The sequence below is a fragment of the Micromonospora sp. NPDC049047 genome (assembly GCF_040649135.1).
Taxonomy (GTDB): Bacteria; Actinomycetota; Actinomycetes; order Mycobacteriales; family Micromonosporaceae; genus Micromonospora.
This window is the reverse complement of sequence record NZ_JBEZEY010000014.1, coordinates 57,266-161,993: the sequence shown is the minus strand read 5'-3', so window position 1 is coordinate 161,993 and position 104,728 is coordinate 57,266. Positions and strand designations below refer to the sequence as shown.

At 70.7% G+C, this 104,728-nt stretch carries 106 protein-coding genes and 1 riboswitch; of the genes, 81 read left to right on the top strand and 25 right to left on the bottom strand.

Going from position 1 to position 104,728, the window contains the following annotated elements; translation table 11 throughout:
- Positions 1–149 precede the first annotated feature (149 nt).
- The 45 genes from AB0B86_RS22260 to truA all read left to right on the top strand — a co-directional run bounded on the left by AB0B86_RS22260 (position 150) and on the right by truA (position 36,210).
- Entirely contained in the window at positions 150–1,013 is an 864-nt protein-coding gene (locus AB0B86_RS22260; RefSeq protein WP_357419729.1) for an ABC transporter ATP-binding protein, read from the top strand.
- Positions 1,010–1,699, top strand: coding sequence for a hypothetical protein (locus AB0B86_RS22255; RefSeq protein WP_357412679.1), 690 nt, complete (start codon positions 1,010–1,012; stop codon positions 1,697–1,699). The genes AB0B86_RS22260 and AB0B86_RS22255 overlap by 4 nt, the downstream gene beginning before the upstream one ends.
- A gap of 341 nt (positions 1,700–2,040) precedes the next feature.
- Positions 2,041–2,586 (top strand): 50S ribosomal protein L10, encoded by a 546-nt coding sequence (gene rplJ / locus AB0B86_RS22250; protein ID WP_282264458.1) that lies wholly within the window; start codon positions 2,041–2,043, stop codon positions 2,584–2,586.
- 54 nt (positions 2,587–2,640) lie between these two features.
- Entirely contained in the window at positions 2,641–3,030 is a 390-nt protein-coding gene (rplL, locus tag AB0B86_RS22245) for a 50S ribosomal protein L7/L12 (RefSeq protein ID WP_357412681.1), read from the top strand.
- A gap of 569 nt (positions 3,031–3,599) precedes the next feature.
- The gene (locus AB0B86_RS22240) at positions 3,600–7,031 is read left to right on the top strand and encodes a DNA-directed RNA polymerase subunit beta (protein WP_357412683.1); all 3,432 of its coding nucleotides are present in this window, start codon (positions 3,600–3,602) and stop codon (positions 7,029–7,031) included.
- An 80-nt stretch (positions 7,032–7,111) separates the two neighbouring features.
- Positions 7,112–10,999 (top strand): DNA-directed RNA polymerase subunit beta', encoded by a 3,888-nt coding sequence (locus AB0B86_RS22235; RefSeq protein ID WP_357412685.1) that lies wholly within the window; start codon positions 7,112–7,114, stop codon positions 10,997–10,999.
- Between the two features lie 92 nt (positions 11,000–11,091).
- The gene (locus tag AB0B86_RS22230) at positions 11,092–11,460 is read left to right on the top strand and encodes a hypothetical protein (protein WP_357412687.1); all 369 of its coding nucleotides are present in this window, start codon (positions 11,092–11,094) and stop codon (positions 11,458–11,460) included.
- Positions 11,461–12,012: 552 nt separating this feature from the next.
- On the top strand, positions 12,013–12,384 hold the full coding sequence (locus AB0B86_RS22225) for a hypothetical protein (RefSeq protein ID WP_357419731.1): 372 nt from the start codon (positions 12,013–12,015) through the stop codon (positions 12,382–12,384).
- Between the two features lie 508 nt (positions 12,385–12,892).
- Complete coding sequence (gene rpsL, locus AB0B86_RS22220) at positions 12,893–13,267, top strand: 30S ribosomal protein S12 (protein ID WP_007465318.1); 375 nt, start codon at positions 12,893–12,895, stop codon at positions 13,265–13,267.
- 1 nt (position 13,268) lies between these two features.
- A complete protein-coding gene (gene rpsG / locus AB0B86_RS22215; RefSeq protein ID WP_007465317.1) occupies positions 13,269–13,739 on the top strand; it encodes a 30S ribosomal protein S7 in 471 nt (156 codons plus the stop codon).
- A 74-nt stretch (positions 13,740–13,813) separates the two neighbouring features.
- Entirely contained in the window at positions 13,814–15,910 is a 2,097-nt protein-coding gene (gene fusA / locus AB0B86_RS22210) for an elongation factor G (RefSeq protein WP_357412689.1), read from the top strand.
- A gap of 212 nt (positions 15,911–16,122) precedes the next feature.
- On the top strand, positions 16,123–17,316 hold the full coding sequence (gene tuf, locus AB0B86_RS22205) for an elongation factor Tu (RefSeq protein ID WP_357412691.1): 1,194 nt from the start codon (positions 16,123–16,125) through the stop codon (positions 17,314–17,316).
- Between the two features lie 350 nt (positions 17,317–17,666).
- On the top strand, positions 17,667–17,975 hold the full coding sequence (rpsJ, locus tag AB0B86_RS22200; protein ID WP_007073037.1) for a 30S ribosomal protein S10: 309 nt from the start codon (positions 17,667–17,669) through the stop codon (positions 17,973–17,975).
- A gap of 11 nt (positions 17,976–17,986) precedes the next feature.
- Entirely contained in the window at positions 17,987–18,652 is a 666-nt protein-coding gene (rplC, locus tag AB0B86_RS22195) for a 50S ribosomal protein L3 (protein ID WP_357419728.1), read from the top strand.
- On the top strand, positions 18,649–19,299 hold the full coding sequence (gene rplD / locus AB0B86_RS22190) for a 50S ribosomal protein L4 (protein WP_088987575.1): 651 nt from the start codon (positions 18,649–18,651) through the stop codon (positions 19,297–19,299). The genes rplC and rplD overlap by 4 nt, the downstream gene beginning before the upstream one ends.
- Positions 19,296–19,598, top strand: coding sequence for a 50S ribosomal protein L23 (gene rplW / locus AB0B86_RS22185; RefSeq protein WP_007465304.1), 303 nt, complete (start codon positions 19,296–19,298; stop codon positions 19,596–19,598). The genes rplD and rplW overlap by 4 nt, the downstream gene beginning before the upstream one ends.
- A 12-nt stretch (positions 19,599–19,610) precedes the next feature.
- Positions 19,611–20,450 (top strand): 50S ribosomal protein L2, encoded by an 840-nt coding sequence (rplB, locus tag AB0B86_RS22180; protein ID WP_110563095.1) that lies wholly within the window; start codon positions 19,611–19,613, stop codon positions 20,448–20,450.
- 12 nt (positions 20,451–20,462) lie between these two features.
- Positions 20,463–20,744 carry a 30S ribosomal protein S19 gene (gene rpsS, locus AB0B86_RS22175; protein ID WP_007465299.1) on the top strand — a complete coding sequence of 94 codons (282 nt, stop codon included), beginning with the start codon at positions 20,463–20,465 and terminating at the stop codon, positions 20,742–20,744.
- Between the two features lie 42 nt (positions 20,745–20,786).
- Complete coding sequence (gene rplV / locus AB0B86_RS22170; RefSeq protein WP_007465297.1) at positions 20,787–21,245, top strand: 50S ribosomal protein L22; 459 nt, start codon at positions 20,787–20,789, stop codon at positions 21,243–21,245.
- On the top strand, positions 21,245–22,114 hold the full coding sequence (rpsC, locus tag AB0B86_RS22165) for a 30S ribosomal protein S3 (RefSeq protein ID WP_007465294.1): 870 nt from the start codon (positions 21,245–21,247) through the stop codon (positions 22,112–22,114). The genes rplV and rpsC overlap by 1 nt, the downstream gene beginning before the upstream one ends.
- Positions 22,115–22,117: 3 nt before the next feature.
- The gene (rplP, locus tag AB0B86_RS22160; protein WP_053653940.1) at positions 22,118–22,543 is read left to right on the top strand and encodes a 50S ribosomal protein L16; all 426 of its coding nucleotides are present in this window, start codon (positions 22,118–22,120) and stop codon (positions 22,541–22,543) included.
- On the top strand, positions 22,543–22,779 hold the full coding sequence (gene rpmC, locus AB0B86_RS22155; protein WP_007465283.1) for a 50S ribosomal protein L29: 237 nt from the start codon (positions 22,543–22,545) through the stop codon (positions 22,777–22,779). The genes rplP and rpmC overlap by 1 nt, the downstream gene beginning before the upstream one ends.
- Positions 22,776–23,054, top strand: coding sequence for a 30S ribosomal protein S17 (gene rpsQ, locus AB0B86_RS22150; RefSeq protein WP_030489590.1), 279 nt, complete (start codon positions 22,776–22,778; stop codon positions 23,052–23,054). The genes rpmC and rpsQ overlap by 4 nt, the downstream gene beginning before the upstream one ends.
- Before the next feature lie 97 nt (positions 23,055–23,151).
- A complete protein-coding gene (gene rplN, locus AB0B86_RS22145; RefSeq protein ID WP_007073026.1) occupies positions 23,152–23,520 on the top strand; it encodes a 50S ribosomal protein L14 in 369 nt (122 codons plus the stop codon).
- Positions 23,517–23,837, top strand: coding sequence for a 50S ribosomal protein L24 (gene rplX / locus AB0B86_RS22140; RefSeq protein ID WP_172899047.1), 321 nt, complete (start codon positions 23,517–23,519; stop codon positions 23,835–23,837). Before rplN ends, rplX begins: the two co-directional genes overlap by 4 nt.
- Positions 23,837–24,403, top strand: a complete 567-nt coding sequence (gene rplE / locus AB0B86_RS22135) for a 50S ribosomal protein L5 (protein ID WP_110563094.1) — start codon at positions 23,837–23,839, stop codon at positions 24,401–24,403. The genes rplX and rplE overlap by 1 nt, the downstream gene beginning before the upstream one ends.
- A 1-nt stretch (position 24,404) precedes the next feature.
- Positions 24,405–24,590: a type Z 30S ribosomal protein S14 gene (locus AB0B86_RS22130; RefSeq protein ID WP_007465272.1), complete on the top strand. Its 186-nt coding sequence runs from the start codon at positions 24,405–24,407 to the stop codon at positions 24,588–24,590.
- Between the two features lie 116 nt (positions 24,591–24,706).
- Positions 24,707–25,114, top strand: coding sequence for a 30S ribosomal protein S8 (rpsH, locus tag AB0B86_RS22125; RefSeq protein WP_007465270.1), 408 nt, complete (start codon positions 24,707–24,709; stop codon positions 25,112–25,114).
- Between the two features lie 16 nt (positions 25,115–25,130).
- On the top strand, positions 25,131–25,673 hold the full coding sequence (gene rplF / locus AB0B86_RS22120) for a 50S ribosomal protein L6 (protein ID WP_088950233.1): 543 nt from the start codon (positions 25,131–25,133) through the stop codon (positions 25,671–25,673).
- An 8-nt stretch (positions 25,674–25,681) separates the two neighbouring features.
- Positions 25,682–26,059 carry a 50S ribosomal protein L18 gene (gene rplR, locus AB0B86_RS22115; protein WP_357412720.1) on the top strand — a complete coding sequence of 126 codons (378 nt, stop codon included), beginning with the start codon at positions 25,682–25,684 and terminating at the stop codon, positions 26,057–26,059.
- A gap of 33 nt (positions 26,060–26,092) precedes the next feature.
- Complete coding sequence (gene rpsE / locus AB0B86_RS22110; protein WP_007465263.1) at positions 26,093–26,707, top strand: 30S ribosomal protein S5; 615 nt, start codon at positions 26,093–26,095, stop codon at positions 26,705–26,707.
- Positions 26,707–26,889 carry a 50S ribosomal protein L30 gene (gene rpmD / locus AB0B86_RS22105; protein ID WP_007465262.1) on the top strand — a complete coding sequence of 61 codons (183 nt, stop codon included), beginning with the start codon at positions 26,707–26,709 and terminating at the stop codon, positions 26,887–26,889. Before rpsE ends, rpmD begins: the two co-directional genes overlap by 1 nt.
- Positions 26,889–27,332: a 50S ribosomal protein L15 gene (rplO, locus tag AB0B86_RS22100; protein ID WP_355032746.1), complete on the top strand. Its 444-nt coding sequence runs from the start codon at positions 26,889–26,891 to the stop codon at positions 27,330–27,332. The genes rpmD and rplO overlap by 1 nt, the downstream gene beginning before the upstream one ends.
- Before the next feature lie 234 nt (positions 27,333–27,566).
- Positions 27,567–28,895: a preprotein translocase subunit SecY gene (gene secY / locus AB0B86_RS22095; protein ID WP_357253566.1), complete on the top strand. Its 1,329-nt coding sequence runs from the start codon at positions 27,567–27,569 to the stop codon at positions 28,893–28,895.
- A complete protein-coding gene (locus tag AB0B86_RS22090; protein WP_357412696.1) occupies positions 28,896–29,549 on the top strand; it encodes an adenylate kinase in 654 nt (217 codons plus the stop codon).
- 87 nt (positions 29,550–29,636) lie between these two features.
- The gene (map, locus tag AB0B86_RS22085) at positions 29,637–30,488 is read left to right on the top strand and encodes a type I methionyl aminopeptidase (protein WP_357419727.1); all 852 of its coding nucleotides are present in this window, start codon (positions 29,637–29,639) and stop codon (positions 30,486–30,488) included.
- Positions 30,489–30,593: 105 nt separating this feature from the next.
- The gene (locus tag AB0B86_RS22080; protein WP_357419730.1) at positions 30,594–31,130 is read left to right on the top strand and encodes a DUF1707 domain-containing protein; all 537 of its coding nucleotides are present in this window, start codon (positions 30,594–30,596) and stop codon (positions 31,128–31,130) included.
- A 314-nt stretch (positions 31,131–31,444) separates the two neighbouring features.
- The gene (gene infA / locus AB0B86_RS22075; protein ID WP_007073013.1) at positions 31,445–31,666 is read left to right on the top strand and encodes a translation initiation factor IF-1; all 222 of its coding nucleotides are present in this window, start codon (positions 31,445–31,447) and stop codon (positions 31,664–31,666) included.
- A 91-nt stretch (positions 31,667–31,757) separates the two neighbouring features.
- Positions 31,758–31,871 carry a 50S ribosomal protein L36 gene (rpmJ, locus tag AB0B86_RS22070; protein WP_043965539.1) on the top strand — a complete coding sequence of 38 codons (114 nt, stop codon included), beginning with the start codon at positions 31,758–31,760 and terminating at the stop codon, positions 31,869–31,871.
- 210 nt (positions 31,872–32,081) lie between these two features.
- Positions 32,082–32,462: a 30S ribosomal protein S13 gene (rpsM, locus tag AB0B86_RS22065; protein WP_030329917.1), complete on the top strand. Its 381-nt coding sequence runs from the start codon at positions 32,082–32,084 to the stop codon at positions 32,460–32,462.
- An 89-nt stretch (positions 32,463–32,551) separates the two neighbouring features.
- A complete protein-coding gene (rpsK, locus tag AB0B86_RS22060; protein WP_030329919.1) occupies positions 32,552–32,959 on the top strand; it encodes a 30S ribosomal protein S11 in 408 nt (135 codons plus the stop codon).
- Between the two features lie 13 nt (positions 32,960–32,972).
- Positions 32,973–33,599 carry a 30S ribosomal protein S4 gene (gene rpsD, locus AB0B86_RS22055; protein ID WP_030489600.1) on the top strand — a complete coding sequence of 209 codons (627 nt, stop codon included), beginning with the start codon at positions 32,973–32,975 and terminating at the stop codon, positions 33,597–33,599.
- Positions 33,600–33,697: 98 nt separating this feature from the next.
- Entirely contained in the window at positions 33,698–34,720 is a 1,023-nt protein-coding gene (locus AB0B86_RS22050) for a DNA-directed RNA polymerase subunit alpha (RefSeq protein WP_007465227.1), read from the top strand.
- A 34-nt stretch (positions 34,721–34,754) separates the two neighbouring features.
- Complete coding sequence (gene rplQ, locus AB0B86_RS22045; protein WP_357412702.1) at positions 34,755–35,312, top strand: 50S ribosomal protein L17; 558 nt, start codon at positions 34,755–34,757, stop codon at positions 35,310–35,312.
- A gap of 67 nt (positions 35,313–35,379) precedes the next feature.
- Positions 35,380–36,210: a tRNA pseudouridine(38-40) synthase TruA gene (gene truA / locus AB0B86_RS22040; protein ID WP_357419726.1), complete on the top strand. Its 831-nt coding sequence runs from the start codon at positions 35,380–35,382 to the stop codon at positions 36,208–36,210.
- A 22-nt stretch (positions 36,211–36,232) separates the two neighbouring features.
- On the opposite strand, the gene AB0B86_RS22035 is transcribed toward truA, so the two are convergent.
- A complete protein-coding gene (locus AB0B86_RS22035; protein ID WP_357419725.1) occupies positions 36,233–37,303 on the bottom strand; it encodes a hypothetical protein in 1,071 nt (356 codons plus the stop codon).
- A 103-nt stretch (positions 37,304–37,406) separates the two neighbouring features.
- Between AB0B86_RS22035 and AB0B86_RS22030 the strand changes: the two genes are divergently transcribed.
- The 5 genes from AB0B86_RS22030 to AB0B86_RS22010 all read left to right on the top strand — a co-directional run bounded on the left by AB0B86_RS22030 (position 37,407) and on the right by AB0B86_RS22010 (position 43,014).
- Entirely contained in the window at positions 37,407–38,012 is a 606-nt protein-coding gene (locus AB0B86_RS22030) for a methyltransferase (RefSeq protein ID WP_357412724.1), read from the top strand.
- A 40-nt stretch (positions 38,013–38,052) separates the two neighbouring features.
- The gene (locus AB0B86_RS22025) at positions 38,053–39,732 is read left to right on the top strand and encodes an ATP-binding cassette domain-containing protein (RefSeq protein ID WP_357412707.1); all 1,680 of its coding nucleotides are present in this window, start codon (positions 38,053–38,055) and stop codon (positions 39,730–39,732) included.
- Positions 39,729–40,529: a nucleotidyltransferase domain-containing protein gene (locus tag AB0B86_RS22020; protein ID WP_357419724.1), complete on the top strand. Its 801-nt coding sequence runs from the start codon at positions 39,729–39,731 to the stop codon at positions 40,527–40,529. The genes AB0B86_RS22025 and AB0B86_RS22020 overlap by 4 nt, the downstream gene beginning before the upstream one ends.
- Before the next feature lie 37 nt (positions 40,530–40,566).
- Complete coding sequence (locus AB0B86_RS22015) at positions 40,567–41,529, top strand: aldo/keto reductase (protein WP_357419723.1); 963 nt, start codon at positions 40,567–40,569, stop codon at positions 41,527–41,529.
- A gap of 279 nt (positions 41,530–41,808) precedes the next feature.
- Positions 41,809–43,014, top strand: a complete 1,206-nt coding sequence (locus tag AB0B86_RS22010; RefSeq protein WP_357419722.1) for an MFS transporter — start codon at positions 41,809–41,811, stop codon at positions 43,012–43,014.
- A 68-nt stretch (positions 43,015–43,082) separates the two neighbouring features.
- Here the strand turns inward: AB0B86_RS22010 and AB0B86_RS22005 are convergent, their stop codons facing one another.
- Complete coding sequence (locus AB0B86_RS22005; RefSeq protein ID WP_357419721.1) at positions 43,083–43,619, bottom strand: hypothetical protein; 537 nt, start codon at positions 43,617–43,619, stop codon at positions 43,083–43,085.
- 72 nt (positions 43,620–43,691) lie between these two features.
- Positions 43,692–49,526 carry a ThuA domain-containing protein gene (locus AB0B86_RS22000; protein ID WP_357419720.1) on the bottom strand — a complete coding sequence of 1,945 codons (5,835 nt, stop codon included), beginning with the start codon at positions 49,524–49,526 and terminating at the stop codon, positions 43,692–43,694.
- A gap of 310 nt (positions 49,527–49,836) precedes the next feature.
- Positions 49,837–49,946: riboswitch (TPP riboswitch) on the top strand.
- On the opposite strand from AB0B86_RS22000, the gene thiE reads away from it, so the two are divergent.
- From thiE to thiC, 7 genes are all read left to right on the top strand, one after another.
- Positions 49,941–50,567: a thiamine phosphate synthase gene (gene thiE / locus AB0B86_RS21995; protein ID WP_357413458.1), complete on the top strand. Its 627-nt coding sequence runs from the start codon at positions 49,941–49,943 to the stop codon at positions 50,565–50,567. It overlaps the preceding riboswitch by 6 nt.
- On the top strand, positions 50,564–51,721 hold the full coding sequence (gene thiO, locus AB0B86_RS21990; RefSeq protein WP_357413482.1) for a glycine oxidase ThiO: 1,158 nt from the start codon (positions 50,564–50,566) through the stop codon (positions 51,719–51,721). Before thiE ends, thiO begins: the two co-directional genes overlap by 4 nt.
- Positions 51,712–51,912, top strand: coding sequence for a sulfur carrier protein ThiS (gene thiS / locus AB0B86_RS21985; protein WP_357413460.1), 201 nt, complete (start codon positions 51,712–51,714; stop codon positions 51,910–51,912). Before thiO ends, thiS begins: the two co-directional genes overlap by 10 nt.
- Positions 51,909–52,688: a thiazole synthase gene (locus AB0B86_RS21980; RefSeq protein WP_357413462.1), complete on the top strand. Its 780-nt coding sequence runs from the start codon at positions 51,909–51,911 to the stop codon at positions 52,686–52,688. Before thiS ends, AB0B86_RS21980 begins: the two co-directional genes overlap by 4 nt.
- Entirely contained in the window at positions 52,685–53,365 is a 681-nt protein-coding gene (locus AB0B86_RS21975; protein ID WP_357413464.1) for a thiamine phosphate synthase, read from the top strand. Before AB0B86_RS21980 ends, AB0B86_RS21975 begins: the two co-directional genes overlap by 4 nt.
- A complete protein-coding gene (thiD, locus tag AB0B86_RS21970) occupies positions 53,362–54,147 on the top strand; it encodes a bifunctional hydroxymethylpyrimidine kinase/phosphomethylpyrimidine kinase (protein ID WP_357413466.1) in 786 nt (261 codons plus the stop codon). The genes AB0B86_RS21975 and thiD overlap by 4 nt, the downstream gene beginning before the upstream one ends.
- Positions 54,148–54,164: 17 nt before the next feature.
- Positions 54,165–55,757, top strand: coding sequence for a phosphomethylpyrimidine synthase ThiC (gene thiC, locus AB0B86_RS21965; RefSeq protein WP_357413468.1), 1,593 nt, complete (start codon positions 54,165–54,167; stop codon positions 55,755–55,757).
- A 152-nt stretch (positions 55,758–55,909) separates the two neighbouring features.
- On the opposite strand, the gene AB0B86_RS21960 is transcribed toward thiC, so the two are convergent.
- The 3 genes from AB0B86_RS21960 to AB0B86_RS21950 form a co-directional block, all read right to left on the bottom strand.
- Positions 55,910–58,747, bottom strand: a complete 2,838-nt coding sequence (locus AB0B86_RS21960) for a hypothetical protein (protein ID WP_357419719.1) — start codon at positions 58,745–58,747, stop codon at positions 55,910–55,912.
- A 77-nt stretch (positions 58,748–58,824) separates the two neighbouring features.
- Entirely contained in the window at positions 58,825–59,133 is a 309-nt protein-coding gene (locus tag AB0B86_RS21955; protein ID WP_357413472.1) for a cupin, read from the bottom strand.
- Positions 59,130–60,080 (bottom strand): LLM class F420-dependent oxidoreductase, encoded by a 951-nt coding sequence (locus tag AB0B86_RS21950; protein WP_357413484.1) that lies wholly within the window; start codon positions 60,078–60,080, stop codon positions 59,130–59,132. Before AB0B86_RS21950 ends, AB0B86_RS21955 begins: the two co-directional genes overlap by 4 nt.
- A 325-nt stretch (positions 60,081–60,405) precedes the next feature.
- Between AB0B86_RS21950 and AB0B86_RS21945 the strand changes: the two genes are divergently transcribed.
- On the top strand, positions 60,406–61,437 hold the full coding sequence (locus AB0B86_RS21945; protein WP_357419718.1) for an ABC transporter substrate-binding protein: 1,032 nt from the start codon (positions 60,406–60,408) through the stop codon (positions 61,435–61,437).
- 101 nt (positions 61,438–61,538) lie between these two features.
- Positions 61,539–62,393: an ABC transporter permease gene (locus AB0B86_RS21940; protein ID WP_357413476.1), complete on the top strand. Its 855-nt coding sequence runs from the start codon at positions 61,539–61,541 to the stop codon at positions 62,391–62,393.
- Positions 62,394–62,486: 93 nt separating this feature from the next.
- Here AB0B86_RS21940 and AB0B86_RS21935 read toward each other — a convergent pair whose 3' ends face one another.
- Positions 62,487–63,665, bottom strand: coding sequence for an ABC transporter substrate-binding protein (locus tag AB0B86_RS21935; RefSeq protein ID WP_357413478.1), 1,179 nt, complete (start codon positions 63,663–63,665; stop codon positions 62,487–62,489).
- A 443-nt stretch (positions 63,666–64,108) separates the two neighbouring features.
- Here AB0B86_RS21935 and AB0B86_RS21930 point away from each other — a divergent pair, with 443 nt between their 5' ends.
- From AB0B86_RS21930 to AB0B86_RS21915, 4 genes are all read left to right on the top strand, one after another.
- Positions 64,109–67,231, top strand: a complete 3,123-nt coding sequence (locus AB0B86_RS21930; RefSeq protein ID WP_357413480.1) for a sensor histidine kinase — start codon at positions 64,109–64,111, stop codon at positions 67,229–67,231.
- A complete protein-coding gene (locus tag AB0B86_RS21925) occupies positions 67,228–67,635 on the top strand; it encodes a roadblock/LC7 domain-containing protein (protein ID WP_007465177.1) in 408 nt (135 codons plus the stop codon). Before AB0B86_RS21930 ends, AB0B86_RS21925 begins: the two co-directional genes overlap by 4 nt.
- Before the next feature lie 89 nt (positions 67,636–67,724).
- The gene (locus tag AB0B86_RS21920) at positions 67,725–68,090 is read left to right on the top strand and encodes a DUF742 domain-containing protein (protein WP_151488101.1); all 366 of its coding nucleotides are present in this window, start codon (positions 67,725–67,727) and stop codon (positions 68,088–68,090) included.
- Positions 68,071–68,694, top strand: a complete 624-nt coding sequence (locus tag AB0B86_RS21915; protein WP_357402868.1) for an ATP/GTP-binding protein — start codon at positions 68,071–68,073, stop codon at positions 68,692–68,694. Before AB0B86_RS21920 ends, AB0B86_RS21915 begins: the two co-directional genes overlap by 20 nt.
- Before the next feature lie 43 nt (positions 68,695–68,737).
- Here AB0B86_RS21915 and AB0B86_RS21910 read toward each other — a convergent pair whose 3' ends face one another.
- Genes AB0B86_RS21910 through AB0B86_RS21890 form a run of 5 tightly spaced genes read right to left on the bottom strand, consistent with a single transcriptional unit; the run spans position 68,738 to position 76,260 of the window.
- Positions 68,738–69,826, bottom strand: a complete 1,089-nt coding sequence (locus AB0B86_RS21910) for a uroporphyrinogen-III synthase (RefSeq protein WP_357419717.1) — start codon at positions 69,824–69,826, stop codon at positions 68,738–68,740.
- Positions 69,826–70,173: a nitrite reductase small subunit NirD gene (nirD, locus tag AB0B86_RS21905; protein WP_357419716.1), complete on the bottom strand. Its 348-nt coding sequence runs from the start codon at positions 70,171–70,173 to the stop codon at positions 69,826–69,828. The genes AB0B86_RS21910 and nirD overlap by 1 nt, the downstream gene beginning before the upstream one ends.
- On the bottom strand, positions 70,170–72,707 hold the full coding sequence (gene nirB, locus AB0B86_RS21900) for a nitrite reductase large subunit NirB (RefSeq protein ID WP_357402874.1): 2,538 nt from the start codon (positions 72,705–72,707) through the stop codon (positions 70,170–70,172). The genes nirD and nirB overlap by 4 nt, the downstream gene beginning before the upstream one ends.
- A complete protein-coding gene (locus AB0B86_RS21895; protein WP_357402876.1) occupies positions 72,704–74,140 on the bottom strand; it encodes an FAD-dependent oxidoreductase in 1,437 nt (478 codons plus the stop codon). Before AB0B86_RS21895 ends, nirB begins: the two co-directional genes overlap by 4 nt.
- Positions 74,137–76,260, bottom strand: coding sequence for a molybdopterin oxidoreductase family protein (locus AB0B86_RS21890; protein WP_357402878.1), 2,124 nt, complete (start codon positions 76,258–76,260; stop codon positions 74,137–74,139). The genes AB0B86_RS21895 and AB0B86_RS21890 overlap by 4 nt, the downstream gene beginning before the upstream one ends.
- 224 nt (positions 76,261–76,484) lie before the next feature.
- On the opposite strand from AB0B86_RS21890, the gene AB0B86_RS21885 reads away from it, so the two are divergent.
- From AB0B86_RS21885 to glmM, 7 genes are all read left to right on the top strand, one after another.
- On the top strand, positions 76,485–77,180 hold the full coding sequence (locus tag AB0B86_RS21885; RefSeq protein WP_357402880.1) for a methyltransferase domain-containing protein: 696 nt from the start codon (positions 76,485–76,487) through the stop codon (positions 77,178–77,180).
- Positions 77,181–77,268: 88 nt separating this feature from the next.
- A complete protein-coding gene (locus AB0B86_RS21880; protein ID WP_088950199.1) occupies positions 77,269–77,526 on the top strand; it encodes a DUF6364 family protein in 258 nt (85 codons plus the stop codon).
- Positions 77,516–77,809 carry a type II toxin-antitoxin system PemK/MazF family toxin gene (locus AB0B86_RS21875; protein WP_357402882.1) on the top strand — a complete coding sequence of 98 codons (294 nt, stop codon included), beginning with the start codon at positions 77,516–77,518 and terminating at the stop codon, positions 77,807–77,809. The genes AB0B86_RS21880 and AB0B86_RS21875 overlap by 11 nt, the downstream gene beginning before the upstream one ends.
- A gap of 124 nt (positions 77,810–77,933) precedes the next feature.
- A complete protein-coding gene (locus AB0B86_RS21870) occupies positions 77,934–79,316 on the top strand; it encodes a nitrate/nitrite transporter (RefSeq protein WP_357419715.1) in 1,383 nt (460 codons plus the stop codon).
- A 209-nt stretch (positions 79,317–79,525) separates the two neighbouring features.
- Positions 79,526–79,969 carry a 50S ribosomal protein L13 gene (rplM, locus tag AB0B86_RS21865; protein ID WP_053653864.1) on the top strand — a complete coding sequence of 148 codons (444 nt, stop codon included), beginning with the start codon at positions 79,526–79,528 and terminating at the stop codon, positions 79,967–79,969.
- 20 nt (positions 79,970–79,989) lie between these two features.
- Positions 79,990–80,463: a 30S ribosomal protein S9 gene (gene rpsI, locus AB0B86_RS21860; RefSeq protein ID WP_357402886.1), complete on the top strand. Its 474-nt coding sequence runs from the start codon at positions 79,990–79,992 to the stop codon at positions 80,461–80,463.
- Between the two features lie 117 nt (positions 80,464–80,580).
- Positions 80,581–81,939, top strand: coding sequence for a phosphoglucosamine mutase (glmM, locus tag AB0B86_RS21855; RefSeq protein ID WP_357402888.1), 1,359 nt, complete (start codon positions 80,581–80,583; stop codon positions 81,937–81,939).
- Positions 81,940–82,001: 62 nt separating this feature from the next.
- Here the strand turns inward: glmM and AB0B86_RS21850 are convergent, their stop codons facing one another.
- Together AB0B86_RS21850 and AB0B86_RS21845 are read right to left on the bottom strand one after the other, a co-directional pair.
- Positions 82,002–83,189: a pyridoxal phosphate-dependent aminotransferase gene (locus AB0B86_RS21850; RefSeq protein WP_357419709.1), complete on the bottom strand. Its 1,188-nt coding sequence runs from the start codon at positions 83,187–83,189 to the stop codon at positions 82,002–82,004.
- A gap of 10 nt (positions 83,190–83,199) precedes the next feature.
- A complete protein-coding gene (locus AB0B86_RS21845) occupies positions 83,200–83,886 on the bottom strand; it encodes a hypothetical protein (RefSeq protein ID WP_357419707.1) in 687 nt (228 codons plus the stop codon).
- A 237-nt stretch (positions 83,887–84,123) separates the two neighbouring features.
- Here AB0B86_RS21845 and glmS point away from each other — a divergent pair, with 237 nt between their 5' ends.
- Complete coding sequence (glmS, locus tag AB0B86_RS21840; RefSeq protein WP_357402895.1) at positions 84,124–86,037, top strand: glutamine--fructose-6-phosphate transaminase (isomerizing); 1,914 nt, start codon at positions 84,124–84,126, stop codon at positions 86,035–86,037.
- 5 nt (positions 86,038–86,042) lie between these two features.
- Here the strand turns inward: glmS and AB0B86_RS21835 are convergent, their stop codons facing one another.
- Together AB0B86_RS21835 and AB0B86_RS21830 are read right to left on the bottom strand one after the other, a co-directional pair.
- On the bottom strand, positions 86,043–87,635 hold the full coding sequence (locus AB0B86_RS21835; RefSeq protein WP_357402897.1) for an alpha/beta hydrolase: 1,593 nt from the start codon (positions 87,633–87,635) through the stop codon (positions 86,043–86,045).
- Positions 87,632–87,928 (bottom strand): type VII secretion target, encoded by a 297-nt coding sequence (locus AB0B86_RS21830; protein ID WP_357402899.1) that lies wholly within the window; start codon positions 87,926–87,928, stop codon positions 87,632–87,634. The genes AB0B86_RS21835 and AB0B86_RS21830 overlap by 4 nt, the downstream gene beginning before the upstream one ends.
- A gap of 174 nt (positions 87,929–88,102) precedes the next feature.
- Here AB0B86_RS21830 and AB0B86_RS21825 point away from each other — a divergent pair, with 174 nt between their 5' ends.
- From AB0B86_RS21825 to AB0B86_RS21800, 6 genes are all read left to right on the top strand, one after another.
- Positions 88,103–88,471: a holo-ACP synthase gene (locus AB0B86_RS21825; RefSeq protein ID WP_357402901.1), complete on the top strand. Its 369-nt coding sequence runs from the start codon at positions 88,103–88,105 to the stop codon at positions 88,469–88,471.
- Between the two features lie 55 nt (positions 88,472–88,526).
- Positions 88,527–89,996: an NAD(P)H-hydrate dehydratase gene (locus tag AB0B86_RS21820; protein WP_357419701.1), complete on the top strand. Its 1,470-nt coding sequence runs from the start codon at positions 88,527–88,529 to the stop codon at positions 89,994–89,996.
- 90 nt (positions 89,997–90,086) lie between these two features.
- Positions 90,087–91,205 (top strand): alanine racemase, encoded by a 1,119-nt coding sequence (alr, locus tag AB0B86_RS21815; RefSeq protein WP_357402905.1) that lies wholly within the window; start codon positions 90,087–90,089, stop codon positions 91,203–91,205.
- Positions 91,202–92,305 carry an alpha/beta hydrolase gene (locus tag AB0B86_RS21810; RefSeq protein ID WP_357402907.1) on the top strand — a complete coding sequence of 368 codons (1,104 nt, stop codon included), beginning with the start codon at positions 91,202–91,204 and terminating at the stop codon, positions 92,303–92,305. The genes alr and AB0B86_RS21810 overlap by 4 nt, the downstream gene beginning before the upstream one ends.
- Positions 92,302–92,784 carry a tRNA (adenosine(37)-N6)-threonylcarbamoyltransferase complex ATPase subunit type 1 TsaE gene (gene tsaE / locus AB0B86_RS21805; protein ID WP_357402910.1) on the top strand — a complete coding sequence of 161 codons (483 nt, stop codon included), beginning with the start codon at positions 92,302–92,304 and terminating at the stop codon, positions 92,782–92,784. The genes AB0B86_RS21810 and tsaE overlap by 4 nt, the downstream gene beginning before the upstream one ends.
- 69 nt (positions 92,785–92,853) lie before the next feature.
- Positions 92,854–93,555, top strand: coding sequence for a uracil-DNA glycosylase (locus tag AB0B86_RS21800; protein WP_357402912.1), 702 nt, complete (start codon positions 92,854–92,856; stop codon positions 93,553–93,555).
- A 2-nt stretch (positions 93,556–93,557) separates the two neighbouring features.
- On the opposite strand, the gene AB0B86_RS21795 is transcribed toward AB0B86_RS21800, so the two are convergent.
- Positions 93,558–94,262: a helix-turn-helix transcriptional regulator gene (locus tag AB0B86_RS21795; protein ID WP_357402914.1), complete on the bottom strand. Its 705-nt coding sequence runs from the start codon at positions 94,260–94,262 to the stop codon at positions 93,558–93,560.
- Positions 94,263–94,531: 269 nt separating this feature from the next.
- On the opposite strand from AB0B86_RS21795, the gene tsaB reads away from it, so the two are divergent.
- Genes tsaB through AB0B86_RS21775 form a run of 4 tightly spaced genes read left to right on the top strand, consistent with a single transcriptional unit; the run spans position 94,532 to position 96,996 of the window.
- Positions 94,532–95,209, top strand: a complete 678-nt coding sequence (gene tsaB, locus AB0B86_RS21790; protein ID WP_357402916.1) for a tRNA (adenosine(37)-N6)-threonylcarbamoyltransferase complex dimerization subunit type 1 TsaB — start codon at positions 94,532–94,534, stop codon at positions 95,207–95,209.
- Positions 95,206–95,688 carry a ribosomal protein S18-alanine N-acetyltransferase gene (gene rimI / locus AB0B86_RS21785; RefSeq protein WP_357419694.1) on the top strand — a complete coding sequence of 161 codons (483 nt, stop codon included), beginning with the start codon at positions 95,206–95,208 and terminating at the stop codon, positions 95,686–95,688. Before tsaB ends, rimI begins: the two co-directional genes overlap by 4 nt.
- A complete protein-coding gene (gene tsaD / locus AB0B86_RS21780; RefSeq protein ID WP_357419691.1) occupies positions 95,681–96,727 on the top strand; it encodes a tRNA (adenosine(37)-N6)-threonylcarbamoyltransferase complex transferase subunit TsaD in 1,047 nt (348 codons plus the stop codon). The genes rimI and tsaD overlap by 8 nt, the downstream gene beginning before the upstream one ends.
- Positions 96,728–96,741: 14 nt before the next feature.
- A complete protein-coding gene (locus AB0B86_RS21775; RefSeq protein ID WP_039906914.1) occupies positions 96,742–96,996 on the top strand; it encodes a hypothetical protein in 255 nt (84 codons plus the stop codon).
- Positions 96,997–97,018: 22 nt separating this feature from the next.
- Here the strand turns inward: AB0B86_RS21775 and AB0B86_RS21770 are convergent, their stop codons facing one another.
- From AB0B86_RS21770 to AB0B86_RS21735, 8 genes are all read right to left on the bottom strand, one after another.
- Positions 97,019–97,759: a DUF4142 domain-containing protein gene (locus AB0B86_RS21770; protein WP_357402922.1), complete on the bottom strand. Its 741-nt coding sequence runs from the start codon at positions 97,757–97,759 to the stop codon at positions 97,019–97,021.
- Positions 97,760–97,884: 125 nt separating this feature from the next.
- A complete protein-coding gene (locus AB0B86_RS21765; protein ID WP_357402924.1) occupies positions 97,885–98,184 on the bottom strand; it encodes a DUF1707 domain-containing protein in 300 nt (99 codons plus the stop codon).
- A gap of 20 nt (positions 98,185–98,204) precedes the next feature.
- The gene (locus AB0B86_RS21760) at positions 98,205–99,386 is read right to left on the bottom strand and encodes an ROK family protein (RefSeq protein ID WP_357402926.1); all 1,182 of its coding nucleotides are present in this window, start codon (positions 99,384–99,386) and stop codon (positions 98,205–98,207) included.
- 22 nt (positions 99,387–99,408) lie between these two features.
- Positions 99,409–100,671: an ABC transporter permease gene (locus AB0B86_RS21755; RefSeq protein WP_357402928.1), complete on the bottom strand. Its 1,263-nt coding sequence runs from the start codon at positions 100,669–100,671 to the stop codon at positions 99,409–99,411.
- Positions 100,668–101,486, bottom strand: a complete 819-nt coding sequence (locus AB0B86_RS21750; RefSeq protein WP_357402930.1) for an ATP-binding cassette domain-containing protein — start codon at positions 101,484–101,486, stop codon at positions 100,668–100,670. The genes AB0B86_RS21755 and AB0B86_RS21750 overlap by 4 nt, the downstream gene beginning before the upstream one ends.
- A gap of 115 nt (positions 101,487–101,601) precedes the next feature.
- A complete protein-coding gene (locus AB0B86_RS21745) occupies positions 101,602–102,687 on the bottom strand; it encodes a substrate-binding domain-containing protein (RefSeq protein WP_357402932.1) in 1,086 nt (361 codons plus the stop codon).
- Between the two features lie 180 nt (positions 102,688–102,867).
- Positions 102,868–103,347 carry a Cys-tRNA(Pro) deacylase gene (gene ybaK, locus AB0B86_RS21740; protein ID WP_357402934.1) on the bottom strand — a complete coding sequence of 160 codons (480 nt, stop codon included), beginning with the start codon at positions 103,345–103,347 and terminating at the stop codon, positions 102,868–102,870.
- Between the two features lie 10 nt (positions 103,348–103,357).
- Entirely contained in the window at positions 103,358–104,554 is a 1,197-nt protein-coding gene (locus AB0B86_RS21735) for a methyltransferase domain-containing protein (RefSeq protein WP_357419686.1), read from the bottom strand.
- Between the last annotated feature and the right edge of the window lie 174 nt (positions 104,555–104,728).

Genomic DNA, 104,728 nt, shown 5'->3' with positions numbered 1-104,728 from the left:
GGGCGGTTGTCACGGCCGCGGAGACCGGAGAACCTGACCGCGTCCGCCCGGACAGCTGAACGAGGGCATCGTCGCGGCTGTCGAAGATCGGGAGCCGCCACGATCGTGGCGGCGCCCCGGCGCGTCTGCGCTGTGGCATCCTCTCTCCCATGCGGCTGGAGAACGTCTGGTTGCGGTACCACCGGCGCGGGCCATGGGTGCTGCGGGGCGTGGACGTGCGGATCGGTCCGGGCGAGGTGGCTGTCGTGCTGGGCCGCAACGGGGTCGGCAAGTCGACGCTGCTCCAGGTGGCCGCCGGGGTGCTGCGGCCCGACCGGGGCCGGGTCACCGACCGGCCGGCACGGGTGGGCTGGGTGCCGGAGCGGTTCCCCGCCGACCAGCCGTTCACCGTGGCCCACTACCTGACCGGGATGGCCCGGGTGGCGGGGTTGAGGGCGACGGCGGCCGACGACGCGGTCGCCTCCTGGATCGACCGGCTCGGGTTGTCCGCCTTCCACTCCGTGCGGCTGCCGGAGCTGTCCAAGGGCACCGCCCAGAAGGTGGGCCTCGCCCAGGCGATGCTGCGGACACCGGGCCTGCTGGTGCTCGACGAGCCGTGGGAGGGACTGGACGCCGCCACCCGCGAGCTGGTTCCCGAGCTGATCGCCGAGGTGCTCGCCGCCGACGGTGCCGTGCTGGTCAGTGACCACCGCGGGGAGACGGTCCGGCTGCCGACCGCCCGCCGCTGGTCGGTGGCCGACGGCGCGCTGACCGAGGAGGCGCCGTCGGCCGAGGAGGCGTTCGCGGTGGTCGAGGTCGCGGTCCCGACCGCGCGGGTCGCCGACACCGTGGCCCGGTTGCGCGCCGAGGGCCACCACATTCTTCGGGTACGCGCCGACGCCCGCCCCACCGCACCGCCGGCCCACCCCGCATCGACCTCCCCGGCCCGGCCGGACGGTGAGCGGGCACCCGGACAGCCCGAGGCCGCCGAGGACGTGCACACCGTCGGCCAGGCAGCGGAGGAGGCCCGGTGAGCGCCCTGGTCCGGATGCGGCTGGCCGGTCTCCTGCGGACCGGCCGGGCACTGGCACCGCTGCTCGCCGGCCTCGTCGTGCTCGGCACGCTCTACGGCGGCGGACGGTCCCAACCGGCCGAGGCGTACGGCGTCTCGGCAGTGGTGCTCTTCCCGGTGCTCGCCTGGCAGACGAAGATCCTGCTCGACGTCGAGCCGGACGTGCAGCGTCGACTGGCCCAGGTGACCGTCGGGGCGGCCCGCGAGCGGCTCGCCGGGCTCCTCGCCGCGATAGTGGCGGCGTTGGCGACGGTGGCCGTCGCGCTGCTCTTTCCGTGGCTGGTCGGCGGGGTCACCGGCCCGGTGGAGCCGGGGGACCGGTCCATCCCGGTCGGGCTCGCACTGGGGTTGTGGGCGCACCTGCTCGCCGTACCCGCCGCGGTTGCCCTCGGCGCGCTGGCCAGCCGGGCGTCGGTGGGCGGTGCCGCGTACGGCGTCGCGGTGCTGGCCCTCGGCGGGGTCGGCGCGGTGGTGCTCGGCCTGAGCGGTTCGGTGGCGCCCTGGCTGGCACCGCCGATCATGGCCGCCGCCCGCACCGTCGGCGGTGACGCGGCGGCGCTCACCCTGCTGGGGCTGTCCGGGTGGGCGCTGGCCTGGAGCGCCGCGGTCGTCGGTGGCTACCTGTGGCGGCGGCGGGCCAACGCCTGAGCGACACCGGCGACTGTGGGGCGGCTCACCGGGGGCGATTTGGCGCTGGTGACGGGGGCGCGTAGTCTTCACACAGTCATCCGTGTTTCCATGGATGAGGAACCACCCAGAGACCGCTGGTCACCGTGCTTCGGCACGGTCGAAGGTCCCGCGACAACGGGCGACCCGCGTAGGGCGGCAAGCGTAACTCGGCAGTGAACATGGTCCGCCGACTGTGTTGATCTGCCGGCCCTCGCCCCGTGCGCCCTGCGCCGGGGCTTTTTCGTTGTCGTGCTGCCTCCGCCCCCGTTCCGGCTTCGGCTGTGACGGGGACCAGCCTCGAGTAACGAGAGAGGAGGGACATGGCGGACAAGCCGATCCGGGCCGACAAGGCCACGGCCGTCGCTGAGCTGACCGAGAGCTTCCGCAGCTCGGGCGCCACCGTGCTGACCGAGTACCGCGGTCTGACGGTTTCCCAGCTCACCCAGCTTCGGCGCTCGCTCGGCGCCGACACCAGCTACATGGTCGCGAAGAACACGCTCGCGAAGCGTGCTGCGACGGACGCGGGCATCACCGGCCTCGACGAGCTGTTCACCGGTCCTACCGCGCTGACTTTCGTTTCGGGCGACGTCGTCGAGGCGGCGAAGGGTCTTCGCGACTTCGCGAAGGCCAACCCGAAGCTCGTCATCAAGGGCGGTGTCTTCGAGGGCAAGGCCATTTCCGCGGCCGAGGTCACGAAGCTCGCCGACCTGGAGTCCCGCGAGGTGCTGCTGGCCAAGCTGGCCGGCGCGATGAAGGGCAACCTGAGCAAGGCCGCGGCCCTGTTCCAGGCCCCGCTGTCGAAGACCGCCCGTCTGGCGGCTGCACTGCAGGACAAGCGCGAGAAGGAGGGCGCCGAGGCGGCCTGAGGCCCCCACGGCGCACCAGTTCTTACTTATCAGCATTAGGAAAGGACGCCAGACATGGCGAAGCTCAGCACCGACGAGCTGCTCGACGCGTTCAAGGAGATGACGCTGATCGAGCTCTCCGAGTTCGTGAAGCAGTTCGAGACGACCTTCGAGGTCACCGCCGCGGCTCCGGTCGCGATCGCCCAGGGTGGCGGCGGCGGCGGCGCCGCTGCGGCCCCGGCCGAGGAGGAGAAGGACGAGTTCGACGTCATCCTCGAGGCTGACGGCGGCAAGAAGATCCAGGTCATCAAGGTCGTGCGTGAGCTGACCGGCCTGGGCCTCAAGGAGGCCAAGGACGCGGTCGAGTCCGCGCCGAAGGCCATCCTGGAGAAGGTCAACAAGGAGACCGCCGAGAAGGCGAAGGCCAAGCTCGAGGGTGAGGGCGCCAAGGTCACCCTCAAGTGACCTGAGCTCCACCAGCGCGTACCCGGCTCGTGAGTCGGGACACGATCGCGTCGCGGCGGGCGGTGATCCGACACGGATCACCGCCCGCCGTGTTCGTGGTTCCGGCGCCGATCTGCCCCTGAGCTGGGCGGGGAAGGTCGCGTCGGCCGATCCGAACGTGTTCGGCGGGTCGCCCTGCGGTGGGAAAGAAGGGCCGACCCGGATACCGGCCCTTGACGCGGCCCCGGACTGCCAGGCACGCTGGCACCAGCAAGACACCGCGCTTGCGACGGCCACGACGTGGGTATGACAGCGGCAGCACCATCAGCCGTGTCGACCTGAGCGGCCCAGTGGGGACGTTGCGTTCTGAGCGGCCCGGCAGCCCCGGTTCACGGGGGCCGAGGCGCGTTCCGCAAACGACCTGCGGGGTGGGCTGGACAGCGGTTAGCCTCTCGGCTACACTGCTAGTTTGCGCTGCCTTCCGACTTGACCCCTGCTTGGAAATGTCCGTTTACGGATAGTTCTGGTGGGGTCATTGGAGTGCACGCGTACCAGCCGTTCTGCAGCACCGGTCCTCGGAAGGACGCATCTTGGCAGCTTCCCGCCCTGCGAAGACCAGTCGTACGTCGAGCGCATTCGCTCCCCGCCGAGTTTCATTCGGCAGGATCACCGAACACCTCGAGGTCCCCAACCTCCTTGCCATCCAGAACGAGTCCTTCGACTGGCTCGTGGGCAACGAGGCTTGGCAGGGCCGGTCGGCGGACGACCCGCACGCACGCTCGGGTCTCGCGGAGATCCTTGAAGAGATCAGTCCCATTGAGGACTTCTCCGGCACCATGTCGCTCTCCTTCTCGGCGCCGCGCTTCGACGAGGTCAAGGCCTCGATCGAGGAGTGCAAGGAGAAGGACCTGACCTACTGCGCTCCGCTCTTCGTGACCGCGGAGTTCACCAACAACACCACTGGCGAGATCAAGAGCCAGACGGTGTTCATGGGTGACTTCCCGATGATGACGCCCAAGGGCACCTTCGTCATCAACGGCACCGAGCGCGTCGTGGTCAGCCAGCTCGTCCGGTCCCCGGGCGTGTACTTCGACAAGCAGCCGGACAAGACCTCCGACCGCGACCTCTCCAGCGTCAAGGTCATCCCGAGTCGGGGTGCCTGGCTGGAGTTTGACATCGACAAGCGCGACACGGTCGGCGTACGCATCGACCGCAAGCGTCGGCAGGCCGTCACCGTCCTGCTCAAGGCCATCGGTTGGTCGGCCGAGCGGATCCGTGAGCGGTTCGGCTGGTCCGAGCTGCTGATGACCACGCTCGAGAAGGACCACATCGCCGGCCAGGACGAGGCCCTGCTAGACATCTACCGCAAGCTGCGCCCTGGCGAGCCGCCGACGCGCGAGAACGCCCAGACCCTGCTCGACAACCTCTTCTTCAACCCGAAGAGGTACGACGTCGCCAAGGTCGGGCGCTACAAGTTCAACAAGAAGCTCGAAGTCGACGTGCCGATCACCACCGGCACGCTGACCGAGGACGACATCGTCGCCACCGTGGAATACCTCTGCCGGCTGCACGCCGGTGAGGAGGGCTACGAGGCCGACGACATCGACCACTTCGGCAACCGGCGCCTGCGCACCGTGGGTGAGCTGATCCAGAACCAGGTTCGGGTCGGCCTCTCCCGCATGGAGCGGGTGGTCCGTGAGCGGATGACCACGCAGGACGTCGAGGCGATCACCCCGCAGACCCTGATCAACATCCGCCCGGTGGTGGCGGCGATCAAGGAGTTCTTCGGGACGTCGCAGCTGTCCCAGTTCATGGACCAGACCAACCCGCTGGCGGGCCTGACCCACCGGCGCCGGCTGAGCGCGCTCGGCCCGGGTGGTCTGTCCCGGGAGCGGGCCGGCTTCGAGGTCCGCGACGTGCACCCGTCCCACTACGGCCGGATGTGCCCGATCGAGACGCCGGAAGGCCCGAACATCGGCCTGATCGGCGCGCTGTCCACCTTCGCCCGGGTCAACCCGTTCGGCTTCATCGAGACGCCGTACCGGAAGGTCGTCGAGGGTCGGGTCACCGACCAGATCGACTACCTGACCGCGGACGAGGAGGACCGGTTCGTCAAGGCCCAGGCCAACGCGCGCCTGAAGGCTGACGGCACGTTCGCCGAGGACCGGGTGCTCTGCCGTCGTAAGGGTGGCGAGACCGAGGACGTCGTCCCCGGTGCCGTCGACTACATGGACGTCTCGCCCCGGCAGATGACCTCGGTCGCGACCGCCATGATCCCGTTCCTCGAGCACGACGACGCCAACCGGGCACTGATGGGCGCGAACATGCAGCGCCAGGCGGTGCCGCTGGTCAAGGCCGAGGCGCCGCTCGTGGGCACGGGCATGGAATACCGTGCCGCGGTCGACGCTGGCGACGTGGTGGTCGCCGAGGTCGGCGGTGTGATCGAGGATCTCTGCGCCGACTACGTGACCATCCACCAGGATGACGGCCACCGCCGGACGTACCTGCTGCACAAGTTCCGCCGCTCCAACGCTGGCTCCTGCGTCAACCAGAAGCCGGTGGTCTTCGAGGGCGACCGCGTCGAGGCCGGTCAGGTCATCGCCGACGGGCCGTGCACCGACGAGGGCGAGATGGCACTCGGGCGCAACCTGCTGGTGGCGTTCATGTGCTGGGAGGGCCACAACTACGAGGACGCGATCATCCTGTCGCAGCGCCTCGTGCAGCAGGACGTGCTCACCTCGATCCACATCGAGGAGCACGAGGTCGACGCCCGGGACACCAAGCTCGGTCCGGAGGAGATCACCCGCGACATCCCGAACGTCAGCGAGGAAATGCTCGCCGACCTCGACGAGCGCGGCATCATCCGGATCGGTGCCGAGGTCGTTCCCGGCGACATCCTGGTCGGCAAGGTCACGCCCAAGGGTGAGACCGAGCTGACCCCGGAGGAGCGCCTGCTCCGCGCGATCTTCGGTGAGAAGGCGCGTGAGGTTCGGGACACCTCGCTGAAGGTGCCGCACGGCGAGACCGGCACGGTCATCGGTGTGCGCACGTTCTCCCGCGAGGACGGCGACGAGCTGCCGCCGGGCGTCAACGAGCTGGTTCGGGTCTACGTCGCCCAGAAGCGCAAGATCCAGGACGGCGACAAGCTCGCCGGCCGGCACGGCAACAAGGGCGTCATCTCGAAGATCCTGCCGGTCGAGGACATGCCGTTCCTCGAGGACGGCACCCCGGTCGACATCGTGCTCAACCCGCTCGGCGTGCCGAGCCGGATGAACATCGGCCAGGTGCTGGAGACCCACCTCGGTTGGGTCGCCAAGACCGGTTGGAAGGTCGAGGGCGACGACGCCGAGTGGAAGCGCCAGCTCCGCTCGATCGACGCGCACGAGTCCGAGGGTGACACGAACGTGGCCACCCCGGTCTTCGACGGTGCCCGCGAAGAGGAGATCTCCGGTCTGCTCGAGTCGACCCTGCCCAACCGGGACGGCAAGCAGCTGATCGGGCGTACCGGCAAGGCGCAGCTGTTCGACGGTCGTTCCGGCGAGCCGCTGCCCGACCCGATCGCTGTCGGTTACGTCTACATCCTGAAGCTCAACCACCTGGTCGACGACAAGATCCACGCTCGTTCGACCGGCCCGTACTCGATGATCACGCAGCAGCCGCTTGGTGGTAAGGCGCAGTTCGGTGGTCAGCGTTTCGGTGAGATGGAGTGCTGGGCGATGCAGGCGTACGGCGCCGCGTACGCCCTGCAGGAGCTGCTCACGATCAAGTCCGACGACGTGCTCGGCCGGGTGAAGGTCTACGAGGCCATCGTCAAGGGCGAGAACATCCCGGAGCCGGGCATCCCGGAGTCGTTCAAGGTGCTGCTCAAGGAGCTGCAGTCGCTGTGCCTCAACGTTGAGGTGTTGTCCAGCGACGGTGTGGCCCTGGAAATGCGCGAGACCGACGACGAGGTGTTCCGGGCCGCTGAGGAGCTGGGCATCGACCTGTCCCGGCGCGAGCCGAGCTCGGTCGAAGAGGTCTGAGGTGAGCGGTCGGGGGCCGGTTCGCCGGCCCCCGACCCCGCCCGAGAATTAGCAGTACAGACGACGACATAGGGGACATAGTGCTCGACGTCAACTTCTTCGACGAGCTGCGCATTGGTCTCGCCACCGCCGACGACATCCGTCAGTGGTCGCACGGCGAGGTCAAGAAGCCTGAGACGATCAACTACCGCACCCTGAAGCCGGAAAAGGACGGGCTCTTCTGCGAGAAGATCTTCGGTCCGCAGCGGGACTGGGAGTGCTACTGCGGTAAGTACAAGCGCGTCCGGTTCAAGGGCATCATCTGTGAGCGCTGCGGCGTCGAGGTGACTCGCTCCAAGGTCCGTCGTGAGCGGATGGGGCACATCGAGCTCGCTGCTCCGGTGACCCACATCTGGTACTTCAAGGGCGTGCCGAGCCGGCTGGGCTACCTGCTGGACCTCGCCCCCAAGGACCTCGAGAAGATCATCTACTTCGCCTCGTACGTCGTGACGAGCGTGGACGCGGAGTCGCGTCACCGCGACCTCTCGACGATCGAGAACGAGATCCTGGCCGAGAAGCGGCAGTCCGAGAACAGCCGCGACTCGGAGATCGAGAAGCGGGCCGCCAAGCTCGAGGCCGACCTGGCCGAGCTGGAGGCCGAGGGTGCCAAGGCGGACGTCCGGCGCAAGGTCAAGGAGGGCGGAGAGCGCGAGATGCGCCAGATCCGCGACCGGGCCCAGCGCGAGATCGACCGCCTGGACGAGGTGCTTGACACCTTCCGCAAGCTGGAGCCGAAGCAGCTGGTCACCGACGAGCTGCTCTACCGCGAGCTGCGCGACCGGTTCGGTGAGTACTTCACCGGTTCCATGGGCGCGGAGGCGATCAAGGCGCTGGTCCAGAACATGGACCTCGACGCCGAGGCCGAGAGCCTGCGGGAGACCATCCGGTCCGGCAAGGGCCAGCGGAAGATCCGGGCGCTCAAGCGACTCAAGGTCGTCGCGGCGTTCCTGAACACCCGCAACTCGCCGCTCGGCATGGTGCTGGACTGCGTCCCGGTCATCCCGCCGGACCTGCGCCCGATGGTGCAGCTCGACGGTGGCCGCTTCGCGACCTCGGACCTGAACGACCTGTACCGCCGCGTGATCAACCGGAACAACCGCCTCAAGCGACTGATCGACCTCGGCGCACCCGAGATCATCGTCAACAACGAGAAGCGGATGCTCCAGGAGGCCGTCGACGCGCTGTTCGACAACGGCCGTCGTGGTCGGCCGGTCACCGGCCCGGGTAACCGCCCGCTCAAGTCGCTGTCCGACATGCTCAAGGGCAAGCAGGGCCGGTTCCGGCAGAACCTGCTCGGCAAGCGCGTCGACTACTCCGGCCGTTCGGTCATCGTGGTCGGCCCGAAGCTCAAGCTGCACCAGTGTGGCCTGCCCAAGCAGATGGCGCTGGAGCTGTTCAAGCCGTTCGTGATGAAGCGGCTCGTCGACCTCAACCACGCCCAGAACATCAAGTCCGCCAAGCGGATGGTCGAGCGTCAGCGCCCGGTCGTGTGGGACGTGCTGGAAGAGGTCATCGGCGAGCACCCGGTGCTGCTGAACCGCGCGCCGACCCTGCACCGTCTGGGCATCCAGGCCTTCGAGCCCCAGCTGGTCGAGGGCAAGGCGATCCAGATCCACCCGCTGGTCTGCACCGCGTTCAACGCCGACTTCGACGGTGACCAGATGGCGGTGCACGTGCCGCTGTCCGCCGAGGCGCAGGCCGAGGCGCGGATCCTGATGCTGTCGTCGAACAACATCCTCAAGCCGGCCGACGGTAAGCCGGTCACCATGCCCACCCAGGACATGGTCATCGGTCTGTACCACCTCACCCACCTCACCGCCGGTGAGAAGGGCGAGGGCCGGGCGTTCAGCTCGGACGCCGAGGCGCGGATGGCCTTCGACAACGGCGAGCTGCACCTGCAGGCCCCGGTGAAGATCCGCCTGCGGTCCGTGGTCGGTGTGGACAACGGTGCCGGCGCCGAGCCGTGGACCGCCCCGGAGGGCTGGGTCGAGGGTGACCCGCTGACCGTGGAGACCACCCTGGGTCGGGTGCTGTTCAACGAGACGCTGCCGCAGGGCTACCGCTTCGTGAACTACGAGATCCGCAAGGGTCAGCTCTCCGCGATCGTCAACGACCTCGCCGAGCGCTTCCCCAAGGTGGCCCTCGCGGCCACCCTGGACGGGCTCAAGGAGGCCGGTTTCCACTGGGCCACCTGGTCCGGCGTGACGATCGGCATGGAGGACGTCATCGCTCCGCCGCGCAAGGCGGAGATCCTGGCGAAGTACGAGAAGGAAGCCGACCAGATCGACAAGCAGTACCAGCGTGGTCTGATGACCGCCGAGGAGCGTCGCGGCGAGCTCATCACGATCTGGACCAAGGCGACCAACGAGGTCGCCAAGGAGATGGACACCGCTCTGCCGCAGGAGAACCCACTGTGGAAGATGATCAACTCGGGTGCCCGCGGTAACCTGCTCCAGCTCCGGCAGATCGCCGCGATCCGTGGTCTGGTGGCCAACCCGAAGGGCGAGATCATCCCGCGGCCGATCAAGGCCAGCTACCGGGAGGGTCTGTCCGTGCTGGAGTACTTCATCTCCACGCACGGTGCCCGTAAGGGTCTCGCCGACACCGCGCTGCGGACCGCCGACTCGGGTTACCTGACCCGTCGTCTGGTGGACGTCTCGCAGGACGTCATCATCCGTGAAGAGGACTGCGGCACCGACCGGGCGATCCCGATGCAGATCGGCGAGAAGCTCGACGGCAAGCTCGTCGTCCACACCCACGCCGAGACCAGCGTGCACGCCCGGACCCTGGCCGACGACATCAAGGGGCCGGACGGCACCGTGGTCGCCGAGCGCGGCCAGGACATCAACTCCATCGGGGTCGACAAGATCGTCGCCGCCGGCGTGGAGACGGTCCGGGTGCGCAGCGTGCTCACCTGCGAGTCGAAGCTGGGCGTCTGCGCGGCCTGCTACGGCCGGTCGCTGCCGACCGGCAAGTCTGTCGACATCGGCGAGGCGGTCGGCATCATCGCCGCCCAGTCCATCGGTGAGCCCGGTACGCAGCTGACGATGCGTACCTTCCACACCGGTGGTGTCGCGGGTGAGGACATCACCCAGGGTCTGCCGCGTGTGCAGGAGATCTTCGAGGCCCGGGTCCCGAAGGGTAAGGCGCCCATCGCCGACACCCCGGGTCGGATCCGGATCGAGGACGGCGAGCGCTCGCGGAAGATCATCGTGGTGCCGGACGACGGCAGCGAGGAGATCGTCTACGACAAGATCTCCAAGCGGGTCAAGCTCCGGACCCACGACGGCGGTCACGTCGCGGTCGGCGAGAAGCTGACCGAGGGCACCATCGACCCGCACGAGCTGCTGCGGATCATGGGTCCGCGGGCGGTCCAGGTCCACCTGACCAGTGAGGTCCAGGAGGTCTACCGCTCGCAGGGTGTGCTCATCCACGACAAGCACATCGAGATCATCATTCGCCAGATGCTCAAGCGGGTGACGGTCATCGACTCCGGCTCGACCGAGTTCCTGCCGGGTGTGCTTGTCGACCGGGCGCTGTTCGAGTCGGAGAACCGCCGGCTCGTCTCGGAAGGCGGCGAGCCCGCCGCCGGCCGTCCGGTGCTGATGGGTATCACCAAGGCCTCGCTGGCCACCGACTCCTGGCTCTCGGCGGCCTCCTTCCAGGAGACCACCCGGGTGCTGACCGACGCTGCGATCAACTCGCGCAGCGACTCGCTGGTCGGCCTCAAGGAGAACGTGATCATCGGAAAGCTCATCCCGGCCGGTACGGGCATCAGCAAGTACCGCAACGTCCGGGTCGAGCCGACCGAGGAGGCCAAGGCCAAGGTCTACTCGATGACCGGGTACCCGGAGACCGACTACGGCTTCGGACCGGCCAGCGGGCAGGCTGTGCCGCTTGACGACTTCGACTTCGGGTCGTACCGCTAACACCAGGCACACGACGAGGCCCCCGGTACCCACCGGGGGCCTCGTCGTATCCGGACCCACCCACCCCGGTCCGAGTTCGGCATGATGGGGGGATGACGACCGCACCCGGGCAGGCGTCCGTCGCGCAGCAGGGGCTGCGCCACCCGTTGGACCCGGATCCGGCCCGAGCCACCAAGGCCCGGGCGGTTTTCGCGCTCGGACTGCTCGGCCTGCTGACCGGGTTGTTCATCGGCGGGGTGGTGCCGGCGACGGTGGCACTGCAACTGGCCCGGCAGGCTCGCCGGGAGGCGTACTCCTCGGGGGGTTTCCTGACCGGCGGCAGGTGGCTGCGGCGCGGAGAGCGGATGGCCTGGGCCGGCCTGGTGCTGGTTGCGGTCAGCGTGGTGACGGCGGTGGTGATCGGCGTGGTGCGGTTGGCCGGTACGCCGTTGGGCCACGACTATCCGGCGAACATGGACTGAGCCGCCGCGCCCGCCGACGGTGCCGGCACCCCCGGCGGTAGCCTGGCCGGTGTCCGCCGTGCGGCGATGGCGGCCTTTCGACAGGAGGACCACGTGACGGATCCGGCGCGGCCCCCTGCGGACGAGCCGGCCGGCCAGCCGGCTCCGTCCGAGCCGACTCCGTCCGAGCACACCGACTGGGCCCGACCGGGCCCGAGCAACGAGGCGCACCCACCCGCGTCCACGCCGAGTTGGGGCGCGCCGCACCCCGGCTGGGGTACGACGAGTCTCCCCGGCTCCGGCCAGGCGGACCCGGGCCCCGGAGTGCCGCCCCCGACACCGCCGAGCTGGGGTCCGCCGCAGTCCGGGCCGGCGGCTCCGCCCGGTTGGGGTCCGCCGGAGTCTGGGGCGGGTGTGCCGCCGGGTTGGGGTCCGCCGCAGTCTGGGGCGGGTGTGCCGCCCGGGTGGGGTCCGCCGGGGTCCGGTTCGGCACCCGGTTGGGCGGGCATGCCGGGCCATCCGGTTCCGCCACCCAGCGACGCCCAGCATCGGCCGCCGAAGCGGGTGGAGACGGTGCCGGGCACCCCGTTCGGGGTCGTGCACCTCGATGTGGCCCCGGTCACGTCGGGGTTGGCCATCGGGTCCCTGGTGGCCGGGATCGCGTCGGTCCTGGTGTCCTTGCTGGTGATCTGCTTCGGCGTGGCCTTCGTGGACGAGGGTGGGGCCTGGGCTTCCGGAGCGTTCGCCGCGCTCGGTTTGCTGGCCGGCGCCGGGGCGGTGGTCACCGGTCTGCTCGGCCGGCGGCAGATCCGTCGGCCGGCCGCGCCCCCTGCGGTCCGGTTCACCGGCCGAGGGCTCGCGGTGGCCGGCATCAGCTGCGGTGCGGCGGGGGCCCTGCTCAGCCTCCTCGGGCTCGGCGTCGCGCTGCTGCTCGCGCTGACCTGAGGCTGGTCACCGCCCGCTGCGGCACCCGACCCCGTTCGGGCCCGTCTGCCACCGTCCGGCCCGGGGCCGACGGGTGGTCCTGCGGGGAAGCCGGTACACTTGTCTCCGTAGGTGCCCATCGCGGGCGACGGGGCAGGACGAGATTCGGCCGGCGGGCGTAGGACAGTCGCCGGGCCCTTCCGTTTTGACCTGGGCGGTTGTGGTAGGTACTCTTTCCCCTTGTGCCCGGGCATGCCCGGGCAACTCGTGCGTGCGCTGTTTCCGGATCCCGGGCGGCGGCACGACAAGCCAAGGATCCGGGGCGGGGCGACCCGCGCGCCGGTGACACAAACCCGATCGCACGCGTGAGCGTCCGCAACGGGACCGCGGAAAGGCGACACGCCCGACCGCGGGTGCCGGGGTCTCCGTGAGGTGGCCCCGGGTCGGAATGTAGGAGAGCCGGTCAGCAGGCCGGCTAACGAGCAGACGGCGCGGCCGCGGATGCGGCCGAAGGGAGCGGAGAAACCCGGTGCCCACGATCCAGCAGCTGGTCCGAAAGGGCCGCCAGGCGAAGACGACCAAGACCAAGACCCCGGCGCTGAAGGGTTCCCCTCAGCGGCGCGGCGTGTGCACCCGCGTGTACACCACCACCCCGAAGAAGCCGAACTCGGCGCTGCGCAAGGTCGCTCGCGTGAAGCTCAGCAGCCAGATCGAGGTGACCGCCTACATCCCGGGCGTCGGTCACAACCTCCAGGAGCACTCGATCGTGCTCGTGCGCGGTGGCCGGGTGAAGGACCTCCCCGGCGTGCGTTACAAGATCGTCCGCGGTTCGCTTGACACCCAGGGTGTCCGCAACCGCAAGCAGGCGCGCAGCCGTTACGGCGCGAAGAAGGAGAAGAGCTGACATGCCGCGTAAGGGACCCGCTCCGCGGCGGCCACTGGTCGCTGACCCGGTGTACAACTCGCCGCTGGTCACCCAGCTGGTGAACAAGATCCTGCTCCGCGGCAAGCGTCAGCTCGCCGAGTCGATCGTGTACGCGGCCCTCGAGGGCTGCCGCGAGAAGTCCGGCACCGACCCGGTCGTCACCCTCAAGCGGGCGATGGACAACGTCAAGCCGACCCTCGAGGTACGCAGCCGTCGGGTCGGTGGCGCCACCTACCAGGTGCCGGTGGAGGTCCGCCCGACCCGGGCGACCACCCTGGGCCTGCGCTGGCTGGTCACCTACTCCCGCGCCCGTCGCGAGAAGACCATGGTCGAGCGGCTGATGAACGAGCTGCTGGACGCGAGCAACGGCCTCGGTGCCGCCGTCAAGCGGCGCGAGGACACGCACAAGATGGCCGAGTCGAACAAGGCCTTCGCGCACTACCGCTGGTAACACCCTGGTTCCGGCGCCTCTGGGCGCCGGAACCGCCACCAGTTGTGTCGAGACGACGATAAGTAGGGATTGAAGTGGCCGCCGCAGACGCGCTCGCCAACGTACGCAACATCGGCATCATGGCGCACATCGATGCTGGTAAGACCACGACCACCGAGCGGATCCTGTTCTACACCGGCATCACGTACAAGATCGGTGAGGTCCACGAGGGCGCTGCCGTCATGGACTGGATGGAGCAGGAGCAGGAGCGTGGTATCACCATCACCTCCGCTGCTACCAAGTGTGAGTGGAAGGGCCACACGATCCAGATCATCGACACGCCTGGCCACGTCGACTTCACGGTCGAGGTCGAGCGGTCGCTGCGGGTCCTGGATGGTGCGGTAGCGGTCTACGACGGTGTCGCCGGCGTGGAGCCGCAGACGGAGAACGTCTGGCGGCAGGCCGACAAGTACAACGTCCCGCGGATGTGCTTCGTCAACAAGCTCGACCGGACCGGCGCCGACTTCTTCCGCTGCGTGCAGATGATGATCGACCGGCTCAACGCCACCCCGCTGGTGCTCCAGATCCCGATCGGGCTCGAGGGCGACCACATCGGTGTCGTCGACCTGATCGGCATGCGCGCTCTCACCTGGCGTGGGGAGACCCAGAAGGGTGAGGACTACGCGGTTGAGGAGATCCCGGCCGACCTGGCCGACTCCGCTGCCGAGTGGCGCGAGAAGCTGATGGAGACCCTCGCCGACGTCGACGACTCGGTGATGGAGAAGTACCTGGAAGGCGAAGAGGTCTCCGTCGAGGAGATCAAGGCCGCCATCCGGCGTGCCACCATCGCCGGCAAGGCCAACCCGGTGCTGTGCGGCTCGGCGTTCAAGAACAAGGGCGTCCAGCCCATGCTCGACGCCGTTGTCGACTTCCTGCCGTCGCCGCTCGACGTTCCGGCGATCGAGGGTACGGCCCCCGACGGCGAGACCCCGCTGCTGCGCAAGCCGTCCAACTCGGAGCCCTTCTCCGGTCTGGCCTTCAAGATTCAGACGGACAAGCACCTGGGCAAGCTCACCTACGTGCGGGTCTACTCCGGCACGCTCGATTCCGGTTCCCAGGTGGTCAACTCCACCAAGGACCGCAAGGAGCGGATCGGCAAGATCTACCAGATGCACGCCAACAAGCGCGAAGAGCGTCCGTCGGCGCAGGCCGGCGACATCATCGCCGTGCAGGGTCTCAAGCAGACCACCACCGGCGACACGCTCTCCGACCCGGCGAACCCGGTGATCCTGGAGTCGATGACCTTCCCGGAGCCGGTCATCTCGGTGGCGATCGAGCCGAAGACCAAGTCCGACCAGGAGAAGCTCGGCACCGCCATCCAGCGGCTGGCCGAGGAGGACCCGACCTTCCGCGTCCAGCTCGACGAGGAGACCGGTCAGACGGTCATCTCCGGCATGGGCGAGCTGCACCTGGACATCCTGGTCGACCGGATGCGCCGCGAGTTCAACGTCGAGGCGAACGTCGGCAAGCCGCAGGTGGCGTACCGCGAGACCATCCGCCGCAAGGTGGAGAAGGTCGAGTACACCCACAAGAAGCAGACCGGTGGTTCCGGCCAGTACGCCCGCGTGATCGTGAGCGTCGAGCCGCTGCCGCTGGACAACGACTCGCCGACCTACGAGTTCGCGAACGCCGTCAGCGGCGGCCGGATCCCCCGGGAGTTCATCCCCTCGGTGGACGCCGGTGCGCAGGACGCGCTGCAGTACGGCATCCTGGCGGGCTTCCCGCTGGTCGGTGTCAAGCTGACGCTGCTCGACGGCCAGTACCACGAGGTCGACTCGTCGGAAATGGCATTCAAGATCGCCGGCTCGATGGTGATGAAGGACGCGGCCCGCAAGGCCGATCCCGCGTTGCTCGAGCCGATGATGGCCGTTGAAGTCACCACTCCTGAGGAGAACATGGGTGACGTCATCGGTGACCTCAACTCCCGCCGCGGCATCATCCAGGCGATGGAGGAGCGCAGTGGCGCCCGCATCGTCAGGGCTCTGGTGCCGTTGTCGGAGATGTTCGGCTACGTCGGCGACCTGCGGTCGAAGACCCAGGGCCGGGCTAGCTACAGCATGCAGTTCGACTCCTACGCCGAGGTTCCGCAGAGCGTCGCGAAGGAGATCATCGCCAAGGCAACGGGCGAGTAACGCCCTGAGCAGGTGATTCGTGGTTGGTCGCGGGAGGGTTCACCCGCCCGCGGCCACCACGATCGGATCGCGTGAGACCGGGCCTGTAGGCTTCATCGCCGCAGAACCCACAAAGGCTCTCCGACCGTCAGGTCGGAAAGGCTGTCGACAGAGTCCTAAGCGCCGACCGGCGCGCCGGGCGTACGAACCAAGAAGTCCACAGGAGGACACCAGTGGCGAAGGCTAAGTTCGAGCGGACTAAGCCGCACGTCAACATCGGCACCATTGGTCACATCGACCACGGTAAGACGACGCTGACGGCGGCCATCACCAAGGTCCTGCACGACCAGTACCCGGACCTGAACCCCTACACGCCGTTCGACGAGATCGACAAGGCGCCGGAGGAGAAGGCCCGCGGCATCACGATCTCGATCGCGCACGTCGAGTACCAGACCGAGGCGCGGCACTACGCGCACGTCGACTGCCCCGGCCACGCGGACTACATCAAGAACATGATCACCGGTGCCGCGCAGATGGACGGCGCGATCCTGGTGGTCGCGGCGACCGACGGCCCGATGCCGCAGACCCGCGAGCACGTGCTGCTGGCCCGTCAGGTTGGCGTGCCGTACATCGTCGTGGCGCTCAACAAGAGCGACATGGTCGATGACGAGGAGCTCCTGGAGCTCGTCGAGCTCGAGGTTCGTGAGCTGCTCTCCTCGCAGGAGTACCCGGGTGACGACCTGCCGGTCGTCCGGGTTTCGGCGCTGAAGGCCCTCGAGGGTGACCCCGAGTGGACCGGCAAGCTGCTGGACCTGATGTCCGCGGTCGACACCTCGATCCCGCAGCCGGAGCGCGAGGTCGACATGCCGTTCCTGATGCCGGTTGAGGACGTCTTCACGATCACCGGTCGTGGCACCGTCGTCACCGGTCGCGTGGAGCGCGGCGTTCTCCTGCCGAACGAGGATGTTGAGCTCGTCGGTATCAAGGAGAAGAGCTTCAAGACCAAGGTCACCGCGATCGAGATGTTCCGGAAGACCCTGGACGACGCCCGCGCAGGCGAGAACGTCGGCCTGCTGCTGCGTGGCACCAAGCGCGACGAGGTCGAGCGCGGCATGGTCGTCGTGAAGCCGGGCTCGAACACCCCGCACACGGAGTTCGAGGCGACGGTCTACATCCTCTCCAAGGAGGAGGGCGGCCGGCACACCCCGTTCTTCCAGAACTACCGTCCGCAGTTCTACTTCCGGACCACGGACGTCACCGGTGTCGTCACCCTCCCCGAGGGCACCGAGATGGTCATGCCGGGCGACAACACCTCCATGTCGGTGAAGCTGATCCAGCCCATCGCCATGGAGGAGAACCTCAAGTTCGCGATCCGCGAGGGTGGCCGCACCGTCGGCGCCGGGTTCGTCACCAAGATCATCAAGTGAACTAGGTAACCCCGATTAGACCCGCCGCCGGTCGTGCGGCATACTAGTCAGGTTGCGTAACGACAGTTCGTCGCCTGTGTTCGGCTTTCGCTGAACCTCCGGGTGGCGAGACAGTCGAGCGTGGGGTGGTTGGCGGCCCAGTCGCCAACCACCCTCGCACGGCGTTCAGGTCGCGGTAATGCGATCGGCGCCTTGACCCACCGCGCGGTCAGCACCACTCCGGAAACACGGGGCGGAGCCTGGCCCGAGGGCGCGACACGCCCGACCGCGGGGGTCGGCGAAGTGGGCCTGTGCCAGCCGGCACAGGCGCCCGCAACACAGCGGCATCGAGAGAAGGAACAGAAGCCACCATGGCGGGACAGAAGATCCGCATCCGGCTCAAGGCCTATGACCACGAGGTCGTCGACTCCTCGGCTCGGAAGATCGTCGAGACGGTGACGCGCACCGGGGCGCAGGTCGCGGGCCCGGTGCCGCTGCCCACGGAGATCAACCGTTTCTGCGTTATCCGCTCGCCGCACAAGTACAAGGACTCGCGCGAGCACTTCGAGATGCGCACGCACAAGCGGCTGATCGACATCATCGACCCGACCCCGAAGACGGTCGACTCGCTCATGCGCCTCGACCTGCCGGCTGGCGTCGACATCGAGATCAAGCTGTAGGGACCGGACAAATGGACAGGCAAGTCAAGGGGATCCTGGGCGCCAAGCTCGGCATGACCCAGGTCTGGGACAACAACAAGGTTGTTCCCGTGACCGTGGTCGAGGCCGGCCCGTGCGTCATCAGCCAGGTTCGTAGCGCCGAGAAGGACGGTTACTCCGCGGTCCAGCTGGCCTACGGCACCATCGACCCGCGCAAGGTCAAGAAGCCGGTCAGCGGGCACTACGCCAAGGCGGACGTGGCGCCGCGCCGGCACATCGTCGAGCTGCGCACCACTGACGCGGGGGAATACTCGCTCGGCCAGGAAGTGACCGTCGAGGAGTTCCCGGCCGGCGTCACCATCGACGTCACCGGCAAGACCAAGGGCAAGGGTTACGCCGGCCCGATGAAGCGGCACGGCTTCCACGGTCTGGGTGCCGGTCACGGTGTCGAGCGCAAGCACCGTTCGCCCGGTTCCATCGGCGCCTGCGCGACCCCCGGTCGCGTCTTCAAGGGCACTCGGATGGCCGGTCGGATGGGTGGCGTGCGGTACACCGTGCAGAACCTCACCGTCCAGGCGGTCGACACCGAGAACAACCTGCTGCTCGTCCGGGGTGCCATCCCCGGTCCGAAGGGCGCGCTGGTTCTGGTCCGTACCGCGGCCAAGATCAAGGTCAAGAAGGGCGGTGCGGCCAAGTGACCACCGTTGACGTGCGCACCGTCGAAGGCACCACCAGCAGCTCGGTCGAGCTGCCGGCGGACATCTTCGACGTGCAGGCCAACGTCGCGCTGATGCACCAGGTCGTGGTGGCCCAGCTCGCGGCGGCCCGACAGGGCACGCACAAGGCCAAGACCCGCGGCGAGGTCGCCGGTGGCGGCAAGAAGCCGTACAAGCAGAAGGGCACCGGTCGCGCCCGGCAGGGCTCGATCCGCGCGCCGCAGTTCGCTGGCGGTGGCGTCGTGCACGGTCCCGTGCCGCGCGACTACAGCCAGCGGACCCCGAAGAAGATGAAGGCCGCCGCGCTGCGGGGTGCCCTCTCCGACCGGGCCCGCGCCGGGCAGGTGCACGTCGTCGAGGCGTTCGTCTCGGGCGAGAAGCCGTCGACCAAGGCGGCCCTGGCCACGCTGGCCAAGCTCACCGAGGCCCGTCGGGTCCTGGTCGTGCTGAGCAGCACCGACGAGCTGAACTGGGTGTCGCTGCGCAACGAGCCGCGCGTGCACCTGATCGAGTCCGGCCAGCTGAACACGTACGACGTGCTGGTGGCCGACGACGTGGTCTTCACCAAGGACGCCCTGGACGAGTTCCTGGGCGTGCCCGCCGAGACCACCGAGGAGGGTGGCAAGTGAGCACGATCGCCGACCCGCGCGACATCATCGTGGCGCCGGTCGTCTCGGAGAAGAGCTACAGCGAGCTGAACCGGAACTGGTACACCTTCCTGGTGCACCCGGACGCGAACAAGACCGAGATCAAGATCGCTATCCAGCAGATCTTCAACGTCCGCGTCCTGACGGTCAACACGCTCAACCGCCAGGGTAAGCGCAAGCGCACCAAGACCGGCTTCGGTCAGCGCAAGGCGACCAAGCGGGCGATCGTGAAGCTGGCTGACGGTGACCGCATCGAGGCCTTCGGCGGCCCGGTCAGCTGAGGGGTGTAGACAATGGCTATCCGTAAGTACAAGCCGACGACGCCGGGCCGACGTGGCTCGAGTGTCGCTGACTTCGCCGAGATCACCCGGTCCACGCCGGAGAAGTCGCTGCTGGTTCCGCTGCCGAAGAAGGGCGGGCGTAACGCCCACGGCCGGATCACCACGCGGCACCACGGCGGCGGTCACAAGCGCCAGTACCGTCTGATCGACTTCAAGCGGGTCGACAAGGACGGCGTGCCGGCGAAGGTCGCTCACATCGAGTACGACCCGAACCGCACGGCGCGCATCGCGCTGCTGCACTACGCCGACGGCGAGAAGCGGTACATCATCGCGCCGAAGGACCTGAAGCAGGGCGACCGCGTCGAGTCCGGGCCGGGCGCCGACATCAAGCCGGGTAACAACCTGCCGCTGCGCAACATCCCGGTCGGTACCACCATCCACAACGTGGAGCTGCGTCCGGGTGGCGGGGCCAAGCTGGCCCGGTCCGCCGGTGTCGGTATCCAGCTGCTCGGCCGCGAGGGCGCGTACGCGACCCTGCGTATGCCGTCCGGCGAGATCCGGCGGGTGGACGTCCGCTGCCGCGCCAGCGTCGGCGAGATCGGTAACGCCGACCAGTCGAACATCAACTGGGGCAAGGCCGGCCGGATGCGGTGGAAGGGCAAGCGCCCGACCGTCCGTGGTGTCGCCATGAACCCGGTCGACCACCCGCACGGTGGTGGTGAGGGTAAGACCTCCGGTGGTCGCCACCCGGTCAACCCGCAGGGTAAGCCCGAGGGCCGCACCCGCCGTAAGGGCCAGCCGAGTGACCGGCTGATCGTCCGCCGCCGCTACGCCACGCGTAAGCGCGGCTGAGGGAGATAAGACATGCCTCGCAGCCTGAAGAAGGGCCCGTTCGTCGACGACCACCTGCTCAAGAAGGTGGAAGTACAGAACGACAAGGGCTCCAAGAACGTGATCAAGACCTGGTCGCGGCGTTCGACGATCATCCCCGAGATGCTGGGGCACACGATCGCCGTTCACGACGGACGCAAGCACGTCCCGGTGTTCGTGACCGAGGCGATGGTCGGGCACAAGCTCGGCGAGTTCGCGCTGACCCGCACGTTCAAGGGTCACGAGAAGGACGACCGGAAGAGCCGTCGGCGCTGACGCCGCCAGGCATACGGATAGAGGGAACAAGGGGTTACAGCGATGCCAGGAAAGGGCGACGCTCCGGTGCTTCCGGGCGCGCGGGCGGTTGCGCGGCACGTGCGCATCTCGCCGATGAAGGCGCGCCGGGTGGTCAACCTCGTCCGCGGCCTGCCCGCGAAGGAGGCGCTCACGGTGCTGCAGTTCGCGCCGCAGGCTGCGAGCGAGCAGGTGTACAAGGTGCTCGCTAGCGCGATCGCCAACGCGGAGAACAACGAGCGGCTGGACCCCGACGCGCTGCTCGTCAGCGAGGCCTTCGTGGACGAGGGCCCGACGATGAAGCGGTTCCAGCCGCGGGCGCAGGGTCGGGCGTACCGAATCCGCAAGCGCACCTGCCACATCACCGTGGCGGTCGAAGCGGTCGCGCCGGCAGCGCCGAGGAAGGCCGCGGCGAAGAAGGCCGCCCCGGCCACGGAGGCCGCACCGGCCGAAGCGCAGAGCAAGACGGAGGACGCCGAGTAATGGGTCAGAAGGTTCACCCCACTGGGTTCCGGCTCGGCATCTCGACCGACTGGAAGTCCCGCTGGTTCGCAGACAAGCTCTACAAGGACTACATCGGCGAGGATGTCAAGATCCGCCGGATGATGTCCAAGGGCCTCGAGCGTGCCGGGATTTCCAAGGTCGACATCGAGCGCACCCGCGACCGGGTCCGGGTCGACATCCACACCGCCCGGCCGGGCATCGTCATCGGCCGTAAGGGTGCGGAGGCCGACCGGATCCGCGGCGAGCTGGAGAAGCTCACCGGCAAGCAGGTTCAGCTGAACATCATCGAGGTGAAGAACCCCGAGTCGGACGCTCAGCTGGTCGCGCAGGGCGTGGCCGAGCAGCTGTCCAGCCGGGTCAGCTTCCGTCGGGCGATGCGCAAGGCCATGCAGTCGGCGATGAAGAACCCGGTCTGCAAGGGCATCCGGGTTCAGGTCTCGGGCCGCCTCGGCGGCGCCGAGATGAGCCGGACCGAGTTCTACCGTGAGGGCCGGGTTCCGCTGCACACGCTGCGGGCCAACATCGAGTACGGCTTCTTCGAGGCCCGTACCACGTTCGGTCGGATCGGTGTGAAGGTCTGGATCTACAAGGGCGACGCCGTCCCGGGCCGGGAGGCTCCGGCCGAGGCCGGTCCGTCCCGCCCGCGTCGTGGTGAGCGTGGCGACCGTCCCGAGCGTCCGCGTCGTGGCCGGTCGGGTTCGTCCGGCACCACGGCCGGTGGCACCGAGGCCGGGCGGGCTGCTGCGACCACCATCGCGCAGCAGGCCGAGACGCCGAGCGGCGAGCCGGTGGACAGCGCAGCTGTCGCCGCCGCGGCTGCTCCGGCAGAAACGCAGCAGGAGGGCTGACAGATGCTGATGCCGCGCAAGCCCCCGAAGGGCTTCCGCAAGCCGCACCACCCGGACCGCAGTGGCGCGTCCAAGGGTGGCAACCGGGTGGTGTTCGGCGAGTTCGGGATCCAGGCTCTCGAGCCGGCGTACGTGACGAACCGGCAGATCGAGTCGGCACGTATCGCGATGACTCGCCACATCAAGCGTGGTGGCAAGGTCTGGATCACGATCTTCCCGGACCAGGCCCTCACCAAGAAGCCTGCCGAGACCCGGATGGGTTCCGGTAAGGGTTCGCCCGAGTGGTGGGTCGCCAACGTCAAGCCGGGGCGGGTTCTCTTCGAGATGTCCTTCCCCAACGAGCAGACCGCGCGAGAGGCCATGCGTCGCGCGATCCACAAGCTCCCGATGAAGTGCCGCATTGTTACGCGCGAAGTGGGTGAATCCTGATGGCAGCGGGCGTTAAGGCGACCGAGCTGCGTGAGCTCTCCGAAGAGGAGCTGGTCACGAAGCTGCGGGAGGCCAAGGCGGAGCTGTTCAACCTCCGCGTGCAGGCCGCAACCGGGCAGCTCGACAACAACCGGCGGTTGCAGGTCATCCGTCGGGAGATCGCCCGGATCTACACGATCATGCGTGAGCGCGAGCTGGGGCTCTCGGCCGCGCCGACTGAGGTGACTGCATCATGACCGAAGAGACCGCCACCGCCGCCGCACGGTCGCGCCGCAAGGTCCGCGAGGGCCTGGTGATCAGCGACAAGATGGACAAGACCGTCGTGGTCGAGGTCGAGGACCGGGTTCGGCACGCGCTGTACGGCAAGATCATGCGCCGTACGGCAAAGCTGAAGGTGCACGACGAGCAGAACGCCGCTGGCACCGGTGACCGGGTTCTCATCATGGAGACCCGGCCGCTGAGCGCCACCAAGCGTTGGCGGATCGTGGAGATCCTGGAAAAGGCCAAGTAGCGAAGGCTCGAGCTCGCCCGGCGTTGCGTCGGGCGTAGGTTCCGCCAGGCTCCGGCCGCTACGGCGGCCGGAGAACCGGCAGACATAGGAGATAGACGTGATTCAGCAGGAGTCGCGACTGCGCGTCGCCGACAACACGGGTGCTCGGGAGATCCTGTGCATCCGGGTTCTCGGTGGCTCGGGTCGGCGCTACGCGAGCATCGGCGACGTCATCGTGGCCACGGTCAAGGACGCCATCCCGGGTGCCGGTGTGAAGAAGGGCGACGTCGTCAAGGCGGTCGTCGTTCGCACGGCCAAGGAGAAGCGTCGGCCGGATGGCTCGTACATCCGCTTCGACGAGAACGCCGCCGTCATCATCAAGGACGGCGGGGACCCGCGTGGTACCCGCATCTTCGGCCCGGTGGGCCGGGAGCTGCGGGACAAGCGGTTCATGAAGATTATTTCCCTCGCGCCGGAGGTGTTGTGACCGTGAAGGTCAAGAAGGGCGACACGGTCGTCGTCATCGCCGGCAAGGACAAGGGTGCCAAGGGCAAGGTCATTCAGGCCTACCCGCGGCAGGACAAGGTCCTGGTCGAGGGCGTGAACCGGGTCAAGAAGCACACCCGCATCAGCACCACCCAGCGTGGCGCCAAGACCGGCGGCATCGTCACTCAGGAGGCCCCGATCCACGTCTCGAACGTGCAGGTCCTGGACTCCGACGGCAAGCCGACCCGCGTCGGTTACCGGATCGACGACAACGGCCAGAAGGTCCGCATCGCGCGTAGCACCGGTAAGGACCTGTGATGACCACGGCTACCGAAAAGACCCTGCCGCGCCTCAAGGAGCGGTACCGCAACGAGATCGTGGCCCAGCTGCGTGAGCAGCGCAGCTACGGCAACCCCATGCAGGTGCCGCGGCTGGTCAAGATCGTCGTCAACATGGGTGTCGGCGAGGCTGCTCGCGACGCCAAGCTGATCGACGGCGCGGTCCGCGACCTCGCCACGATCACCGGCCAGAAGCCGCAGGTGCGGCGGGCGACCAAGTCCATCGCGCAGTTCAAGCTGCGCGAGGGCATGCCGATCGGTGCGAAGGTGACCCTTCGCGGCGACCGGATGTGGGAGTTCCTGGACCGGCTGCTGTCCATCTCGCTGCCGCGTATCCGCGACTTCCGCGGTCTGGACGGGCGCAAGCTGGACGGGCACGGCAACTACACGTTCGGTCTGACCGAGCAGTCGGTGTTCCACGAGATCGACCAGGACCGGATCGATCGCCAGCGGGGCATGGACATCACGGTGGTCACGACCGCCACGACCGACGACGAGGGCCGGGCGCTGCTCAAGCTCCTGGGCTTCCCGTTCAAGGAGAACTGAGATGGCCAAGAAGGCGCTGATCATCAAGGCGGCCGCGAAGCCGAAGTTCTCGGTTCGCGCGTACACCCGCTGCCAGCGGTGCGGGCGTCCGAAGGCGGTCTACCGCAAGTTCGGGCTCTGCCGGGTCTGCATCCGGGAGATGGCTCACCGCGGTGAGCTGCCGGGCGTGTCCAAGGCTTCCTGGTAAGGGCGACCGCGTCCCGGCCGTCGGCCGGGAACTCCTGCACCGATTAGGTATTGCTCTTCGCCGTAGGCCCGGGGCTGATGCCCCGGGAACCCCGGCGAGAAAGGCTGACGAAATCCATGACGATGACCGACCCGATCGCAGACATGCTCACGCGTCTGCGTAACGCCAACCAGGCGTACCACGACCAGGTGAAGATGCCCTACTCCAAGATCAAGGCGAACATCGCCGAGGTCCTGAAGGCCGAGGGATACATCGCCACCTGGTCGGTCGAGGAGCCCGAGGAGGGTGCCGTCGGCAAGCGACTGGTCGTCGAGCTGAAGTACGGCCAGAACCGCGAGCGGAGCCTGGCCGGCATCAAGCGCGTGTCCAAGCCCGGTCTCCGGGTGTACGCCAAGTCGGACGGGCTCCCGCGGGTGCTCGGTGGGCTGGGCGTGGCGATCATTTCGACGTCCCAGGGGCTGCTGACCGACCGGCAGGCCCGCAAGCGGAGTGTTGGCGGGGAAGTCCTCGCCTTCGTCTGGTAACGGGAGACTGGTAGAAATGTCGCGAATTGGACGTAAGTCGATCCCGGTACCAGCCGGCGTCGACATCACGATCGACGGGCAGACCGTCAAGGTCAAGGGCCCCAAGGGCCAGCTTGAGCACACCCTCGCCGAGCCGATCACGGTCGAGCGGGCCGAGGATGGGCAGCTGAGCGTCAACCGGCCCAACGACGAGCGCAAGGCCAAGGAGCTCCACGGCCTGAGCCGTACGCTGGTTGCCAACATGATCGTCGGGGTCACCGAGGGCTACCGCAAGAGCCTGGAGATCGCCGGCACCGGTTACCGGGTCACCGCCAAGGGTTCGGACCTCGAGTTCGCGCTCGGGTTCTCGCACCCGGTGGTCGTCCCCGCCCCGGCGGGCATCACCTTCACGGTGGAGCGGCCGACCCTGTTCCACGTTGCTGGCATCGACAAGCAGCAGGTCGGTGAGGTCGCCGCCAACATCCGGAAGATCCGCCCGCCGGAGCCCTACAAGGGCAAGGGCGTGAAGTACCAGGGCGAGGTCATCCGCCGCAAGGCCGGAAAGGCAGGTAAGAAGTGAGCGCCACGCTGCTCAAGCGCCGCCGCGGTGTCGCCGCCAAGCGCGCCGTCGGGCGTGCGCGTCGACACTTCCGCGTCCGCAAGAACGTCACAGGTACGGCCGAGCGTCCGCGCCTGGTCGTCACCCGTTCGCTGCGGCACATGGTCGCCCAGATCGTCGACGACACCAAGGGTCACACCCTGGCGTCGGCGTCGACCCTGGACACCTCGCTGCGCGGCACGGAGGGCGACAAGAGCGCCCTCGCCGGCAAGGTGGGCGCGCTGCTCGCCGAGCGGGCCAAGGCCGCCGGCGTCTCCAAGGTCGTCTTCGACCGCGGCGGCAACCGGTACGCGGGGCGAGTCGCCGCGCTTGCCGACGCCGCCCGCGAAGCCGGGCTCGAGTTCTAACAACCCCGTCACGAGAGATAAGGAAGGCTGCTGATGCCAGGTCAACAGCGCCGTGGCGGCGGGTCCGGTGGCAACGAGGGTGGTCGCCGCGACAACCGCCGTGAGGGCGGCCGCGGAAACGCGCCCGTCGAGAAGACCCCGCACCTTGAGCGGGTCGTCGCGATCAACCGCGTCGCCAAGGTCGTGAAGGGTGGTCGTCGCTTCAGCTTCACCGCCCTGGTGATCGTGGGCGACGGCGACGGCACGGTCGGCGTGGGCTACGGAAAGGCCAAGGAGGTGCCCGCGGCGATCGCCAAGGGTGTCGAGGAGGCCAAGAAGCACTTCTTCAAGGTGCCGCGGATCGGTCAGTCGATCCCGCACCCGGTGACGGGTGAGGACGCCGCTGGCGTCGTGCTGCTCAAGCCGGCCTCGGCCGGTACGGGTGTCATCGCCGGTGGTCCGGTGCGCGCCGTGCTGGAGTGCGCCGGGATCCACGACGTGCTCTCCAAGAGCCTCGGCTCGTCGAACCCGATCAACATCGTGCACGCCACCGTGGCGGCCCTGAAGGGGCTTGAGTCCCCCGAGCAGGTCGCGGCGCGTCGTGGTCTGCCGGTGGAGGACGTCGCGCCGGCCGCCATGCTGGCGTCGCGTGCGGGGGTGGCGCGCTGATGGCACGTCTGAAGGTCACCCAGCTCCGGTCCGGTATCGGGACCAAGCACAACCAGCGTGAGTCGCTGCGTTCGCTCGGTCTCAAGCGGATCAACGACGTGGTGGTCAAGGAGGACCGGCCCGAGATCCGCGGCATGATCTTCACTGTGAGCCACCTCGTGAAGGTCGAGGAGGTCGAGTAATGACGATCAAGGTGCATCACCTGCGCCCGGCGCCCGGTTCCAAGACCGCGAAGACCCGCGTGGGTCGCGGTGAGGGTTCCAAGGGCAAGACCGCTGGTCGCGGTACCAAGGGTTCCAAGGCCCGCAAGAACATCTCGGCGGCGTTCGAGGGTGGGCAGATGCCCATCCACATGCGCCTGCCGAAGATGAAGGGCTTCAAGAACAGGTTCAAGGTCGTCTTCCAGGTGGTCAACCTGGACCGGCTTGCTGAGCTGTTCCCGAATGGTGGTCAGGTCGGCCCGCTGGAGCTCGTCGAGTCCGGCGCGGTTCGCAAGGGTCACCCGGTCAAGGTCCTCGGCACCGGGGACCTCGGCGGTGTGGCGCTCCAGGTCTCCGCGCACGCGTTCAGTGCGTCGGCCAAGGAGAAGATCGCTGCCGCCGGTGGCTCCGCCACCGAGCTGTAAGGCGTACCACCCATGGCGCCCGTCCAGTTGTGAGCAACTGGCGGGCGCCATGGTCTGCCTGGGCCTTCGACGGCCCGGTAATATCGGAATCGATTTATGTAGTCGGGCGCATCTGCCCGGACCGGGGTCGGACTGTTAGAGTCCCATCCCAGCCATGGATTGCGGGCACTCGCCCGTGATCCACCCCCACCCGCCAGGGATCACCGGCGGCCCGCCTCGCGCAGGAGGAAGAAGTTGCTGTCCGCCTTTCTCAGTGCGTTCCGTACGCCTGACCTGCGCAAGAAGCTGCTGTTCACAGTAGGCATCATCGCGGTCTACCGGCTGGGTGCGACGCTCCCCAGCCCGGGCGTCTCGTACGGCAACGTGCAGAAGTGCCTCGACTCCATCTCGGGTGACACGACGGGCCCGCTGAATCTGCTCAACCTCTTCTCCGGCGGAGCGCTGCTACAGCTCTCGGTCTTCGCGCTGGGCATCATGCCCTACATCACCGCGTCGATCATCCTGCAGCTGCTGACCGTCGTGATCCCGCGGCTGGAGCAGCTCCGCAAGGAAGGCCAGGCCGGCCAGGCGAAGATCACGCAGTACACCCGCTACCTGACCCTCGGTCTCGGTGTGCTGCAGGCTTCGGCGTTCGTGGCGCTGGCCCGCTCCGGCCAGCTGTTCCAGAACCGCTGCGACCAGTTCCCGATCATCCCGACCGGCACCGGCATCCCGGACTGGCTGACCCTGACCATCCTGGTGATCACCATGACCGCCGGCACCGGCATGGTCATGTGGCTCGGTGAGCTGATCACCGACCGCGGCGTCGGCAACGGCATGTCCGTTCTGATCTTCACCTCGATCGCGGCCCGGTTGCCCGGCGAGGGTTGGCAGATCAAGACCAGCCAGGGTTGGGGCAAGTTCGCCCTGGTCATCGCGCTGGTTCTGGTGGTCATCACAGCTGTCACCTTCATCGAGCAGGCGCAGCGCCGGATCCCGGTGCAGTACGCCAAGCGGATGATCGGCCGGCGGATGTACGGCGGCACCTCGACCTACATCCCGCTGAAGGTCAACCAGGCCGGTGTGATCCCGGTCATCTTCGGCTCGTCGCTGCTCTACCTGCCACAGTTGGCCCTGCAGTTCTTCGACCAGAACGATCCGGGCAAGGTCCAGGCGTGGATCCAGAACAACCTGGTCGCGCCGAACAGCCCGATCTACATCTCGGTCTACTTCCTGCTGATCATCTTCTTCACGTACTTCTACGTCTCGATCACGTTCAATCCGACCGAGGTCGCGGACAACATGAAGAAGTACGGCGGGTTCGTGCCGGGTATCCGGCCGGGCAAGCCGACTGCCGACTACCTCGACTTCATCCTCAGCCGGATCACCCTGCCGGGTGCGCTCTACCTCGGCATCATCTCGATCCTGCCGAACTTCTTCTTCATCTGGCTGGACAGTCAGCAGTACCAGAACTTCCCGTTCGGTGGCACCGCTGTGCTCATCATGGTCGGCGTCGGTCTGGAGACCGTGAAGCAGATCGAGAGCCAACTCATGCAGCGGAACTACGAAGGGTTCCTGCGGTAGATGAGACTCGTTCTGGTTGGCCCGCCGGGTGCGGGTAAGGGCACGCAGGCGGAGTTCGTCGCCGCGCACCTGTCGGTACCCAAGATCTCGACCGGAGACATCTTCCGCTCGAACGTCACCCAGGGCACGCCGCTCGGCGTCGAGGCCAAGCGATACATGGACGCAGGCGAGCTGGTTCCGGACGAGGTCACCATCAACATGGTCCGGGACCGGCTGGCCGAGCCCGATGCCAGCGAGGGCTTCCTGCTCGACGGCTTCCCGCGGACCACTCCGCAGGCGGCCGCCCTGGACAAGCTCCTCGCCGACCTGGGCACCGCGCTGGATCTGGTCCTGGAGCTGGTGGTCGACGACGACGAGGTGATCAGGCGGCTCTCCGGTAGGCGTACCTGCCGGGGCTGCGGCAAGATCTGGCACGTCGAGTTCGACGCCACCTCCCGGCCGGGCATCTGCGACAGGTGCGGCGCCGAGTTGTTCCAGCGCGATGACGACAAGCCGGAGACGATCGCCACCCGCCTGCGGGAGTACAGCGAGAAGACCGCGCCCCTTGTCGACTACTACGGCGCTCAGGGCAAGCTGGTAGGGATCGACGCCACCGGCCCGGTGGAGGACGTCACCACCCGGGCCATCGACGCACTGCGGTCGTACGGCGGCTGAGATCTCGCCGGACCACGGCGGATAGAGTGCGAACAGCGGGGTACGCGTGACGTGCCCCGCTGAACGGCCACGAAAGGTAATCGCTCCATGCGTCGTCCCCAGCTGGACATCCAGCTGAAGACCCCTGACCAGATCGAGAAGATGCGGGCCGCCGGTCTGGTGGTCGCCGAGGCGCTTCGCCGGATGCGCGAGGCTGTCGCCCCCGGTGTGAGCACCGCCGATCTGGACGCCATCGCCGAGTCGACCATCCGCGAGGCGGGTGGCGTGCCGTCGTTCAAGGGCTACCACGGTTTCCCGGCGTCGATCTGCTCGTCGGTCAACGAGCAGATCGTGCACGCGATCCCGTCGCCGGAGCAGGTGCTTCAGGCCGGTGATCTGATCTCGATCGACTGCGGTGCGGTGCTTGACGGATGGCACGGCGACTCCGCCATCACCGTCGGGGTCGGCGATGTCGACCCGGCACTGCTGAAGATGGCAGAGGTCGCCGAGGACGCCATGTGGGCCGGCATCGCCGCCGCCGCCCGCGGCGCGGCGAGCGGTAAGGGCCGGCTCACCGACATCTCGCACGCGGTGGAGAGCGCGGTCCGTAAGGGCGGCCGGTACGGCATCGTGGACGGCTACGGTGGGCACGGCATCGGCACCGAGATGCACCAGGACCCGCACGTGCTCAACCTGGGCCGGCCGGGCAAGGGCCCGCGTCTGGTGCCCGGCATGGCGTTGGCCATCGAGCCGATGATCACGATGGCGTCCCCGCGTACCGTCGAATTGGCCGACGGCTGGACGGTGGTCACCCGGGACGGCTCCATCGCGGCGCACGTCGAGCACTCGATGGCGCTGTTGCCCGACGGCGTCTGGGTGCTCACGGCCTTCGACGGGGGTCGCGCCCGCCTGGGCGACCTGGTGACCGCCCGCCAACCCGCGGCCTCGATAACCCCCTAGCACCCCGGCCGGTGCCGTGGCCGGCTTCATGATCGACCGAGCCCTGGGGTACGGCGTGGCTGGCGTGCCGGTGGCATGCTTGCCGGCATGGACGGGCGCGACAGGATGCGAGCGGCGGACGCGGACCGCGAGGCGGTGGCCGAACGGCTGCGGGCCGCCCTCAACGAGGGTCGTCTGGACCTGCACGAGTACGACGAGCGGTTGCAACGGGCCTACGCCGCGCGCACGTACGCCGAGCTGGACACGCTGCTGGTCGACCTGCCACCGGTGCCGCCCCCGTCGCAGCCGGCGCTGCGGTCGGCCAGCCCGACGGCCCAGCCGTCCACCGGTCGGCTCGCCTCGTTCGCGCTCGGCGACACAAGTCGTTGGCTGGGCGAGGTGTGGTGGCCGTACCTGAGGGTGCTCGCCATAGTGGGGACCGTCTGGGGCGTGACCTCGCTGCTGAGTTGGGAACTGCTCTACTTCTGGCCGATCTGGGTGGCCGGGCCGTGGGGGGCGGTACTGCTGCTCCGGACCGTCGGCGGGCTGGCCGGGGGAGAGCCCAGGCGCCAGGCGATCGAGCGGGAGCGCAAGCGGGTGAAGCGGGAGCGCAAACGCGAACTCCGCGCCAACGAACCAGACAACCCACCCCCCGCCACCTGATCCACCCACCCACCCACGCGCGTCCCGCCGCACCGCGCGTTGATCATGGAGTTAGCGTCACCTCGGGCGGCGTGTCGTGACAATAACTTCATGATCAACGGGAGGGTGCGGGTTGGGGTGGGTGGCCGGTTTGGCGTGCGCGTGCAGGCCGGCGTACACTTTCAGATCGGCGCACAGCGTCCACTCCGGCATGCCCACCCTGCGCTTCGGTGGGACCTGGAGCCGCGGCTGGCGCGGTCTTCTGATTCTGGTCAGATTTCCGTGTAAGACGTTGTGGGCCGCCCGGAGTAATCGACGTCAGGACAGCGGAGGACATGCCGAAAAAAGACGGAGCCATTGAGATCGAGGGTCGGGTCATCGAGCCCCTGCCGAACGCCATGTTCCGGGTAGAGCTCGCGAACGGCCACAAGGTGTTGGCTCACATCAGCGGCAAGATGCGGCAGCACTACATCCGCATTCTTCCGGAGGACCGGGTCGTCGTCGAACTTTCGCCGTACGACCTGACCCGCGGGCGCATCGTCTACCGCTACAAGTAGTCCTGACGACGGCCGGGAAGTCCCGTGTCCGTCTTCGACGTCCGGCATCGCGCATCGCGCGTCCCCGGGCCAGATGGGAAGTAAGGCAACCGTGAAGGTCAAGCCGAGCGTCAAGAGGATCTGCAACAAGTGCCGGGTAATCCGCCGGCACGGCCGGGTCATGGTCATCTGCAGCGACCCGCGCCACAAGCAGCGCCAGGGCTGACTCAGCCCACATCACACATGCTCGTCCCAGCCGCGAGCGGTACGCGAGTCGTACTCCTTCGTGGCTGACCCCCGGTCGGAGGCCGGGGCCCGCTCGGGCAGCGACCGATCCCGGTCGCCGGCGCTCACCGCGTCGGAAAGACGGGACGGCCGGTAGCGGGATGGGACGGGTCCACACCTCCGCCACACATCACGAGGAGTACGCCCGCACATGGCACGTCTAGTCGGCGTGGATCTCCCCCGCGAAAAGCGGTTGGAGATCGCGCTCACCTACATCTTCGGGGTCGGTCGCACCCGCGCCCTGGAGACACTCGCCGCTACCGGCATCTCGCCGGACAAGCGCGCTCGGGACCTCACGGACGAGGAGCTCGTGCAGCTCCGCGACCACATCGAGGGCAACTACAAGGTTGAAGGCGACCTGCGCCGCGAGGTCGCCGCTGACATCCGCCGCAAGGTTGAGATCGGCTGCTACGCCGGCATCCGGCACCGCCGGGGCCTGCCCGTGCGTGGCCAGCGGACCAAGACCAATGCCCGGACCCGCAAGGGCCCGAAGCGGACCGTCGCCGGCAAGAAGAAGCCCGGCAAGAAGTAGTTCTTGACCGGAATTCGGGTCGATGTCGGGTCTAGGAAGACCGGACCGTCCGGCCCGATCCGGAAAGTCAACTAGGAGCGCACAGACTTATGCCACCGAAGGCTCGTGCCGGAGCCGCTGTAAAGAAGGTCCGGCGCAAGGAACGCAAGAACGTCGCCCACGGGCAGGCGCACATCAAGAGCACGTTCAACAACACCATCGTGTCCATCACGGACCCGACCGGTGCGGTCATCTCCTGGGCCTCCGCTGGCCAGGTGGGCTTCAAGGGCTCCCGCAAGTCGACTCCGTTCGCCGCGCAGCTGGCCGCCGAGGCTGCCGCGCGTCGCGCCATGGAGCACGGCATGCGCAAGGTCGACGTGTTCGTCAAGGGCCCCGGCTCCGGCCGGGAGACCGCCATCCGTTCGCTGCAGGCCGTGGGCCTCGAGGTCGGGCAGATCGCCGACGTCACCCCGCAGCCGCACAACGGATGCCGTCCGCCGAAGCGTCGCCGGGTCTGAGAGGTAGAGAGAGATGGCTCGTTACACCGGTGCAGACTGCCGCCGTTGCCGGCGGGAGAAGATGAAGCTGTTCCTCAAGGGCAGCAAGTGCGATGGTCCGAAGTGCCCGTTCGAGTCCCGGCCGTTCCCGCCCGGGCAGCACGGCCGCGGCCGCACCAAGGAGACGGAGTACCTGCTCCAGCTCCGCGAGAAGCAGAAGGCCCGCCGGGTTTACGGCGTGCTGGAGAAGCAGTTCCGCGGTTACTACGAGGAAGCCGTTGGCAAGCAGGCCAAGACCGGTGAGGTCCTCCTGCAGATCCTCGAGTCGCGGCTGGACAACGTCGTTTACCGGGCCGGCTACGCCCACTCGCGGGACATGGCCCGCCAGCTGGTCAAGCACGGTCACTTCACGGTGAACGGCAAGAAGGTCGACATCCCGTCGTACCGCGTCAAGGAGCACGACATCATCGAGGTTCGGGGCAAGAGCAAGGAGCTCACCCCGTTCATCGTCGCGCAGGCCCAGGCCGGCTCGAAGACGGTTCCGGCGTGGCTTGAGGCCATCCCGAGCCAGATGAAGGTGCTCGTGCACTCCCTCCCGGCCCGGCAGGTCATCGACACGCAGGTCCAGGAGCAGTTGATCGTCGAGCTCTACTCCAAGTAGTCCGAGCTCGTTCGGTGGCCCGCCCTTCGGGGCGGGCCACCGGAACAGTTTGTGTCGTGGGCGTCAAATAGCGGGCGCCCCGGAAGAGAAGAGAAAAGATGCTCATCAGCCAGCGACCCTCCCTCTCCGAGGAGTCGATCAACGAGACCCGGTCGCGGTTCGCCATCGAGCCGCTCGAGCCGGGCTTCGGCTACACCCTGGGTAACTCGCTGCGGCGTACGCTGCTGTCGTCGATCCCGGGCGCGGCCGTCACCTCGATCAAGATCGACGGTGTGCTGCACGAGTTCACCACGATCCCCGGTGTCAAGGAGGACGTGGTCGAGCTCGTCATGAACATCAAGGAGCTGTGCGTCAGCTCCGAGCACGACGAGCCGGTCAGCATGTACCTGCGCAAGCAGGGCCCGGGCGACGTGACCGCGGGCGACATCCAGCCGCCGGCCGGCGTCTCGGTGCACAACCCGGATCTCAAGCTCGCCACCCTGAACGGCAAGGGCCGGCTCGACATGGAGCTGACCGTCGAGCGGGGCCGGGGCTACGTGACGGCTGCACAGAACAAGCAGTCCGGCGCGGAGATCGGCCGGATCCCGGTCGACTCGATCTACTCGCCGGTGCTGAAGGTGACCTACCGCGTCGAGGCGACCCGTGTCGAGCAGCGCACCGACTTCGACCGGCTGATCATCGACGTCGAGACCAAGCCGTCGATGGGTCCGCGTACCGCGCTGGCCTCCGCCGGTTCGACGCTCGTGGAGCTGTTCGGGCTGGCCCGGGAGCTGGACGAGACCGCCGAGGGCATCGACATCGGGCCGTCCCCGCAGGACGCCCAGCTGGCGGCGGACCTCGCTCTGCCGATCGAGGAGCTGGACCTCACCGTCCGCTCCTACAACTGCCTCAAGCGCGAGGGCATCAACTCCGTTGGTGAGCTCATCGGGCGTACCGAGGCCGACCTCCTCGACATCCGCAACTTCGGGCAGAAGTCGATCGACGAGGTCAAGATGAAGCTCGCCGGGATGGGTCTCGGGCTGAAGGACTCGGCTCCGAACTTCGACCCGGCGCACGTCGTGGACACCTTCGGCGAGGCCGACTACGACACCGACGACTACCGCGAGACCGAGCAGCTCTAGTCCGCGCTGCCGCCACAACTGAGGAGCACCAACAATGCCCACGCCCACCAAGGGCCCCCGCCTCGGCGGCAGCCCCTCGCACGAGCGGCTGATGCTCGCCAACCTGGCGACCGCGCTGTTCCAGCACGGCAAGATCCAGACCACCGAGACGAAGGCCCGCCGGTTGCGTCCGCTGGCCGAGCAGCTCATCACCAAGGCCAAGCGCGGTGACCTCGCCTCGCGGCGGCGGGTGCTGGGTGTCGTCAAGGACAAGGACGTGGTCTACGCCCTGTTCGACCAGATCGCGCCCCGGTACTCCAACCGCCCCGGCGGTTACACCCGGATCGTGAAGACCGGTCCGCGCAAGGGTGACAACGCGCCGATGGCGATCATCGAGCTGGTGGAAGAGCTTCAGGTCGCCGAGCCCAAGGTGAACAAGAAGACCGCCGCCCGCAAGGCCGCGCAGCAGGACAAGGTCGAGGCGCTCGCCCCGGCCGACGAGACCCCGCAGTCGGCCTCGGCCGACCAGGACTCCGAGGCGCCGGTGTCGGCGTCCGGTGACACCGCCGCCGCCCGCGAGGACAGCGACGAGGCCACCGAGAACAAGGCCTGATCCAGGGCATTGTCGGGCCCGGCACCCCATCGGGGTGCCGGGCCCGATCCGTAACAGGAGGTACGAGGTGGACGAGCGGATCCGGCTGCGGCTGGACGTCTCGTACGACGGCACTGACTTCTCCGGCTGGGCCGCGCAGCCGACCCGCCGCACCGTCGCCGGGGTGCTCGTCGAGACCCTGGACCTGGTCCTCGGCGCCGGCACGGTCACCGGGCTGACGGTGGCCGGCCGCACCGACGCGGGCGTGCATGCCACCGGGCAGGTGTGCCACCTGGACCTGCCTGCCGACGTGTGGCGGGAGCACGAGGGGCGGCTGCTCCGGCGCCTGGCCCGGCTGCTCCCCACCGACGTGCGGGTACGCGCGATGACCGAGGTGCCGGCCGACTTCGACGCCCGGTTCTCGGCCACCTTCCGGCGCTACGAGTACCGGGTCACCGATGCGCCCTTCGGCGCGGAGCCGCTGCGCCGGCACGAGGTGCTGGCCTGGCCGAAGCCGCTGGACCTGGCCGCGTTGAATGCCGCCGCGGCCGGGCTGGTCGGTGAGCACGACTTTGCCGCGTACTGCCGGCGCAAGGAGAACGCGACAACGTGGCGCGAGGTGACCCGGCTGGACTGGCGTCGCGACCCGGACGGGATCCTGGTCGCCACGGTGCAGGCCGACGCGTTCTGCCAGGCGATGGTGCGCAGCCTGGTGGGGGCGATGCTGGTGGCCGGGGACGGCCGCCGCCCGGTCGAGTGGCCGGGCAGCCTACTGGCCCGACAGGAGCGCTCAAGCGAGGTGACTGTGGCGCCCGCGCACGGGCTGACCCTGGTCGCGGTCGGCTACCCCGACGACCCGTCCGAGTACGCCCGCCGGGCCGACCTCACCCGTCGACTCCGGGTCCCGGTCGAGGGCTGAACGCCGACGATGTGGCGAGTGCTCACTCGCCGGGCAGATCCTCGTCGGCGCTGCTGGCGGAGGACTCCGGCGTCGGCTGGGCGGCAGTGCCACCGTCGGCCCGCTGTTGCAGGACGCCCCGGCTGAGGTGCAGCTCGATCATGTCGAACAGGATCTCGCGGACCGTGGTGTCACCCGCCTTGATCGCCGCCCCGTCCCCGCGGACCACCAGGGCGTACGCCAGGTAGTGACCGCGTACCTGCCAGCCGACCCGGGCGGGCGCGCTGGCCAGTACGTCGGTGCCGTCACCGTCCTCGGCGGTGAGGCCACGGAAGCGGCCCTGCCGCTCGTCCAGCAGGGGGCGGATCCGGTCCCGGGCCCGTTCCGCGCTTACCTTGTCGGTGAGGTTGAACAACCCGGCGGTGACCAGGTGGGCGCCGTCGGGCGTCCGCAGGGTGGCCCGGACGACCTGGTTGCAGCCGAGGAGGGTCAGCAGGTCGGCGACCTCGCCGGTGGTGGCGACTGCGCAGCTGCCGCTGGACTGGGTCTTGAGTACCTGGTAGCTCGGTTGGCCGGCGGTGACGTTCAGTTCCTTGCCGGGAAAGAGTTCCTTGGCGGTGAGCGGGGCCTGGTCGGATTCTCGGGAGTCGAGGGCCAGCCGTTCCGCTGCGGCGGACGTCGGCGCGGCGTTCGGCTGGTACGTCGGGTCGGCCGTCGGTTGCCCGTTGCGCTCGTCGAGCAGCGCGGCGGCACCGAGGCCGCAGAGCGCGAGCAGCACCAGGACTGCCGCGCCGCCGATCAGCACCTGCCACAGCCGGCCACCAGCGCGCCGGTCTCTGGGGTGCGCCGCGACGGCGGAGGTGTAGACCTGGCTGCGGGGCGGGGCGGGCGGGATCTCGGTACGAGTCGGCGCGGGCGAAACCTGGGCGCGGGCCGGCGCGGGCTGCGTCGACGGCAGCGCGAGCTGGTTCGGCCGGGGCAGCGACGGCGTGGGGAAGCGGGACGGAGACGGTCCCGCCGGTGGGGGCGGACCGGCGCCGAACACCGACAGGTCGGACCCGGGCTCCGGGTACTCCGCGAAAGCGTCCTCATCGGACTCGTACCGATACACCATGACGCCCAGAGTAAGAGTGATTGTCCCTTTAGGGGGTAATATTAGGGAAATGTGCGCGTGGGTCGCGTCCTGGTCGGCCCGGGCCGGTGCGAGAATTGCCGGCGTGACCGGCGACCACTACTTCACCGCTCAGCCCGCAAGCGACGCTCCGTCGCGGGAGGTCGAGTTCTCCGTCGCCGACCGCGACTACCGACTCGTCTCGGCCGGCGGCGTCTTTTCCGCCAGCCGCCTCGACCCCGGCACGGCCGTACTCCTGCGAAAGGCCGAGCTGCCCGCCACCGACACCGCCGGTGACCTGCTCGACCTCGGCTGCGGGTTCGGCCCGATCGCCTGCGTACTTGCCGACCTGGCACCGGCGAGCACGGTCTGGGCGGTCGACGTCAACGCCCGCGCCCGCGAACTGACCGCCGCCAACGCGGCAAGGGTCGACGCCGCCGACCGCGTCCGGGTGCGCGCCCCGGACGACGTGCCGGCGGATATCCGGTTCGCCCAGATCTGGTCCAACCCACCCATCCGGATCGGCAAGGACGAGCTGCACGAGCTGCTGCTGCGCTGGCTGCCCCGACTCGCCCCGGACGGCGTCGGCTGGCTGGTCGTCGCCCGGCACCTCGGTGGCGACTCACTGCAACGCTGGCTCACCGAGCAGAGCCTGCAGGTCGAGCGGTACGCCAGCCAGAAGGGCTTCCGGGTGCTGCGGGTCACCCGGTAATTGGATGTCCCTGCCGCCCGCGCTGGGGCAGGATCCCGGCGTGGGATACGTGGATGTGGCAGCGGTCGGGCACGTCCTGCCCGACGGCCGGGAACTCTTCGCCGACGTGTCGTTCCGGGTGGGTGAGGGCAGCAAGGTCGCCCTGGTCGGGCCGAACGGCGCCGGAAAGACGACACTGCTGCGGATGGTCGCCGGTGACCTCCCGGTGGCGACCGGGGCCGTCGCCCGGTCCGGCGGTCTCGGCGTGATGCGGCAGTTCATCGGCATGATCGGTGACGAGTCGACGCTCGCCGACCTGGCATTGTCACTGGCCCCGCCGGCACTGCGCGCCGCCGGTCGCCGGCTCGCCGAGACCGAGGCGGCCATGCGGGCGGCCGAGGCCCGCGGCAAGTTCAGCAACGCCGCGGGCAAGGCCCAGCTGGCGTACGCCGATGCGCTCGGCGCCTGGGGAGAGGCCGGCGGGTACGACGCCGAGGTGCTCTTCGACACCGTCGCGACGATAGTGCTCGGCCAGCCCTGGGACGCCGTCCGGGACCGGCCGGTGCGCACCCTCTCCGGGGGGCAGCAGAAGCGCTTCGCGTTGGAGTTGCTGCTGCGCGGCCCGGACGAGGTGCTGCTGCTCGACGAACCTGACAACTTCCTCGACGTGCCCGGCAAACGCTGGCTGGAAGCGCGACTGCGCGAGTCGACGAAGTCGGTGCTGTACGTCTCGCACGACCGGGAGTTGCTGGCCCAGAGCGCCGACCGGGTGGTGGCCGTCGAGGGTGGCAGCGCCTGGGTGCACCCGGGCGGCTTCGCCAGCTGGTACGACGCCCGCGTAGCCCGGCACGCCCGCCTCGACGAGCTGCGTCGACGCTGGGACGAGGAGCACCAGAAGCTGCGCGAGCTGATGCTGATGTACAAGCAGAAAGCCGCGTACAACGACGGGTTGGCCTCGCGCTACCAGGCCGCGCAGACCCGGTTGCGCAAGTTCGAGGAGGCCGGGCCGCCGCCCGTACCCCCGAAGGACCAGGACATCCGGATGCGGCTGAGCGGCGGGCGGACCGGCAAGCGCGCGGTCGTCTGCGAGCAGCTTGAGCTCGACGGCCTGACCTACCCCTTCGACCTGGAGATCTGGTACGGCGACCGGGTGGCTGTGCTCGGTGCCAACGGCACCGGCAAGTCGCACTTCCTGCGGCTGCTGGCCCGCGGTGGCACCGACCCCGACCCGGCCAACGGGCCGGTCGACGGGGCGGGCGCGCTCGCACCGGTGGCGCACGACGGTACGGCCCGCCTCGGCGCGCGGGTCCGCCCGGGGCACTTCTCCCAGACCCACGACCGGCCGGAGCTGATGTCGAAGACGCTCGTCGAGATCCTCTGGCGCGGCGACGAGCACCGCACCGGGATGGACCGCCACGCGGCGATGGGGGTGCTCAGCCGCTACGAGTTGGCCGCCCAGGGCGACCAGCGGTTCGGCACGCTCTCCGGCGGTCAGCAGGCCCGTTTCCTGGTGCTGCTGCTGGAGTTGTCTGGGGCGACGCTGCTGCTGCTCGACGAGCCCACCGACAACCTCGACCTGGCCAGCGCGGAGGCCCTGGAGGCGGGCCTGAACGCCTTCGAGGGGACGGTGATCGCGGTCACCCACGACCGCTGGTTCACCCGATCCTTCGACAGGTTCGTGCTGTTCCGGGGCGACAGCGAGGTGGTGGAGACCCCGGAACCGGTCTGGGACGTCAAGTGATCCCGGCCGACCTGCCCGACCGGCTGTGCGCCGTCGCGGGGGTGGTCGCCGTGGCGCTCGGTGGTAGCCGGGCGCGCGGCGAGCACCGGCCCGACTCCGACTGGGACCTGGGCCTGTACTACCGGGGCGAGCTGGACGTCCCGGCGCTGCGTGCGGTCGCCGCGACGGTCGCCGACGACACAGCAAGCACGCTCACCGCCCCGGGTGGTTGGGGTCCCTGGGTCGACGGCGGCGGTTGGCTGCGGATCGGCGGGGCCGCAGTGGACTGGATCTACCGGGACCTCGACCGGGTGCACCGCGTCTGGGCGGACTGCCAGGCCGGCCGGTACGAGGTCGGTGTGCAGGCCGGGCACCCACTCGGGTTCTACTCGTCGGCCTACGTCGGCGAGGTGGCGCTGTGCCAGGTGCTGGCGGACCCGACCGGACAGCTGACCCGGCTGCAGGGGCAGGCCCGGGACTATCCGCCCGCGCTGGCCGACGCGCTGGTGGCCGGCGGCTGGGAAGCCGGGTTCCTGCTGGACGGGGCGGCCAAGGCCGCCGTCGGCGGGGACAGCGCGTACGTCGCCGGCTGCCTGTTCCGGGTGGTCGGGGTGCTCGCTCAGGTGCTGCACGCGAGAGAACGCCGGTGGCTGGTCAACGAGAAGGGAATGATCGCCTCAGCAGGGCTGCTGTCGGGGGCACCTCCGCAGTTCGCGCGGCGGGCGCAGGCGTTGCTCGGTGGCGTCGGCAGCAGTCCGACCGAGCTGGCCGCGACCATCGACGCCGCCCGTGAGCTGGTCACCGAGGTGGTCGGCTGAGCCGCAGCCGAGGTGGCCCGCACCGGGTCGGCATAGGGTGGATCTCGTGACTGAGATGACCTATCGCCGGTTGGGCGACTCCGGGCTCGTGGTTTCCGTGGTCGGCATCGGCTGCAACAACTTCGGCCGCAAGCTCGACCTCGACGGCACCCGCGCGGTGGTGGACGCCGCTCTGGACGCTGGGATCAACCTGTTCGACACCGCCGACATCTACGGCGAACCGCAGGGTGGCTCGGAGGAACTGCTCGGGCAGGCCCTCAAGGGCCGCCGGGACGACGTGGTGGTGGCCACCAAGTTCGGCATGGACATGAACGGCCTCAACGGCCCGGACTTCGGCGCCCGGGGCGCGCGGCGCTACATCGCCCGCGCCGTCGAGGCGTCGCTGCGCCGGCTCGGCACCGACCACATCGACCTGTACCAGATGCACGAGCCCGACCCGGGCACCCCGATCGACGAGACCCTTGCCGCCCTGGACGACCTGGTCCGCGACGGCAAGGTGCGCTACCTGGGCAACTCCAACTTCGCCGGCTGGCAGATCGCCGACGCGGACTGGGTCGCCTCGTCGAACGGGCGGGCCCGCTTCATCAGCGCGCAGAACCACTACAGCCTGCTGGAGCGGTCGGTGGAGACCGAGATCATCCCGGCCTGTGAGCGGTTCGGCCTCGGCATGCTGCCGTTCTTCCCGCTCGCCAACGGGCTGCTCACCGGCAAGTACAAGCGCGAGGCTCAGCCGCCGGCCGGCAGTCGGCTCTCCGGCGGTGGCCGGTACGCGGAGCGGCTCGCCGCCGCCGACTGGGACACCATCGAGGCGATCGAGGCGTACGCGAACGAGCGGGGTGTGACCATGCTCCAGGTGGCGATCGGTGGGCTGGCCGCCCAGCCGGCGGTGACCTCGGTGATCGCCGGTGCCACCACCCCGGAGCAGGTGCGCGCCAACGCCGCCGCCGGCACCTGGGAGCCCAGCGACGAGGACCTGGCCGCGCTGCGCGCCATTCTCTGAGCAGCCCCTGAAGGTCGAGGCGCAGATCGCGGCCGAGCGTAGGCGCAAATTGTGGCGCAGATCACACGTAGCCGACTGAAGTCGAGCCTGACTGATCGCCCTTCTGTCGTCGACAGTCCTCCCGGAGGATCCTGACGCGGCTCTGGAGGGCGGTGGGGGGGTCGCCCTCTACGTCGCCCAGGGGCGGTGATTCTCTCGGCGGGATCGGCCTCTGAGCACTGTTGATGGTGCGACTGGACCGCTCGCCTGTCCGCCGGGACCGGTAATACGGTCGGCCGCATGGTGGATCTGAAGCCTTACCGGGACGCGCTCGCGCTGCCAGGGTTGCGACCACTCCTGCTGGTCGCGATCCTGGCCCGGGTGCCGGTGGCGGCCACAGCCGTGGCGATCACGTTGCACGTACTCGACCTTGGCCTTGGCTACTTCGCCGCGGGACTCGTCGGGGCTGCGCTGACTGTCGGCTCGGCACTCGGTGCCCCGCTGCTCGGCCGACTGGTCGACCGGCGTGGCCTGCGGCGGATGCTGCTGCTGACCACGGCGGTCGAGGCGCTGTTCTGGGGTACGGCGCCGGCCTTGCCGTACCTGGCTCTGCTCTGTGCCGCGTTCGTCGGCGGCGTGCTCACCATCCCGGTCTTCTCCGTGGTCCGGCAGTCGATCGCCGCGCTGGTCCCGCCGACCCGACGCCGTCAGGCGTACGCGCTGGACTCGATGTCGGTGGAGCTCAGCTTCATGATCGGACCGGCGGCGGCGGTGGCCCTGGCCACCATGGTCTCGCCCACCATTGCCATGTATGCGGTCGGCGGCGGCATCGTGCTGACCGGACTCACTCTGCTGGTGCTCAACCCGCCGGCCCGGGCCCGGGACGAGGAGACGACGGAGCAGCCGGAGCCCCGTCGGCGGTGGCTGACCCCACGGCTGATCGGGCTGCTCGCCGGTGGCGCGGCCGGCACACTGGTGATCGCCGGCACCGATGTGACAGTCGTAGCGGTGCTTCGTGACGCCGGTCAGGTCGACTGGAGCGGCGTGGTCTTGGCGCTCTGGGCCTCGTACTCGTTGCTCGGCGGCTTCACGTACGGTGCGCTGTCCCGCCCGGTGTCGTCGGTGGGCCTTGCTCTGGTGCTTGGCCTGGTCACCATTCCGGCCGGTCTGGGCAGCGGTGAATGGTGGCTGTTGGCGCTGGTGCTGCTGCCGTCCGGGGCGCTCACGGCGCCGACCGTGGCCGCCACCGCCGACGCGGTGAGCCGCCTGGTGCCGGCCACCGTACGCGGTGAGGCGATGGGCCTACACGGCTCGGCGATGACGGTGGGGGTGGCGCTCGGCGCCCCGCTGGCCGGAGCGGTAATCGACGCCTCCGCACCGGCCTGGGGCTTCGCCGCGACGGGCCTGTTCGGCGCGCTCATCGCGTTGGCGGTGCTGCCGACCGAGTTGCGTCACCGGCGCTCCGACGCCACCATCACCCCCACCGCCGCTTCCACTCCCGTCTGACGGTCAATCTGAAGAAATATCAGGCATACCGCGTACGTGTTTCGCCTGTTTCTCGGACAGCGGGTCGGTCAGTCGGCCGACGTCCCGCGGCGGCGGCCGAACAGCATGGCCACCCCCATCGCCGCGGCGACGAGGACCAGGCCGGCCGCCGCGAACGGCCACCAGCCAGCACCTGCCCCGCTGCCGCCGTCCGCCGGCTCGTTCACCGCTACCGGCTTGGGTGCCGGCGGCGACTGTGCGGCCCGGGCCTGCACCGTTGCGCTGGCCTTGGCCGTCAGGGGAGCAGGGGAGTTCACAGTCACCTTCCACGTGCCGGTGGTGAGCACCGGCCCGCTGCTGTAGAAGCCCTGCCCCTCCGGCTGCGGCTCCAGCTGCACCGGCCCGACCTTCTGCCCGTCCGGCCCGGTGGCGGTGAGCACCAGTCGTACCACCCGGTCCAGCCGTCGGCCATCGGTGTAGCTGGCCTGGATGGTGACCCCCTGAGCCCCGTCGCCGGCCACCGTCAGCTTGAGTTTGTCGGCCCGCGCCGCCGCCGGGGCAGCGGAGAGCAGGGTCAGGGCCAGTCCGGCGAACACGGCGGCCAACACCTTGCGGATAACCGTCACGGACATCTCCTCGCCTACGAAAGGGGGAGGCCCCTCCCCGACGCCGTGGCGTCGGGGAGGGGCCTCGTCGGATCAGAGCTGGCGACCGGGTGCCAGCCGGGTGGCATCGCCACCGAGCCGCCCGGTGCCCTTGACCGGTTCGCCGTCGTTCGCCTTGACGCCGGCCTTGCTGGCCGTGCCGCCGAGCCGAACGATCATCGCGTCAGCGTCCCGGGTGAGGGTGTCCCGGATCTCGGCCTCGGCCACCAGGGTGGCGTCGGTGGCGAGATCCCGGAACTGGGTCAGCTGCTTGATCGCCTTGTTGTCGTTGCCCGCCGCCTCGGCCTGCCGGGCCGCGTCGAGCTTGGCCGTCAGCTGCTTGTGCGCCTTGGCCGAGAGCCGACCCGTCGCCTTGAACCGGTCCAGCAGGTTCTGCATGTCTCGGAACGAGGTGGTGACGAAGAACCGGACCGCAGAGGTGGTCGCGTTGCCCGCCTTGTCGGTCGCGGTCACTGTCAACTCGTGCAGGCCGAGCGGCAGCTCATACATGGCCTGCAGGGTGCCGCTGGTGTACGCCTGGCCGTCCAACGTGCCGACCACAGTGGCGATGCCCGAGGTCGGGTCGACGGCCTGCCAGGACACCCGAACGTCCTGGCTGTCCCCGTAGAGCTGGCCGTCGGCGATGCCGGACACGAGCAGCGTCGGCTTGGTGCCGTCGATCTTCAGGATCGCCGACTTCAGCGTCTCGACGTTGCCGGCCTTGTCGGTGGCGCGGTACAGCAGCTCGTGCTGCCCGTCACCGGTCACCGCGACCGGCTCCGTGTACGGCGTCCACGCGCCACCGTCGAGCGACCACTCCACCGTCTTGACGCCGGACCCGGCGTCGGTCGAGGTCAGCACTACCGGGATCGTCCCGTTGTGCCAGCCGGCGTCGTTCGCCGGAGCGAACGTCGCAGTGGTCACCGGCGCGGTGGCGTCGATCTTGGCGGAGACGGTCTTCGTCTCCTCCACGTTGCCGGCCTTGTCGGTCGAGCGGAACCGCAGCTCGTGCTCGCCGTCGCCGGTGATGGCCACCGGTGCGGTGTACGCCGTCCAGGTGGTGGCCCCGTCCAGCTGGTACTCCGTACCGGCCAGTCCGCTGCCGCCGGCCTCGTCGGCGGCGGTGAGCGTGACGGTCACCGGCCCGGTGAACCACCCGTCGGTCGGGGTGCCGGAAACCGCGGCCGTGGTGACCGGCGCGGTCTCGTCCGCCACCTCCGTGCTGAGCCGGAAGTAGTCGAACGAGGCGGTCTTCGACGCCGTCTGGTTGGCGCCGAGGGTGAACAGACCGACCTTCGGGGTGGCCCCCACCGCGCTGTTGGTAAGCGTCTCGAACGCGGTCCAGGTCGTGCCGTCGGCCGAGTACGACGCGGTGAACGTGTCGCCGGTGCGGGCCAGTCGCAGGTGCCACACCGCCGAGGTGAGGCTTGTCGCCTCCGGCTGCGGGTTCTGCACCGCCCCGGCGATCTCGCTGCGGAACTCGATCCGCCGCGTCACCGCCTGGCCGGCCTGGTTGTCCGCGATGAAGTCCAACTTGAGGTAGTTGTCGTCATCCGCCTGCACGAGCAGACCGGCCTGCTGGTACTGCTCGTTCAGCAGGCTGCCGTCGACCTTCGTCTCCAGGGTCCAGTCGCCGGACGGCGCGGTCTGGAGGATGAAGTTCTTCGGCCCGGTGTTGTCGGTGCCGTAGATGTCACCGTTGGGCACGTCGATCCGCAGCGCGCCATCGGTGACCCGGTAACCGTTCGGGTCTTCCCGGGTGATGGCGTCCCACCGGCACTTGTCCAGCGAGGTGCCGGTGAACTCGTCCGACGGGTCGACCGGGCCGGCCGGGGCGTCCGGCGTGACCACGAACGAGTCGAACGCGGCGTCCACAACCGGCGCCTCGGTGCCGCCGTTGAGGGCGAAGACCCCGATCCGCGGGTTGGTGATGCCGGCCAGCGCGGCCGAACGGCCGACCGGGGTGAACGTCTGCCCGTCGCCGGAGAACGCGGCGGTCAGGTTCGTCCCGTCGCTGGTGATCCGCAGGTACACGGTGTCACCCGCCGGTGCGTCGGCGGCGTCCGCAGCCTCGTTGCGCGGCGTGGCGGCCGTCTCGGAGATGAACTCCACCCGGCGGCTGCCGTTGTAGAGCAGGTCGACCTTGGCGTAGTTGTCGTCGTCGCCGTACACCAGCAGGCCGGCCTGCTGGTAGTTGGCAGTCACCGGAAGCGTGACCTTGGTGGTCATCTCCCAGGCACCGGTCGGCGCCGCCTGGAGCACCAGGTTGGTGGCGTCGTTGCGGGCACCGTAGAGGTCACCCACCGAGGTGGGCAGCTTCAGCGCACCGCCGCTGAGCGAGTAGAGCTGGTTCTCCCGGACCACAGTGGTCCACCGGCTCTTGTCCAGCGTGTTGCCGTTGAAGTCGTCCGAACGCGCCCCGAGGCAGGACGTGTCCGGCGCGTTCACCCGCACCGGCACCGCGGCGTACGCCTTGGCACCCTTGCTGTCGGTCACCGTGAGGGTGGCCGTGAAGGCTCCCACGCTGGTGTACGTGTGGCTGGCGTCCACTGTGGTCGCCGTGCCGCCGTCACCGAAGTCCCAGGCGTACGTCAGTGGGGTGTCGCCCTCGGCGTCGGTGGCAGTGCCGTCGAACGCGACGGTGACCGGTGCGGTGCCGGTGGCCGGGGTGGCCGTGGCACTGACCACCGGCGGCGCGTTCTCGGTGACACCGCGGCCGACGAAGTCCATCCAGTTGACGTTGAACAGCGAACCCGCTCCGCCGTTCGGGTCGCGGGCCACGAAGAACAGCGAACCGCTCGCGGCACCGGTGACCGGCGCGCTCACGTCCGTGTACGTCTGCCACGCCCCGGTCGACGGCACGACTGCCGTGGCGACCACCGGTCCGTCGACAGCACCGGCGTGGACCTCGATCCGACCGCCAGCGGCGGCCGACGCGGCCCGGAACCGGATCTCGGTGATGTTGGTCAGGTTCGCCGGAGCGACCGACCACCAGTCACCGTCCTCGATGAACGCGATGCTCTGGCCGCCACCCGCGGTGTCGGCCCCGGCCTCCCGCTGCACGCCGGCGTCGCCGCCGCCGGTGCTCACCGGGGTACGCCCGGTGGCGGTGAAGTACTCGGCCTGCTTCTGCTTGGGCTGGAGGACCTCGATCTGCCGGCCGGTGAGCGCACCGGAACCGCCGGCACCACCCTCGTCGGTGTAGGTGGCCTCGAAGACCGCGAAGACGTTCGCCTCGGCGCCGTGCCCGGAGGCGAGCGACGTCTGGACGGTGCCGGTGCAGCCGGTGTGCTGCTCAAGCGGGTGGGCGTGCTCGTCGTGACCGAGCAGCACCTGGAGGTTCACCTTGGCGCAGTCGATCTGCCCGTCCTCCGGGTCGGTCACCTTGACCGTGTAACGGACCTGGTCACCCCAGTTGAAGAAGCCACCGTCCGGCGGGAACTCGATGGTCACCGTCGGTGCGGTGTTGCCCACGGTGACCGGCACGTTCGCCACCGCGGTACGGCCCTTCGGGTTGGTCACGGTGAGCTGGGCGGTGTAGTTGCCCGCCGTCGCGTAGGTGTGCGTCGGGTTCGCCTCGGTGGAGGTCTGCCCGTCGCCGAAGGCCCAGGCGTAGGTGAGCGCGCCACCGTCCGGGTCCCGGGAGCCGGCGCTGGAGAAGGTGACGGTCAACGGCGCCGGACCCGAGGTCGGGTTGGCGGACGCCGCAGCGATCGGCGCACGGTCACCGGCGGTGTAGTCGATCCGGTAGACGCCGGAGTTGTCGTTGTTGCCGCCGAAGCCGCTGCCCCACTCGATCAGGTACAACGCGCCGTCCGGGCCGAACTCGAAGTCCATCGGCCGGATCATGCTCATGCCGGTGAGCAACTGGTTGATGTCCACAAGTGACTTGCCGTCGGCGCTCACCTGCATCGTGTACATCTTGTTCTGGTTCCACTCGCCGAGCAGCGCCTTGCCGTCGTAGTAGGCCGGCCACTTGCGGGTGGAGTTGAGGTTGGCGTCGTACCGGTAGACCGGACCGCCCATCGGCGCGCCGCCGCCACCGATCTCCGGGTACCGCGCGTCACCGGCGTAGCCGTAGTCGACGGTGGCCGGGACGACAGGTGGGAGGTTGGTCAGGCCGGTGTTGTTCGGCGAGTTGTTCACCGGCGCGGCGCAGTCGAACTTCGGGCCGCTCGGGCCGGACGGGAACGTGTAGTCGTTGTAGGCCTCGTTCGTCCCGGTGCAGTACGGCCAGCCGTAGTTGCCGGGGGTCACGATGTTCCACTCGACCAGACCGCGGGGGCCCCGGTCCGGGTTGTTGGAGTTGGCGTCCGGTCCGTAGTCACCGACGTACAGCGTGTTGGTCTTCGGGTCGGTGCCGATCCGGAACGGGTTGCGGAAGCCCATCGCGTAGATCTCGGGACGGGTCTTCTCGGTGCCCGGCGCGAAGAGGTTGCCGCTCGGGACGGTGTACGTCCCGTCGTCCTCCGGGTGGATCCGGAGCACCTTGCCGCGCAGGTCGTTGGTGTTGGCCGAGGTGCGCTGCGAGTCGTAGTCCTGGCGGCCCGGCCGCTCGTCGAGCGGCGAGTACGAGTTCGACTCGAACGGGTTGGTGTTGTCACCGGTGGCCAGATAGAGGTTGCCGGCGCTGTCGAAGGTCATGCTGCCGCCCGCGTGGCAGCAGGTGTTGCGCTGCGTGTCGACCCGCAGGACCTGCTTCTCGCTGGCCGGGTCGATGGTGTCGCCGGTCACCGTGAACCGGGACAGCAGGTTGCGGGTGACGCCGTCGTTCGGCGCGTAGTACAGGTACACCCACTTGTTGGTGGCGAAGTCCGGGTCGAGCCGGATGCCGATCAGACCGTCCTCGTTGCCGGTGAAGACGTCCAGGTCGACGGCGGTGACGGTGCTGCCGGTGTCCGGCTTCACGATCTGCACGCGACCGTCGCGCTCGATGTAGAAGACCCGCCCGTCGGGGGCGATGTCCAACTCCATCGGGTTGCTGGTGTTGCTGTCCAGCGTGACCTTCTCGAAGTTCGAGGTCTTCGAGGCGCCGCAGTCGGCGTCCTCGACACCGGCCGCGGTCCGGATGCCGCCGAGCAGGTGGGACAGGAACTCGGGCTCGGCGTACGACTCCCGGGTGTGTCCACCGCCGGTGTACCAGGAGCGACCGCCGTCGAAGTCCTGACACCAGGAGGTCGGGTGGTCGGCGCCCATCGCGCCGGCGCCCGGGGTGTAGCTCTTCTCGTCCAGGCTGGCCAGCACGTGGACGTCCGGCCGGGGGTTGGTCTGGAAGTTGTACCACTCGTCGAACCGGGACCAGCGGTCCGGCAGCTCGGCCGTGGACGGGTGGGCGTGGTCCTCCACCTTGACCGTGGCCTGCTGGTTCTGCGGGTGGTTGGCGAAGTACGCGCCGACCAGGTCGCCGTACCAGGCCCAGCTGTACTCGGTGTCCGAGGCGGCGTGGATGCCGACGTAACCGCCGCCGGCCTTCACGTAGCGCTCGAACGCCGCCTGCTGCTCGGCGTTGAGGACGTCACCGGTGGTGGAGAGCCAGATCACGGCCTTGTACTTCGCCAGGTTGGCGTCGCTGAACGCGGCGCCGTCCTCAGTGGTGTCCACAGTGAAGCCGTTGTCGGCGCCCAGCTGTTGGATCGCGGCGACACCGGTGGGGATGGAGTCGTGCCGGAAGGCGGCGGTCTTGGAGAAGACCAGGACCGAGAAGGGTTCCTCGGCGGCCTTCTTGGGCATCTTCGGTGCTACCTGGGTGACCGGGGTTTTGGCCGCTGCCTCCCGTGGGGGGACCTGTGCGGCGGCCTGCGCGGGCGTGCCGAGCAGGGTCGTCGAGGCGAGGGCGAGGGAGATGAGGGTCGCGGTGATGGGTACGCGGGCACGACGAGAACGGGACACGCCGCCTCCTGTGTCGTAGTGACAGAGCTCGCGGGAGTCGGCTCGCCGAAGGCCCTCCCTGATGGAGCCGGTGGTCACACCCCGTCAGGGTGCCCCACCGGCATTTTGTCGAATCGCTGAACAAATTAATTCGGCTGGTTCAATGTCCGGCAAGGTGCCGGCGGGTAACGGTTCTGTAACGGCAGGCGACATTCCGAACAGGACCGTATGAACCGCCCCACAGATCTAGCTCGATCTGGTGCGTTCCGGCCCGCCGGTCGCCGCCGAACCTCGCCTTGGCAGACCGACGGATCTGTCGTACGGTGACACGCAAGTAACCCACGGGAGCCCGGTGTACCGGGCTGAGAGGGGGGCTGACAGCCCCCGACCGTCGAACCTGATCCGGATAATGCCGGCGCAGGGAGGAGAGTTGCCGTGCCGTCCCTGGGGCGACTGCATCTGATCACCGACACCCGACCCGGTCGGGACCCGCTCACAGTGGTCCGGGCCGCCCTCACGGTGGCCCGCGCCGACCTGGTGGTGCAGGTCAGGGTCGAGGACTCCGCCACCGACCGCGAGGCGTACGACCTGGCCCGGCGGGTGTTGGCGCTCTGCCTGTCGTACGACGCGACCTGCCTGGTGAACGACCGGTTGCACGTGGCGCTGGCGGTGGGCGCGGCCGGCGGACACGTCGGAGCGGACGACCTGCCGGTCTCCGCAGCCCGTCGGGTGCTCGGCCCCACCGGTGTGCTGGGCGCCACCGCCCGCGCGCCGCAGACGGCGAGCGAGGCCGTCGCGGCGGGAGCCACCTACCTGGGCGTCGGTCCCTGCCATCCCACGAGCACCAAGCCCGGCCTGCCGGAACCGATCGGACCGGCCGGGGTCCGCGCGGTCGCCGACGCCGTGGACGTGCCGGTCATCGCGATCGGTGGCGTGACCGCCGCTCGGGTGCCGCAGCTGCGGGCCGCCGGGGCGTACGGGGTGGCGGTGGTCGGCGCGGTGTCCGCCGCCGCCGACCCGGCGCAGGCGACCGCCGCACTTGTCGAGGCTCTGACGTGCTGACCGGCCGGTCCCCGTCGGCGCCATCGATCGACCGGGCCCGGCCGGACGTGGCGGTGGTCGGGGCTGGGCCGATCGGGCTGGCGATCGCCTGGCGCTGCGCCGCCCGGGGGCTGCGGGTGGTGGTGCACGATCCGGCACCCGGCTCGGGGGCGTCTGCGGTGGCCGCCGGCATGCTCGCCCCGGTCGCCGAGGCGTACTTCGGTGAGCGGCAACTTACCGACCTGTTGCTGGCGTCCGCCGCGCGCTGGCCGGGGTTCGCCGCCGAACTGGCCGCAGCGGGCGGCGCCGACATCGGCTACCGGACCGAGGGCACCCTGCTTATCGGGTTGACCGGCGACGACCTGGCCGAGGCGGGTCGGCTCTGGGCGTACCAGCAGGGATTGGGTCTGCCGGTGACCCGGTTGCGCCCCAGCGACCTGCGCGAGCGTGAGCCGGCGCTCGCCCCGCGGGTGCGTGGCGGCGCGCTCGCGCCCACCGACCACCAGGTCGACCCCCGACTGCTGGTGCCGGCGCTGCGCACCGCCGCGCAGCGGGCCGGCGCGGTGCTGGTGCCGCGGGCGGTCGCGCGGCTGTCCGATGTGGACGCCCGGATCACAGTGGTCGCCGCCGGCTGCGGGTCCGCAGCACTCACCGGCCTGCCGGTGCGGCCGGTGAAGGGCCAGATCCTCCGGCTCCGCGCGCCCGACGGTGTCGCGCCGGGCTTCCGGCACGTGCTCCGGGGGTACGCCGACGGCGAGCCCGTCTACCTGGTGCCCCGAGCCGACGGCGAGGTGGTGCTCGGCGCGACTGTCGAGGAACTGTCGGACACCACAGTCACCGCCGGTGCCGTGCAACGGCTGCTCCGCGCCGGGGTGGACCTGCTGCCCGAGCTGGCCGAGTACGACCTGGTCGAGGCGGTCGCCGGACTGCGCCCGGGAACCCCTGACAACGCCCCGATCCTCGGGCCACTGCCCGGCCGGCCGGACGTGCTCGCCGCCACCGGCCATCACCGGCACGGCATCGTGCTCACCCCGATCACCGCCGACCTGATCGCGGATCTGGTGTGCACCGGCGTACCCGATCCGCTGCTCGCGCCCTTCCGGCCGGACCGGTTCGCCGGCACGGTGACCGGCGGCGAACCCGAACCGACAACGAAGGGGGACCTGTGGAGTTGACAGTGAACGGGGCCGGACGAAGCCTCCCGGGTGAGGTGTCGGTCGCCGAGCTGGTCCGGGCCGTCGCCCCGCAACCGCGCGGGGTGGCCGTCGCGGTAAACGGCGAGGTGGTGCCCCGGGCGGGATGGGCGACCACGGCGCTGCGCGACGGCGACCGCGTCGAGGTGCTGACCGCCGCGCAGGGCGGGTGAGCGGCGTGTCGTTCGCGCTGGGCGGGGAGATGTTCACCTCGCGGCTGATCCTCGGCACCGGTGGTGCCGCCAACCTGCACGTGCTGGAGCAGGCGATCCGGGCGTCCGGCACCGAGCTGGTCACAGTGGCCCTACGCCGGGTGGACACCGCCCCGGGCACCGCCGGCGGGCTGCTCGACCTGCTGGACCGCTGCGGGGTACGGCTGCTGCCCAACACCGCCGGCTGCCACACCGCGACCGAGGCGGTGAAGGTGGCCCGGCTGGCCCGGGACGCGTTCGACACCGACTGGGTCAAGCTGGAGGTGATCGGCGACGAGCGGACCCTGCTGCCCGACGGGGTGGAGCTGCTCCGCGCCGCCGAGGAGTTGGTCGCCGACGGCTTCACCGTGCTGCCGTACACGAGTGACGACCCGGTGCTCGCCCGCCGGCTCGCCGACGTGGGCTGTGCCGCGGTGATGCCGGCCGGCTCCCCGATCGGCTCGGGGCTCGGCATCGGCAACCCGCACCACATCCGGCTCATCCGGCAGGGCGTCGACGTGCCGGTGATCCTCGACGCCGGCATCGGCACCGCCTCCGACGCGGCCCTGGCCATGGAGTTGGGCTGCGACGGGGTGCTGCTGGCCAGCGCGGTGACCCGGGCCGCGGACCCGGTGGCGATGGCCACCGCGATGCGGTACGCGGTCGAGGCGGGCCGGCTCGCGGCCGGCGCCGGACGGATCGCCAGGCGCTTCCACGCGCTCGCCTCCACCCCGGACGAGGGGAGACCTGACCTGTGACCCCGCCATCAGGTGTTGTCGTGCTCACCGACCGGCTTGTCGCCCGGGGTGCGCTCGACGAGGTCGTGGCGGCGGCGGTGGCCGGGGGAGTGCGCTGGGTGGTGCTGCGGGAGAAGGACCTGCCCCGCGTCGAGCGCGCCGCCCTCGCCGCCGACCTGCGCGCGATCCTCGCCGACGTCTGCGGAACCCTTGTCGTGGCCGGTGCCGACCCACTCGGCGGCGACGCCGTCCACCTGCCCGCCGCCGGCCCGTACCCGCCGCCGACCCACGGCCTGGTCGGCCGCTCCTGCCACGGCGAGTACGAGCTGACCCGCCTGACCACCGAGCACTTCGCCACCATCTCCCCGATCTGGCCCACGAAGACGAAACCGGGCTACGGCCCGGCCCTGGGCACCGATGGGCTGCGCACACTGGTCGAGGCCAGCCCCGTGCCGCTGCTGGCCCTCGGCGGAGTCGAGACCCCGGACCAGGTGACCGCCTGCGTCCACGCGGGAGCCGCCGGGGTGGCCGTACTGGGCGCGATCATGCGAGCCGAAGACCCGCGTGCGACAGCCGCCGCCTTGGCCAGCGCCTATGTCGAGGCGGTCACCCCTGAGCTGCCTCAAGTCGGCGCGGAGTCAGCCAGGCCCCCACGACGGGGGCAGCCCCAAACCGCAACCAAAGGCCAGGAAAAATGACCCCGCAAACACTGCTGACCATCGCCGGCTCAGACTCCGGCGGCGGCGCGGGCATCCAGGCCGACCTCAAGGTCTTCGCGGCGCTCGGCGCGTACGGCACGAGCGTCCTCACCGCGGTCACCGCGCAGAACACCAGGGGTGTCGACGCCGTGCTGCCGCTGCCGCCGCGCACTGTCGCCGAGCAGCTGGAGAGCGTACTCACGGATTTCACAGTGCGCGCGGTGAAGACGGGGATGCTCGGCACCCCGGCGGTCGCCGACGCGGTGGCCGAGGCCGCCCGCGACGGTCGGCTGCCGCAACTCGTCGTCGATCCGGTGCTCGTTGCCACAAGCGGACACCGGCTCGGCGTGGTGGACGCGGTGCAGCGGCTGCTGCCGTACGCCCGGGTGGCGACGCCGAACTGCGCGGAGGCCGCGGCCATCACCGGACGCCCGGTGGACGACGTGGCCGCGATGGTGGTGGCCGCCGAGGCCCTCGCGGCCGGCGGCCCGGAGTACGTAGTGGTCACCGGCGGCGACCTGGGCGGCGACGAGGCGGTCGACGTGCTGCACGGCGGCGGAGTGACAACGCTGCTGCGCGCTGCCCGGGTGGACACCCGGCACACCCACGGCACCGGGTGTTCGTTCTCGGCGGCGATCGCCGTGCGCCTCGCGCTCGGCGATCCGGTGCCGGCGGCGGTGGAGACCGCCAAGGAGTACGTGCTCCGCGCGCTGACCGGCGCGCGGGGTTGGGCGCTGGGCGCGGGTCGGGGACCGCTGGACCACTTCGGTTGGTCCGCTTGATCACCAGGGAGGCTGTCATGCAGGCACGAGGCAAGGTGTACGTCGAGGGTTCGCGGCCCGATGTCCGGGTGCCGTTCGCGGAGGTGAAGCTGACCGGGGACCATCCGCCGGTGCGGCTCTACGACACCTCCGGCCCGGGGTCGGACCCGTCTGTCGGGTTGCCCGCGCTGCGGGGACCGTGGATCGCCGAGCGCGGCGACGTGGCCCCCGTGCGGGGCGCGGGCACGCCGCTGGCCGGGGTGGGCAATCGTCGGCCAACCCAGTTGGCGTACGCGCGGGCCGGTGTGGTGACGCCGGAGATGGAGTTCGTGGCGATCCGGGAGAACGTCGAGCCGGAGCTGGTCCGGACCGAGATCGCCGCCGGTCGGGCGGTGCTGCCGCTCAACGTGAACCACCCGGAGTGCGAGCCGGCGATCATCGGCAAGGCGTTCCTGGTCAAGGTGAACGCCAACATCGGCACCTCGGCGGTCAGCTCGTCGGTCGCCGAGGAGGTGGAGAAGCTGACCTGGGCCACCCGGTGGGGCGCGGACACCGTGATGGACCTCTCCACCGGCAAGCGGATCCACGAGACCCGTGAGGCGATCGTGCGGAATTCGCCGGTGCCGATCGGGACGGTTCCGATCTACCAGGCCCTCGAGAAGGTCGGCGGCGACCCGGTGAAGCTGAGCTGGGAGGTGTTCCGGGAGACCGTCATCGAGCAGGCCGAGCAGGGCGTGGACTACATGACTGTGCACGCCGGGGTGCTGTTGCCGTACGTGCCGTTGGCCGTGGACCGGGTCACCGGGATCGTCTCCCGGGGCGGCTCGATCATGGCGGCCTGGTGCCTGGCCCACCACGAGGAGAACTTCCTCTACACCAACTTCGCCGAGCTGTGTGCGATCTTCGCGCGCTACGACGTGACGTTCTCCCTCGGTGACGGGCTGCGTCCCGGCTCGATCGCCGATGCCAACGACGAGGCGCAGTTCGCCGAGTTGCGCACCCTCGGTGAGCTGACGACCGTCGCCTGGGAGCACGACGTGCAGGTGATGATCGAGGGTCCGGGGCACGTACCCATGCACAAGATCAAGGAGAACGTGGACCTTCAGCAGGAGTGGTGCCACGAGGCGCCCTTCTACACGCTCGGCCCGCTGACCACCGACATCGCCCCGGCGTACGACCACATCACCTCGGCGATCGGCGCCGCGATGATCGGCATGTTCGGCACCGCCATGCTCTGCTACGTCACGCCGAAGGAGCACCTCGGCCTGCCCGACCGGGACGACGTGAAGGCGGGCGTGATCGCGTACAAGATCGCGGCGCACGCGGCGGACCTGGCCAAGGGCCACCCCGGCGCGCAGGACTGGGACGACGCCCTGTCCAAGGCACGGTTCGAGTTCCGCTGGGAGGACCAGTTCAACCTCTCGTTGGACCCGGAGACGGCGCGCTCGTACCACGACGCGACGCTGCCGGCCGAGCCGGCGAAGACGGCCCACTTCTGCTCGATGTGTGGCCCGAAGTTCTGCTCCATGAAGATCACCCAGGAGCTCAAGGAGTACGCGGCGCGCGGCATGAAGGACAAGTCGGAGGAGTTCGTCTCCGGCGGCGGTCGGGTCTACCTGCCGCTGGCCTGACCCCGCACCCGGCACGGCGGGCCCGCCGTCCCGAAATGATCCACTCGGGTTCACTGATATCGCGGTATCCGGCCGATGAGGACCGCCCGACATCAATGAACCCGAGTGGATCAGTCGCCACCGAGCGGAGTTCCGGCCCGCCGGCCGGCGGGTCAGTCGCGGTGGTGCCGCCCGGTGGAGCGCAGCGAGCGTCGGCCGTTCTCCTGCTCCGGCTCGCTGTCCGACACCGGCTTGCCCAGACCGGCGACCCAGTCGACGAACTCCTCGTCCTGCTTCGGCAGGGCCTCGGTCGCGGCTGACGTCTCCGTGCCCTTCTCGTCGCCCCGGGACCGGTTGCGGCGGAACAGCCCACCGAGCCGTCCGCGCCGGGCGGGCTGCTCGGCCTCCGTCGCGTCGGTGCCGGCCGGGTTGTCGGTGCGGGCCCGCTCGTCGGTGTGCGCCACGTTGCCGGTGGCGATGGGCGGGCCAGCCGGACCCGGTACGCCCGAGGACTCCGCCGGGATCGGGTGTCTGGCCGGGGCGGCCAACTCGCTGGCGGACGGCCCGGTGGTCGCCGCCCGCGCCGTGGAACCGTCCGGCGACCCCGTCGGGGCGGCCCGCCGGGTGGTGTCGAACGCGTTCCAGGTGCCGGCCCGGCTCAGATCCGGCAGCGACACCCGGTGCCGGGGCTTCGGCGGCTCCCCGGTCGACTCGTCCGGCCCGGTCGGCTGCTCGGCCGCCGAGGCTCCCGACTCGGCAGCCTGCGGTGGCACCGTCCAGGCCGGGGTGACCGGCCAGGCCGACGGCGCTGGCGTCCAGCGGACCGCGTCCGATTCGCTGGCGGCGAGCCCGTCCCCGGTCGGCCGCGCGCTTGTGGTGCCGCCCGCCCCCGCGCCCGCCGATTCACCGGCCGGGTCGGCCGGTAGCGCGGTCGGACCGGCGTCGACGGCGTCCGGGGTACGCGGCGAATCGGCCGCCGCCCTGGTGCCGGCCGGAGTAGCCGGTGCCCCGGTCGGACCGGTGCTGGTAGGGGTGGGGGTGCTCCACGGGCCGGCGTTGGTCGGGGTGGGTGTGCTTGTCGGGCCGGTGTTGATCGGGGTGGGAGTGCTTGTCGGACCGGTGCTGGTCGGGGTGGGAGTGCTCCTCGGACCGGTGCTGGTCGGGGTCACCGGGTTTCTCGTCCGACCGGTCCTGGTGGTCGGGGTGGCTGTCCCTGCGGGGGTCGAGGTGGCCTCGACGGTCGGGCCGGACGTGGTGTCCCGGGGCTCGCTGTCGGGCACGGCAACGCCGGCAGCAGGCTCATCGGTGCTCTTCGACCCCGATGTGCCGTCGGCTGGGCCTGTGGTGGTGTCGAGCGGGCTGGCCTTCGGCTTCCGGGCTCGACGTGGCTTGACCGCCAACGGCGCATCGGCGCTGCCAGGCGCGCCGCCGCCCGGGTCAACGGTTGCCGTATCGGCCGCGCCAGCGTCGACGGTGCCGGTGCCGGTGCTGTTCGCGTCGACGGTTGCCGTGCTGGTCGTGCCCGTGCCCGTGCCTGTGCCCGTGCCCGTGCCTGTGCCTGTGCCCGTGCCTGTGCTGGCCGTGCCCGCGCTGGCCGTGCCCGCGCTGACTGTGGGCGTGCCGGTGCTGGCCGTGGGTGTGTCCGTGCTGGCCGTGGGCGTGCCCGTGCTGGTCGTGCCGGTGCTGGCCGTGGGCGTGTCAGTGCTGGTCGGGGTGGCGTCGGGCGAGCTGCTGGCGGCGGTCTCGGCCGAGGAGGTGACATCGTCCGGGCTCGCCGGGGGCGTCTGTCTCGCGGCGGTGAACTCACCCGTCGGATCGGTGAGCCAGGCCGCCGGCGTCCCCGGGGTGCTGCCGTGCGGCCCGCTCGCGCTGGTCGCCGGCCAGTCCCAGTGGGCCGGCGCGGGGCGTACCCCAGTGGAGCCGGCTGCGGCCAGCGGACCAGAGGTGGTGGTGTTGGCCAACGCACCGCCGGCCAACGCACCGCCGGCCAGTTCTCGGCCGGCGGGCGACCCGCCGGGCTCCGTGCCGACCGTGCCGGTCCGCTCGGTGGCGTCCGGGTCGTTCGCCGGATCCGGCGACGCGGCGTTGGGCAGGGCCGGGCCGGTGGGCAGCGCGCGCAGGATGTCGCTGGGCTCGATGGCCGGCGAATCGGCGCTGCGGGCAACCAACGGCCAGCGCAGCAGTGCGGCGGCAGCCGCGCCGAGCGCACCGGCGAGGATCGCGATCAATGAGCCGTAGTAGGGATCTACCTGGTAGCGGTCCACGGAGTCGCCCGGGCCGGCGGTCAGGTAGGCGAACGCCACAAGCACCGGACCGGCGAGCCCGGTGGCCCCGCTGATCAGCGGCTCCTGACCCCGCCAGCGAGCCAACCCGGCGGTAGCGGCCCCGGCCAGCAGCGCCACGATGGGCAGCAGGAGAAGCGCCAGCCGCTGTGCTGTCGAGTCGCTCAGCCAGCTCGGCTCCAGCACCCCGAGTCGGACGGTCGGCAGCGGGCCGGCCGTGCCGAGCGACGGCAGGACGGAGATCAGCGCCAGCAGCCAGACCACGCCGGCCACTGCCGCCATGTTCCAGCCCAGCTCGGGCCGGAGCAGCACCGCGATTGCGGCACCCGCCCCGATCACCGCGCCAAGCATGGCGCAGATGCCCACCGCCCAGACCGGGTCGACGGAGATCAGCTCCGCTGCGCGGGCGGGTTGCATGCACAGCGGGGCGATGACGGTGGCGCCGAGCGCCGCCGCACCGCCGATCGCCAGCCGCCGGCCGGTGCTGGGCGCCGGAGCGTCGCTGCGCGCGAGGCGTCCGGTCAGGACAGCACCGGCTACTGCGGCGTTCGCGGCGAACCAGCCCACCCAGACGAGCTGGGCCGGCCACTGGTTGACTGTCGTACCGGTGAAGGCGCCGGTCAGCCGGACGATGCCGAAACCGTACGCGACGCCGAGCTGGCCGGCCCCGGCCAGCACGCTCACCCCGAGCGCCGTGAGCAGCAGTCTGCCCCAGGTCCGAAAGGCCATGTCCGGCACGTTACGCACCCCGTACACCCGACCGCCACCGGCGCGCCGCGAGGCGCGCCGGCTCGCGTTCGGCGGGTCTACTTGAGTTCGACCAGTCGGGCCAGGTATGTCGTGTCTCCGACATTGGTGAGCATGTGTACGGCCCCGGGGTCGCGGTAGACGACTCCACCGGTGGGCTCGTCGGCGTCGATCCGGGTGCCGTCGATGGTCTGTACCACGTTCTTCGCACCCTCGACCGCCACCACGAGGTACGGGTGGTCATGCCGGTGCAGTGGCTGCCGCTCACCCGGTTCGAGTCGGATGTGCCAGACCCGGACCCGGTCGTTCTCGTACACGATCTCCTGGCCCACCGGCCCGAGTTCGGGTCCGTCGGTGACGTCGGTCATCGTTCTCCGTCGAGTTGGGGGAGCACCTCGGCGGCGATCAGCTCAAGGTGGTCGAGGTCGTCGAGGTCGATCAGACGGACGTGCACCCGGCTGGCGCCGATCGCGGCGAACTCGCCGATCCGCTGCGCGAGCTGCGCGGGGGAGCCGACCACCGGGTCCTCCGGCGGCAGGGCGCTCTTGACGTGCAGCGGCGCGGCCCGGCGTTGGGCCTCGGCGTCGGTGCGCCCGATGGCCACGACGATCCCGGCGGAGAGCACCAGCGGCGCGCGACCGGCCTCGGTTCGACAGGTACGCTCGCACGCCTCCCGTACCCGGTCGAACGCCTTGGCGGTGTCCGCCACGGACTTGAACGGCATGTTGAACTCGTCGGCGTACCGGGCGGCCAGCTCGGGGGTGCGCTTGGGCCCACGCCCACCCACGATGATCGGCGGTCCGGGCGCCTGCACCGGCTTGGGCAGGGCCGGCGCGTCCACCAGGCGGTAGTGGTCGCCGCTGAAGGAGTAGGTCTCGCCGGGCGGGGTCCGCCACAGCCCGGTGATCACCGCAAGTTGCTCCGCCAGCCGGTCGAAGCGTTCACCCACCGGCGGGAACGGGATGCCGTACGAGGTGTGCTCGCGCTCGTACCAGCCGGCGCCGATGCCGAGGTCGACCCGCCCGCCGCTCATCTGGTCGACCTGCGCGACCATCACGGCGAGCGGGCCGGGCAGCCGGAAGGTGGCGGACGTCACCAGGGTGCCGAGCCTGATCCGTCGGGTCTCCCGGGCCAGCGCGGCGAGGGTCAGCCAGGCGTCGGTCGGGCCGGGCAGGCCCGGGTCGGCACCCATCGACTGGTAGTGGTCGGCGCGGAGGAAGCCCTCGTACCCGCAGGCCTCGACCAGCCGGGCGAACCGGAGTTGCGTGTCGTAGGTGGCGCCCCGGTTCGGCTCGGTGAAGATCGACACCCGCATGGTCATCGTCCTTCCGCGCCGGCCGCGACCGGGTGCTCGCGTTCGCGTTCCATCAGCGGGCCCACCTCCGCTGAGTGGACGGTCAGGGATCCGGCAAAGGCTAGCCGGACTGTCTGTGTATCGCACCGTCCGGGGTGGTCAGGAGGTTTGTTTCCGTTCTGCAACCACACGAGCCTGGCGTCGCAACTGTGGCTTTCTCGTACGCTGTCTCCGCGATCAGTCCCCTCACCACGGCGGTGCCCGGCATCCACCCCCTCCCGCCGGCCCGTCCCGACAACCCTCCGGCGGCCCGGCGGCCCCGGCTGGAAAGGACATGGTGCTACCGATGAGAAGGCTGACCCGTACGGTCGCTACGGCCGCGCTGGCCACCGCCCTCGCCCTTGTCTCCGCCTGCGGCAGCGGGTCGGATTCGGCCGACGACACCAAGGGCGTCGACAGCGGCGCGCTTCAGAAGATCACCTACCTCACCTCGTTCGGCAACTTCGGCCGCGACTCCTACGCCTGGGTGGCGAAGGACAAGGGCTTCTTCGAGGAAGCCGGCTTCGATGTCGAGATCAAGGCTGGTCAGGGCACCGGTGGTGTGATCCAGACGGTCGTCGGTGGCCAGGCCGACTTCGGCCCGATCGACCTCACCGGCGGTCTGCTCCAGGTAGGCAACGGTCAGGCGAAGGACTTCACAGTGGTGGCCGCGATCCAGCAGCGCACCATGGCCGGCATCGCCTCGGTCGAGGGTAAGAACATCGCCACCCCGAAGGACCTGGAGGGCAAGAAGCTCGCCGACACCCCCGGTTCCGTGGTCCGCAACCTCTTCCCGACGTACGCCCGGCTCGCCGGGGTGGACGCGAGCAGGGTGACCTGGGTCAACGGTGAGGCGCAGGCACTGATCGGCACGCTCGCCTCCGGCGCGGTGGACGGCATCGGCCAGTTCGTCGTCGGTCAGCCGACCATCGAGGCGGTGGCCAAGAAGAAGGCCGTCATGCTGCCGTACAGCAACGTGATGCCGGACCTCTACGGCAACGTGCTGATCACCTCCGCCAAGATTGCCAAGGAGAAGCCCGAGATGGTGAAGAAGTTCACCGCCGCGCTGCTCAAGGGCCTGGAATACAGCCTGGCCAACGCCACGGAGGCCGGCGAGATCCTGAAGAAGAACGTCGACGCCGCCAACCCGGTCGCCGCCGCCGCCGAGCTGGAGCTGATGGCCGCGTACGTCCGTTCCGGCAACACCGGCGCCGCGATCGGCACAGTGGACAGCGGTCGGGTCGCCACGAGCATCGCGCTCCTGCAGGGTGCGGGCGCGCTCAAGCAGAGCGTCACCCCCGAGCAGATCATCGACTTCAGCCTCGTGCCGAAGGCCTGATCGATCGCTCGTCACCCGGGGGTACGTCCCGCCGCGCTCCGGTGGGGCGTACCCCCGTCGCTCGTCGGCCCCGGGGGCCGTGGGATTCCGAGGAGGACAAGATGACCGAGGTCCGGTCGGTGGATCCGGCGGGGGCGGCACCCGCGGCCGTGGGCGGCGGGCCCGAGGCGGGACGGGCGGGTCGCGACGCCGGTCTCCGCGCCGGGTCGGCGCTGCTGCCCGCGGCCGGCCTCCTGGTCGCCCTGGCGGTGTGGTGGCTGGTCGCCCGGCTGGAACTGGTCCATCCCGCGGCTCTGCCGCCGCCGGGCGACGTGCTCAGCGCGTTCGTCGACAAGCCCGCCCAGATGTTGGAGCACACCTGGGCCACCATGCTGGAGATCCTGATCGGCTTCGCGCTGTCGGCAGCGGCCGGTGTCCTGATCGGGCTCTCCCTGGCCAGCTCGAGCACTGTGGAGCGGATGTTCACCCCACTGTTGGTGGCGGTGAACGCGGTCCCGAAGATCACGCTGGGCCCGTTGTTGGTGGTGGCGCTCGGTTGGGGTCAGAAACCGATCCTGACCATGGTGTTCCTGCTCTGCTTCTTTCCGATAGTGCTCTCCACCGCTACCGGGCTCACCACCACACCCGCTGACCTGGCCGAGCTGGTGCGCTCCTGGAACGCCTCCCGCTGGCAGGCGTTTCGCAAGGTGCGCTTCCCGGCCGCGTTGCCGCAGATCTTCGTCGGGCTCAAGGTGGCCATGCCGCTGGCCGCGATCGGCGCGGTGATCGGTGAGTTCCAGGCCGGCGAGAGTGGCCTCGGCTACGTCATCACGCAGTACGCCGGCGTCGGTGACACCGCCACCGCGTGGGCGGCGATCATGTTGGTGGCGTTGGTGAGCATTCTGCTCTACTGGGCGCTGCTGCTTGTCGAACGGGTCGCCCTGCCCTGGGTGCGCGAAACCACGAGCAGTCACTGACCGAGCGGCAAGATCAAGATCCGGCATGCGCAGGGCCGGCCCCCGTCGGGAGGCCGGCCCTTTCTCAGGTCTCAAGCGGTGGCCTGGCGGCCGTCACCCGGCCAGACGCCAACGACCGTTACGGGCGACAAGCGTGGTGAGCGCCTGCGGCATCAGCCCGCTGTGGTTGTCCGGCGTCAGTCGGATCGGGCCGGACAGACCGTCCAGCTGGGACGTCTCGAGCACGTTCCGAAGGCCGTCACGGTCCACCTTCCCGACCTCGCCACCGGCGCGAAGCTCCGCGTTGGCGATCAGCTGGACGGCGTCCGCCGCGAACGACGACGACCCGTTGTAGCCGCCGAAGCGTGCGGTGTAGTCCTGGAACCACTGCCGCCGCGCGGCCTTGGCCGGGGTCGTCGCGATCACGTCGTCGATCACCATCGTCTGGGTGAAGATCAACGTGGCCCGCTCGGTCGCCTTGGCCGCCGCGCCGAGGAACAGGTCGCCCGCCGCCCCCGCGTCGAAGAAGAGCGACCCGCGGAAGGTGGTCTGCTGAGCGCTGGTGGCGGCCAGCGACGCCTGCTCCGGCGGGGTCCAGAAGACCAACGCGTCGGGCTTGCCCGCAACGAGCTGTTGGATCTGCTGGTTGACGTCGGTGTCGGTGGTCTTGACCCGCTGCTCGCGGAGCTTGATGCCGACCTTGTCCAACTCGCTCTTGAGCGCTGTCACACCCTCGCGGCCGTAGTCGTCGTCACTGACGAGCGCCCCCACCTTGCGGATGTTGTTGCGGCGTAATTCGTTGGTCAGCGCGGCAGCGCTGTCCGCGGCGTTGGGGCCGAGCTTGAACACGTAGCGCCGTTCGGCGACCGGGCTGGCTATCGCGCCGGACGCGGCGAGCGCAATGGTGGGAATCCGCTTCTCGTTGATGGTCCCGACCGCGCCGACCGCGCATTCGCTGCAGCCACCCATGATGATGGCGCTGACCTGGGAATCGCTGCTGAAGTCGGCGATGTTGCGGAGCGATTCGGCGGCGTCGGAACGGTTGTCCTTCACCTTCAGTCGGATCTGCCGGCCGTTCAGTACTCCGGAGGAGTTCAACTGATCCCTCTTCAGTTCGAGGGCCCGCTGGTATGTCTGGCCAACCGTGGCCGCAGCGCCGGAGAGTTCGAGATCGACGGCGATCACGATTGGACTCGTGTCCTGCTCAGCGCCGCCGAACTGGCAGCCGGTGAGCGTGGTGGACGCAACGGCTGATGCAAGCGCCGCGATGATCGCGGAGCGGATGGGGCTCAACTCAGTCCTCCAGGTGCGGGCGCGGGCGCTGCCCGGTCACCGCCGCTAATCCGTCCTCAGTGGAAGACGGGATCTCCTCTGCCGTACGGTGTGCGCGAAGCTTGCAAAACCTTGCCAATGGCCGGGGCTGTGGTCAAGCGCGGACCGCGGTAACCTTTCGGGACGCTCATCCCACATGCTGGGGTAACGCAATGTTTGCAAAAGCTCACTCTGCATACATCTGTGACCACTCATGAGTTACATGCCCTGTTCAGGGGCTTGCGGAAATGAAGGTATCAGTTGCCCGGAACACGGGATGCGCTCCGTCCGACCCTTTCCTGCCTCAGTGCGGCTTCCCAAACAGGATCATGTCTGATGAAATCGCGGCCGTGCCGCGCGTGGTCCCCTCCGCTTACGGCATGGCTCGGTGGGGCAGGCGGGGAAGAAACGACGGAGGCGATGTCGTGAGCACCGGACCGACGACCCTGCCCGCGCTCGGCGACAGCGCTCGGCCCACGCGCCGACGGTTGCCGAGACTGCGCGACGCCCGGATCCGGTCCAAGTTGGCGTTGATCCTGGTCGTCCCGGTGACGGCGGTGATCGCGCTGGCCACGGTCCGTCTGATCGCCGTTGGCGAAGGGGCCTTCGACGCCACCCGAGCCCGGTCGCTGACGTCCCTCTCGCTCAACGTCAGCGCGCTCACCCAGGACCTCCAAGCCGAGCGGATGGCCGCCGCCGCCTACCTGGCCGCCCCACAGCAGCCGGCCGACGCGTACAACCTGCGGGTCCGCGAGACGCAGCAGCAGGTCGACGCGTACCGCGCCGAGCGGGACCGGATCGGCGACGTGCCGGCGGCCCTGCGCGACCGGCTGGCCACCATCGACGGCCACCTGGCCACTCTGGACGGCACCCGGCAGAAGGTGCTCGACCGCCGGCAGATGGCGGTCGCCGAGGCCACCCTCCGCTACGGGGTCATCCTCACCGACCTGGTCGCCTACGGTGACGGGCTGGCCCAGCTGCCCGGCAGCGAGAGCCTGTCGGACAGCCGCCGCGCGGTCGCCGCGTTCGCCCGCGCCAAGGCTTCCGTCGCCGAGGAGGAGGCGGTCGCCTTCACCGCGCTGTCCGCGGGCCAACTCGACCCGGAGCAGTTCTCCTCCTTCGTGGCCACGCTGACCAGTCAGCAGGAAGCCCTTGTCGCCTTCTCGCTGGCCGCCGACCCGGTGCAGCGTGCCCTTGTCGACAGCGCCGTCTCCGGTGACGCGGTCGGCCTGGCCGACCGGGTCGCCGCCGACATCACCCGATCCGTCGGGCAGCGCCCGTTGGTCACCGCGCTGGCCGCCACCGCCGCCATCGGCGCCCAGAACGACCTGATGCGCTGGGCCGAGATCCAACTGCAGGACCGGCTGCTCCAGCAGGCTGACGAGGCGCGCTCGGACGTCATCCGGCAGGCCGTGATCGAGTCGATCCTGGTGCTGCTGACCCTGATCATCGCCGTGTCGCTGGCCGTGGTGCTGGCCCGCTCGCTCAACGACTCGCTGCGCCGGCTGCGCGAGGGTGCCCTCGCGGTGGCCAACCACGACCTTCCCGACGCGGTGCAGCGCCTGCAGAACATGGGCAGCGTGGGCGACGGCGGGGTGGACGAGATCGTCCGCCAGGTCCGCGACCCGATCAAGCTGAACAGCCGCGACGAGGTCGGCCAGGTGGCGGTGGCCTTCAACGTCGTCCACCGGGAGGCGGTCCGGGTCGCCGCCGAGCAGGCCGCGCTGCGGACAAGCGTCTCGGCGATGTTCCTCAACCTGGCCCGTCGTAGTCAGACCCTGGTCGACCGCATGATCGGCGAGCTGGACGCGATCGAGCGTGGCGAGGAGGACCCGAAGCGGCTCGCACAGCTCTTCGAGCTCGACCACCTGGCCACCCGAATGCGCCGCAACGACGAGAACCTGCTGGTCCTGGCCGGCGCCGACTCCGCCGTGCCGCGTCGCGACGACGCGCTCGTCGTCGACGTGCTGCGCGCCGCCCAGTCCGAGGTCGAGCTGTACAACCGCATCGAGTTCGGCACTGTGGACACCGACATCTCGGTGGCCGCACACGCCGTCAACGACGTGGTCCGTCTCGTCGCCGAGTTGCTCGACAACGCCACCCGGTTCTCACCGCCGAACACCACAGTGGTCGCCGACGGTCGCCGGATCCGCGACTACGTCCTGATCCAGATCGAGGACCGTGGTCTCGGTCTCAGCGACTCGCAGCTCGACTCGCTCAACCGCCGGCTGGCCGCCCCGCCGAGCGTCGACGTCGCCGCGTTCCGGCTGATGGGTCTGGCCGTGGTCAGTCGGCTCGCCTCCCGCTACGGCATCCGGGTGGAGCTGCGTACCAACGTCGAGGGCGGCACCGTCGCCCAGGTGACGCTGCCCGCCACCACTGTGGTGCTGCCCAGCAGCCGGGGCCGCGAGCAGGCGCTCAGCCGGCCGCGTCAGCCGATGGCAGTGGAGCAGACGCCGCTCACCCCGGCCGGTCACAGCGAGCAGTTCGCCGGTGCCGCCACCGCCGCGGCGACGCTGCCCGACCAGTGGCGCACCGACGCGCCGGCTCCCGCCCAATGGCAGTCGCCGCTGGACTCGCGGGACACCACCCCGGCCGTGCAGATGGGCGGCTACTCCGGTACGCGCTCGGCGGCGCCGACTCCGGTCGCTCCGGCACCCGTCCCCCCGGCTCCGCCGGCACGCCCCGCATACGGCACCAGCGTGGGTGCCGCGTCGGGCGGCCCGACGGTGGCCTATCCGACAATCGACCCGCTACCGCGGCGCGGCTCGACAGCGGACGCCGCGGACGGCCGCAACGCACCTGGCCTGCCGGTCGGTCCGGTCGCCGGCGCTGGCGCTGTCGCCCCGCCGCCCGCCCCGCCGGCCCCGCCGGTGCCCGCCGCGCCGGTCAGCAGCCGACCCGACTTCCCCGCCGAGGCGCCGATCTTCCGGGAGATGGAGGCGGTCTGGTTCCGGTCGCACGGTGACGACGCCACAGCGATCTTCACCCGGCCCAAGTTCGACGAGCCGCCACCGCCGGCCACCGCCGCGCCGGCCGACGCCGGGCTGCGCGCTCAGCCGAGTGCCGCTCCGGCTCCGGCGCCGGCCCGACCGCCGCTGCCGACCCGGACGCCCGGCAGTTCCAACACCGACAGCGGCACCGCGTCGGGCACCTCGGGCCGCGGTGGCGCGACCACAGGCGGTCTGGGGACGCCGCCGTCGTACACCCCGCCGCCGGCCGCCCAGCGGGCCGCTCCCCCCGCACCTGCCCCCTCCGCTCCACCCGTGAACCCGGACGCCTGGCGGACGGCCGCCGACGAGGGCTGGTCCCGGGCCAGCCGGGCCGCCGAGCCGGCACCGGCCGGAACCACCCGCTCCGGCCTGCCCAAGCGGGTGCCACAGGCGCAGCTCGTGCCGGGTGGCATCGAACCGAAGAGCGGCCGGGACCGCAGCCGGCGGACCCCCGATGAAGTACGCGGTCTGTTGTCGGCCTACCACCGCGGTGTACAACGTGGTCGTACGGCCGGAACGGATCTGAACAGCACCTCGACCAAGGAGAGCCGATGAACAGGCCAGCTGCCATGCAGGACATGGGTTGGCTGCTCACCAACTTCGCCGACAGCGTGGCGGGTATCGCCCACGTGGTGGCGGTGTCCGCCGACGGGCTCCTGCTCGCGTCCTCCCGGGATCTGCCGGGGGACCGGGCCGACCAGCTCGCCGCGATCACCTCCGGTGTGGTGAGCCTGACCGAGGGCGCTGCCCGGATGTTCAGCGCGGGTGGGGTGTTGCAGACAGTCATCGAGATGGACAGCGGGTACCTCTTCCTGATGTCGATCAGCGACGGGTCGTCGATGGCCGTGCTGGCCGCGCGCAGCTGTGACGTGGGCCAGGTCGGCTACGAGATGGCGCTGCTGGTCGAGCGGGTCGGTGCCGCGCTGGTGCCGCTGCCGCGTGACGCCGTGCGCTCCTAGCACCGGAAGGCGGCGCTCGGGGCGTGCGCCGAAGCAGGGACGAAAGGTAGCGTTGGCGGGCTCTACAGTGGACGGGGAGGTGATCGGGGATGGACCAACGGCGCGTTGACCCGCGTGGCGCGCTGGTGCGTCCGTACGCGGTCACCCGTGGTCGCACCGAACCTCGTCAGGACATCGCCCTCGAGGCCGTCCTCACCGCGTCCCCCACCCAGGTTGCCGAGTCCCGCTTCGCCGGGCACGACAAGCACCGCATCGCCACGGTCTGTGAGGGCCGCGCACAGTCGCTGGCGGAGATCGCCGCGTACACCCGGATGCCGCTTGGCGTCGCCCGGGTGTTGGTCGCCGACATGGTGGCCGAGAGCCTGCTGACGTTACACACTGCTGCTCCCGCCGAGGGGTTCGAGGAGCGGATGGAACTGCTTGGAAGGGTGCTAAGTGGACTTCGCAGGCTATGACCCCGCTGGGGGGCGGCCAGGCCGGGGAATCGTCTCCGCGAAGATTGTCGTCGCGGGCGGCTTCGGCGTCGGCAAGACAACACTGGTCGGGGCGATCTCCGAGATCACGCCGCTGACCACCGAGGCGTTGATGACCGCGGCGGGTGTCGGCATCGACGACCCGTCCAAGGTGCCGGGCAAGGAGACCACCACGGTCGCCATGGACTTCGGCCGGATCACCATGGCCCAGGACCTGATCCTGTACCTCTTCGGTACCCCGGGCCAGACCCGGTTCTGGTTCATGTGGGACGAGATCATTCGCGGTGCGGTGGGCGCGGCAGTGCTTGTGGACACGCGCCGGATCACCGACGCGTTCGCTCCGCTCGACTACTTCGAGAACCGCAACCTGCCGTACGTGGTGGCGCTCAACCGGTTCGACGGTGCTCCCCAGTACGAGCTGGACGAGGTCCGCGAGGCGTTGGCCATCTCGCCGCAGGTGCCGCTGGTGATGACCGACGCCCGGCACCGGGATTCGGTCAAGCAGGTGTTGGTGACGGTCGTCGAGCACGCCATGCTGCGGCTCCAGGCCGAGCACGGGCGGGGCTTCCCCACGCCGGTCGGCTGACGGGTCGCGTCACGGCCGGCGCCCACCGCCCGGCCGTGACGCGTCAGTCGACCCGGAGCCGGTAGCCGCGCTTCACGATGGTCTGCACCACGCGCGGCGCGCGCAGGCCGGCCCGGAGTCGGGCCACCGCCATCTCCACCGCATGCTCGTCCGCGCCCCGGGGCAACGTCCGCAGCAGCGCGGTACGGGACAGCACCCGGCCGGGAGACTGGGCGAGCGCCCGCAACACCGCCATCGGGGCGGGGGCGAGTGGCCGCAACTCGCCGTCGATCACGGCGGCGTGGCCGCGCAGCGTGAGCAGGTGCCCACCGGCCTTGAACGTCACGGTCCGGCGGGGCAGCTCGTCGACGATGGTCCGCACCAGCGCGCCCAGCCGGGCCCGGGCCGGCGCGGTCACCGGCACCCCGCGCCGCAGCAGCGGTTCGGCGGTCACCGCGCCGACGCAGCTGGCCAGGACGTCAGCGTGGAACGCGGACAGCACCGCGTCGGTACGGTCCCCGGCCGTGCGCAGCAGGGCCTCCACCGCGGGCGCCGAGGTGAAGGTCACCGCGTCCACCAACCGGCCGGTGATCAGGTCGATCAACCGGTGCAGTGGTGCCGGGTCGGTCGGCGGTGCCCACCGGTAGACCGGCACCTCGATCACCGTGGCACCGGCCGCCTCCAGAGCCAGCGTGCAGTCGGGCTGCCGCTCACCGTGGAGCTGCATCGCGATCACCTGCCCGGCCACACCGCGCCGGCGCAGGTGGTCGACGACCTCGTCGCAGCTCTCCGAGGCCGGCGACCACTGGTCGTGCAGCCCGGCCGCACGAATCGCGCCGCGCGCCTTCGGCCCCCGGGCCACCACGTACGAGCTGGCCAGCACCGAGCGCAGCGGCTCGGCCAGCCCCCAGCCCTCGGCCGCCTCCAGCCACCCGCGCATGCCGATGCCGGTGTTCGCCATCAGGATGTCCGGCGGCTGGTTGAGACAGGCGCGGGTCGCCTCGCGCAGCTCGGTGTCGTCGGAGAGCGGCACGATCCGCAACGCCGGGGCGAGCACCACCCGGGCGCCCCGCCGCTCAAGCAGCGCCGCCAACTCGTCGCGCCGCCGGTCGGCGGTCACCCCGATGGTGAAGCCGGCCAGTTCTTCCCGCATCAACCCTCCTGTCGTAGCCGCACCTCGACCAGCCCGCTGCGGCAGCGCGCGTCGTGCCGGCCCACCGCCACCCCCGGCAGGTCGAGGCACTGTCCGCTGCGCAGGTCGTACACCTGCTTGTGCAGCGGTGAGGCGACGGTGGGCACCCCGCCACGGGTGCCCACGATGCCCCGCGACAGCACGTACGCCCCGGAGACCGGATCGCGGTTGTCGATGGCGAACAGCTCGTCCGCGGTCCGGAACAGGGCGATCTGCACGCCGTCGACCAGGGCGGCCACGCCCCGGTCCGGTTCCAGCCGGTCGAGAAGGCAGATGGTCGTCCAGGTCGACGTGAGGGTCTGGGTCATCGCCGTACCTCCGGTAGGCCGAGGGTGACCGGTTGCCGACGCCGACCGTTCGTCGGCTCGGGTCCGGTCGTGGGATGGTCGCGTACGGGTACCGGCTGGCCGCGTTCCAGTGCGAAGGTGATCGACGGGTCGGGCACGTCCGGAGCGTTTACGAACGAGGTGTAGCGGCGCAGCCGATCCGGGTCGTCGAGCACGTCGCGCCACTCGTCGGAGTACGACGACACGTGCCGGGCCATCGCCGCGTCCAACTCTTCGCAGAAGCCCAACGAGTCGTCCACGATCACCGAGCGCAGGTGGTCGAGGCCGCCGTCCATCGCCTCGATCCAGCCGGCGGTGCGTTGCAGCCGGTCGGCGGTGCGGATGTAATACATCAAAAATCTATCGATTATTCGAATCAGTGCCTCTGTCGAAAGATCAGTGGCGAACAGGTCGGCGTGCCGGGGCCGGAAGCCGCCGTTGCCACCGACGTAGAGGTTCCAGCCGGTCTCGGTGGCGATGATGCCGAAGTCCTTGCTGCGGGCCTCGGCGCACTCGCGGGCACAACCGGAGACCGCCGACTTGATCTTGTGTGGGGCGCGCAGCCCCCGGTAGCGCAGCTCCAACGCGACGGCTAACCCCACCGAATCCTGCACTCCGTACCGGCACCAGGTCTCGCCCACGCACGACTTCACAGTCCGCAGCGCCTTGCCGTACGCGTGGCCGGACTCGAAGCCGGCGTCCACCAGCCGCCGCCAGATCTGCGGCAGCTGCTCCACCCGCGCCCCGAACAGGTCGATCCGCTGCCCGCCGGTGATCTTCGTGTAGAGCTGGAAGTCCCGGGCGACCTCGCCGATCACGATCAGCTTCTCCGGGGTGATCTCACCACCCGGGATCCGGGGCACCACCGAGTAGCTGCCGTCGCGTTGCAGGTTGGCCAGGAAGTGGTCGTTGGTGTCCTGCAAGGACGCCTGCTCACCGTCGAGCACGTGCCCGCTGCCCAGCGACGCGAGGATCGACGCCACCACCGGCTTGCAGATGTCGCAGCCGCGCCCCCGACCGTGCTCGGCGACCAGCCGGGAGAAGGTGCGGATGCCGCGTACGCGGACGATCTCGAACAGCTCCCGCCGGCTGACGTCGAAGTGCTCGCAGAGCGCGCGGGACTGCACCACCCCTGCCGCGTCCAGCAGCTGCTTGAGCATCGGCACGCAGGAGCCGCAACTGGTGCCGGCCCTCGTGCACGCCTTCAACGCCGGCACGTCCGCGCAGCCGTCGGCGATGGCGGCGTCCACGTCGCCACGGGTCACCGCGTTGCAGGAGCAGACCTGGGCGGTGGCCGGCAACGCGCCCGCGTCCGCTCCGCCGCCGTCCGGGGCGAGCAGCGCCAGTGGCGCTGCCGGCAGCGGGCCACCCACGCTGGCCCGCAACGTCGGGTACGCGCTGGCGTCGCCGACAAGCACCCCGCCGAGCAGGGTGTGCGCGTCGTCGGAGAGCACCAGCTTCGCGTAGACCCGGGTGGCCGGATCGGTGAACGTGACGTCCAGGCAGCCCGCGGTCGTGCCGTGTGCGTCACCGAACGAGGCCACGTCGACGCCGAGCAGCTTGAGCTTGGTGGCGGTGTCCGCGCCCGGGAACGTCGCCGCGCCGCCGACCAGCCGGTCGGCGACCACCTCGGCGGTCGCGTACCCGGGCGCGACAAGGCCGTGACAGGTGCCGTCGACAGCCGCGCACTCACCGACCGCCCAGATCCGCTCGTCGGTGCTGCGGCACGTCTCGTCGACGAGCACCCCACCGCGCGGCCCCACCGGTAGGCCGGCCGTCCGGGCCAGCTCGTCGCGCGGCCGGATGCCGGCGGCCACCACCACCAGCTCGGCCTCGACCGCGCTGCCGGCGGACAGTTCCAGGGCGGCGACCGCGCCGTCCGGGCCGGGCCGGATCGCCGTGGTGGCCACCCCGAGGTGGGTACGGACACCCAGGTCGTCGACGTAGCGGCGGAGCATCGCACCACCGGCCTGATCCACCTGCACGGGCATCAGCCGGGGCGCGAACTCGACAACGTCGGTGCTCAGGCCGAGCAGCCGCAGGGCGTTCGCCGCCTCCAGGCCGAGCAGCCCGCCGCCGATCACCGCGCCGACCCGCCGACCCTGCGCGTACGCCCGGATCGCCGCCAGGTCGTCAAGGGTCCGGTAGACGAACACCCCGGGCAGCTCGGCACCGGGCACCGGCGGCACGAAGGGGTACGACCCGGTGGCCAGCACCAGCGCGTCGTAGTGGTACTCGCCGGCGGCGGTGGTCACCACCTGCCGGTCCCGGTCGACGGAGGTGGCTGGCTCACCGAGGCGCAGCCGCACCCCGGCGTGCGGGGTGTGCACGTTGAGCTCGTCCTCGCTCACCCCGTCGAAGTACGCCGAGAGCCGCACCCGGTCGTACGCCGGACGCCCCTCCTCGGCCAGCACTGTCACCCGCCAGCGCCCCTGCGGGTCGCGGGCGTGCAGCGCGTCCACGAAACGCTGCCCGACCATGCCGTTGCCGATGACGACCAGTTCGCCGCCGTTCATCGCGTCACCTCCACCGATTCCGACTGGCTCAGCCAATCGACGATGCCGCCCACCGCGTCGCGGCAACCGCCGCAGCCGGTGCCGGCCCGGGTCGCGGCCACCACCGCGTCGACAGTCCGGGCTCCGGAGCGCCAGCTGCGCACCAGAGCGCCCTTGCTCACCGAGTTGCACTGACAGACCGTCGCCCCGTCCGGCATCAGTGCCGGTGACGCGGCAGGTGCCGCGGCCGCCGGGCCGAGCGCCCGGCCCAGCAGCAGCGCCCGTCGGTCGGTCGGCACCGGGTGACCGCGGTCGAAGAGCTGGATCACCGTGCCGACGGCCGGGTTGTCGCCGAGCAGGATCGCACCGACCAGTCGCTCGTCCCTGATCCGCAACCGGGCGTACGTGCCCCGGCTCGGGTCGGCGAAGGTCAGTTCCTCGCCCGGCCCGCCGATCGGGTCGCCCATTGAGGCCAGGTCGATCCCGGCAGCCTTGAGCCGGGTCACCACCGGCCGGGGCCGGTACCGGGCCAGCGGATCCGTCCCGGTCAGCACGTCGGCGAGCACCCGGGCCTGGGACCAGGCGGGTGCGACCAGCCCGGTGAGCACCCCGTCGTGTTCGGCGCAGTCGCCGATCGCCGAAATGGACCTGTCGCTGGTCCGGAGCCGATCGTCCACCAGCACGCCATGTCCGACGTCCAGCCCGGCCGCCCGGGCGAGGGCGGTGTCCGGGCGGACGCCGCAGGAGAGCACCAGCAGATCGGCGTGCAGCGTCTGACCGTCGGCCAGATCGAGGCGTACGCCGGTGGCGTCGGTGGCCACGCCGGTCGCCGGTACCGCCAGGTGGCTGGTGACGCCGAGACCGGCCAGCGTGCCGGCGAGCACCGCACCGGCGGCCGGGTCGAGCTGGCGTTCCATCAGGTGCCCGCGCGGGTGCACCACGGTCGTGGCCAGCCCCCGGGTGGCCAGCCCACGGGCGGCTTCCAGGCCGAGCAGACCACCGCCGAGCACCAACGCGCTGCGCGCGCCGTCCGCCGCAGCGATGATCCGCCGGCAGTCGTCGAGGGTCCGGAAGGGCACCACCCGCTCCGGCAGGTCGGCCGGGTCGAGGCCGGGCAGGGGTGGCACCACCGCTCGGGCGCCGGTGGCCAGCACCAGGTGGTCGTAGGCGATCCGTTCGCCGTCGGCGGTGCGGACCTCCCGGGCGGACCTGTCGACGGCGGTCACCGTCACCCCGGTGCGCAGGTCGATGCCATGGCCGGCGGCTTCGGTCAGCTCCACGTCCGGCTCGTCGACCCGGCCGGCCAGCAGGGTGGAGAGCATGATCCGGTTGTACGCCCGGTGCGGCTCCGCCCCGAGCACCGTGACCTTCCGGTCGCCTTCGCGGGCGTGCAGCTCGCTGGCGAGGCGGGCACCGGCCATGCCGTTGCCGATGATGACCACCCGGGCGGTCATGCCTTCTCCACCCGAACCGCGCAGATCTTGAATTCCGGCATCCCGGAGATCGGGTCCACCGCGTCGTTCGTCACCGAGTTGGCCCGCCCGGCCCCCGCGTAGTGGAACGGGGCGAAGACCGTGTCCGGTCGGATCCCGGCGCTGAGCCGGGCCGGGGCGCACAACTCGCCGCGCCGTGAGGTGACTCGCACCGGGTCGCCGTCGTCGACGCCGAGCCGGGCGGCCAGGTCGGGGTGCAGCTCGACGAACGCCTCACCGGCGGCGCGGCGCAGCGCGGCCACCCGGCGGGTCTGGGTGCCGGACTGGTACTGGGCGAGCACCCGGCCGGTGGTGAAGTGCAGCGGGTACGCGGCGCTCACCTCCTCGGCGGCCGGTCGGTGGTCGACGGGGTGGAACCGGGCCCGGCCGTCCGGGGTGGCGAACCGGTCGGCGAACAACCGTGGGGTGTCCGGCCCGTCCTCGGTCGGGCAGGGCCAGTACACGCCGTCGGCGTCGTCGATCCGGGCCCAGCTGATCCCGGCGTAGTCGGCGGCCCCGCCGGCCGAGGCGCGGCGCAGCTCGGCGAACACGACAGCCGGGTCGGCGGGGAACCGCGCTGCCGTGGTCTGCTCGGCGGTGGCCAGCCGGGCCGCCAGGTCGGAGATGATGGCCAGGTCGGTCCGGACGTCCGGCGGGGGCGGGCGGAGCGCGCGTCGGCGCAGCACCCGACCCTCCAGGTTGGTCATGGTGCCGTCCTCCTCGGCCCACTGCGCGGTGGGTAGCACCACGTCCGCCAGCGCGGCCGTCTCGGAGAGCAGCAGGTCGGCGACGACAAGCAGGTCGAGGTCGCGCAGCCGGCTCTCGATCCGGGCCGCCCGGGGGGCGGAGATCACCGGGTTCGAGCCGAACACCAGCAACGCCCGGGGGCCGTCAGGTGTGCCGAGCGAGTCGAGCAGTTGGTAGGCAGGCACTCCCGGGCCGGGCAACTCGTCGGCCGGCACGCCCCAGACGCCTGCCACGTGCTCGCGGGCCATCGGGTCGTCGATCCGTCGGTAGCCGGGGAGTTGGTCGGCCTTCTGCCCGTGCTCCCGCCCGCCCTGGCCGTTGCCCTGGCCGGTGAGGCAGCCGTACCCCGAACCGTCGCGGCCGGGCAGCCCGAGGGCGAGAGCGAGATTGACGTACGCGGTGACAGTGTCCACGCCCTTGGCGTGCTGCTCGGCACCACGAGCGGTAAGGATGATCACCCGGCCGCCGGTACCCAACGCGCGGGCGGTCGCCTCCAGATCGGCCACCGGCACTCCGGAGAGCTGCTCCGCGCGGGCCGGCCACCAGGCGGCGACGCTCCGACGGACCGCCTCGAAACCGGAGGTGCGGTCGGCCACGTACGCCCGGTCGACCCAACCCTCGGTGAGCGCGATGTGCAGCAGCGCGTTTGCCACAGCGAGGTCGGTGCCGGGCAGTGGTTGCAGGTGCAGGTCGGCCTGGCGGGCGGTGGCGGTGACCCGGGGGTCTACCACGATCAGCCGACCGCCGTTGCCGCGCTGCTCGGTGAGCCAGCGCACCAGCGGCGGCATGGTCTCCGCCGGGTTCGCGCCGACAAGCAGCAGCGTGTCGGCCCGGCCCAGGTCGGAGAGGGGGAACGGCAGCCCACGGTCGATGCCGAAGGCGCGCATCCCGGCGGCGGCCGCCGAGGACATGCAGAACCGTCCGTTGTAGTCGATGTGCCGGGTGCGGAGCCCGATCCGGGCGAACTTCCCCAGCGCGTACGCCTTTTCGTTGGTCAGGCCGCCGCCACCGAAGACGGCGACCGCGTCCCGGCCGGCGTCGGCCTGGACGGCGCGGATGCCGTCGACGATCCGGTCGAGGGCGGTGTCCCAACTCGCCGGGTGCAGCGCACCGGTGGCGCTGTCGCGTACCAGGGGAGTGGTCAGCCGCTCCGGGTGGTCGAGCAGGTCGGCGGCGGTCCAACCCTTCTGGCAGAGCCCGCCCCGGTTGGTGGGGAACTGGCGGGGGTGGACCGTCACCCCGGTGTCGTCCTCGCGGAGCACCATGCCGCACTGAAGCGCGCAGTACGGGCAGTGCGTCGCCACCTGCCGGGGTGTGCCCCCAGGTCGAGTCGCGGACCGTGCACCGTCTGTCATGTCGGCAAAGCGTGCCGTCGGGCAGTTTCCGGTCCGGGTCCCTTCTGTTTCGGTCCTGTCAAGTGGGGCTCACAGCGCACCGAGGCAGCGAGCGCGGTGGTGGGACTCACCAGCACAAGCCACTCCGGTCGGAGACCTCGCCCGGACAGCCGACTCGGAGCTGCCGGCGGCCAGGGAGTGGGTCTATAATGTGGGAAAACTGTCTCAAACTGTGGGAGCGTGCGATGAGTGTTACAGACGTCTTCAACGCCGTGGCCGGCACGTATGACGAGGAACGCCGACGACTGATCCCCTGCTTCGACGCCTTCTACGGCACCGCCATCCAGGTGGCCGCGCCACCGCTGCGCGCGGCGCTCGCCGCCGGGCGTACCCCGGAGGTGTTGGATCTCGGCGCGGGCACCGGGCTGCTCTCGCTGCTGCTCGCCGCGGCGGTGCCCGGGGTCCGGCTGACCCTGGTGGACGGTGCGCCGGCGATGCTCGCCCGCGCCACCGAACAGCTCAGTGCCCGGTCGGTGCCGCACCGGACGGTCCTGGCGGACCTGTCCGACGAGCTGCCGCCGGGCCGGTACGACGCGGTGGTCAGCGCGTTGGCGATCCACCACCTGGACGACGCGGGCAAGCGCGCGCTCTACCGGCGGGCCGCCGCCGCGTTGGCGCCGGGCGGGGTCTTCGTCAACGCCGAGCAGGTCGCCGGCCCGACCCCCGAGCTGGACCGGCGCTACGGCGAGGTGTGGCTGGAGCGGATCACCGAGTTGGGCGCGTCCCCCGACGAGATCGCCGCCTCCCTGGGGCGGATGCGGCACGACCGGCCGGCGACGGTGGCCGACCAGTGCCGGTGGCTCACCGAGGCCGGCCTGGTCGACGTCGACTGCTACTTCAAGGAGTGGCGCTTCGCGGTGTTCGGCGGCCAGGCCGGGTAAGCCGGCGGAATGTACGTTTCGACGGCCGAGGGTGAGCCGGTGAACGTGCGGATGACTGGCAGTCATACCGCTGGGTAGTCTCAGCGGCATGACTGCCAAGGTGACTCTCTCGTTCACCGACGAGACGATCGAAGAGGCGCGGCGGTTCGCCAAGCGCGAAGGGCTGTCGCTCTCGGCGTGGATGGACCAGGCCGCCCGCGAGAAGGCGCTGCGCGAGGTCTTCACCGCGCACGCCGCCGCCGTGGGCCGCGCCGGCCTGGACCTGGAGTCCGCCGCGCTCGCCGACGCCCGCGAGGTGGGCATGGTCAACGACCTGCTCTCCGGCGGACGACCGCGTGCTGCGTAGGGGAGAGGTCTGGCGCATCGAGGGCGCCCGGGAACGTCTCGGGCTCGTGGTCAGCTCAGACGTCTACAACTCCACAGACGTGCCCATCGTGATCGTGGTCGAGGTGGTCGAGGAGTCACTGCTGCGCGACTCGCCGCTGGCCGTGTCGATGGGCAGGTACGTGGTGATGCCCGACCGCATCTCCTCGCCGATGAAGAAGTGGTTCACCGAATGCGTGGACATCGCCGACACCGACACCATGGCCCGGATCGGCCGCGCACTGCGCATCCTCCAGCAGCTCTGACACCTCACCATCGCCACCGGCCCGTGGTGCGGGCCCCGTTTCCGGGCCGACCCATGACGGGCACTGCCAGGTAACCCGGTGTTCCTAGCGTCTCTCCTCGTCACATCGACGAGGAGGAGCCGCCGTGAGCACGCTCACCAGCACCGCAGTCACCGCCGCGCCGCCGGCCGCCACCGCGCGTGGACGCCGGCTCGACGACTGGCGTCCCGAGGACCCCGACTTCTGGCAGGCGACGGGCGCCCCGATCGCCCGGCGCAACCTGTGGGTCTCGATCTTCGCCGAGCACGTCGGCTTCTCGGTGTGGAGCCTCTGGTCGGTGACTGTGCTCTTCCTCGGTCCCGCGTACGGCATCGACCCGGCCGGGAAGTTCCTGCTCACCGCCGTGCCGGCCGCGCTGGGGGCGGTGCTGCGCCTGCCGTACACCCTGGCGGTGGCCCGCTTCGGCGGGCGGCGCTGGACGACCATCAGCGCGCTGCTGCTACTGGTGCCGACGGTGCCGATGACGGTGCTGCTGGAACCCGGGGTGTCCTACTCCACCCTGATGGTGCTCGCGTGCCTCACGGGGGTCGGCGGCGGCAACTTCGCCTCCTCGATGGCGAACATCAACCTGTTCTACCCGCAGCGGCTCAAGGGGCGGGCGCTCGGGCTCAACGCCGGTGGCGGCAATCTCGGCGTACCAGCTGTGCAACTGGTCGGGCTGGCGGTGCTCGCCACCGCCGGTGCCGCGTACCCCCGGTTGGTCCCGGCGGTCTACCTGCCGCTGATCGTGCTCGCCGCGCTGGCCGCGGCCCGCTGGTTGGACACCGTGCCCGGGGCGCGCAACGAGCCGGGCGCGCTGCGCGAGGCGGCCCGTGACCCGCACACCTGGGTCATGTCGCTGCTCTACATCGGCACCTTCGGCTCGTTCATCGGGTTCGGCTTCGCCTTCGGTCAGGTGCTCCAACTCCAGTTCGCCGAGCGGTTCCCCACCCCGGTCGACGCGGCCTGGTTGACCTTCCTCGGCCCGCTCGTCGGCTCGCTGATCCGGCCGTTGGGCGGGCACCTCGCCGACCGGCTGGGTGGATCCCGGGTGACCTTCTGGAACTTCGTCGCCATGGCGGCCGGCGCGGGCCTGGTGCTGTACGCGGCCCGGGAGCGCTCGTTCGGGCTCTACCTGGCCGGGTTCCTCGCCCTCTTCGTCTTCTCCGGCATCGGCAACGGCTCCACGTACAAGATGATCCCGGCGATCTTCCGGGCGCGGGCGGCGGACGCGGTGGCCGACGGTCGTCGCGACCCGGACGCCGCCGCCCGCTGGGCGCGGCGGATGACCGGCGCGTTGATCGGCATCGCGGGTGCGATCGGGGCCTCCGGTGGGGTGCTGGTGAACGTCGCGTTCCGGCAGTCGTTCCTCAGCTCCGGCAACGCCGACGCCGCCTACCTGGCCTTCATCGGCTGGTACGCGCTGTGCTTCGCGGTCACCTGGGTGGTCTATCGTCGTCCGGGCACCGATCGGCTCGCCGGCGTGTGAGCTGGACCACCACCGGCGGGTCGCCGGAGGCAACGGCACCCCCGTTTTGACCTGCGGACACCGCGCCGGGTATCGTTGCCTGCTGTTGTACGACATCCAGAGGCGTGCCCTATCAGGTACGCTTGGTCGTTCGTGCGCGCTGGTCCGGCCTGCAAGATCTGGTCACCTCGGCGCGCGACCCCAGACCGACGACGAGACAAGGTAGACCTGTGCGTACGTACAGCCCGAAGCCGGGTGAGATCGAGCGTCAGTGGCACGTCATCGACGCCTCTGATGTCGTGCTGGGCCGCCTGGCCACCCACGCCGCCACGTTGCTGCGTGGTAAGCACAAGCCGACTTTCGCGCCGCACGTCGACACGGGCGACTTTGTCGTCATCGTGAACGCGGGCAAGGTTGCGTTGACCGGCAACAAGCGCCAGACCAAGGTCGCTTACCGCCACTCCGGTTACCCGGGTGGTCTGAAGCAGATCGGCTACGACGAGCTGCTGACCAAGCGTCCCGAGCGGGCCATCGAGCTGGCTGTGAAGGGGATGCTCCCGCACAACAAGCTCGGCCGTCAGCTGATCAAGAAGCTGAAGGTCTACGCCGGTGCCGAGCACCCGCACCTCGCGCAGCAGCCGGTGCCGTTCGAGATCAAGCAGATCGCGCAGTGAGCGCGGGCGAAGGAAGCAGCATGACCGACATCATCGAGACCGAGGTCGCCCCGGAAGCCCCCGAGGCCACCGAGGCGCCGGCGCCCGTTGCCCGCGCGCCTCGTGGTGACCGGCCGATCCAGACCGTGGGCCGCCGCAAGGAGGCCATCGTCCGGGTCCGCATCGTCCCGGGCACCGGCAAGATCACCTGCAACGGCCGCGACCTTGAGGCGTACTTCCCGAGCAAGGTGCACCAGCAGCTCATCAAGGACCCGCTGGTCACCGCCGAGAAGCCCGAGGCGTTCGACGTCATCGCCAACCTGCGTGGCGGCGGCACCACCGGCCAGGCCGGTGCGCTGCGGCTGGCCATCGCGCGGGCGCTGATCGTCAACGAGCCCGATGACCGCCCGGCCCTGAAGAAGGCCGGCTTCCTCACCCGGGACGCTCGGGTCAAGGAAAGCAAGAAGTACGGCCTCAAGAAGGCCCGTAAGGCTCCCCAGTACTCGAAGCGCTGATCTTCTCAAGCGCGTTGTACTTCTGACGGACGGCCGGTTCGCCTCCCCTGGACTCGGGGAGGCGGCCGGCCGTTTCGCTTTCTGCACATCGGCAGCGCACCACGGAGGTTGGCGGGTATGGGTCGGTTGTTCGGCACGGACGGCGTACGCGGGCGGGCAAACGCGGATCTCACCCCGGAGTTGGCACTGGCGGTGGCGGTGGCCGCCGCGCACACGCTCGCCGAGACGGACCGCAGCCACCCGCCGCTGGCCGTCGTCGGCCGGGACACCCGGGCCAGCGGCGAGATGCTGGAAGCCGCAGTGGTCGCCGGCCTGACCAGTGCCGGTGCGAACGTGGTGCGGGTCGGCGTGCTGCCCACCCCGGCGGTGGCGTTCCTCACGGCCGAGGCCAAGGCCGACCTCGGCGTGGTGCTCTCCGCGTCACACAACCCGATGCCCGACAACGGCATCAAGCTCTTCGCCGCCGGTGGCCACAAGCTGCCCGACGAGATCGAGATGCAGATCGAGGCCGCCGTGGAGGCCAACGCCACCACCGCCTGGGACCGGCCGACCGGCGCCGGCATCGGCCGGGTGCACGACCTGCTCGACGGTGCCGACCACTACGTCCAGCACCTGGTCGGAGCGGTGCCGCACCGGCTGGACGGGATCAAGGTCGTTGTCGACTGCGCCAACGGCGCCGCCGCCGAGGTCGCCCCGGTCGCCTACCGGGAAGCCGGCGCGGAGGTCATCGCGATCCACGCCGAGCCGAACGGCCTGAACATCAACGACGAGTGCGGCTCCAACCACATCGAGGCGCTGCGCGAGGCAGTGGTCGAGCACGGCGCCCACCTGGGCATCGCGCACGACGGCGACGCCGACCGGATCGTGGCGGTCAGCGCCGACGGTGAGGAGGTCGACGGCGACCAGGTGATGGCGATCCTCGCGTTGGCCATGCGGGACGCCGGCACGCTCACCCAGGACACTCTGGTCGCGACAGTGATGAGCAACCTCGGCCTGCGGTTGGCGATGTCCGCACAGGGCATCCGGCTGATCGAGACCAAGGTCGGCGACCGGTACGTCCTGGAGGCCCTGCGCGCGTCCGGGCTGGCGCTCGGCGGTGAGCAGAGCGGTCACATCGTCATGCCCGCGCACGCCACCACCGGCGACGGAGTGCTCACCGGCCTGCACCTGATGGCCCGGATGGCCGCCACCGGCCAGTCCCTCGCCGAGCTGGCCTCGGTGGTCACCAAACTGCCCCAGGTGCTGATCAACGTGCCGGTCGGCGACCGGACCGTCGGTGCCGCCGCCCCGGCCGTCCGTGCCGAAGTCGAGCGGGCCGAGGCGGAGCTGGGCGAGACCGGGCGGGTGCTGCTGCGTCCGTCGGGCACCGAGCCGCTGGTCCGGGTGATGGTCGAGGCCGCCACCGAAGAGAGCGCCCGCTTGATCGCCGAACGGATCGCCGAGCAGGTCCGCACCGCCAGCCCCGCCACCTCGTAGGCCGGTTGGACGCGGTGGAGCCGCACCTCACAGCTCCACCGCCGGTCGGCCGACCGGCTGGATCAGCGGCGCAGCGCGCGCAGCCGGATGACCGCCTCGGCCAGCACCTCAGGGCGCTTGCAGAAGGCGAAACGGACCAGTCGCCGACCGGCGTCGGTGTCGTCGTAGAAGACCTGGGTGGGCACCGCCACCACCCCGCAACGCTCCGGCAGGGAACGGCAGAACTCCACCCCGTCCCGCCCGCCGAGGGCGGTCACGTCGGCGGTCACGAAATACGTCCCCTCCGAGCCGAGCACCTCGAACCCGGCGTCGGTGAGACCACCCACGAGCTGGTCACGCTGCCGCTGGAGCCCGTCGCGGAAACCGGTGTAGTAGTCGTCCGGCAGGGCCAGCGCCACCGCGACCGCCGGTTGCAGCGGCGCGGCGTTGACGTAGGTGAGGAACTGCTTCACCCGCAGCACCGCCGAGACCAGGGCCGCCGGGCCGCTCGCCCAGCCGACCTTCCAACCCGTGCAGGAGAACGTCTTGCCCGCGGACGAGATGCGCAGCGTCCGCTCCCGCATCCCGGGCAGGGTGGCCAGCGGCACGTGCGGGCTCGCCGCGTCGGTGAAGACCAGGTGCTCGTACACCTCGTCGGTGACCGCGTACGTGTCGTGCTGCTGGCACAGTTCGGCGATCAATGCCAGCTCGGCCGGGGTGAAGACCTTGCCGGTCGGGTTGTGCGGCGAGTTGAGCAGCACCAGACGGGTGCGGGGGTTGAACGCCGCGCGCAACGCCGCCGGGTCGAAGGCGTACCGGCCGTCGGCGGTCGGGCGCAGGGTCACCGGCCGCCGGACCGCGCCGGCCAGCGCGATCGAGGCGGCGTACGAGTCGTAGTACGGCTCGAAGCAGACCACCTCGTCGCCCGGCTCGCAGAGCGCGAGGATGCTCGCCGCGACCGCCTCGGTCGCGCCGGCGGTGATCACGATCTCGCGGTCCGGGTCGTACGCCAGGTCGTGGAACCGCAGTTGATGGGCCGCGACCGCCGCGCGTAGCGCGGGAATCCCCAGGCCGGGTGGGTACTGGTTCTGCCCGCCGCGCAGCGCCTCGGCGGCGGCGGCCAGCATCTCCGGTGGGCCGTCGGTGTCCGGGAAACCCTGGCCGAGGTTGATCGCGCCGGTGCGCACGGCGAGGGCGGACATCTCGGCGAAGATTGTCGTGCCGAACGGCCGCATCCGGGCCACCAGCGGGTCGACATCGGTGCTCGTCACCTGCGCCAGCCTACGACCACGGCAGGCTGAACCCCAGGCCCGCTACCGGCGCACGGGTGGCGGGTGCGGCCCAACCGTCGGGAACGACATACGGCTCGTCGTTGCCCGGCGCCGAGCCGGGTTCGTCCACCAGGAAGCCAGCCGCGCAGAGGCAACCGCAGACGAGCACGACGAGCGCCACGAAGATCGCGACGACGATCCCGACGATCCGGCCGGTGTTCGTGCTCCGGCCGCCGCCGGGCTGCGGGTAGCCGGGGTAGCCGTACGGCGGCGGATAGCCGGGCGGCGGCCAACCGGCTGACGGCTGCCATCCGGCCGGCGGTGCCTCACCGGTGGGCGGGGACCAGCCGGTGGGCGGCGGCCAGCCGGCGTGCGGCGGCGAACCGGCGTGCGGCGGCCAGCCGGCCTGCGGGGGCGAACCGGCGTGGGTCGGGTCGGCGGCGTCGGGCGGTTGCGGCGTCCACTCGCTCGACGGTGGGGGTGGCGTCCACTCGGTAGTGGGTGGGGGCGGCGCCCAGGGTGTGGGCGTCCAGGGAGCCGGTGGTGCCCACGGCTGGCCCGGCGCGAGCGGGTCGGGTGCCGGGAGCGGAGCCGAGGACGGCGGCGCCGTCGGATCCGACGGCGATGGGCTGGGTGCCGGATCCGAGGGGGAGGAGGGGGAGGAGGGGGACGGATCGGGCGGCGGCGCGTCGGACATGGCTGCTCCGGACAGGATCGGGTATGAGACGAACGGGCCGAGGGCAGGCGCGCCGAACCCGCCGAGAGACTTTCGTACCCGAAGGCGTGCCGCAACCCCACCTGTCCCGGGCGGGTCCGACCGGGCTGTGACGCTCGTCCCGTTGCGACCCGTCCACCACCGATCGCTCAGATTCCGTGTTTGATAACCCGACTTTCGCGCACCCATGGTGAGCGAAACTGGGTTAGGCTGCGGGCCATGTGTGGAATCGTGGGATACGCGGGCGCACGCCCCGCTCTCGGCATCGTCCTCGACGGGCTTCGGCGACTGGAATACCGCGGCTACGACTCGGCGGGCGTGGCAATCGTCTGCGACGACCAACTGCTCACCGAGAAGAAGGCCGGCAAGCTGGCCAACCTGGAGAAGGTGCTCTCCGAGCGGGCCGCCGAGGACCCCACCTCCTGCGCAGCCAGCCCGATCGGCATCGGTGACGGCACCACCGGCATCGGACACACCCGGTGGGCCACCCACGGCGGCCCGACCGACCGCAACGCCCACCCGCACGTCGCCGGCGACGGGCGGGTCGCGGTGATCCACAACGGCATCATCGAGAACTTCGCCAGGCTCCGCGCCGAACTGGAGGCCGACGGTGTCCAGTTCACGAGCGACACCGACACCGAGTGCGCCGCGCACCTGCTCTCCGCCGCGCTGGCCGACCTGCGTGCCGCCGGCCAACCGGACAGCCCGCAGTTGCTCGCCGCCGGCATGCGCGTGGTCTGCCAGCGGCTGGAAGGTGCCTTCACGCTGCTCGCCGTCGATGCCGCAGTGCCCGGCGCGGTCGTCGGTGCCCGACGCAACTCGCCGCTCGTGGTCGGCCGGGGCGACGGGGAAAACTACCTGGCCAGCGACGTGGCCGCGTTCATCGAGCACACCCGGGAAGCGGTCGAGCTGGGCCAGGACCAGATCGTGCTGATCACCGCCGACAGCATCGAGATCACCGACTTCGACGGTCAGCCCGCCGCCGGCAAGGACTTCCACATCGACTGGGACTCCTCGTCGGCCGAGAAGGGCGGCTACGACTGGTTCATGCTGAAGGAGATCGAGGAGCAGCCGCAGGCCATCGCCGACACGCTGCTCGGCCGGCTCACCGAGAACGGTGAGATCGCCCTGGACGAGGTCCGCCTCAGCGACCAGGACCTGCGCGACGTCGACAAGATCTTCATCGTGGCCTGCGGCACGGCGTACCACTCCGGCCTGGTCGCCAAGTACGCCATCGAGCACTGGACGCGGATCCCCTGCGAGGTGGAGCTGGCCAGCGAGTTCCGCTACCGCGACCCGGTGCTCGACCGGTCCACGCTGATCGTGGTGATCTCCCAGTCCGGCGAGACGATGGACACCCTGATGGCGTTGCGCCACGCCAAGGAGCAGAAGGCCCGGGTGCTGGCAATCTGCAACACCAACGGCTCGACCATCCCCCGCGAGTCGGACGCGGTGCTCTACACCCACGGTGGGCCGGAGATCGCCGTTGCGTCCACAAAGGCGTTCCTCACCCAGGTCGTCGCCTGCTATCTGATCGGCCTGCACCTGGCCCAGGTGCGTGGGATCAAGTTCGCCGACGAGGTGGGCGCGGTGGTCGCGCAGTTGCAGGAGATCCCGGGCAAGCTGCGGGAGCTGCTCGACCGGATCGAGCCCGTCCGTGAACTGGCCCGGGACCTGAAATCCGAACCCACAGTGCTGTTCATCGGCCGGCACGTCGGCTACCCGGTGGCGCTGGAGGGCGCGCTGAAGCTCAAGGAACTGGCGTACATGCACGCCGAGGGCTTCGCGGCCGGCGAGCTGAAGCACGGTCCGATCGCGCTTATCGACAAGGGCACGCCGGTGATCTGCGTGGTGCCCTCGCCGGTCGGCCGGGGCATGCTGCACGACAAGGTCGTCTCCAACATCCAGGAGGTCCGGGCCCGTGGCGCGCGGACCATCGTGATCGCCGAAGAGGGCGACGAGGCCGTCGTCCGGTACGCCGACCACCTGATCTACGTGCCGCGTACGCCGACGCTGCTGGCCCCGCTCGTCACCACTGTGCCGTTGCAGGTGCTCGCCGCCGAGATCGCCGACGCCCGTGGGCACGACGTGGACCAGCCCCGCAACCTGGCCAAGTCGGTCACCGTCGAGTAGGCAGCTCAACGCCCCAGCACGACCCGGGCCATCCCGTCCAGCGCGGGGTTGCCCGGGTCCCAGTAACCGCTGTGCCCGCCTCGCCCACTGCCGAAGACCCGACCGCCGAAGCCCGGATCCGACGGGTCGTGACCGAACCACAGCTCGTGCCCGGTGCGGTCGGACCAGCCCCACCCGACGGCCAGGGGGGCCACACTGAACAGGGCGCGTCGGCCCAGCTCGTCCACCGGGCGGGCGGCGCGGATCACGTCGTCGGGTGCCCTGCTCGCCCAGACCTCACCAGGTGGCACGCCCAGCTCGGCGGCGTGCGACGCGCCGACCCCGGGCGAGCCGACGAAGACCAGCGCGTCGGCGGCCAGCCCGTGCTCCCGGGCGGCCGTCCCCACCACCAGTGACCCGTAGCTGTGCCCCAGCACTGTCTGCCGGGCCGGTGGCCCCTCGTGGGTGGCCCGCAGCCCCTCCTGAAAGCGGTGCAACGCCGGGCCGGCATCGCGTGCCGGGCCCGCCGAAGCCGCGTCGGTCACGAGATCCGGGGCGTCGTAGTCCAACCAGAGCACCGCCGCGCTGCGCTCACCCGGGGCGAGCGCGACGCACCGGTCCAGCACCCGCGCCGCCCTGCCCACCTCACCGGGGGCGTCTTCCAGCCCGGAACCCATCCCCGGCACGTAGGTGAGCACCCGGTCGGCGTGGTCCGGGTCGCCGAGCGCGAGCACCGTCCGGCCCTCGCCGGCCGTAGCCAACCCGAGCAGATAGGCCCGCGGCTCCCCGCCCGCCGTGAGCCGCCCGGCCAACGCCTCCAGGCCGGCCAACCGCCCGGCCACCCCGTGCAGGCGCAGCGACGTGAGCGGCCCCGGCGGCACCCGGGACAGCAACCGCCGCCGCTCCGCGAGCAACTCCGCGCGCCAGACCCCGAGCCGCAGCCGGTTGGCCTGGTCCCGGGCGGCCACCGGCACCCCGTCCAACCGGCCGACGAACGCACTCTCGTGCCCGATCAGCCACCGGCGCTGCGCCGACGTCAACCCGGACCACCAGGCGCGGACCAGCGTCGGTGCGGCGCCGGCCGCCGGCCGACCCGGCGGTGGCGGGGATGCCCAACCCGAACCGGCGGCCCGGGTCAGCTCGTCCAGGCGGTCCGCGGCGAACCGATCTGCCGCTCCGGCCCCGTCGAGTGCGTCGCGCAGGGCCGCCGCCACCCGGGCCGCCGCCACGCCGGCCCGCTCGGTGGGCCGGACCCGGGTGGGATCGACGTGCACCCCGCCCGCGCGGTCCACCATCAGCCCGGCCGCGTCCGCCTGGGCGACCGCCGCCGCGAGCCGTGCCTTCGCCACCGTCAGTCGGCCCGCCAGCTCGGCCAGCACCTGGTCGACCTCGATCAGCGCGGGTGTGATCGAGGCCAGCTCCGCACCGAGACCGGCGAACTGCGCATCCGCCGCCGTGGCCGCCGCACCGGACCAGCCGCTGCGCAGCCGCGCGCCAGCCGCGCCCAACTCGCCGACCTGTTTGTCGACCGGCCCGGTGAGCCCGGCCCAGGCCACCCCGGCGGACCGCCAACCACCCGGATCGGCCGCCCACAACTGCCGGTAGGCGACCTCGCTCACCGGGGCAGCGCGGCGAACCGGCCGGCGGCCCGGTCGTCCGCCGTCTCGTACGCCTCGGCCGCCGCCCGAACCCCACCGGAGGTCGCCGCGACCCGGGCACCCAGCCGGCAGAACCAGGCATGCCCCGCCGCCTCCAGCCCGGCCAGCGCCGCACCGGACCGCCACTCGGGCGCGACCACCAGCAACCCGGGCACCCTGGCGAGGCCCAGCGCCAACCGGTGCGCCTCGTCGTCGAGCGCACCGGCGACCTCCCGCAGCTCCTCCGGCCGGACGGCGAACAGCTCATCGGTCATGACCACACCCCCGTGGACGATCGGCATCGACGCGCTGACGCTAGGCAGGTCCGACGGGCACCGGAGTGCCCTGTGGACAGCGGACGGTGGGCCGTACCCCGGCTTGTCCACAGCCGTTGCCCACCGCGGGCCCGACGACTAATCTGCGGCCCCGACCGCCGGTAGGGTGTGGTGGTGATCGTCGCCGTCGGCATCGACGTGGTCCTGGTCGACAGGTTCGCCCGGGCCCTGGCACGCACGCCGCTGCTCGCCGACCGGCTCTTCACCACCGCCGAGCGGCAGACCCGCTCCGGCCACCCGCGCCGGCCGGAGTCGCTCGCCGCCCGGTTCGCCGCCAAGGAGGCGGTGGCCAAGGCGCTCGGTGCCCCGGCCGGGCTGCGCTGGCACGACTGCGAGATCAGGGCCGACCCGGATGGCCGTCCCTGGCTGGCTGTCGCCGGCACCGTCGCGGCGGCGGCCGAGGCGCGCGGGGTCAACCACTGGCATCTGTCGTTGTCGCACGACGGGGGGATCGCGTCGGCGATGGTGGTCGCGGAACGGTGACGTCGACCGGGCGGACCGGTCGGGTCCACCCGCGAACGAGTGGGGAGACGGTGGCATGAGAGCGGTGTGGCGGGTGGCCGACGTACGGGCGGCCGAGGCGGGGCTGATGGGCACGCTGCCGGCGGGGACGCTCATGCAGCGGGCCGCCGCCGGGCTGGCCCGCCGGGCCGCGCTGCTGCTCGCCGAGCGCGGCGGCGTCTACGGCAGCCGGGTGCTGCTGCTTGTCGGCTCCGGCGACAACGGCGGTGACGCGTTGTACGCCGGGGAGCGGCTGGCCCGTCGAGGTGTCCAGGTGTCCGCACTGCTGCTCACTCCCGGGCGGGCACACGCGGCGGGGTTGACCGCGCTGCGTGCTGCCGGCGGCCGGCTCGTGGACCAGCCCGCCGGCCCGGTCGACCTGGTGCTCGACGGCATCGTCGGCATCGGTGGTGGCGGCGGCCTGCGGGCCGGCGCGGACGCTGTGGTGCAGCGGCTCGGTGCGCTGCGGGGACGTGACGGTGGCCGGGCCACCGTGTTGGCGGTGGACGTACCGAGCGGGGTGGCGGTGGACACCGGGCACGTGCCACTTACCGCGTCCGGCCGGCCGGACGCGGTCCACGCCGACGTGACGGTGGCGTTCGGCGCGCTCAAGCCCGCCCTGGTGGTCGGGCCGGCCGCCGCCCTGGCCGGGCAGGTGGAGCTTGTCGACATCGGGCTGGAGCCGTGGCTGCGGGGCACCCCGGCGCTGCGGGTCACCGAGTGGTCCGACGTGGTCGACTGGTGGCCGGAGCTGGGTCCGGCGTCGGAGAAGTACACCCGGGGTGTGGTGGGGGTGGCCACCGGCTCGGCGACCTACCCGGGTGCGGCGGTGCTCTCCGTGGGCGGTGCGCTGGCCGGGCCGACCGGTCTGGTCCGCTACGCCGGCAGCGCCCGCGCCGAGGTGCTGCACCAGCACCCCTCGGTGATCGCCAGCGACCGGGTCGCCGACGCGGGTCGGGTGCAGGCCTGGGTCTGCGGCTCAGGGCTGGGCACCGGGGCCGACGCGGCGGCCGAGCTGCGCGCCGTGCTGGCCGCCCCGGTGCCGGTGGTGCTCGACGCCGACGCGTTGACGCTGCTGGTGGACGGTTCACTCGCCGACCAACTACGCGGTCGGGACGCGCCGATCGTGGTCACCCCGCACGACCGCGAGTTCGCCCGACTCCGCGGTGCGGAGCCCGGCGCCGACCGGGTCGGCGCCGCGCTGCAACTGGCCGCCTGGATGAAGGCGGTGGTGCTGCTCAAGGGCGACCGCACGGTGATCGGCACGCCGGACGGTCGGGCGTACGTCAACCCGACCGGCTCCCCGGCACTTGCCACCGGGGGCACCGGCGACGTGCTGGCCGGTCTGCTCGGCTCACTGCTGGCGGCCGGGGTGCCCGCCGATCGGGCCGCGGCCGCGGCCGCGTACCTGCACGGGCTCGCCGGCCGGGAGGCGGCCCGGAGCGGGCCGGTGACCGCGCCCGACGTGGTCACGGCGCTGCGCCCGGTCGTCGCCCGACTGTCCTGATCAGGTCGGTCCCGGGCGGAACGACCGGATCGACCGCCCGGGACGTGCGTCGCCGCCCGCGCTGATCTCCGCGGAAAGTAGGCTGGGCGCATGTGGCAGGCCGAGGTACGCGTCGATCTTGATGCGATCCGCGAGAACGTGAGCATTCTCCGCTCCGGCACCACCGCCGAGCTGATGGCGGTGGTCAAGGGCGACGGGTACGGCCACGGGATGCTTCCGGCCGCTCGCGCCGCGCTCGACGCCGGCGCGGACTGGCTCGGTGTCTGCACCCTCGACGAGGCGCTCACCCTGCGTCGGGCCGGCGTGACCGCGCCGGTGCTGGCCTGGCTGCTCGCACCCGGCCTGCCGCTGCAGGAGGGGGTCAGCGCCGGGGTGGACCTGAGCGCGGCCAGCCTGTCCCAGCTGGCCGAGATGATCGAGGCGAGCCGGCTCGCCGGGCGCCCCGTCCGCCTGCACCTGAAGATCGACACCGGGCTGTCCCGGGGCGGGGCGACAGTCGCCGACTGGCCGGCGCTGCTCGACGCCGCCGCGAAGGCGCAGGCTGACGGCCTGGTCGAGGTGGTCGGCGTGTGGAGCCACTTCGTGTACGCGGACCTGCCCGGTCACCCCACCATCGACCGTCAGCTGGCCGTCTTCCACGAGGGGCTGGCCATGGTCGAGCGGGCCGGGCTGCGACCGCGCTGGCGGCATCTCGCCAACTCGGCGGCCACCCTGACCCGCCCGGACACCCACTTCGACCTGGTCCGCCCCGGTCTGGCCAATTACGGGCTCTCCCCGGTGGCCGGCGAGACGTACGGGCTGCGCCCGGCGATGACCGCCCGCGCCCGGGTGATGCTCACCAAGCGGGTCCCCGCCGGCACCGGGGTCTCCTACGGGCACACCTACACCACCGAATCCGCGGCGAACCTGGCTGTGGTTCCGCTCGGGTACGCCGACGGGGTTCCCCGGCACGCCTCCAACACCGGGCCGGTGCAGCTCGGCGGCGTACGGCGGACGATCTCGGGGCGGGTCTGCATGGACCAGTTCGTGCTCGACTGCGGCGACGACCCGGTGGCGGACGGCGACGTGGCGACGCTCTTCGGCAGCGGCGCGGACGGCGAGCCCACCGCCGACGACTGGGCCGAGGCGGTCGGCACGATCAACTACGAGATCGTGACCCGGTTCGGCAGCACCCGGGTGCCCCGGGTCTATGACGGCGAGCGGCCATGAGCTACCGCATTCCGCGTCCGCGGACCGCGGTGGGCCGGGTCGCGGGGATCGTCGGCGCCGCGGTGGGGGTGGCCGCCGCGGGCCTGGCGGCCGGCGTCGCGACCGAGCGCACCCTGGTCCGCCGGCTCAAGGCCGACCCGACCGACCGCTACGCGCACGAGATGTTCGGCGAGCAGCGGTACGACGAGGCGCTCCGCCTGGCGTTGCCGGACGGCACGGACATCCACGTTGAGGTGGTCGAGCCGACCAGGCCGGTGCCGGGGCATCCCACCGTGGTGCTGGTGCATGGTTTCTGCCTGGACATGGGGACGTTCCACTTCCAGCGCCAGATGCTCGCCGCCCGCGGTGACTACCGCATCGTCGCGTACGACCAGCCCGGTCACGGTCGGTCCGGTCGGCTGGAGAGTGGGGAGTACGACCTCACGGTGCTCGGCCGGACGCTGCGCCAGGTGATCGACCGAACCGCCCCGGACGGGCCACTGGTGCTTGTCGGCCACTCGATGGGCGGCATGACCATCATGGCGTTCGCCGAGTTGTTTCCGGAGCTGTTCGGTGACCGGGTGGTGGGCACCGTCCTGATGGCCACGTCGGGTGGGCTCGTCGCGGAAACCAAGCTGGTCGCGCCCGCGCTGCTCGGCCGGGTCGGTGGTCCGGTGCTGTACATGGTCAGCAACGCCACCCGGTACGGCGGGCCGGTGATCGACAAGGCCCGCAAGTCGACGTCGAACGTGGCCTGGCTGTTGACCCGCAGGTACGGCTTCGGCACCCGCAAGCCCAGCCCGACGCTGGTGTCCTACGTGGAGACGATGAATTCCCGGACGTCGGCCGACACGGTGACCCGCTACCTGCGGACCCTGGCCACCCACTCGCGTTTCCCGGCTCTCGCGGCGTTGGCCGCGACGCCGGTGCTGGTGGTGGTCGGTGACAAGGACATGATCACCCCGGTGGTGCACTCCGAGGAGATCGTCCGACGGCTGCCACACGCCGAGTTCGTCAAGATCAAGGACAGCGGTCACGTGGTGATGTTGGAACACGCTGACGAGGTGAACGCCGCGCTCGCGCGGTTCCTCGAATCACTTGGAAAGCCGGAGGAACGGTGAGTCACGTCGTCAAGCTGCCGACCGTCGAGGACACCCGGGAGTTCGGCCGCCGCCTGGCCGGGCTGCTGCGGGCCGGGGACCTGGTGCTGCTCACCGGTCCGCTGGGTGCCGGTAAGACCGCGCTCACGCAGGGCGTGGGTGCCGGGCTCGGGGTGGTCGGCGACATCACCTCGCCGACCTTCGTGATCGCCCGGGTGCATCGCCCGGATCCGGCCCGGGGCGGCCGGGTCGCTCTGGTGCACGCCGACGCGTACCGGCTGGGTGACGCCACCGACCCGCGCGCCGAGATCGACGACCTGGACCTCGACGCCTCGGTGGACGATTCGGTGACTGTGGTGGAGTGGGGTGAGGGCCTGGTGGAGCAGTTGGTCGACGCGCACCTGCGGGTCCGCATCGACCGCCGCGACGACGACACCCGGATCGTCGAGCTGGACCCGGTCGGTGGCGACTGGGCCCGGCGGCTCGCCGATCTGGGTTAGGTCGGTCGGCCGCTGTCGTACCGGATGCCTAGAGTGCGGGGGACCGACCCGTGCTGTGAGAGGTTCCTGATGCCCGACGATGCCCCCGCCGTTGACCTGCTGGCTCTGCTGCCGGAGCAGTGGCGTGCCGTGCTCACCCCACACCTGGACGCGGCCCGCACCGCCGCGTTGGCCGAGTTCGTCTCCCGGGAATACGCGACGCAGACCGTCTTCCCGCCGCTTGAGGATCTGTTCTCGGCCTACCGGCTCTGCCCGCCGCAGGGCACCCGGGTGCTGATCCTCGGGCAGGACCCTTACCACCGGGCCGGGCAGGCACACGGGTTGAGCTTCAGCGTCCGTCCCGGCGTGCCGGTGCCGCCGTCGTTGCGCAATGTCTTCAAGGAGTTGGGCGAGGACGTCGGCGTGGCCAAGCCGCGCAGCGGCAACCTCGACGGTTGGGCCGCCCAGGGCGTGCTGCTGCTCAACGCCGTGTTGACCGTCCGCCAGGCCACCCCGGGCTCGCACGCCAACGCCGGCTGGGAAGAGTTCACCGACGCGACGATCAGGGCGCTTGACGCGTCGCCGGAGCGGGTGGTCTTCCTGCTCTGGGGTGGTTACGCCCGCAAGAAGGCAGCCCTGGTCACCAATCCCCACCACGTGGTGCTGGAGGCTGGCCACCCCAGCCCGATGAACCCGCGTGGTTTCCTCGGCAGCCGTCCGTTCAGCGCGGCAAACAAGGCGCTCGCCGACGCCGGCCTGCCCACCATCGACTGGGAGCGCACCGCTGGTTGAGCTCAGCTGTCGCGGGTCGGCTGGCGGTCCCGATAGCGGCGCAGCAACTCGGCGGCCCGGGTGTCGGTCAGCTCCAACTCGACGAGCGGCACCACCTGGTAATTCCGTTGACCGTGGCGCACCTCGATCGTCTCGGGCAGCTCATCGCACATGGTGGCCCTGACCTCACCGTACGTGGTTGACCATCGGTGCTCGCCCGGCTCCTCCGGTTCCAACCACACTCCGCCGAACTCACCCCAGTGGGCGTTCCACCGCTGGCCGTAGTTGTTCTCCAGCCAGCGGGTGAACAGCTGGGAGTCCTGCCAGCGCAGGGCGATCTCCAGCGCGTCGACCGGCACGGGTGCGCCCTGCAGCGCCGCGGCGGTACTTCCGGTGATCACCTGCGGGAAGTCAGGCAGCCGGTCCAACAGGTCATCAAGGCCGAGCTTCTCGATCCGCTCGGCGATGGGGCGCGCCGCCAGGTCGTCGATGCTGGCGTCGAGGTGCGCGTCCAGCGGTTCGACCCCGACGACCAGCTGCACGTCCATCGCGGCGAGCAGTCGTTCGAGCACCGGGATGTTCGGTGCACGGTCGCCACGTTCGATCCGGGCAATCGTTGTCTGGCTGACCTGGGCGAGTTCGGCGAGTTGACGCTGGGTCAGTTCGCGTAGTTGCCGCTCGTGTCGCACCGTGGCGCCGAGTAGGGCGACGAGGCGAGCGAACGACATCCTGGCATGGTGAACCAGCCGAATTGGTAACGACACCGCTGAGGCGGATTGCTGACTGAGTTGGTGTCTCGGGGGGAGCGCCTTGTCCTGGTGAGCGTGATTCCGCTGGGGCATCTAGATGCCCCAGCGGAATCACGCTCACCAGTGCATCTGCGACCACGCGCCGCCTGCGCCGCCGGCCAATGCGCGCCGCCGGCCATTGCGCGCTGCGGGGTGGCGGGGCGGGGCGTGACCGAGGGCTGCGGCGGGGGCGGCTAGGCTGGCTTACCGTGCTCGTACTCGTGGTGGACAGCTCGACCCCCGCGGTCACCGCGGCGCTGGTGGAGGTCTTGGCAGACGGTGTGGCGTCGCGGGCGCACCGGTGCACGGTCGACGCCCGCGCGCACGGTGAGTTACTCGCGCCCCAGGTGGATGCGGTCCTGGCCGACGCCGGGGCCCGCCCGCGCGACCTGGGCGCGATCGTCGCCGGGCTCGGCCCGGGGCCATTCACAGGGCTACGGGTCGGCCTCGTCACCGCCGCGACAATGGGTCAGGTGCTCGGCATCCCCACGTACGGCGTCTGCTCGCTCGACGGCATCGGCTACCCGGCGGCGTCCGGTGAGCCGGTGTTGGCCGCCAGCGACGCCCGGCGCAAGGAGCTCTACTGGGCTGTCTACGACGGCGCCGGCGAGCGGATCGTCGGCCCCGAGGTGTCCACGCCGGCGGTCGCCGCCGCACGCGCCCGGGAGTTGGGCGCGACCATCGCGGTGGGCGACGGGGCGCACCGGTACGCCGAGGTCCTGGACCTGCCCGTCCGGGTCGAGCCCCGGTACCCGGACGCCACAGTGCTGGCGCTGCTCGCGGCCGAGCGGATCCGGGCGGGTGCCCCCGGTGAGCGGCTCACGCCCCTCTACCTGCGGCGGCCCGACGCGGTGGCGGCGACCGGCCGCAAACCGGTCCTGCCATGACAGCGGTACAGCTCGAACCGTTCCGTTGGTGGCACATCGACGACGTGCTACCGATCGAGGCTGACCTATTCGGCGCCGAGCAGTGGTCGCCGGCCATGTTCTGGAACGAGTTGGCCAACGGGCACCACTACCGGGTCGCCGTCGACGCGGACGGTGCGGTGCTCGGTTACGCCGGGCTCGCCGGTGTTCCGCCGGGCGAGGTGTGGGTCCAGAACATCGCCGTGCGTCGGGACGTCCAGCGGCGCGGTGTCGGCCGCGCCCTGCTGGAGGAGTTGCTGGCCGAGGCGGCCCGACGTAACGCCCGCAGCACCCTGCTCGAGGTCGCCGCGGACAACGCCGCAGCTCAGCGGCTCTACGCGACCTACGGGTTCGAGCCGATCGGGGTGCGGCGGGGCTACTACCAACCGAGCAACACCGACGCGCTGGTGATGCGGCGCGACGCCGAGCCGACCGGGGACGGACCACACCACAATGGCTGACGAACCGCTGATCCTGGGCATCGAGACCTCCTGCGACGAGACCGGTGTCGGCATCGTGCGCGGGCACACCCTGCTTGCCGACGCGCTCGCCTCGAGCGTCGAGGAGCACGCCCGGTTCGGGGGTGTGGTGCCGGAGGTGGCCAGTCGGGCCCACCTGGAGGCCATCGTGCCGACCATGGACCGGGCCCTGACCGAGGCCGGTGTCACCCTTGCCGACATCGACGCGATAGCTGTCACTTCCGGGCCGGGGCTGGCCGGTGCTCTCCTGGTCGGTGTCGCCGCCGCGAAGGGGTACGCGCTCGCCGCCGAGAAGCCCGTGTACGGCGTGAACCATCTCGCCGCCCACGTCGCGGTGGACACCCTTGAGCACGGGCCGCTTCCCGAACCCGCAATCGCGCTGTTGGTGTCCGGTGGGCACTCGTCCCTGCTGCTCGTCGACGACCTGGCCCGGGGTGTCACCCCGCTGGGCGCCACCATCGACGACGCGGCCGGCGAGGCGTTCGACAAGGTCGCCCGGTTGCTGGGGTTGCCGTTTCCGGGCGGTCCACCGATCGACCGGGAGGCTCGGGCCGGTGACGCGGCCGCGATCACCTTCCCGCGCGGTCTGACCGCGGCGAAGGATCTCGCCGCCCACCGGTACGACTTCTCGTTCTCCGGGCTGAAGACCGCGGTGGCCCGGTGGGTCGAGGCGCGTGAGCGGGCCGGTGAGCCGGTGCCGGTGGCCGACGTGTCCGCGTCCTTCCAGGAGGCGGTCTGCGACGTGCTGACAAGCAAGGCGCTCGCCGCCTGCCGTGCGCAGGGCATCGAGACCCTGGTGATCGGCGGGGGAGTGGCGGCGAATTCGCGACTGCGGGCGATGGCCGAGCAGCGGGCCGAGAAGTACGGCATCCGGGTCCGGGTGCCCCGGCCGAAGCTGTGTACCGACAACGGGGCGATGGTGGCGGCGCTCGGGTCGCACCTGGTCGCCGCCGGGGTCGCGCCCAGCCAACTGGATCTTCCGGCTGACTCGGCACTGCCGTTGACCACGGTCAGCGTGTGACGGGAGCACCGGACATGATCGTACGGATGTGGGAGGCACGGGCCGAGGCGTACGGGGTCGCCGATCTGATCACCTGGGTGTGTGACACCGCCCTGCCGGAGTTGGAGCACGACCCGCTGCACGTCTCCAGCGAGGTCTTCTCCTCCACCGATCACCGGGTGGTGGTCATCTCCAAGTGGCGCAGCAGCCCGCGCCCGTTGCCCGATCCGCCCGCCCTGCTGGTGGCCCGCGCTCCGCACTCCTGGGACTTCACCCAGGTCGACCGCTGAGGCGAGCCACCAACTGGCGATGTCAGCTGCGGCGCAGCATCCGGTACGTGGCGATTCCGCCGGTGCCCAGCGCGGCGAGGAAGACCAACCAGACCACTGTGCTGCTGACGCCGACCTGGGGGCCGGCGTTGGCGGCGGCGGCTGCCAGCAGCCCGTCTTCACCGGGCGCGGGCAGCGCGGCCGGCGGCAGCTCCGGCCAGCGGACCAGCCCGGTGCTCTCCAGCATCTGCATGTGGTGCATGACGAAGCCGTTGGCGTCCTCGCAGAGCTTGCGGACCGTGGCGTCCCGGGTGCTGGCCCGCACCGCGCCGATCACCGGGAAGATCTTGCCGTGGGCGACCCGGAGCCGGGTGACGAAGATCTGGTCGAACCGGGCGCCGGAGGCCTTCTGCATCTCGGCCAGCCAGCCCTTCTGCTCGGCCGTCGGCTCGCTGGGGATGGTCGCGCCCAACTTGTTCGCCGCGTCCACTGTGAGCTGGTCGAGCCGTTGGTGCTCGCTGGCGATGCCGGCGCCGATCTCCCGTACCTTTGCCGACTGGCCCTTCTCGGCGGCCATCTGGCCGGCCGGCATCTCCCACAGCCCGGCCAACCGGACCCCGTTGAGCAGTGTCATGTCGGCGGCGTTGAGCTGCTGACCGCCGGCCGGCGCGGCGATGGCCACGCCGGGCAGGACACCGACCGCCGCGACGATGGCGATGAGCAGCAACGCCGCTCGGTGGGTCCGGTTGCCCAGTCGGCGACGGGCGGAGCTGAGCGGTGCCATGTCTGTGGGGCCTCCTCGGTCCGGACCGAAACGCGTCTGAACCGGGCAGCCACCTTCTGCCGACTGCCCGTCCGACCACTGGTACGGACTGATCACGCGATCAGTTCATCGCGACGCGCCGCGGATCAGCGGGTGACGTTGAGGAAGCCGCCGAGCAGCAGCAGAGTCAGCGCGGCAGCGGCGAAGAGGATCAGCAGCTCCCGACGCCCGTGCCCGCCGGGCTGGTCGCTGTCGGCGTGCGGGCCGGGCAGGACCGGCAGATCGCGGGTCAGGGCGGCCAGGTCACCGAGTGTGCGCGCCGTCCACACCGCACCGGCCCGCTCGGAGAACTCGTCGAGGGTCAGCCGGCCCGCCGCTGTGTGCTTGTGCAGCTCGGCGACCACCCGGTTGCGGTCGTCGTCGGAAGCGCGCAGCTCGACATCCACGCTGGACAGCGTACGCGGGATCAGCCCACGTCGAGGGGGTCGGCGAGGAGTCGTTCGAAGGCCAACTCGGCGGCCCCGATCAGGGGGGCGTCCTCGCCCAGCTGCGGCGTGCGCAGCCGGACGTGCTCCAGGCAGGCGGCGAGCGCGTTCGCGTTGAGTCGGCTGCGGACCTGGGCGGCCGAGGCGAGGTAGAGGTCGCGCATGGTACCCCCGAAGATGACCATTTCCGGGTTGAAGACGTTCACCAGGTTGGCCAGCCCGAAGCCGAGCCAGTCACCGGCCTGGCGGACCGCGGTCTGGGCGCGGGCGTCACCACGGTCGGCGGCTTCGAAGACGGCGAGCAGCGCGTCGGGGCCTCGGGCGTCGGAGCGTCCGGCGGCACGGAGCAGACCGTGCTCACCGATCTCGGTCTCCCAGCAGCCCCGGGAGCCGCACTCACAGGGCCTGCCGTCGAGCACCACCTTCATGTGGCCGACCTCGCCGCCGTACCCGCCGTGGCCGGTCAGCCGGCGGCCACCAGCGATGATGCCGGCACCCACGCCGACGTCGCCGTAGAGGTAGAGGACGTTGTCGCAGCCGGCCGCGACCCCCCGGGCGTGTTCGGCGAACGCCGCGACGTCCGCCACGTTGCCCACCGTGACCGGCACCTCGACGCCCAGTTCGGCGGCGAGCGCCGCGCCGATCGGCTCGTCCACCCAGCCGGTGGTCGGCCCGAGCCGGACCAGGCCGTCATCCCGGCGGACCATGCCGCAGACCGCGACGCCGGCACCGACGCAGATCGCGCCGGGCGGCACGGTCTGCTGCATCTCCTTGAGCGCGCCGGCCAGCAGCGGCGCGGCCTCCGCGGCCAGCAGGCCGCGCGGTCGGTCCAGCTCCCGGCGGTCCAGGACCGCGCCACCCAGTCCGATCCGGGCCGCGCGCAACCGGTCCACCTCGACGGAGTACGCGTACGCGTACACCCGGGCCGACTCGGGCCGGACGACAAGTGACGGTCGGCCGGCCCGGCCGGTTTCCTTTGGCGCTCCCTCGCTGACCAGCCCCACTGCGGACAGGTCGGTGGTGAGCGCGCCGATGGTGCTGCGGTTGAGGCCCAGTGTGGTGGTCAGTTCGGCGCGCGTCGTCGCCCCGTGGACGTGCACGTGCCGTAGCAGGGCCCCGAGGTTCTGCCGTCGGACGTCATCCTGACTCGGTCCTGGGCGCATCGTGGTGTTACCTCCCGCGCGGTTAGCGGGTGCCGGTTGCTGCCGCGCGGCGGCGGGAGAGCGCGTCGACGCTGGCGGCGAGGAGCAGCACGACGCCGGTGACCACGTACTTGACTCCCGCGGTGTAACCCATCAGGCCCATTCCGTTCTCGATTACCGCGACCACCGCGCCGCCGAGTACGGCGTCGAGGACGCGGCCCTTGCCGCCGAAGAGGCTGGTGCCTCCGATCACGGCCGCGCCGACCGCGTAGAGCAGTACGTTACTGCCCCCGGTGTTCGGGTCGACCGAGTTGGCCCGGCTGGCGGCCACGATGCCACCGATGGCGGCCATGGACGAGCAGATCACGAAGACCGAGATCCGGATCCGGTCGACGCCGATGCCGGCCCGGCGAGCGGCTTCCCGGTTGCCGCCCACGGCGTAGATGTGCCGGCCGTAGCTGGTGCGTTGGAGGACGAAGGTCCAGACCACCAGAAGCACCGCGATGATCGGCACCACGATCGGCACACCCTTGAGTGAGCTGATCAGGACGTTGCGGCTGCGCTCCAGGTTGAGCACGTACACCGCGGTGACGAGGATGACGGCGAGCCCGCCGATCCGCAGTGCCACCACCGCGATCGGGTCGGTGATCAGACCGCGGGCCACCCGGGTGCGGTGACGCAGCAGTTGCACCGCCCCGTAGCCGACGACCGCGAGGGCGGTCAGCGCCCAGCCCAGCGTGGGGGTGAGGTTGCGGTTGGCGATGGCGACAAGCACCTCGTCGCGCACGGAGATGTTGGTGCCCTCCTTGACCAGCAGCAGAACGACGCCCTGGAAGGCGAGGAAGCCGGCGAGGGTGACCACGAAGGACGGAATGCCGATCTTCGCGACGAGCATGCCGAGCGTGGTGCCGATGACCACACCGGTGGCGACCGCGGCGAGCACGGCGACCCACCAGGGGTAGCCGAGCACTGTGACCACATTGGCCAGCACCGCCGCGCAGACGCCGCTGGCGAAGCCGGCGGAGAGGTCGATCTCGCCGAGCAACAGCACGAAGACCAGGCCCATCGCGATCAGCGTGACCGCCGCGCCCTGGGTGAAGAGGTTTGCGAAGTTGCCGGCCGACAGGAACGACGACGGCCGCATGATCCCGAAGACGGTGCAGAGCACGATCAGGCCGAGCACGGCCGGCAGCGCGCCGACGTCGCCGCCGCGTACCCGGCTGAAGTAGTTGCGGACGTGGCCCCCGACGGTCGGCGGCGGTGTGACGGCCGCGGGGCCGTCCTTCCGCACGGCGGTGGTGGTCATCGGACGCCTCCTGAGATCGAGTCGGCCGGCTGCGGGCCGTCGCCGTTGCTGCCCGGGTCGGTGGCGAGGCCGAGCCCGCCCGAGCGCCCGGCGGTGATCAGCTCGACCACCTGGGCGTGGGTGATGTCTGTGGTCTTCACCTGGGCGACCATCTGGCCGAGGTACAGCGCGGCGATCCGGTCGGAGACGGCGAAGACGTCGTTCATGTTGTGCGAGATGAGCACCACGGCCAGGCCGTTGTCGGCGAGGCGGCGGACCAGTTCGAGCACCTGGGCGGTCTGTGCCACGCCGAGCGCGGCGGTCGGCTCGTCGAGGATGACCAGCTTGCTGTTCCAGAGCACCGCCTTGGCGATGGCCACGGTCTGGCGTTGACCCCCGGAGAGGCTCGACACGTGCTGGCGCAGCGAGGTGACGGTGCGGATGGAGAGGCCGGCAAGGGTTTCGGCGGCGAGCTGTTCCATTGTCGGCTCGTCGAGGACGATGCCGCTGCGCCTCTCCCGGCCGAGGAACATGTTCTGCACGATGTCCAGGTTGTCGCAGAGCGCGAGGTCCTGGTAGACGACCTCGATGCCGAGCGCGGCCGCGTCGCGGGGGCTGCCGATGTGCACCGGTTCACCGTTGAACAGGAACTCGCCGGAGTCGGTGGGGTGGATGCCGCTGATGCACTTCACCAGGGTCGACTTGCCGGCGCCGTTGTCGCCGACAAGCGCTGTCACTTCGCCCGGGTGGACGGTCAGGGCGACGTCGCGGAGCACCTGGACGGGACCGAAGCTCTTGTCGATCCCGCGGAGTTCCAGCAGGGGGGTCGCGGACACGGGGGTCTCCTTCTTAAGGGAGTGTCGGGGCCCGTCCGGCGGGCGCCGCCCGGCACGGGAGAGGTGCTCCCGTGCCGGGCGGCGGTTGTCGTCGCGGCGGGTACTGCGGCGTGGGTCAGCTGATGCCGGCTTCGCCGCAGAACTTGGCGTACGCCGCGGTGCAGACCGTCTCCTTGGTCACGTAGCCGTCGGCGATGACGTCCTTGACGGTGTCCTTGTAGATGGCCTTCGGGGTGAGCAGCACCGAGGGGACGTCCCGGTCACCGTCCTTCACCGACTGGCCGGTGTCCTTCTTCTCGCCCTTGGCGAGCGCGATGGCCAGGTCGGAGGCGGCCTTGGCCTCTTCCCGGACGGCCTTGTAGACGGTCATGCACTGGTCACCGGCGAGGATGTTCTGCAGGCCCTCGGTGCTGGCGTCCTGCCCGGTCACCGGCACCTTGCCGTTGAGCTTGTTCTTCTTCAGGATCGAGATGGCCGCGTTGCCGAGACCGTCGTTGGCGGCCAGCACGCCGTCGATCTTGCCGTTGGCCTTGGTGAGCTGCTGCTCGAAGATCGTCGCGGCCTGGGCGTTGTCCCACGCCGGCACGGCGTCCTCGGGGCCCTTGACGTATTCCTTGCTGTCGAACTTCGGCTTGAGTACCGAGTCGTAGCCGGCCTTGAACAGGGTGGCGTTGTTGTCGGTGGGGGAGCCGTTGAGGTACGCCACGACCGGGTTCTTGACGCCCTTCTCGGTCAGGCACTTCGTCAGGCCCTCGCCCTGGAGCTTGCCGACGTTCTCGTTGTCGAAGCTGACGTAGTACTGGGCGGAGCCGCCGAGGGTGAGTCGGTCGTAGTCGATGGTGGCGACGCCCTGCGACTTGGCCTTGTCGAGAACGGCCTTACCGGTGCCGGAGTCCAGGTTGACGATCATCAGGGCGGTGACGCCACCGGTGATCATCTGGTCGGCGATGGTCTGGAAGGCGGTCTTGTCGTTCTGGGCGTTCTGAATGTCGTACTGGACGCCGGCGGCCTTGAACGCCTCTTCCAGGAACCGACGGTCCGCGGTCTCCCACCGGGCCGAGGACTTGCTGTCCGGGAGGATCACGCCGATCTTGGGAGTCTTGGCGGAGGCGGCCTTGTCGCCGGAGTCGTCGCCACAGGCGGTCAAGCCGCCGGTCGTGAGCAGGCCCACGGCGGCGATGGTGAGGATCCCCTTACGCATGTGCAGGGTCCTTTCGGGGGTGGGGGAGGTGTTGTTTTTGTTGTGTCCGGCAACGTATTTCGGGTCACACCGCCTCCACAAGACCGCGCAGGTGCCAAGTTTGTTGGGAGCGATAACAATTCAGCAACGCGACTGTTACTCCCTGGGTATCCCACGGTGGGATCGACGTAACGAGAGTCGTCAGCGGGTCTGCAACGGGGCGGTGCGGGCGTCGGTGAGCGCCATCAGATCCGCCGCTGCCAGTTCCAGTTGCAGACCGCGCCGACCAGCCGAGACGTAGATCGTCGGGAATTCCAGCGCGGACTCGTCCAGCACGGTGGGCAGTCGCTTGCGCTGCCCGAGCGGGCTGATCCCACCGCGTACGTAGCCGGTGGCCCGTTCGGCCACGGCCCGGTCGGCAAGCGCCGCCCGCTTGCCGCCGACCGCCGTCGCGAGCGCCTTCAGATCCAGTTCGCCGGTGACCGGCACGACAGCCACTGTCAACGCGCCGTCGACAGCGGTCACCAACGACTTGAACACGCGCTCCGGTGGCACGCCCAGCGCCACCGCCACCAGCGCGCCGTAGTTCGGGGCGTCCGGGTCCACCCGGTAGGGGTGGGTGCGGTGCGCCACGCCGCGCTTGACCAACAGTGCCGTTGCCGGAGTGCCCTGTCCTGCCACCCCGCCGACGCTAGTCGACCGGCCGACCGATCAGCACTGTCGGTGCGCCGGCGACCCGGGTGAGCACCAGGCTCGCCGCCTCGTCGCCGGCCAGCCGCAGGTCCCGCCGAAGCTGCTCCGGCGTCAGCGCGGAACCCCGCTTCAGGATCTCCACCCGGCCCACCCGGCGGTCCCGCAGCAGCGCCCGCAGGCGCTTGAGCGAGAACGGCAGCACGTCGGTGATCTCCAGGCAGCGCGCGTACGGGGTGCGGGTCGGCAGGTCCGCATAGAGGTAGGCGATGCTCGGATCGCCGAGGGTGGCGTCCAGGTCGCCGGCCAGTTCGGCGACGAGGTGCGCGCGGACCACCGCCGGGTCCGGGTCGTACAGGTAACGCCGGGGCGGCCCGACCGGTGCCTCGTCGGCACCCGAGCCGGTGAGCTGGTGGCGACGGGTCTCGACGCCCTGCTGGCGGTAGAGCGTCGCGCGGCGCGGCACCTCCGCCAGCTCGCCGCACCAGAGCGCGGCCTCCACCAGGTCGCCGTCAACGCCTACCCACTCCGCCTCCGCGCCAGCGGGAATGAGCGCGTGGTCCAGGCCCGGCGCCACCTTCACCACGGTGCGCGGCACCCGCTCCGCCAGCCCTGTCACGAAGTCCCACGGTGGCGAGTAGGCGCGCGGGTCGAAGATCCGTCGCCCGGTGCCGCTGGCGCGGCGGGCCGGGTCGCAGAACACCCCGTCGACCCGGGAGACGTCGAACGCTGTGGCATCCCCGCACTCGACGGTGAACAGCTCGGCCAGTCCGGCCGCCTCCGCGTTGGCGGCGGCCATCGCGGCGGTCACCGGGTCGGCTTCCACCCCGTACACCCGGATGCCGGCGCGGGCGGCGGCCAGCGCGTCCGCGCCGAGGCCGCAGCCCAGATCGCCAAGGGTGCGCACACCTGCCGCGTGCAGCCGGGCGGCCCGATGGTCGGCGACCACCCGGCGGGTGGCCTGCTCCAGCCCGGGGCGGGTGAGGAACATGGCAGCGGCGGCCGGACCGAACTTGCCGACCGCCCGGTGCCGCAGCTCGGCCTGGGTGAGCGCCGCCGCGGCCAGCGTCGGCGGCACCCCGGCCGCGCGCAGCGCCGACGCCGCGGTCAGCGGATCACCGCCGGCCAGCTCGGCCGCCGCGGTGAGCGCCGCCGACCCCTCGGGGGTACGCAGCGCCGCCAGCTGATCGAGATCCACCCGGCCATTGTCCCGGCCCGGCTCGGCCGCCGGGACGGTGGTGCCAGTCGGCCGGCTCCGGGCGGCCGGCTCTGCCGCGGTGAACGCCTGCGGGCACCGGGGCGGGTGTCGGCGGGGATGTTGGTGTCGCCGGCTGCGTCGGGCGGGGTGTTGGTGTCGGCCGGCCGCGTCGGG

Bases quoted from the DNA above. Each gene is read 5' to 3' on its own strand.
- glmS (WP_357402895.1), top strand. From the start codon at position 84,124: ATGTGTGGAATCGTGGGATACGCGGGCGCACGCCCCGCTCTCGGCATC.
- AB0B86_RS21955 (WP_357413472.1), bottom strand. From the start codon at position 59,133: ATGACCGACGTCACCGACGGACCCGAACTCGGGCCGGTGGGCCAGGAG.
- infA (WP_007073013.1), top strand. From the start codon at position 31,445: ATGCCGAAAAAAGACGGAGCCATTGAGATCGAGGGTCGGGTCATCGAG.
- rplL (WP_357412681.1), top strand. From the start codon at position 2,641: ATGGCGAAGCTCAGCACCGACGAGCTGCTCGACGCGTTCAAGGAGATG.
- AB0B86_RS22035 (WP_357419725.1), bottom strand. From the start codon at position 37,303: ATGGTGTATCGGTACGAGTCCGATGAGGACGCTTTCGCGGAGTACCCG.
- rpsJ (WP_007073037.1), top strand. From the start codon at position 17,667: ATGGCGGGACAGAAGATCCGCATCCGGCTCAAGGCCTATGACCACGAG.
- AB0B86_RS21830 (WP_357402899.1), bottom strand. From the start codon at position 87,928: ATGACCGATGAGCTGTTCGCCGTCCGGCCGGAGGAGCTGCGGGAGGTC.
- rplC (WP_357419728.1), top strand. From the start codon at position 17,987: ATGGACAGGCAAGTCAAGGGGATCCTGGGCGCCAAGCTCGGCATGACC.
- AB0B86_RS21760 (WP_357402926.1), bottom strand. From the start codon at position 99,386: ATGCGCCCAGGACCGAGTCAGGATGACGTCCGACGGCAGAACCTCGGG.
- rpsG (WP_007465317.1), top strand. From the start codon at position 13,269: ATGCCGCGTAAGGGACCCGCTCCGCGGCGGCCACTGGTCGCTGACCCG.
- AB0B86_RS21940 (WP_357413476.1), top strand. From the start codon at position 61,539: ATGACCGAGGTCCGGTCGGTGGATCCGGCGGGGGCGGCACCCGCGGCC.
- rplO (WP_355032746.1), top strand. From the start codon at position 26,889: ATGACGATCAAGGTGCATCACCTGCGCCCGGCGCCCGGTTCCAAGACC.
- rimI (WP_357419694.1), top strand. From the start codon at position 95,206: ATGACAGCGGTACAGCTCGAACCGTTCCGTTGGTGGCACATCGACGAC.
- AB0B86_RS21795 (WP_357402914.1), bottom strand. From the start codon at position 94,262: ATGTCGTTCGCTCGCCTCGTCGCCCTACTCGGCGCCACGGTGCGACAC.
- rpsI (WP_357402886.1), top strand. From the start codon at position 79,990: ATGACCGACATCATCGAGACCGAGGTCGCCCCGGAAGCCCCCGAGGCC.
- AB0B86_RS21920 (WP_151488101.1), top strand. From the start codon at position 67,725: ATGGACCAACGGCGCGTTGACCCGCGTGGCGCGCTGGTGCGTCCGTAC.
- rpsE (WP_007465263.1), top strand. From the start codon at position 26,093: ATGCCAGGTCAACAGCGCCGTGGCGGCGGGTCCGGTGGCAACGAGGGT.
- AB0B86_RS21910 (WP_357419717.1), bottom strand. From the start codon at position 69,826: ATGCGGGAAGAACTGGCCGGCTTCACCATCGGGGTGACCGCCGACCGG.
- rpsC (WP_007465294.1), top strand. From the start codon at position 21,245: ATGGGTCAGAAGGTTCACCCCACTGGGTTCCGGCTCGGCATCTCGACC.
- AB0B86_RS21770 (WP_357402922.1), bottom strand. From the start codon at position 97,759: ATGGCACCGCTCAGCTCCGCCCGTCGCCGACTGGGCAACCGGACCCAC.
- rplJ (WP_282264458.1), top strand. From the start codon at position 2,041: ATGGCGGACAAGCCGATCCGGGCCGACAAGGCCACGGCCGTCGCTGAG.
- AB0B86_RS21950 (WP_357413484.1), bottom strand. From the start codon at position 60,080: ATGCGGGTGTCGATCTTCACCGAGCCGAACCGGGGCGCCACCTACGAC.
- AB0B86_RS22050 (WP_007465227.1), top strand. From the start codon at position 33,698: ATGCTCATCAGCCAGCGACCCTCCCTCTCCGAGGAGTCGATCAACGAG.
- rpsD (WP_030489600.1), top strand. From the start codon at position 32,973: ATGGCTCGTTACACCGGTGCAGACTGCCGCCGTTGCCGGCGGGAGAAG.
- thiD (WP_357413466.1), top strand. From the start codon at position 53,362: ATGACCCCGCAAACACTGCTGACCATCGCCGGCTCAGACTCCGGCGGC.
- AB0B86_RS21810 (WP_357402907.1), top strand. From the start codon at position 91,202: ATGAGCTACCGCATTCCGCGTCCGCGGACCGCGGTGGGCCGGGTCGCG.
- AB0B86_RS21820 (WP_357419701.1), top strand. From the start codon at position 88,527: ATGAGAGCGGTGTGGCGGGTGGCCGACGTACGGGCGGCCGAGGCGGGG.
- AB0B86_RS22080 (WP_357419730.1), top strand. From the start codon at position 30,594: ATGCGAGCGGCGGACGCGGACCGCGAGGCGGTGGCCGAACGGCTGCGG.
- nirB (WP_357402874.1), bottom strand. From the start codon at position 72,707: ATGAACGGCGGCGAACTGGTCGTCATCGGCAACGGCATGGTCGGGCAG.
- AB0B86_RS21755 (WP_357402928.1), bottom strand. From the start codon at position 100,671: ATGACCACCACCGCCGTGCGGAAGGACGGCCCCGCGGCCGTCACACCG.
- AB0B86_RS22090 (WP_357412696.1), top strand. From the start codon at position 28,896: ATGAGACTCGTTCTGGTTGGCCCGCCGGGTGCGGGTAAGGGCACGCAG.
- rplE (WP_110563094.1), top strand. From the start codon at position 23,837: ATGACCACGGCTACCGAAAAGACCCTGCCGCGCCTCAAGGAGCGGTAC.
- AB0B86_RS21775 (WP_039906914.1), top strand. From the start codon at position 96,742: ATGATCGTACGGATGTGGGAGGCACGGGCCGAGGCGTACGGGGTCGCC.
- rpsH (WP_007465270.1), top strand. From the start codon at position 24,707: ATGACGATGACCGACCCGATCGCAGACATGCTCACGCGTCTGCGTAAC.
- AB0B86_RS21925 (WP_007465177.1), top strand. From the start codon at position 67,228: ATGAACAGGCCAGCTGCCATGCAGGACATGGGTTGGCTGCTCACCAAC.
- rpsS (WP_007465299.1), top strand. From the start codon at position 20,463: ATGCCTCGCAGCCTGAAGAAGGGCCCGTTCGTCGACGACCACCTGCTC.
- AB0B86_RS22130 (WP_007465272.1), top strand. From the start codon at position 24,405: ATGGCCAAGAAGGCGCTGATCATCAAGGCGGCCGCGAAGCCGAAGTTC.
- rpsM (WP_030329917.1), top strand. From the start codon at position 32,082: ATGGCACGTCTAGTCGGCGTGGATCTCCCCCGCGAAAAGCGGTTGGAG.
- AB0B86_RS21880 (WP_088950199.1), top strand. From the start codon at position 77,269: ATGACTGCCAAGGTGACTCTCTCGTTCACCGACGAGACGATCGAAGAG.
- map (WP_357419727.1), top strand. From the start codon at position 29,637: ATGCGTCGTCCCCAGCTGGACATCCAGCTGAAGACCCCTGACCAGATC.
- AB0B86_RS21945 (WP_357419718.1), top strand. From the start codon at position 60,406: ATGAGAAGGCTGACCCGTACGGTCGCTACGGCCGCGCTGGCCACCGCC.
- rpsK (WP_030329919.1), top strand. From the start codon at position 32,552: ATGCCACCGAAGGCTCGTGCCGGAGCCGCTGTAAAGAAGGTCCGGCGC.
- glmM (WP_357402888.1), top strand. From the start codon at position 80,581: ATGGGTCGGTTGTTCGGCACGGACGGCGTACGCGGGCGGGCAAACGCG.
- AB0B86_RS21885 (WP_357402880.1), top strand. From the start codon at position 76,485: ATGAGTGTTACAGACGTCTTCAACGCCGTGGCCGGCACGTATGACGAG.
- thiC (WP_357413468.1), top strand. From the start codon at position 54,165: ATGCAGGCACGAGGCAAGGTGTACGTCGAGGGTTCGCGGCCCGATGTC.
- AB0B86_RS21895 (WP_357402876.1), bottom strand. From the start codon at position 74,140: ATGACCGCCCGGGTGGTCATCATCGGCAACGGCATGGCCGGTGCCCGC.
- tsaD (WP_357419691.1), top strand. From the start codon at position 95,681: ATGGCTGACGAACCGCTGATCCTGGGCATCGAGACCTCCTGCGACGAG.
- rpsQ (WP_030489590.1), top strand. From the start codon at position 22,776: ATGACCGAAGAGACCGCCACCGCCGCCGCACGGTCGCGCCGCAAGGTC.
- AB0B86_RS22010 (WP_357419722.1), top strand. From the start codon at position 41,809: ATGGTGGATCTGAAGCCTTACCGGGACGCGCTCGCGCTGCCAGGGTTG.
- AB0B86_RS21800 (WP_357402912.1), top strand. From the start codon at position 92,854: ATGCCCGACGATGCCCCCGCCGTTGACCTGCTGGCTCTGCTGCCGGAG.
- AB0B86_RS21845 (WP_357419707.1), bottom strand. From the start codon at position 83,886: ATGTCCGACGCGCCGCCGCCCGATCCGTCCCCCTCCTCCCCCTCCTCC.
- AB0B86_RS22230 (WP_357412687.1), top strand. From the start codon at position 11,092: ATGACGACCGCACCCGGGCAGGCGTCCGTCGCGCAGCAGGGGCTGCGC.
- AB0B86_RS21960 (WP_357419719.1), bottom strand. From the start codon at position 58,747: ATGGCCTTTCGGACCTGGGGCAGACTGCTGCTCACGGCGCTCGGGGTG.
- rplQ (WP_357412702.1), top strand. From the start codon at position 34,755: ATGCCCACGCCCACCAAGGGCCCCCGCCTCGGCGGCAGCCCCTCGCAC.
- AB0B86_RS21890 (WP_357402878.1), bottom strand. From the start codon at position 76,260: ATGACAGACGGTGCACGGTCCGCGACTCGACCTGGGGGCACACCCCGG.
- rplB (WP_110563095.1), top strand. From the start codon at position 19,611: ATGGCTATCCGTAAGTACAAGCCGACGACGCCGGGCCGACGTGGCTCG.
- AB0B86_RS22260 (WP_357419729.1), top strand. From the start codon at position 150: ATGCGGCTGGAGAACGTCTGGTTGCGGTACCACCGGCGCGGGCCATGG.
- nirD (WP_357419716.1), bottom strand. From the start codon at position 70,173: ATGACCCAGACCCTCACGTCGACCTGGACGACCATCTGCCTTCTCGAC.
- rpmC (WP_007465283.1), top strand. From the start codon at position 22,543: ATGGCAGCGGGCGTTAAGGCGACCGAGCTGCGTGAGCTCTCCGAAGAG.
- rplV (WP_007465297.1), top strand. From the start codon at position 20,787: ATGCCAGGAAAGGGCGACGCTCCGGTGCTTCCGGGCGCGCGGGCGGTT.
- rpmD (WP_007465262.1), top strand. From the start codon at position 26,707: ATGGCACGTCTGAAGGTCACCCAGCTCCGGTCCGGTATCGGGACCAAG.
- rplP (WP_053653940.1), top strand. From the start codon at position 22,118: ATGCTGATGCCGCGCAAGCCCCCGAAGGGCTTCCGCAAGCCGCACCAC.
- rplF (WP_088950233.1), top strand. From the start codon at position 25,131: ATGTCGCGAATTGGACGTAAGTCGATCCCGGTACCAGCCGGCGTCGAC.
- alr (WP_357402905.1), top strand. From the start codon at position 90,087: ATGTGGCAGGCCGAGGTACGCGTCGATCTTGATGCGATCCGCGAGAAC.
- AB0B86_RS21745 (WP_357402932.1), bottom strand. From the start codon at position 102,687: ATGCGTAAGGGGATCCTCACCATCGCCGCCGTGGGCCTGCTCACGACC.